At 50.5% G+C, this 115343-nt stretch carries 114 protein-coding genes, 1 pseudogene and 1 riboswitch (1 of these 116 running past the window's edge); of the genes and pseudogenes, 15 read left to right on the forward strand and 100 right to left on the reverse strand.

Translation table 11 applies throughout. The features are described from left to right. The 4 genes and pseudogenes from OCV63_RS09215 to OCV63_RS09230 all read right to left on the reverse strand — a co-directional run. Positions 1-418 (reverse strand): annotated as a pseudogene (locus tag OCV63_RS09215) (VirD4-like conjugal transfer protein, CD1115 family); the annotation flags it as partial. After that, positions 415-897 carry a PcfB family protein gene (locus OCV63_RS09220; protein WP_021395806.1) on the reverse strand — a complete coding sequence of 161 codons (483 nt, stop codon included), beginning with the start codon at positions 895-897 and terminating at the stop codon, positions 415-417. The pseudogene OCV63_RS09215 and the gene OCV63_RS09220, both read right to left, overlap by 4 nt. 93 nt (positions 898-990) lie before the next feature. Beyond that, positions 991-1209, reverse strand: a complete 219-nt coding sequence (locus tag OCV63_RS09225; protein ID WP_004611927.1) for a DUF5348 domain-containing protein — start codon at positions 1207-1209, stop codon at positions 991-993. Positions 1210-1233: 24 nt separating this feature from the next. Then, on the reverse strand, positions 1234-2208 hold the full coding sequence (locus OCV63_RS09230) for a DUF6017 domain-containing protein (RefSeq protein WP_022399381.1): 975 nt from the start codon (positions 2206-2208) through the stop codon (positions 1234-1236). A 461-nt stretch (positions 2209-2669) separates the two neighbouring features. Between OCV63_RS09230 and OCV63_RS09235 the strand changes: the two genes are divergently transcribed. Beyond that, complete coding sequence (locus tag OCV63_RS09235; protein ID WP_158363546.1) at positions 2670-4007, forward strand: MATE family efflux transporter; 1338 nt, start codon at positions 2670-2672, stop codon at positions 4005-4007. Positions 4008-4093: 86 nt separating this feature from the next. Here the strand turns inward: OCV63_RS09235 and OCV63_RS09240 are convergent, their stop codons facing one another. From OCV63_RS09240 to OCV63_RS09250, 3 genes are all read right to left on the reverse strand, one after another. Beyond that, on the reverse strand, positions 4094-6574 hold the full coding sequence (locus OCV63_RS09240) for an alpha-ketoacid dehydrogenase subunit alpha/beta (protein ID WP_158363547.1): 2481 nt from the start codon (positions 6572-6574) through the stop codon (positions 4094-4096). Positions 6575-6716: 142 nt separating this feature from the next. Then, complete coding sequence (locus OCV63_RS09245) at positions 6717-8717, reverse strand: 2-oxo acid dehydrogenase subunit E2 (RefSeq protein WP_262670763.1); 2001 nt, start codon at positions 8715-8717, stop codon at positions 6717-6719. Between the two features lie 65 nt (positions 8718-8782). After that, positions 8783-9541, reverse strand: coding sequence for a DeoR/GlpR family DNA-binding transcription regulator (locus OCV63_RS09250; RefSeq protein ID WP_158363548.1), 759 nt, complete (start codon positions 9539-9541; stop codon positions 8783-8785). 305 nt (positions 9542-9846) lie between these two features. On the opposite strand from OCV63_RS09250, the gene OCV63_RS09255 reads away from it, so the two are divergent. Together OCV63_RS09255 and OCV63_RS09260 are read left to right on the forward strand one after the other, a co-directional pair. After that, the gene (locus OCV63_RS09255; protein ID WP_158363549.1) at positions 9847-10335 is read left to right on the forward strand and encodes a QueT transporter family protein; all 489 of its coding nucleotides are present in this window, start codon (positions 9847-9849) and stop codon (positions 10333-10335) included. 160 nt (positions 10336-10495) lie between these two features. Further along, on the forward strand, positions 10496-11869 hold the full coding sequence (locus OCV63_RS09260; RefSeq protein ID WP_158363550.1) for a sodium-dependent transporter: 1374 nt from the start codon (positions 10496-10498) through the stop codon (positions 11867-11869). Positions 11870-11942: 73 nt separating this feature from the next. On the opposite strand, the gene OCV63_RS09265 is transcribed toward OCV63_RS09260, so the two are convergent. The 8 genes from OCV63_RS09265 to OCV63_RS09300 form a co-directional block, all read right to left on the reverse strand. Next, on the reverse strand, positions 11943-12851 hold the full coding sequence (locus OCV63_RS09265) for a hypothetical protein (protein ID WP_158363551.1): 909 nt from the start codon (positions 12849-12851) through the stop codon (positions 11943-11945). Positions 12852-13138: 287 nt separating this feature from the next. Further along, the gene (locus OCV63_RS09270; RefSeq protein WP_331485532.1) at positions 13139-14791 is read right to left on the reverse strand and encodes an NAD(P)/FAD-dependent oxidoreductase; all 1653 of its coding nucleotides are present in this window, start codon (positions 14789-14791) and stop codon (positions 13139-13141) included. Positions 14792-14852: 61 nt separating this feature from the next. Further along, positions 14853-16193 (reverse strand): ATP-binding protein, encoded by a 1341-nt coding sequence (locus tag OCV63_RS09275; protein WP_158363552.1) that lies wholly within the window; start codon positions 16191-16193, stop codon positions 14853-14855. 100 nt (positions 16194-16293) lie between these two features. Continuing rightward, entirely contained in the window at positions 16294-17337 is a 1044-nt protein-coding gene (locus OCV63_RS09280; protein WP_158363553.1) for an ORF6N domain-containing protein, read from the reverse strand. Positions 17338-17417: 80 nt separating this feature from the next. Further along, the gene (locus OCV63_RS09285) at positions 17418-17615 is read right to left on the reverse strand and encodes a helix-turn-helix domain-containing protein (protein WP_262670764.1); all 198 of its coding nucleotides are present in this window, start codon (positions 17613-17615) and stop codon (positions 17418-17420) included. Positions 17616-17691: 76 nt separating this feature from the next. Then, positions 17692-22023 carry a hypothetical protein gene (locus OCV63_RS09290; protein ID WP_158363554.1) on the reverse strand — a complete coding sequence of 1444 codons (4332 nt, stop codon included), beginning with the start codon at positions 22021-22023 and terminating at the stop codon, positions 17692-17694. Next, entirely contained in the window at positions 22020-22310 is a 291-nt protein-coding gene (locus OCV63_RS09295) for a hypothetical protein (protein WP_158363555.1), read from the reverse strand. Before OCV63_RS09295 ends, OCV63_RS09290 begins: the two co-directional genes overlap by 4 nt. Then, entirely contained in the window at positions 22283-22444 is a 162-nt protein-coding gene (locus OCV63_RS09300; protein ID WP_262670765.1) for an MBL fold metallo-hydrolase, read from the reverse strand. Before OCV63_RS09300 ends, OCV63_RS09295 begins: the two co-directional genes overlap by 28 nt. 176 nt (positions 22445-22620) lie before the next feature. Here OCV63_RS09300 and OCV63_RS09305 point away from each other — a divergent pair, with 176 nt between their 5' ends. Both OCV63_RS09305 and OCV63_RS09310 read left to right on the forward strand, forming a co-directional pair. Next, positions 22621-23547, forward strand: coding sequence for a diacylglycerol/lipid kinase family protein (locus tag OCV63_RS09305; protein ID WP_262670766.1), 927 nt, complete (start codon positions 22621-22623; stop codon positions 23545-23547). 131 nt (positions 23548-23678) lie between these two features. Further along, a complete protein-coding gene (locus OCV63_RS09310; protein ID WP_158363557.1) occupies positions 23679-24347 on the forward strand; it encodes a phosphatase PAP2 family protein in 669 nt (222 codons plus the stop codon). Between the two features lie 163 nt (positions 24348-24510). Here the strand turns inward: OCV63_RS09310 and OCV63_RS09315 are convergent, their stop codons facing one another. The 48 genes from OCV63_RS09315 to nikB form a co-directional block, all read right to left on the reverse strand. Further along, a complete protein-coding gene (locus tag OCV63_RS09315; protein ID WP_262670767.1) occupies positions 24511-25446 on the reverse strand; it encodes an Rpn family recombination-promoting nuclease/putative transposase in 936 nt (311 codons plus the stop codon). 380 nt (positions 25447-25826) lie between these two features. After that, positions 25827-26852 (reverse strand): glycosyltransferase family 2 protein, encoded by a 1026-nt coding sequence (locus tag OCV63_RS09320; RefSeq protein ID WP_158363559.1) that lies wholly within the window; start codon positions 26850-26852, stop codon positions 25827-25829. Between the two features lie 11 nt (positions 26853-26863). Then, positions 26864-28012 (reverse strand): UDP-galactopyranose mutase, encoded by a 1149-nt coding sequence (gene glf, locus OCV63_RS09325; RefSeq protein ID WP_158363560.1) that lies wholly within the window; start codon positions 28010-28012, stop codon positions 26864-26866. A 25-nt stretch (positions 28013-28037) separates the two neighbouring features. Continuing rightward, complete coding sequence (mutY, locus tag OCV63_RS17445; RefSeq protein WP_317245859.1) at positions 28038-29204, reverse strand: A/G-specific adenine glycosylase; 1167 nt, start codon at positions 29202-29204, stop codon at positions 28038-28040. A gap of 26 nt (positions 29205-29230) precedes the next feature. Next, a complete protein-coding gene (gene sfsA, locus OCV63_RS17450; RefSeq protein WP_158363561.1) occupies positions 29231-29911 on the reverse strand; it encodes a DNA/RNA nuclease SfsA in 681 nt (226 codons plus the stop codon). A gap of 210 nt (positions 29912-30121) precedes the next feature. Further along, positions 30122-31546, reverse strand: coding sequence for an SGNH/GDSL hydrolase family protein (locus OCV63_RS09335; RefSeq protein WP_158363562.1), 1425 nt, complete (start codon positions 31544-31546; stop codon positions 30122-30124). Positions 31547-31555: 9 nt separating this feature from the next. Next, entirely contained in the window at positions 31556-33037 is a 1482-nt protein-coding gene (locus tag OCV63_RS09340; RefSeq protein WP_158363563.1) for an MBOAT family O-acyltransferase, read from the reverse strand. After that, positions 33027-34220: a pyridoxal phosphate-dependent aminotransferase gene (locus OCV63_RS09345; protein WP_158363564.1), complete on the reverse strand. Its 1194-nt coding sequence runs from the start codon at positions 34218-34220 to the stop codon at positions 33027-33029. Before OCV63_RS09345 ends, OCV63_RS09340 begins: the two co-directional genes overlap by 11 nt. Before the next feature lie 200 nt (positions 34221-34420). After that, a complete protein-coding gene (locus OCV63_RS09350; RefSeq protein ID WP_158363565.1) occupies positions 34421-34957 on the reverse strand; it encodes a bL17 family ribosomal protein in 537 nt (178 codons plus the stop codon). Between the two features lie 168 nt (positions 34958-35125). After that, positions 35126-36085: a DNA-directed RNA polymerase subunit alpha gene (locus OCV63_RS09355; protein WP_158363566.1), complete on the reverse strand. Its 960-nt coding sequence runs from the start codon at positions 36083-36085 to the stop codon at positions 35126-35128. Between the two features lie 61 nt (positions 36086-36146). Continuing rightward, a complete protein-coding gene (gene rpsD, locus OCV63_RS09360) occupies positions 36147-36740 on the reverse strand; it encodes a 30S ribosomal protein S4 (RefSeq protein WP_158363567.1) in 594 nt (197 codons plus the stop codon). 19 nt (positions 36741-36759) lie between these two features. Beyond that, positions 36760-37152 (reverse strand): 30S ribosomal protein S11, encoded by a 393-nt coding sequence (rpsK, locus tag OCV63_RS09365; protein WP_087308020.1) that lies wholly within the window; start codon positions 37150-37152, stop codon positions 36760-36762. 51 nt (positions 37153-37203) lie between these two features. Further along, on the reverse strand, positions 37204-37572 hold the full coding sequence (gene rpsM / locus OCV63_RS09370) for a 30S ribosomal protein S13 (RefSeq protein WP_158363568.1): 369 nt from the start codon (positions 37570-37572) through the stop codon (positions 37204-37206). Positions 37573-37794: 222 nt separating this feature from the next. After that, positions 37795-37908 carry a 50S ribosomal protein L36 gene (gene rpmJ / locus OCV63_RS09375; RefSeq protein WP_003497809.1) on the reverse strand — a complete coding sequence of 38 codons (114 nt, stop codon included), beginning with the start codon at positions 37906-37908 and terminating at the stop codon, positions 37795-37797. A 249-nt stretch (positions 37909-38157) separates the two neighbouring features. Then, on the reverse strand, positions 38158-39543 hold the full coding sequence (argH, locus tag OCV63_RS09380) for an argininosuccinate lyase (protein WP_158363569.1): 1386 nt from the start codon (positions 39541-39543) through the stop codon (positions 38158-38160). A gap of 124 nt (positions 39544-39667) precedes the next feature. After that, on the reverse strand, positions 39668-39886 hold the full coding sequence (gene infA / locus OCV63_RS09385) for a translation initiation factor IF-1 (protein WP_158363570.1): 219 nt from the start codon (positions 39884-39886) through the stop codon (positions 39668-39670). Beyond that, entirely contained in the window at positions 39864-40142 is a 279-nt protein-coding gene (locus OCV63_RS09390; protein WP_158363571.1) for a KOW domain-containing RNA-binding protein, read from the reverse strand. Before OCV63_RS09390 ends, infA begins: the two co-directional genes overlap by 23 nt. A 16-nt stretch (positions 40143-40158) precedes the next feature. Then, a complete protein-coding gene (gene map, locus OCV63_RS09395; RefSeq protein WP_158363572.1) occupies positions 40159-40914 on the reverse strand; it encodes a type I methionyl aminopeptidase in 756 nt (251 codons plus the stop codon). Positions 40915-40916: 2 nt separating this feature from the next. Continuing rightward, on the reverse strand, positions 40917-41561 hold the full coding sequence (locus OCV63_RS09400; protein ID WP_158363573.1) for an adenylate kinase: 645 nt from the start codon (positions 41559-41561) through the stop codon (positions 40917-40919). 219 nt (positions 41562-41780) lie between these two features. Further along, positions 41781-43097: a preprotein translocase subunit SecY gene (gene secY, locus OCV63_RS09405; RefSeq protein WP_158363574.1), complete on the reverse strand. Its 1317-nt coding sequence runs from the start codon at positions 43095-43097 to the stop codon at positions 41781-41783. Further along, a complete protein-coding gene (gene rplO / locus OCV63_RS09410) occupies positions 43097-43537 on the reverse strand; it encodes a 50S ribosomal protein L15 (protein WP_158363575.1) in 441 nt (146 codons plus the stop codon). Before rplO ends, secY begins: the two co-directional genes overlap by 1 nt. Before the next feature lie 28 nt (positions 43538-43565). Then, positions 43566-43748, reverse strand: coding sequence for a 50S ribosomal protein L30 (gene rpmD / locus OCV63_RS09415; RefSeq protein WP_158363576.1), 183 nt, complete (start codon positions 43746-43748; stop codon positions 43566-43568). A 13-nt stretch (positions 43749-43761) separates the two neighbouring features. Then, positions 43762-44271, reverse strand: coding sequence for a 30S ribosomal protein S5 (gene rpsE, locus OCV63_RS09420; RefSeq protein ID WP_158363577.1), 510 nt, complete (start codon positions 44269-44271; stop codon positions 43762-43764). A gap of 20 nt (positions 44272-44291) precedes the next feature. After that, complete coding sequence (gene rplR / locus OCV63_RS09425) at positions 44292-44660, reverse strand: 50S ribosomal protein L18 (protein WP_158363578.1); 369 nt, start codon at positions 44658-44660, stop codon at positions 44292-44294. Between the two features lie 17 nt (positions 44661-44677). Further along, positions 44678-45217 (reverse strand): 50S ribosomal protein L6, encoded by a 540-nt coding sequence (gene rplF, locus OCV63_RS09430; RefSeq protein ID WP_158363579.1) that lies wholly within the window; start codon positions 45215-45217, stop codon positions 44678-44680. 205 nt (positions 45218-45422) lie between these two features. Then, the gene (gene rpsH / locus OCV63_RS09435) at positions 45423-45830 is read right to left on the reverse strand and encodes a 30S ribosomal protein S8 (RefSeq protein ID WP_158363580.1); all 408 of its coding nucleotides are present in this window, start codon (positions 45828-45830) and stop codon (positions 45423-45425) included. 173 nt (positions 45831-46003) lie between these two features. After that, positions 46004-46189 carry a type Z 30S ribosomal protein S14 gene (locus tag OCV63_RS09440; RefSeq protein WP_158363581.1) on the reverse strand — a complete coding sequence of 62 codons (186 nt, stop codon included), beginning with the start codon at positions 46187-46189 and terminating at the stop codon, positions 46004-46006. A gap of 17 nt (positions 46190-46206) precedes the next feature. Continuing rightward, a complete protein-coding gene (gene rplE / locus OCV63_RS09445) occupies positions 46207-46746 on the reverse strand; it encodes a 50S ribosomal protein L5 (protein ID WP_158363582.1) in 540 nt (179 codons plus the stop codon). Between the two features lie 23 nt (positions 46747-46769). Continuing rightward, the gene (gene rplX, locus OCV63_RS09450) at positions 46770-47081 is read right to left on the reverse strand and encodes a 50S ribosomal protein L24 (RefSeq protein WP_158363583.1); all 312 of its coding nucleotides are present in this window, start codon (positions 47079-47081) and stop codon (positions 46770-46772) included. An 11-nt stretch (positions 47082-47092) separates the two neighbouring features. Continuing rightward, positions 47093-47461 carry a 50S ribosomal protein L14 gene (gene rplN, locus OCV63_RS09455; RefSeq protein WP_158363584.1) on the reverse strand — a complete coding sequence of 123 codons (369 nt, stop codon included), beginning with the start codon at positions 47459-47461 and terminating at the stop codon, positions 47093-47095. A gap of 18 nt (positions 47462-47479) precedes the next feature. Then, positions 47480-47734: a 30S ribosomal protein S17 gene (gene rpsQ, locus OCV63_RS09460; protein ID WP_158363585.1), complete on the reverse strand. Its 255-nt coding sequence runs from the start codon at positions 47732-47734 to the stop codon at positions 47480-47482. Positions 47735-47755: 21 nt separating this feature from the next. Beyond that, complete coding sequence (gene rpmC, locus OCV63_RS09465) at positions 47756-47959, reverse strand: 50S ribosomal protein L29 (protein WP_158363586.1); 204 nt, start codon at positions 47957-47959, stop codon at positions 47756-47758. Next, positions 47949-48386, reverse strand: coding sequence for a 50S ribosomal protein L16 (gene rplP, locus OCV63_RS09470; RefSeq protein WP_158363587.1), 438 nt, complete (start codon positions 48384-48386; stop codon positions 47949-47951). The genes rpmC and rplP overlap by 11 nt, the downstream gene beginning before the upstream one ends. Next, positions 48386-49042 carry a 30S ribosomal protein S3 gene (rpsC, locus tag OCV63_RS09475; RefSeq protein ID WP_158363588.1) on the reverse strand — a complete coding sequence of 219 codons (657 nt, stop codon included), beginning with the start codon at positions 49040-49042 and terminating at the stop codon, positions 48386-48388. The genes rplP and rpsC overlap by 1 nt, the downstream gene beginning before the upstream one ends. 10 nt (positions 49043-49052) lie before the next feature. Beyond that, positions 49053-49439 carry a 50S ribosomal protein L22 gene (gene rplV, locus OCV63_RS09480; protein WP_158363589.1) on the reverse strand — a complete coding sequence of 129 codons (387 nt, stop codon included), beginning with the start codon at positions 49437-49439 and terminating at the stop codon, positions 49053-49055. A 32-nt stretch (positions 49440-49471) separates the two neighbouring features. Continuing rightward, positions 49472-49750 (reverse strand): 30S ribosomal protein S19, encoded by a 279-nt coding sequence (rpsS, locus tag OCV63_RS09485; protein ID WP_158363590.1) that lies wholly within the window; start codon positions 49748-49750, stop codon positions 49472-49474. Between the two features lie 12 nt (positions 49751-49762). Further along, the gene (rplB, locus tag OCV63_RS09490) at positions 49763-50605 is read right to left on the reverse strand and encodes a 50S ribosomal protein L2 (protein ID WP_158363591.1); all 843 of its coding nucleotides are present in this window, start codon (positions 50603-50605) and stop codon (positions 49763-49765) included. A gap of 179 nt (positions 50606-50784) precedes the next feature. Beyond that, a complete protein-coding gene (gene rplW, locus OCV63_RS09495; RefSeq protein WP_158363592.1) occupies positions 50785-51084 on the reverse strand; it encodes a 50S ribosomal protein L23 in 300 nt (99 codons plus the stop codon). Next, on the reverse strand, positions 51084-51704 hold the full coding sequence (gene rplD / locus OCV63_RS09500) for a 50S ribosomal protein L4 (protein ID WP_158363593.1): 621 nt from the start codon (positions 51702-51704) through the stop codon (positions 51084-51086). Before rplD ends, rplW begins: the two co-directional genes overlap by 1 nt. Positions 51705-51730: 26 nt before the next feature. Further along, positions 51731-52366, reverse strand: a complete 636-nt coding sequence (rplC, locus tag OCV63_RS09505) for a 50S ribosomal protein L3 (RefSeq protein ID WP_158363594.1) — start codon at positions 52364-52366, stop codon at positions 51731-51733. A 59-nt stretch (positions 52367-52425) separates the two neighbouring features. Continuing rightward, complete coding sequence (rpsJ, locus tag OCV63_RS09510; RefSeq protein ID WP_087157539.1) at positions 52426-52743, reverse strand: 30S ribosomal protein S10; 318 nt, start codon at positions 52741-52743, stop codon at positions 52426-52428. A 342-nt stretch (positions 52744-53085) separates the two neighbouring features. After that, a complete protein-coding gene (locus tag OCV63_RS09515) occupies positions 53086-54435 on the reverse strand; it encodes an MATE family efflux transporter (protein ID WP_158363595.1) in 1350 nt (449 codons plus the stop codon). Next, positions 54422-55411: a M14 family metallopeptidase gene (locus OCV63_RS09520; protein ID WP_158363596.1), complete on the reverse strand. Its 990-nt coding sequence runs from the start codon at positions 55409-55411 to the stop codon at positions 54422-54424. Before OCV63_RS09520 ends, OCV63_RS09515 begins: the two co-directional genes overlap by 14 nt. A gap of 21 nt (positions 55412-55432) precedes the next feature. Continuing rightward, entirely contained in the window at positions 55433-56293 is an 861-nt protein-coding gene (locus OCV63_RS09525) for an oligopeptide/dipeptide ABC transporter ATP-binding protein (RefSeq protein ID WP_317245870.1), read from the reverse strand. A gap of 91 nt (positions 56294-56384) precedes the next feature. Then, the gene (locus OCV63_RS09530; RefSeq protein WP_158363598.1) at positions 56385-57167 is read right to left on the reverse strand and encodes an ABC transporter ATP-binding protein; all 783 of its coding nucleotides are present in this window, start codon (positions 57165-57167) and stop codon (positions 56385-56387) included. Between the two features lie 30 nt (positions 57168-57197). Then, a complete protein-coding gene (locus OCV63_RS09535; RefSeq protein ID WP_158363599.1) occupies positions 57198-58784 on the reverse strand; it encodes an ABC transporter substrate-binding protein in 1587 nt (528 codons plus the stop codon). Continuing rightward, positions 58781-59620, reverse strand: a complete 840-nt coding sequence (gene nikC / locus OCV63_RS09540; protein WP_158363600.1) for a nickel transporter permease — start codon at positions 59618-59620, stop codon at positions 58781-58783. Before nikC ends, OCV63_RS09535 begins: the two co-directional genes overlap by 4 nt. Next, positions 59617-60561, reverse strand: coding sequence for a nickel ABC transporter permease (nikB, locus tag OCV63_RS09545; protein ID WP_262670768.1), 945 nt, complete (start codon positions 60559-60561; stop codon positions 59617-59619). The genes nikC and nikB overlap by 4 nt, the downstream gene beginning before the upstream one ends. 94 nt (positions 60562-60655) lie before the next feature. Beyond that, positions 60656-60874: riboswitch (cobalamin riboswitch) on the reverse strand. 181 nt (positions 60875-61055) lie between these two features. Between nikB and OCV63_RS09550 the strand changes: the two genes are divergently transcribed. The 4 genes from OCV63_RS09550 to OCV63_RS09565 all read left to right on the forward strand — a co-directional run bounded on the left by OCV63_RS09550 (position 61056) and on the right by OCV63_RS09565 (position 63759). Next, positions 61056-61805 (forward strand): threonine/serine exporter family protein, encoded by a 750-nt coding sequence (locus tag OCV63_RS09550; protein WP_178039258.1) that lies wholly within the window; start codon positions 61056-61058, stop codon positions 61803-61805. A 15-nt stretch (positions 61806-61820) separates the two neighbouring features. After that, on the forward strand, positions 61821-62264 hold the full coding sequence (locus OCV63_RS09555) for a threonine/serine exporter family protein (protein WP_158363602.1): 444 nt from the start codon (positions 61821-61823) through the stop codon (positions 62262-62264). Beyond that, positions 62248-63126, forward strand: a complete 879-nt coding sequence (locus OCV63_RS09560; protein ID WP_158363603.1) for a class I SAM-dependent methyltransferase — start codon at positions 62248-62250, stop codon at positions 63124-63126. Before OCV63_RS09555 ends, OCV63_RS09560 begins: the two co-directional genes overlap by 17 nt. A 78-nt stretch (positions 63127-63204) precedes the next feature. After that, complete coding sequence (locus OCV63_RS09565; RefSeq protein ID WP_158363604.1) at positions 63205-63759, forward strand: prolyl-tRNA synthetase associated domain-containing protein; 555 nt, start codon at positions 63205-63207, stop codon at positions 63757-63759. A gap of 202 nt (positions 63760-63961) precedes the next feature. Here the strand turns inward: OCV63_RS09565 and OCV63_RS09570 are convergent, their stop codons facing one another. Together OCV63_RS09570 and OCV63_RS09575 are read right to left on the reverse strand one after the other, a co-directional pair. Then, a complete protein-coding gene (locus tag OCV63_RS09570; protein ID WP_158363605.1) occupies positions 63962-64705 on the reverse strand; it encodes a DnaJ domain-containing protein in 744 nt (247 codons plus the stop codon). Beyond that, positions 64698-65522: a DUF5685 family protein gene (locus OCV63_RS09575; RefSeq protein WP_262670769.1), complete on the reverse strand. Its 825-nt coding sequence runs from the start codon at positions 65520-65522 to the stop codon at positions 64698-64700. The genes OCV63_RS09570 and OCV63_RS09575 overlap by 8 nt, the downstream gene beginning before the upstream one ends. 305 nt (positions 65523-65827) lie before the next feature. On the opposite strand from OCV63_RS09575, the gene OCV63_RS09580 reads away from it, so the two are divergent. Continuing rightward, positions 65828-66232: a zinc ribbon domain-containing protein gene (locus OCV63_RS09580; RefSeq protein ID WP_158363606.1), complete on the forward strand. Its 405-nt coding sequence runs from the start codon at positions 65828-65830 to the stop codon at positions 66230-66232. Between the two features lie 99 nt (positions 66233-66331). Here OCV63_RS09580 and OCV63_RS09585 read toward each other — a convergent pair whose 3' ends face one another. The 5 genes from OCV63_RS09585 to OCV63_RS09605 all read right to left on the reverse strand — a co-directional run bounded on the left by OCV63_RS09585 (position 66332) and on the right by OCV63_RS09605 (position 70141). Then, positions 66332-66742, reverse strand: a complete 411-nt coding sequence (locus tag OCV63_RS09585; RefSeq protein ID WP_158363607.1) for a cytidine deaminase family protein — start codon at positions 66740-66742, stop codon at positions 66332-66334. A 12-nt stretch (positions 66743-66754) separates the two neighbouring features. After that, complete coding sequence (locus OCV63_RS09590) at positions 66755-68194, reverse strand: glycoside hydrolase family 1 protein (protein WP_158363608.1); 1440 nt, start codon at positions 68192-68194, stop codon at positions 66755-66757. A 9-nt stretch (positions 68195-68203) separates the two neighbouring features. Continuing rightward, on the reverse strand, positions 68204-68536 hold the full coding sequence (locus tag OCV63_RS09595) for a PTS lactose/cellobiose transporter subunit IIA (RefSeq protein WP_158363651.1): 333 nt from the start codon (positions 68534-68536) through the stop codon (positions 68204-68206). Between the two features lie 44 nt (positions 68537-68580). After that, positions 68581-69720: a PTS transporter subunit EIIC gene (locus tag OCV63_RS09600; protein WP_262670770.1), complete on the reverse strand. Its 1140-nt coding sequence runs from the start codon at positions 69718-69720 to the stop codon at positions 68581-68583. A 94-nt stretch (positions 69721-69814) separates the two neighbouring features. Next, positions 69815-70141, reverse strand: coding sequence for a PTS sugar transporter subunit IIB (locus OCV63_RS09605; RefSeq protein WP_158363610.1), 327 nt, complete (start codon positions 70139-70141; stop codon positions 69815-69817). 263 nt (positions 70142-70404) lie between these two features. Between OCV63_RS09605 and OCV63_RS09610 the strand changes: the two genes are divergently transcribed. Further along, a complete protein-coding gene (locus OCV63_RS09610; protein ID WP_158363611.1) occupies positions 70405-72327 on the forward strand; it encodes a BglG family transcription antiterminator in 1923 nt (640 codons plus the stop codon). Between the two features lie 50 nt (positions 72328-72377). Here the strand turns inward: OCV63_RS09610 and OCV63_RS09615 are convergent, their stop codons facing one another. From OCV63_RS09615 to OCV63_RS09630, 4 genes are all read right to left on the reverse strand, one after another. Further along, a complete protein-coding gene (locus OCV63_RS09615; protein ID WP_262670771.1) occupies positions 72378-74081 on the reverse strand; it encodes an ATP-binding protein in 1704 nt (567 codons plus the stop codon). A 71-nt stretch (positions 74082-74152) separates the two neighbouring features. Beyond that, positions 74153-75526, reverse strand: coding sequence for a 23S rRNA (uracil(1939)-C(5))-methyltransferase RlmD (gene rlmD / locus OCV63_RS09620; protein ID WP_158363613.1), 1374 nt, complete (start codon positions 75524-75526; stop codon positions 74153-74155). Position 75527: 1 nt separating this feature from the next. Further along, positions 75528-76472, reverse strand: a complete 945-nt coding sequence (locus OCV63_RS09625) for a 3'-5' exoribonuclease YhaM family protein (protein ID WP_158363614.1) — start codon at positions 76470-76472, stop codon at positions 75528-75530. Between the two features lie 32 nt (positions 76473-76504). Continuing rightward, entirely contained in the window at positions 76505-77773 is a 1269-nt protein-coding gene (locus OCV63_RS09630; protein WP_262670772.1) for a S1C family serine protease, read from the reverse strand. 178 nt (positions 77774-77951) lie between these two features. Between OCV63_RS09630 and OCV63_RS09635 the strand changes: the two genes are divergently transcribed. From OCV63_RS09635 to OCV63_RS09645, 3 genes are read left to right on the forward strand one after another with little or no spacing between them, the layout of a single operon-like run. After that, on the forward strand, positions 77952-80336 hold the full coding sequence (locus OCV63_RS09635) for an endonuclease MutS2 (RefSeq protein WP_158363616.1): 2385 nt from the start codon (positions 77952-77954) through the stop codon (positions 80334-80336). A gap of 4 nt (positions 80337-80340) precedes the next feature. Then, positions 80341-81045, forward strand: coding sequence for a response regulator transcription factor (locus OCV63_RS09640; RefSeq protein WP_158363617.1), 705 nt, complete (start codon positions 80341-80343; stop codon positions 81043-81045). Positions 81046-81051: 6 nt separating this feature from the next. Beyond that, on the forward strand, positions 81052-82482 hold the full coding sequence (locus OCV63_RS09645) for a sensor histidine kinase (protein ID WP_158363652.1): 1431 nt from the start codon (positions 81052-81054) through the stop codon (positions 82480-82482). Positions 82483-82538: 56 nt separating this feature from the next. Here the strand turns inward: OCV63_RS09645 and OCV63_RS09650 are convergent, their stop codons facing one another. The 23 genes from OCV63_RS09650 to OCV63_RS09760 form a co-directional block, all read right to left on the reverse strand. Next, on the reverse strand, positions 82539-83150 hold the full coding sequence (locus OCV63_RS09650) for a KpsF/GutQ family sugar-phosphate isomerase (RefSeq protein ID WP_158363618.1): 612 nt from the start codon (positions 83148-83150) through the stop codon (positions 82539-82541). Between the two features lie 2 nt (positions 83151-83152). Further along, a complete protein-coding gene (locus OCV63_RS09655; protein ID WP_158363619.1) occupies positions 83153-84130 on the reverse strand; it encodes an ABC transporter permease in 978 nt (325 codons plus the stop codon). A gap of 26 nt (positions 84131-84156) precedes the next feature. After that, positions 84157-85647 (reverse strand): sugar ABC transporter ATP-binding protein, encoded by a 1491-nt coding sequence (locus OCV63_RS09660; protein WP_262670777.1) that lies wholly within the window; start codon positions 85645-85647, stop codon positions 84157-84159. Positions 85648-85757: 110 nt separating this feature from the next. Then, positions 85758-86768, reverse strand: coding sequence for a sugar ABC transporter substrate-binding protein (locus tag OCV63_RS09665; RefSeq protein WP_158363620.1), 1011 nt, complete (start codon positions 86766-86768; stop codon positions 85758-85760). A gap of 70 nt (positions 86769-86838) precedes the next feature. Beyond that, complete coding sequence (locus OCV63_RS09670) at positions 86839-87699, reverse strand: sugar phosphate isomerase/epimerase family protein (protein WP_158363621.1); 861 nt, start codon at positions 87697-87699, stop codon at positions 86839-86841. A 14-nt stretch (positions 87700-87713) separates the two neighbouring features. Then, entirely contained in the window at positions 87714-88262 is a 549-nt protein-coding gene (gene hxlB, locus OCV63_RS09675) for a 6-phospho-3-hexuloisomerase (protein ID WP_158363622.1), read from the reverse strand. Between the two features lie 16 nt (positions 88263-88278). Continuing rightward, the gene (xylB, locus tag OCV63_RS09680) at positions 88279-89805 is read right to left on the reverse strand and encodes a xylulokinase (protein ID WP_158363623.1); all 1527 of its coding nucleotides are present in this window, start codon (positions 89803-89805) and stop codon (positions 88279-88281) included. Next, positions 89802-90485 (reverse strand): ribulose-phosphate 3-epimerase, encoded by a 684-nt coding sequence (rpe, locus tag OCV63_RS09685; protein WP_262670773.1) that lies wholly within the window; start codon positions 90483-90485, stop codon positions 89802-89804. Before rpe ends, xylB begins: the two co-directional genes overlap by 4 nt. Before the next feature lie 7 nt (positions 90486-90492). After that, positions 90493-91329 (reverse strand): MurR/RpiR family transcriptional regulator, encoded by an 837-nt coding sequence (locus OCV63_RS09690; RefSeq protein WP_158363625.1) that lies wholly within the window; start codon positions 91327-91329, stop codon positions 90493-90495. A 435-nt stretch (positions 91330-91764) separates the two neighbouring features. Next, on the reverse strand, positions 91765-94050 hold the full coding sequence (locus OCV63_RS09695; RefSeq protein WP_158363626.1) for a hydratase: 2286 nt from the start codon (positions 94048-94050) through the stop codon (positions 91765-91767). A 227-nt stretch (positions 94051-94277) separates the two neighbouring features. Beyond that, a complete protein-coding gene (locus tag OCV63_RS09700) occupies positions 94278-96929 on the reverse strand; it encodes a sensor histidine kinase (RefSeq protein WP_158363627.1) in 2652 nt (883 codons plus the stop codon). After that, positions 96930-97634 (reverse strand): response regulator transcription factor, encoded by a 705-nt coding sequence (locus OCV63_RS09705; protein WP_158363628.1) that lies wholly within the window; start codon positions 97632-97634, stop codon positions 96930-96932. A 189-nt stretch (positions 97635-97823) separates the two neighbouring features. Next, positions 97824-98708: a DegV family protein gene (locus OCV63_RS09710; protein ID WP_158363629.1), complete on the reverse strand. Its 885-nt coding sequence runs from the start codon at positions 98706-98708 to the stop codon at positions 97824-97826. Between the two features lie 77 nt (positions 98709-98785). After that, positions 98786-100714 carry an NAD(+) synthase gene (locus OCV63_RS09715; RefSeq protein ID WP_158363630.1) on the reverse strand — a complete coding sequence of 643 codons (1929 nt, stop codon included), beginning with the start codon at positions 100712-100714 and terminating at the stop codon, positions 98786-98788. Positions 100715-100730: 16 nt separating this feature from the next. Continuing rightward, positions 100731-101612, reverse strand: a complete 882-nt coding sequence (gene hslO / locus OCV63_RS09720; RefSeq protein WP_158363631.1) for an Hsp33 family molecular chaperone HslO — start codon at positions 101610-101612, stop codon at positions 100731-100733. A gap of 72 nt (positions 101613-101684) precedes the next feature. After that, positions 101685-102431: a class I SAM-dependent DNA methyltransferase gene (locus OCV63_RS09725; protein ID WP_158363632.1), complete on the reverse strand. Its 747-nt coding sequence runs from the start codon at positions 102429-102431 to the stop codon at positions 101685-101687. A 147-nt stretch (positions 102432-102578) separates the two neighbouring features. Then, positions 102579-102833 (reverse strand): HPr family phosphocarrier protein, encoded by a 255-nt coding sequence (locus OCV63_RS09730; protein WP_158363633.1) that lies wholly within the window; start codon positions 102831-102833, stop codon positions 102579-102581. Continuing rightward, a complete protein-coding gene (whiA, locus tag OCV63_RS09735) occupies positions 102721-103728 on the reverse strand; it encodes a DNA-binding protein WhiA (protein WP_158363634.1) in 1008 nt (335 codons plus the stop codon). Before whiA ends, OCV63_RS09730 begins: the two co-directional genes overlap by 113 nt. A gap of 23 nt (positions 103729-103751) precedes the next feature. Further along, entirely contained in the window at positions 103752-104630 is an 879-nt protein-coding gene (rapZ, locus tag OCV63_RS09740; RefSeq protein WP_158363635.1) for an RNase adapter RapZ, read from the reverse strand. Between the two features lie 20 nt (positions 104631-104650). Then, the gene (gene murB, locus OCV63_RS09745) at positions 104651-105568 is read right to left on the reverse strand and encodes a UDP-N-acetylmuramate dehydrogenase (RefSeq protein WP_158363636.1); all 918 of its coding nucleotides are present in this window, start codon (positions 105566-105568) and stop codon (positions 104651-104653) included. Between the two features lie 133 nt (positions 105569-105701). Next, positions 105702-108521, reverse strand: coding sequence for an excinuclease ABC subunit UvrA (gene uvrA / locus OCV63_RS09750; RefSeq protein ID WP_262670774.1), 2820 nt, complete (start codon positions 108519-108521; stop codon positions 105702-105704). 40 nt (positions 108522-108561) lie between these two features. Beyond that, positions 108562-110607, reverse strand: a complete 2046-nt coding sequence (uvrB, locus tag OCV63_RS09755) for an excinuclease ABC subunit UvrB (protein ID WP_158363638.1) — start codon at positions 110605-110607, stop codon at positions 108562-108564. 158 nt (positions 110608-110765) lie between these two features. After that, positions 110766-111671, reverse strand: coding sequence for a LysR family transcriptional regulator (locus tag OCV63_RS09760; protein ID WP_158363639.1), 906 nt, complete (start codon positions 111669-111671; stop codon positions 110766-110768). A gap of 191 nt (positions 111672-111862) precedes the next feature. On the opposite strand from OCV63_RS09760, the gene OCV63_RS09765 reads away from it, so the two are divergent. Continuing rightward, positions 111863-113035 (forward strand): NAD(P)-dependent malic enzyme, encoded by a 1173-nt coding sequence (locus OCV63_RS09765; RefSeq protein WP_158363640.1) that lies wholly within the window; start codon positions 111863-111865, stop codon positions 113033-113035. A gap of 127 nt (positions 113036-113162) precedes the next feature. Here OCV63_RS09765 and OCV63_RS09770 read toward each other — a convergent pair whose 3' ends face one another. The 3 genes from OCV63_RS09770 to rbr all read right to left on the reverse strand — a co-directional run. Beyond that, the gene (locus OCV63_RS09770; RefSeq protein ID WP_158363641.1) at positions 113163-113345 is read right to left on the reverse strand and encodes a hypothetical protein; all 183 of its coding nucleotides are present in this window, start codon (positions 113343-113345) and stop codon (positions 113163-113165) included. 10 nt (positions 113346-113355) lie between these two features. Continuing rightward, the gene (locus OCV63_RS09775) at positions 113356-115092 is read right to left on the reverse strand and encodes an RNA polymerase sigma factor (protein ID WP_262670775.1); all 1737 of its coding nucleotides are present in this window, start codon (positions 115090-115092) and stop codon (positions 113356-113358) included. A 146-nt stretch (positions 115093-115238) separates the two neighbouring features. Next, positions 115239-115343 carry the 3' portion of a rubrerythrin gene (rbr, locus tag OCV63_RS09780; RefSeq protein ID WP_158363643.1) on the reverse strand. Its footprint extends 438 nt past the window's final position, so the window shows 105 of its 543 coding nt (coding positions 439-543); its start codon lies off the right edge, out of view — the gene reads right to left on this strand; it ends in the stop codon at positions 115239-115241.

Raw genomic sequence — 115343 nt, forward strand, 5'->3', positions numbered from 1 at the left:
TCCTTGCATACTTCGGCTGCTTCGGGCGGCTGTTCATGGTAAGCCGTTCCGTCTGTGTCAGAAGCACGTTATTTTGAAATACAGGGTCGGTGTAGGGCTTAATATCTTCGGCAGTTCCCCAACGGGCAGAGCCGTATTCGATACCTTTCCGGTATTTCTTCGCGTTCTTGCCTTTTACATAGACAATCAGCCGGATAAGCACCGCGCCTAAAATTCCTATCAGTAAATCCATAGGGGCAAGGCTCGGAAGCGGGTTTGAAAAAGCCATAGAAAAGCCCTCCCCAAGCGACAGCACCTTGCCGGACAGGTCAGCTCCCGGCGCAAGGCGTACCGCCTGCCCGACTTTATCAAAGAGATACACAAAGAGCAGATAGGGAATGTTGGGAAGCAGCAGCTTTTTCCAGTTGATAGCGTTCATCTTGCAATCCCCCTGTCTTTGTTTTTTACTTTGTCCCGCTGTGCGTTCAAAGCCGCCGCCTTTTCTTTGAGGGAAACAATCAGCTTTCGGATAGAGGGCTTTTGTTCCTGCGTCAGCTTCTTTGCGGAAAACTCCTTGAAAGCTGCGGTCAGTGCGTCCGCGTCCCGTCCCTTGAAGAAAACAAGATAGCGGGGCGGGATTTCGGTGCTGTCTTTCTTTAGGGCAAAGTCAATCCCGTACTTTTTCGCCGTACTCTCAAAGGCTTTGATATTGTCCTTTGTGATTTCAATGTTGGAAACGCCCGCGTTCTGCTTCATAAGCTGCTTTAGGGTCTGTTTGCCATGCGGGATTTTCTGTCTGTCATGCTGCTTTTTCATCTGTGCAAGCAGGGCTTTCATAGCCTTTTGGAGCTGCTGTGCCGTCAGTTTCCCGGTTTTGATGTAAAGGGCTATGGTCTTTTCGTTGGTTTCCTCCTGCAATGGGTGTCCTCCTTTCATGTTCTATGGTGGTATGCCCGCCGCCGGGAAGCGGGGCGGGCATGAAAAAAGAGCGTCCGTTTTCACGCCGCCCTGTTAAATCCGTACCCGCAGCCCGGAAAGGTCTGCCGCCCGAATACCCACAAGATACCAGTTGTCCCCGTACTCCATACGGGTAGGCTTCCATTTGCCCCGCACAAAGACCTCCATGCAGTCGCCGCAATGTAAGCCCCCGTAGTAGTCGTTTACGTCAAAGCGAATGTCGTAGCGGTCAGCGGTTTCATCAAAAATCAAAGCTCCTGTTTTCTGTGTCATAATCAAATCCTCCTTTGGGTTGGTTTACAGGCTTTCGCCCTCGTTGCAGGTGTAATCGGGTATGCCGGATTTTTTCGGTTTCCCATAAAAAGTACCATCTGCCATATCGTGAGATACAAGGGACGTGTAATAGCTGCCAATCGTAGACGGGGCATTGAAAAGGGCAGCTTTCATGTACTGCTTGATGTTGCGGATTTTGGTGGTGTTTTCCTGCATACAGTCAAGTACAAAGCGGATATGTTCGCTGTTCAGTTTCATAAACCTTGCTTTTACAAGCTCTGCCGGGTAGTCGTCCCCGGCGATACGGATTGTTTTTCGTTTGGTGCAGACGGTTTCAAGAATAAGGGCAAGGATTTCCTCTATCCTGTCCCGGTCAAGGTATCTGTCCTGTATCAGATAGTCGTACTCAATATTGTCCTTGATGATTTCCTCATACACGCTGTATGCGTCTGTCGCTTCCTTTCGCTTCCGTTCCGGCGGCTGTGCCGCGTCCTCTAAGGGAGAGGGATTTAGGGAATGGAAAGGAATGGAATGGGTACTTGATACATCTGTATTTAATTTTTCTTTTTTGGGTAAGTTAGTTTTTAATAGTTCTTTATTTAATTGCGTTGGATTTTCCGACGTCGGGTTATCCGGTGTCGGATTTTCCAATATCGGCTTATCCGCTGTTGGATTTTCCAATACCGGACAATCCAATGCTAGGGGCTGTGGCTGTTCGTAAATGGTGTACTCGATAGCGGTCATTTTGCCTTTCTCGTCGCGTCCCTGCCGCCTTGTGATATATCCGGCTTTTTCAAGCTCCCATACAGCGGTGCGGATAGCGTCGATACTTTCCCGGTTGATAAGGGACAGCCCTGCAAGGGTGTAGTCCCAATCTTCGGGAAGTGAGAGCATTTGCGACAACAAGCCCTTTGCCTTTAGGGAAAGTTCCTTGTTGCGTAAATGGTGGTTGCTCATAACCGTATAACCTTTGTTCTTTTCCACGCGGAAAACTGCCATAGCTTCATCACTCCTTTGGTTGGATTTGTTACGCAGTAGAAACGCGGTTTTGAGGGAAAAGGTATCAACCCTTGCATTTCTCATTTCCGCGCTCTAAGAGCCGCATAAATCAAGGCTTCATTTGCCCTTACTGCGTAACATGAGGGCATAAAAAAGCAGCGTTCCTGTTCTCCAGTGTAGGAGTGAGAAACGCCGCCTTATAGGTGGTGTTATTTTATTTTTTCTTTTCGACGTGCCGCGTAAGGTGGTGTAGCGGTCTATCCGGCAGCCCGCAGGTGCTTTTTGCATATCAAGGCTCAATCCGTTAAAAGTAGTAAATGAGTAGTAAAATCAATTTGCAAACCTGCGAATATGCCCGTAAATCAAGCATTTTTCAAGACAATCAACTAATTTCTTAAAATTCTTGACGCACACCTTCTAATCCGATATGCTGTTCCTTACAGATGATAAAGGAGTTTGTTATGAGTACGTCGTTAAATCAGCATTTCACGCCCTGGGCGCTTTTAAAATTCGCGTTTCCGTCCATCATTATGATGATTTTCATGTCTCTCTACACCATTGTGGACGGCATTTTTATTTCACGTTTTCTGGGAAGCAATGCCCTGTCTTCCCTGAATATTGTATTTCCGGTCATCAATGTGGTCATTGCCATCGCCACCATGCTGGGCACCGGCGGCAACGCCATCATCAGTAAATATCTGGGAGAAGGCCGGGACCGGGACGCACGGGAATGCCTGACCCAGCTTACCGTTATTGGCCTGGCCATCAGCCTGCTGCTTCTGGTGCTGACCCCAATCTTTCTGACGCCCCTCTGCCGCGCCCTGGGATCCACAGACGTCCTGCTTGCGGACTGCAGGGCTTATCTGTCAGTGTCTTTGCTGTTCGCGCCGGCCTGTATGCTTCAGACCCTGTTCCAGTCCTATCTGGTGACAGCCGGTATGCCTGCCCTGGGTCTCTTTCTGACCATCGGCGCCGGAATTCTGAACGCGATTCTGGACTATGTCCTGATCCTGGTGTTCCCTATGGGAATCGCCGGAGCTGCCATTGCCACCGGTATCGGCCAGTCCGTTCCCGCTGTGGCCGGGCTCTTTTACTTCCTGTTGTCCCGGAAGAGCCTGTATTTCACCCGGTTCCGGCTGCATCCGAAGGAGCTGTTCATGGCCTGCTACAACGGTTCCTCCGAAATGGTGACTCAGCTCTCCAACGCTGTCATCACCTTCCTGTTCAACCTGATTATGCTGGATCTGGCCGGAGAAAATGGCGTAGCGGCCATTACCATCCTGCTTTACGGGCAATTCCTGTTCAACGGCTTTTATCTGGGCTTTTCCATTGGTATCAGCCCCATCGTAGGCTTCCAGTACGGAGCCGGGAACCGGAAGCAGCTTCGCAGCATCTACCGGACCTCATTTCTCTTTGTGCTGGCTTCTTCCGTGGCCCTGACCGTAATTGCCGTCATCTCCTCCACGCCTCTGGTCTCTGTCTTTACCAGGGATCCGGAGACCTTTACGCTTGCCGACGCGGGCTTTCGAATTTTTGCCTTCAACTTCCTGTTCAGCGGCTTTAATATCGCCTCCTCCGGCTTCTTTACCGCCCTGTCCAACGGCCGGGTATCCGCGATCATCTCATTCTTACGGACTCTGGTATTTATCGTGCTGTCCCTGCTCACTCTGCCCCGGTTTTTTGGGATAACCGGAGCCTGGCTTGCCATTCCCGTGGCGGAATTCCTGACCCTGATGCTGGCCCTGCGGCTGCACCGGACTTACTTTATCCGTCCCGGCGAAAGAAATTATCTGCTGTAATCCCATACGTCTTTCAAAAATAGGGCGTCCCAATGGTGGGACGCCCTATTTTATTCATTCTCTCTTACCTTTTATCTACCTGTGGATTATACGCCCAGCTTCAGCTTTCTGAGTTCCTCTTCTGCTGTCACATTGGTTACCGGCTTGTAATCCTTAAGCGGCATAATCTTCTCGTTGATGGCATCCAGGATCCATTCCTTCTGCGGGAAGAAGTACTTGTCGTACTCGAACGGAGGTGTAATCCAGTTCTGAGCGCCAACGATTGCAGGCGGTGCATCCAGATAGTCAAATGCCAGTGTGGTAATGTTCTTTGCCACATCGTCCAGGAAGCTGCCTCTTGCGCATGCATCGGAAGCCAGAACCACCTTGCCTGTCTTCTTTACAGATTCAAGAATCTTGGTGTAGTCAAGCGGTACCAGGCTGTGCAGGTTGATAAGCTCTGCAGAGATACCATATTTCTCCTTCAGTTCCTTCACTGCGTCGTATGCGCGGTACAGAGTAGCGCCGACAGTCAGGATAGTAACGTCAGATCCCTCTGTAATGATATCTACATCACCCATGGTGATTTCGTACTCTTCCTTCGGAACGCCGCCCTCGTGGAACTTCTCTCCTACGTCGTAGATTCTCTGGCTCTCAAAGAATACAACCGGATCAGTTCCGTTCAGCGCTGCCTGCATCAGACCCTTTGCTTCATACGGGGTAGCCGGGAAGCAAACCTTCAGTCCCGGTACATGAGCACACATAGCGGTCCAGTCCTGAGAGTGCTGAGCGCCGTACTTGGATCCTACAGATACACGAAGAATCAGCGGCATCTTCAGAATTCCGGCACTCATAGCCTGCCATTTTGCCATCTGGTTGAAGATCTCGTCACCGCAGCATCCGATGAAATCGCCGTACATCAGCTCGATGACAGCGCGGCCGCCGCACATGGTATAGCCTACGCCGGTACCCACGATAGCAGACTCGGAAATCGGGGAGTTGAACAGTCTGGAGTAAGGAATCACATCGGTAAATCCTCTGTATACGGCAAACGCGCCGCCCCAGTCACGAACATCCTCGCCGTAAGCGATGAGTGTCGGGTCTTCATAGTATTTATTGAACATGGGCTCAAAGACAGCGTCACGGATATTATAACGCTTCATGGAGCTTACTTCTGTACCATCGATATAGTGTGTACGAACCTTCTTCTGGATATCGTTGTAACGCTTGCAGTTCTCCTTCGGTCCCATTACAGACGGCTCTCTGGTAGTATCCATGCTGCGCTGATGTCCGTTGTTCAGCATCAGACGCTCTACGATAGCCGGATCCTTGTCAAAGTCAAGATACGGAGAAGCATCCTTGTCTGCTGCCAGGCGGCAGATACGGGCCATTCTTTCCTTGGTCTTTGCCCAGATAGCGTCAAATTCGCTGTCCTCAGCGACGCCTGCGTCTACGATGGCCTTGCGGAAGGTGATGATCGGATCCTGTGCCTTCCATGCCTCGATCTCCTCCTTGGTACGGTACGCGTTCTGGTCGGAAGTAGAATGTCCAAGCAGACGATATGTAACCACATCCAGGAATACCGGGCCTTCACCGCTCTTAACCAGCGGAAGCTTTCTTCTGTATGCGTCGATAACTGCCAGCGGATTGTAGCCGTCCACGCGCTCTGCGTGCAGCTGGCTCTCGGTTACGCCTGCGCCCATACGCGCCAGCTCGCCATAGCCCATGGTCTCGCCGCAGGTCTGGCCGCCCATGCCGTAGGAGTTATTGTTGATGTTGAAGATCAGCGGCAGGCCGCCCTTTCTTCCCTCTTCCCACAGAGTACGGTACTGATCCATGGTAGCGAAGGAAAGTGCCTCCCATACGGGGCCGCGTCCCATGGAACCGTCGCCCAGGTTTGCTACTACGACGCCGTCCTTGTCGTTACATTTCTTGAACAGGGACGCTCCTGTCGCGATGGTTGCGGAGCCGCCTACCAGCGCGTTGTTCGGGTAGATACCGAAGGGCAGGAAGAACGCATGCATGGAGCCGCCCAGTCCCTTGTGGAAACCATTTTCACGGGCGAACAGCTCTGCCAGAGCGCCGTATACCAGGAACTCGATAGCCAGCTCTTTTACATCGCCCTCTGCCTTGCTGACCGTCTGGATAGCCTTCAGGGTCTTGCCGTCGAAGAAGTTCTCCATGGTGTCCATCAGCTCTTTGTCATCCAGCTTCTGGATACAGGACAGACCTTTTGCCAGAATCTCGCTGTGGCTTCTGTGGCTTCCGAAGGTGAAGTCCTCTTTTCCCAGCAGATAAGCCTCGCCGACTGCGGCTGCCTCCTGTCCCAGGGACAGATGGGCCGGACCCGGATAAGTTGTCTCCACGTCTGCGTATTTTGCCTGCGTCTTAATCTGGTTCAGCATATCCTCGAACTCACGGCAGATACTCATATCGCGGTAGATGCGGAGCAGGTCTTCCTTGGTGTAGTTGCCTTCCTCTACCTCTTCCTTTACGCTCTTTTTGTATACATTGATCGGGATGTCTTTAAATGTGATTTTTCCTTCCGCACGCATTTTGTCCGGATCTACATATAATGACTTTGGCATGTTCTTTCTCCTTTTTTGATTTGGTTAAGTTCTATATTATTCAGCTTCCGCTGAACAGTATCTTTCCTGTCTGCCCTTATGGCAGTAGCCGAGGGCGGGGTTGGTGTCGCCCCCGGCTTGAAAGTTGGTTGGCTAAATAAAATTATTTCATCATCAGAAGTGAGAAGTTCTCAAGCGCTCCGCAAAGCTCTTTTACAAAGCGGGACGCCGGGGAGCCGTCGATGGCTCTGTGGTCGTAGGTCAGGCAGAGTCCCATGGCCTGATACGGCTTGATTTCTCCACCCACTTCCTTGATGCGGGTCGTGGTTCCGCACACACCCAGGATACCTACCTGAGGCGGATTTACAATCGGGGTGAACATCTCCACACCCAGGGAACCTACGTTGGATACGGTAAAGGTCGCTCCGGAAAGCATATCCGGCGTCGCCTTGCCCTCCTGGCAAAGCTTTGCCAGACGTTTTGCCTCTGTGCTGATCTCTGCCAGACTCATCTGATCCGCATTGAAAATGGTCGGTACAAACAGTCCCTTGGGTGTATCTACTGCCATTCCCAGATGTACGTGATGATACTGACGGAGCATATTCTCCTGAGGCATGGTCGCGTTCAGATCCGGATGATGCAGAAGGATTCTGGATACCGCGAACAGTACCATATCGTTCAGTGTAATATTCGGCATGCCCATGGTCTCGCCGTTGGCCTTGATCTGCTTTCTCAGCGCCAGCAGTGCGGACGCGTCGAAGGAATGATAATGGGTCAGCTGCGCCATGGTGCTTAAGGACTTCATCATGCCCTTTGCGGTAGCCTTTCTGACGCCGGAGAACTTCACATCGGTGTACTCCGCGTCGTCCGCTGCCGGAGCCGGTGCTGCTGCCGCCGGTGCCGGAGCCGTCGCTGCGGGTGCCGGTGCTGCTGCCGCCGGTGCAGGCGCGCTTGCCGCGTACTTCTTCACATCCACTTCCATGACTCTTCCGTGAGCGCCGGTACCGGTAGCCGCTGTAGCGTCTACGCCAAGCTCTGCCGCTGCCTTTCTGGCTCTCGGGGATACCTTTGCGTCCGGGTTGGCCGGTCCGTTTGACGCTGCTACAGGCGCTGCCGCGGGAGCCGGTGCTGCCGCCGGTGCAGGTGCTGCCGGAGCCGCTGCAGGCGCTGCCGCCGGTGCGGTGCCTTCCTTCAGACCCTCAATGCTGTCGCCCGGCTGTCCTACCGCGCAGACATTTACAAGCACGGGTACTTCGTCGCCGTCGCCATAGAAAATCTTGAGCAGGGTTCCTGCTGCTGTAGACTCGCACTCGAAGGACGCCTTATCTGTCTCATATGTAAAGAGAACATCGCCTACATTGACCTGATCTCCTTCTTTCTTCAGCCACTCGGTAATCACGCATTCCTCTACGGTAATTCCTGCCTTCGGCATCAGGACTCCCTGTGCCATATGCGCGCCGCCTGCCGGTGCTGCTGCCGCCGGTGCGGGTGCTGCTGCCGGTGCCGGAGCCGCTGCGGGCGCTGCCGCCGGTGCGGTGCCTTCCTTCAGCCCCTCGATGCTGTCACCCGGCTGTCCGATGGCGCAGACGTTGACAAGTACGGGTACTTCATCGCCATCCTCGTAGAAGATCTTGAGCAGGGTTCCTGCTGCTGTGGACTCACACTCGAAGGACGCCTTATCTGTCTCATATGTAAAGAGAACATCGCCTACATTGACCTGATCTCCTTCTTTCTTCAGCCACTCGGTAATCACGCATTCCTCTACGGTGATTCCTGCCTTCGGCATCAGGACTCCCTGTGCCATATGCGCGCCGCCTGCCGGTGCTGCTGCCGGTGCAGGTGCTGCTGCGGGAGCGGGTGCTGCCGCCGGTGCTGCTTCCGCTGCCGGTGCGGATCCGCCTTCCTTAATTCCGGAGATATCGTCGCCCGGCTGTCCGATTGCACAGACATTGACCAGAACCGGTACCTCGTCTCCATCCTCATAGAAGATGTCCAGAAGTGTTCCTTCTGCTGTGGACTCGCACTCAAAGGATGCCTTGTCCGTCTCATAGGTGAAAAGAACATCGCCCACATTGACGTGGTCGCCCTTCTTCTTCAGCCATTCCGTAATCACACATTCCTCTACGGTGATTCCCGCCTTTGGCATCAATACGCCTACTGCCATTTTTTTACCCTCCATTATACTTTCCTATATAGTTCCAATTTTATTACTTACTGGTTCAGGATTCTCTACAGAATCTCGACTCCGGCCTTCTCTGCCCGTTCTCTTAAGCCCTCCGGGATCTCCCCGTCAGTGATAATATAGTCCACATCCTCCACATTTCCGAAGGTATACGGTAAAATCTTGCCGCACTTGGAGCTGTCCATCAGGATGACCTTTTTCCCGGCCCGCTCTACCATGAGCCTCTTCACCAGCATCTCATCCTCTTTGCCGCAGGTGAAGCCTCCCTGATCCGTGTAACCGGACACGCCGATGAAGGCCAGCGCAATGTTGATTCCCTGCAGCATCTGAAGCGTGCTCTGTCCGGATACGGCCTGGTTCAGCCGGTTCAGGGTGCCGCAGCACATATGGATCGTCGGCGCGGATAACCTGGAAAGCTCGATGGCCACATTGGGCGCGGTGGTAAAGATGTTCAAATCCATGTCCGGCAGGGTCTGTGCCAGCACGATACTCGAGGTTCCCGCGTCCATAAAAATGGCGCTTCCCGGCTCTATCAGCTTCAGTGCCTTTTTCGCCATCTCGCGCTTCGCTTTCATGTTGGTCTGCATACGCGCTTCCAGCTTGGCCTCGGTAGGACTGGAACCCTGTACCACGGCAATGGCTCCGCCCCGGGTCCGGGTGATCACACCCTCCCGCTCCAGCTTCTCCAGATCGCGGTGAATCGTCATCAGACTAACCTCCGGAAAAAGAGCTCCCAGCTCCTTTACGGTAACAGCGCCCTTATCCTGGATATATTTTCCTATGGTCTCTTTTCTAAGCAGATTCATAATGATACATCCTTTTGTTAAGATTTGTTATATTAGCCCGGTTATCTGTAACACATCATAACATTTTATAACATTTAAGTCAACGTATTTTTCACTTTTTTTTTTCTATTTTCCAGGTTTTCCGGGCAATCTCGGACAAATCTCGGACAAGCCTTGATTTTCCGTCCAAACCATGCTATACTATCGCCTGTTGCAAAGCCCATAAAAACAAGGTCGTACAGGGCTTGCCAGGCGGTCACCGCCTATAAATGTGCCGAGTGTTCGTGACCTTCCACTCGTAAAACAAAACTAAAGGAGAACTGAATATGAAGACAAACAAGGTGCAGTTTATGACCCAGGCAGCCATGATCGCTGCCATCTATGTAGTGCTCTGCGTGGTGTTCCAGCCCATCAGCTACGGACCCATCCAGACCCGGATTGCCGAAGCGCTGACGGTTCTGCCGTTCTTTACGCCGGCTGCGGTTCCCGGCCTCTTCGTGGGCTGTCTAATCGCCAATCTTCTGGGCGGCGGCATTCTTCTGGACGTAATCGCAGGAAGCGTGGCGACACTCATCGCGGCTTTCGCCACCTACGCACTCCGCAATAAGAGCAGGTATCTGGCTTCCGTTCCGCCGGTGGTGGCCAACGCGCTCATCATTCCCTGGGTTCTGAAATACGGCTACGGCGAGCCCCTTCCGATTCACTTTATGATGGGAACCGTGGCTCTGGGCGAGATTCTGACCGCCACGATTGTGGGAACTATCCTTCTGGTAGTCCTGGACCGTTACCGGACCGCTATCTTCAAGACAGCATAAGCTAAGGGTATCTTGAAAAACCTTCGAACACTTTTCTGTTGAAAGAGCAGAAAAGTGTTCTTTTTTTGCCAGTTTTTCATCGCGTTAATCTGCTGTATTGACGCATTGGCACATTATTTGCTATGATTATACTTATTTAAAATAAGAGGGAGAATTCTGTATGGAAAAACGTGAACGCTTTTCATCCCGGCTGGGTTTTATCCTGATTTCAGCCGGCTGCGCCATCGGACTGGGAAATGTCTGGCGCTTTCCTTATATCACCGGTAAATACGGCGGAGCTGCCTTTGTACTGATTTATCTGATCTTTCTGATCATTCTTGGCATGCCGATTATGGCTATGGAATTTGCGGTGGGCCGCGCCAGCCGGAAGTCCGCGGCCCGCAGCTTTCATGTGCTGGAGCCCAAGGGCACCAAATGGCACATCGAGGGCTATCTGGCCATGCTGGGCAATTACCTGCTGATGATGTTCTATACCATCGTGGGCGGCTGGATGATTTCCTATATCTTTAAGATAGCTTCCGGTTCCTTCCAGGGACTCGCCCCGGATCAGGTGGGCGGCGTATTCAATGATATGCTGGCCTCTCCGGACTCCATGACCTTCTGGATGGTGGTGGCTGTACTTCTGGCCTTCGGTATCTGCAGTATGGGGCTCCAGAACGGCGTTGAACGCATCACCAAAATCATGATGTCCTTTCTGCTGATTATCCTGATCGTGCTCTGTATCCGCAGCGTGACCCTTCCGGGCGCCTCCGCGGGACTTCAGTTTTATCTGATTCCCGATTTCGGCAAAATCGTGAAAAATGGACTCGGAGAGGTCATCTTCGCTGCCATGGGACAGGCCTTCTTTACTTTAAGCCTCGGTATCGGCGCCATGGCCATCTTCGGCAGCTATATCAGCCGTGACCGCACCCTGATGGGAGAATCTGTCAATATCTGTATTCTGGACACCATCGTGGCCCTGATGGCCGGACTGGTGATTTTCCCGGCCTGCTTTGCCTTCGGGGTAGATCCGGGCGAGGGACCCGGACTGGTCTTTGTCACCCTGCCGAATATCTTCAACCAGATGGCTGCCGGAAGGCTGTGGGGAACCCTGTTCTTTATCTTTATGAGCTTTGCGGCCCTGTCCACCATCATTGCCGTCTTTGAAAATATCATCAGCTTCGGCATCGACCTGTGGGGCTGGACCCGTAAAAAATCTGTCCTTGTAAACCTGGTTCTGATCCTGGTGCTGTCCCTGCCCTGCGTACTGGGCTTCAATGTCTGGAGCGGTGTCGCGCCCTTGGGAGCCGGAAGCACTATCCAGGATCTGGAGGACTTTATCGTATCCAACAACCTGCTTCCCCTGGGAAGCCTGCTCTACCTGCTGTTCTGTACCAGCCGCTACGGCTGGGGCTGGGATAACTTCATTGCCGAGGCAGACGCCGGTAAGGGAATCAAGTTCCCGAAATGGGCCAGATTTTATGTCAGCTACATTCTTCCGCTGATTGTACTCTTTATCCTTGTGATGGGATACTGGCAGAAATTCGCGGCGTAAATAACAGATTGTCTTCAAAAATGAACAGCCCTGGCAGGTTGTACACACACCTGCCAGGGCTATTCTCTTTTCTCTACATCTTTGCTTCAAAATCCTCCAGGCTCTCAGAACGCGCTGCGAGCTTCAGCCAACCTTTCAGGGTTTCTTTATCATCCTGGGCTGCGATTTTTTCTTTGAGTTCTTCCGGAACTTTTCCATATTCTTCCAGTAATTCTAAAATACTCTGAATTCTCGTTTCTTTTGCCGCCCTCTCTGCGGCCTCTTCTCTTTCGTAGTATATGATGTCATCCAGTCTCATAAATTCTTCCCTCACCTCCGGTAATACTTTTACCTTTTTGATGTGTTCATGTATCCTCTGTAACGTTTCGCTCCTGACGCAAGTTTCCGTGCTGTTCTGGAAATAGTGAAGCAATTCCCGAATCGCCGGACTTCCGCCCTTTCTCCCCTTTGTATTAAAATAAATATAACGCAATCCGTCCCGATATTCAAGCCCCGGGACTTCCAGACATTGATTCTGAAACTGATACATCATATAGTCCTTCCCGAATGGATCGTAGGGCAGGATCGTTATCACATAGAGATTTGGCAGCTTTGTAAAATCCCGCTCGCCGCTCTCCAAGTAACGGCTGTCGATTTTAGCTTGGTAGAAACGGTTGGATTTTTCCAGACCTTTTTTGTGGTAGCGGCAGGGCTCAATGTCGTAGACGTTCAGAACCTCCGCTGTGGTCTCGATTACTTCCACGTCCATACGGATTCCCCGCTGGTTCGGCGTGCTGGCCGGTATAAATTTCTGGGGATTTACACGAACCTTGCCGATATCCCGGTTCAGAAGCGTCGATAATATCAGGCGGCAGAATTCTTCCCCTCCCTCCCGATCGGATGCTGCTGCGTTCATCAGGAAATCGTCTATTACATTCAAGTCTTCCAGACTTCTCTTTTTCTCTTTCGTAGTCCCGTCGTTTTCTCTCCGGATTTCTTCCATTCCATCCTCTCTTTCCGGCAGCGCTGCGTAACTGCCTGTCTTACTAAGCTGTGAAAATCGTGGCGATATGCCGGGAATCTGACTGTGACTTGCTGGATACAGTTCATGACTTTTTTCACTGCTTTTATTATACCGCTCCCAGAAGCCTGGTCAATTTTTGAATTTCTACAAATTTTTCCCGGAAACGACAGGTTTCCTGTCGTTTCGACCTCCTTTTACACGCAACACAAAAGCAGGATCGAAAAGGCGCGGCCTTCCGGCCGCGCCCTGTTATATATCTATCTTCTTTATGCTTCCTTCTTTTCCTCGTGATACTCTTTCTCCGTATTCACGCTCCAGATATTCTTCTTATCCTTTCTGCCGCTCAGGATATTGTCCACAGCCTCGAAGGAGGTAGCCATGGAGTGATCCATGTTGTTGTAGCGGTGCTGACCGTTACGGCCTACGCAGTACAGGTTCTCAAAGGTATCCAGGTACTGAATCAGGTCGTCCATATGGTCATAGGTATCAAAGTAAGCCGGGTATGCCTTCTTCACCCGTTCTCTGTGGGAATCCAGCACGTCCTTCTCGCTGGTGATGACACCCATCTTTACCAGCTCGGAGATACCGAACTTCACCCACTCCTCTTCGCTCATGTTCCAATACTTATCGCCCTCGCTGCAGAAATACTCCAGACCAATCCATACCTTGTGATCCGGATCGGAAACCAGATACGGGGACCAGTTGTTGAACACCTGGATACGGCCAAGCTTTACGCCCACGTCCTGCACGTAAATCCAGCAGTCCGGGACAATATTGTTCAGGGTCTTCAGCTTCGTCTCATTCTTCAGATTCAGCTTATCCACCAGCAGTCCCACCGTCACGAAATCACGATAGGGCAGTCCCGCCGCAATCTTGCTCATCTCTTCCGGCACATCGTTCATGCCGCCTACCAGATCCTTCACCGGCATGGAGGAAATGAATACGTCGCCCTCGATGGTATGCTCCTCGCCGTTCTGTACATAGGACAGGCTCTGTACCCGGCCGTCCACGGTATGCAGTCTGGTCACCTTGCAGCCCTTACGGATCTCGCCGCCCATCTTCTCTACCTCAGACGCAGCGGTCTCCCAGAGCTGGCCCGGGCCGTACTTGGGATAATTGAACTCTTCGATCAGGGAGGTCTGTACCTGGTGCTTGTCCTGCTTCTTCGGCACCAGCTTCTGTACGTTGTCCTTCAGGATTCCCATAATGGAAAGTCCCTTGGTACGCTGCGCGCCCCAGGAAGCGTCGATCTCGCTGGGGTGACGTCCCCACAGTTTCTCGGTATAGCCCTCGAAGAACATGGAGTACAGCTTCTTGCCGAAGCAGTTGATATAGAAGTTCTCCAGGGAATCCTCCGGCTTCTTGGCTACGGCAGCCTTCAGATAGCTGAAGCCCGCCACCATGGTGGTGGCAAAGCCCATGTTCTTGATGGTAGTCGCATTGACCTTGACCGGATAGTCGTAAAACTTCTTTCCGTAATAGATACGGGATACACGGTTACGTGTCAGCATCACCCGGTCTTCCTTCTCCGGATCCGGTCCGCCTGCCGCCAGGGGCACCTGGCGTCCCAGCTTCTTATCATCGTAGGAGGGCGCGCCCTGCAGGGGCATAATCTCGTCCCACCACTTTGTTACCCGGTCGTCCTTGGAGAAGAAACGGTGTCCGCCGATATCCATCCGGTTGCCATTGTAACGCACTGTGCGGGAGATACCGCCGATCTCCTGACTCTCCTCCAGAATCAGTACCTCGTACTCATCCGACTTTTTTAATAACTCATACGCCGCCGTTACACCTGCCGGTCCGGCGCCTATAATCACTGCTTTCTTCATGCAAAGCTCCTTTTTCCCAATTGTTCTCTTGATCTTCTCTGTGCTTCCTGCTCCCTTTCCGGGCAGGCACACGTTTTCTTTATTGTACACGATTTTTCCCCGAATGTAAACAGGATACTCTTTTCCAATCACTATGGTTTAAATATAAATTCTATTTCTGTAGCTGCTCCAATGCCAATCCGATCAGTCTATCCGCCTGATCTGCCATAAACAGCGGAATGTTCAGCACATCATCATCCAGCTTCAGATTGTCCAATGAGAAACGGATACGGAGCCTGACCTTATCAGGGAACAGCTCCTTGAACTTCTTCATACTTCTGCTGGTTGTGTTGGCTTCGGATTTGACCTCCACGGGGAAGATGTCGTTCTCCCGCTGAATGAGGAAATCTACTTCATAAGGCGGGTTGTTCTGGCTCCAATAGCGGGGCATAACTTCAAACTGCGTAATGAAAGTCTGCAGCACAAAGTTTTCGGTTAATGCGCCTTTGAATTCCGTAAAAAGGCGGTTACCTTCGCCAAAGGCAGTGGGGGCCAGCTGTGCCAGACGACGGAGCAGTCCCACATCCACCAGATAAATCTTGAAAGCAGACAAGTCATCGTAAGCTGCAATCGGCAGACCGGGAGCTGAGCTGCGGTAAATTTTATGCACCAGACGGGCATCCACCAGCCATTGCAGGGCGTCCTCATACTCACGGACCCGCGCGCCTTCCTTGACCACTTTATAGACGAACTTCTTATTCTCTCTTGCCAGTTGAGAAGGAATGGATTTCCAGATCATTGAGATTTTCGGAAACTCGCTGAGATTAGGGTGTTTGGCGAAATCTCGCTCATAGGCTCCGATGATTCCGGACAATGCTTCCTGCATGGCAGAAACATCCCGTGCCTCCGTCCACATCAATACCGGCTCCGGCATACCACCGGTGACATAGTACATTTTCAGCTTCTCATACAGTGGATTAAAGAAGGCGTCAGGGATGGGTGCAAGGCTGTCCACCTGTTCCAGATACTGCGCCAGATTTTCATCCCCGTTGGCAAGCAGGAATTCCTGAAAGGTCATCGGGTCAATCTGCATAAAGTTGACCTTACCCACCGGAAAAGAGGAAGGTTTCGCCAGAGCAATCCCCAACAGGGAACCGGCGCAGGCAACGTGGTACTGCGATGCGTTCTCGCAAAAATACTTCATAGCGTTAATGACCTTAGGGCAGTCCTGCACTTCATCAAAGATGATAAGGGTTTTTTCAGGCACGATTTTTTGACCGCTTGCCAGCATAAGGTTTTGCAGAATCCGGTCCACATCCTTGGTTGTTTCAAAAAATTGCTTATATTCTTCGTTTTCGTCGAAGTTAAAGTAAGCTGTATTTTCATAACAGCGTCTGCCGAACTCTTTCAGAATCCAGGTCTTACCCACCTGACGTACGCCCTTCAGGATTAAAGGTTTACGGTAGGGAGAATTCTTCCAGGCCATCAGCTTTTTTAAAATAAATCGTTCCATCGAATCACTCCTCACATTTTTATTGGAGTTTTATGCTTCAAAATCACACTTTTATTATATGTGAAATCCATGAAAATTACAACAGAAATATCATACCCCTCTAATGTGGTAAAATCAAAGTTGGATTTTTCAACAGTGTGGCAATAACCGGGGCATATTTAGATATTCCATAATCTTCAACAATACTGGTTATTCTAGCCCCTGCATCCTTTGATGAAGCCCCACATAAGAAAATCCTTTCATTAGCAGATCCATAATCTAATACGATAAAACGATCATGGAATATACCACCTGTCTTTTTCATTGATATTTTTACGGATGGATATTCCTTGCAAAAATCCGTAAATTCTATATTGTGAAGTTTATTATTTCCAACATTATCACTGAATAAAGTAATATTTACTCCTGTAGGAGAATTTTTAAGATGTACCAGTGTTCTTAATCCAATATAATTATCAACAACATATATCGACGACTTTGCCTGCTTATAAATGGACTCATATACCTCATCTGCACTACTAAATTTTGCATTAAACATGAGCCATTTCTCATTATCATCTGAAACAAAGCTGTTCATCATATCAGCCAACTCAGATTTTGTCACAACCTCCTTTAAGCCTTCTGCAACATCGGAAATCTGTTTTTCAAGAGAGAGCATATCTGAGTTGATTTTGTTAATTTCTATTCTGTTGTTGGCAGTCTCCATGCTTAACTGAAGTATTTCCCGCTGACCTATTAAATCACGATTTTCTAATATGTAATCTTTCATTTTCTTAAAGGTTCTTATTAATGCCTTGCTCTGCTTAACTGCCAACGGTCCTTTCAAGACAGTCATCAACATATACAATCCTTGCTCTGTAAATACATGAGGATTATATCTGCTCTTACTGTTAAGATTTGCGGTCAAAAAATTTGACCGCAAATTTTCTACCTCGTCATCCGTAAGTTCAAACATAAAATCTTCATCAAATTTCTCCATATTATTTTTTACTTGTTGATTAAATGCTTTTGTAGTATAACCATATATTTCAGAAAGATCGGCATCTAAGATTACTCTTTGTCCTCGAATTTCATAAATTCTTTCTTTCAAATATTCTTCTGTAATATCAATCACAGCAATTTCTTTCTTGCTATCTTCTGCCATAAAACTCCTCCATCCATTTTGCGGTCAAAAAAATCGTCTGCGACTCTCATATAACATATTGCTGACATCAGCAAAATGGTCTATTCCTCTTTTTCCCTTATTTTGTCATAGTACGCTTTATACCTATAAATCGTTCTCTCACTGACATTGTTCCGCTTCGCAATTTCTACCATCGTCATACCACTCTCATATCCAATGACAAAATCATTATAAATTGCCATCCACTTGGCGTTATGTTTCTGCCGTCCGCTTAATTTACGATTTCTGTAATACTCCAATTCCTCCCGGTACACAAAAATAGTGCCGGCCGAGGCCGACACTATTTTTTTCCGTCACCGTTTCCGGCAACCTTGCTTATCCCATTTTCTTTCGCTTCCGGTACATAACCAGCAGCAGAATCAGAACAGCGCCGCCTGCGCATGCCAGCAGCAGGATACCCTGACTGTTTTCTTCCGCCGTTACCTTCAGCGCTTCCAGGTCAATGCCTGTATTCTTCAGCAGTCCGGCAGACTTCAGCGCCGTCAGCTTCTGATTTTCGCTTATCAGGGAAGCCTGCGGCTTATTGCCGTCCAGCAGTTCCTGTTCGCTGTAAACCTCGTACTCGCCGGTCTCGCTGTTCATGGCGATGACATAGCCGTTGTTCGGCACATCTTTCTTAGCCGTGCCTCCCTTACCGGTTCCGTCCGCCTCTGCCATTCCTTCGGCGTCTTCCGTCTCCGCGTCCGCAGCCTCTGCCGCCTTCACGATATCCGGAGTCTCCAGTTGCCGGGCCGCCGCCTCGTCCACAGCCTTTCTTACTTCTGTGCTGTACTCAGAGAGCAGCTTTTCCGCCTCTTTCGCGTCAATGCCCTGGGCCGTCAGCTCGCTTATAAGCTTCGCCTTTGTCTCCGGCTGCTCCAGCGCGCTTCGGATCGTACTCTTGATGGCCGCCGCGTTTCCGCTGTCAATGGCGATCTCATCGGCTGCCTTTTCTGTGGCTGCAGCTGCATCCGGCTCGACAGTGGTGCTGTCGCTGCCCTTGCTGCTGTCTTTATCATAGCTTACCGCCAGCTCCCGCACGCTGTCTTCCAGTATCGTCTGAGCCGTATCCAGGAAGCCCTGGCCCTTCTCGCCCTTTGCGTTCAGCGCCTCGTCTTTCCAGTTGGCTGCAGCCGCGTTCAGAGCTCCGGCCAGCAGGTTGTTGCCTGCCGTTACCCGGTTGGCTGTCTTACCCTCCTGAAGCTCTGTGGAGAAGTTCTCCGCCTTTCCGGTCACATTCAGCGCCAGTTCCGTATCGATGGGCTCTTCCAACAGGCCGTCCGCCACCTTCACTGCTGCCAGATAGGCGGTATTGTCCGCTTTCCTAAAGGAGCTCTTCAGGTCTGCTAGCCAGATATTCGCGTAGCGGATAAAATTCAGCTTCTTCTGCTCTCCGCTATCCTTCGCGATCAGCGTTCCGGTCAGATACTGGAAGGCCGCCACCGTATTGTCCTCGTAGCGCACCAGCAGGATCGGCTCTGTGCCGGTTATATTGCCGGCGATCTCGCCCAGGCCATTGTTGCTCAGTTCCTTCGGCCAGTGCAGTCTGTCGTTCAGATCCTTTACGCTTCCGTCCGCAGTCAGATAGGACAGATACTGATACTTACTCTGTCCGTTTTCGTAGATATCCGCTACCAGATCGTGCAGTCCCGCTCCGTCCTCTTTCGCCGTATCCACATCTACCGCGAAGGTCTGTCCCTTCTTGGAGAACATCCGGAACTGCCGCGCTGCGGTCAGTCCCTCTGTGGTCGCCAGAGAGTAATCGGAATACAGCTCCAGTACGGAACCGCTGCCGGTATAGGTGGTGTAGGCTGCCTGGGCGTCCAGACTCACCGTTCCCACCGCCGCGCTATCCACGCTTCCGGTCGCCTCGCCTGTGGTCAGATCCACGATCCGTCCGTCTGCGCCCAGCGCTTCCGAACCATAGACATGGACAAAGGTTCCTTCTGCCGCCAGAGCGTCCGCCGCGTAATCTCCGGCCTTTTCCGCATCCTGATTCTTCAGTGCTTCTGCCAGTTTCGCTACAGATACCACTCCGTCCTTCCGGATATAATACTGATCCCCGCCGCTGCTTGTCAGGGTTCTCGCCTGGGTCGCAGGGTCGATGGCGTAGGTCTCATATACCTCCTCGCCGTCCATCAGACTTAACGTCAGATAGGTGTTGTAATCATACCGGATACTTAAGCTTCTCGGTCCGCCTGTGCTTCCCGAAGCCTTCAGGTCGTCGATGTCGCCGGAGGCTGTGATATCGCCGTCCGCGTTCTCGATCTTCCAGCTTAATCCCAGTCCGCAGATCTCCTCCGGAATGTCGATATTCAGCCGGTCAATGCCGCTGGCGTAACGGGTCAGGGTATCGGGTTCTACCGCGATCTCCGCGTCCGTGCTCATCAGGGAAATGCCTGTAGCTCCAGACGCCTCCTTTGCCGCCTTCGGCAGGAGGATACCGTCCTGAACGACAGAGCCGCTTCGGATGCTGTCGCTGCCTCCGTAGGGTACGCTGTCCACCGTTCCATATATCCAGAACAAATACGGTTTCGTCACCTGTTGGGTGGTAGTAGATGTGGGAGTATCCTTTATACTCGCCGTCCGATTTGCAAACAATACCAGATCATTGTGCTGTCCATGCAACAACGGGAAGGTTGTAATTGTTTTACCATCTTCCGTTTTCCCGCGGTTGTCCGTATCAAAGAACCGATTGTTTGAGCTTTCCCTCAGATACAGGCCGCCTGTTGCCAGATTATTTCCCTTGTAGGATTTTTCGTCCGCAAGCCAGCTGTCATCTACCGTATAGGTTTTTTTCTGATCTTCCGTAGTCAGTTTTTTATTAGATGCATTTAATTTAGCCGACAGCTTCGTCATTTGCTTTACTTCATTCTCGACATCACCGTCAATCCCTTCGTATACGCGCAGATATCCGATTCCCGCGCCGTCTCCGGTGGCCGTGCTGGCGCTGTTGTACACCGCATCTACAGAACTGCTTCCCGTCACTGATACCGGCGCAACCAGAACCTTGCTGTAATTCTGGTTATTGATGTATCCGATGTATCCGCTGTCTATGTCGTCCAGCGGTTTACCGTCGTCCGGGTTAATCGGTCTGTCTCCCGCGTCAAACTGTCCGATCAGACCTCCCGTCTGTGCGTTGCCTTCGACCGTACCTCCTACGATAATACTGTTCACCACCGTATTCGGATAGGTAAGGGTCACAGTAGAACCGATTGCGCTGGATATGGTCTGCGGACTTACTACGGTCTGCATATAACCAATCATCGTTCCGGCCAGTCCGCCGGTATAATTTCCCTTTCCTGTTACCTTGGCTCCGGTTCCTGTTACTGTCGTACCGCCATTTACCACACAGTCGTATATGTAATAATTACTGGTTCCACTACTCAGCGCGTAACCAATCAGACCGCCTGCGTAGGTATCTGCCTTGATCTCACAGCCTTCTACCTGACACCGGTATGTGGTATAGGGAGATACGCCTGCCAGACCGCCCGCCATGGTTTGGGCCTGAACCCTGCTGTCTTTTACCACGCACTGTGTATAGCTATCGTTGTATGCGCTGATTCCGCCCGCAGCCCTTCCTGCTGTGGTCACATCACAGTCCTCCACATACAGCCAGGAGAGACCCCAGCCGCCCGTTGTAGCCATAACGCCGCCTGCTCCATAGGAGCTGCTTTCCGCCTGAGTTACTGTATTGTGCATACTGATCGCCCTGGTAATATAGCTGCAGGTACCGAAGACGCCGCCGGTATAATAATTTCCGCTTACCTTACTATTGGTAACCTGTATATAATAGAAGATTTCATTCCGGCGGATACTGTCATCTACCGTAGAATCGTCACGGGTTCCGTAATACTGATGCGCATAACCGGCCAAACCTCCGGTATACCCTCTTCCGGCGACGCTGACGCGATCCACATAGCAGTAACGGGCATAGTTGTTATTCAGCCGGCCGGCCAGGCCTCCGGTATACTCGCTTGCTCTTCCGGTCTCGGAGTTTATGGAAATCTTAAAGGTAAAGTCTTTACTTCCGCCTCTGTCACCCTCACTTCCCACTGCGCTGCAGTGCTCCAGAGGTCTCTCGCCATAGCCTACCAGACCGCCCACATAATTAGTACGGGTATTCGGATCGTTGGAAATCTGGATATCCTTTGCACGGACATATTCCATATCTCCCTGATTATAGGCGATACAGCCCACATAATCACTTGCCTTATTGGCATGGATGGTAATCCGGTCAAAATCTACATAATTTACCGTACCGGTACTTCTTCCGATCAGACCGATATAGCTTCCGCCTCCTCTGTTGTTCCAGGTAATATTCTCAAACCGCAGACCCTCCAGGGTTCCCTGCAGCGCGCGGATCCAGCTTGCGCCACTTCCGCCTGTCATATTCAGGTTTTTCAGTGTGATCGTCGGACCTGCCGGATAACTGCCTTGCGGCGCTTCCTGATTTCCTTCTTCCTGATCCGGCCTCTTTCCGAAAAGCAGATAATCCTTGGACACTTGCTCATTTTCAAATGGCGGCTCTGTATAGTCAGCACCGGACATCCGGTTGATATTCAGGTTCATCAAATCCGAATCGTTCTTCACAGAATCCGGCAACGTACTAAAGTCCAGATCGTTCATAATCAGAAAGTTCTGATAGTTCCTTCCCTCTGCCTTCATAGCGCGTACCAGCTGGTCAGATCATTCGAATTATCCTGATTGTATACAGACGTAATATGTATATACAGCGGTTCGCCGAAGATTCCCATATAATTGGTGTTATTGGCGTCCGTTTTTCCAAGGATCACATTTTCAAAGGTCAGATTCCGAATTTGCGCATTCTCCACATAAGGGATGAACGCGCACTGCCTGTCCTGGAAGCCTGCCACATCAATATTTTCTGTCAGCCGATAATTTCCCTCATTATCATCAAAGGCCGTCAGCCAGTTGTAAATCCGCTTCCGCAATCCAGTACCAGCGCATAGGTTCCCTTTTTCAGAATATAGCAGCTGGTGGCTCCGCCGAATTCACTGTATTCGTCCCCGTGCATGGGCATTGACCCTCTGCAGCCGCAGACATACAGTCTCCATGCTTTCGACAACTTCCAACACCTCCAACATTTTTCCGGATAATTCTACATTTCATTGTATCATGCATTTTCCTGTCATTGCACCCAAATTGCTCTTTTATTTGCTAATATTTTCTAGTTATTTTCTCTTCTTGAACAAGCCCTCCTCCAATGCTATACTTGACCTATAGATACAGGAGGATAAAAGCGTGTATTATTTTATTGTAAACCCTGCTTCCCGTTCGGGAAATGGAAAATACGTCTGGCAGAAGGCCGAAAAAATACTGGATCAGGAGAATACCGAGTACCGGGTGTATTTCACCTCCTATCAGGGGCACGCCACAAAGCTGGCCCGGGATATCACCGCCCGCGGGGAACGCCTGACCCTGATCGCGGTCGGCGGCGACGGTACCGTCAATGAGGTGCTGAACGGAATCCGGGATTTTTCCCGGGTCATCTTCGGATACATACCCACTGGCTCCAGCAATGATTTCGCGCGCTGCATGGGGCTTCCCACGGACACGGAGGCCACCGTACAGAATGTTCTGCATCCTGCACGCTTTGATAAAATCGATCTGGGACTTATGGAGCGGAACGGACAGAAGCGTTATTTTGCCGTAAGCTCCGGCTGCGGCTTTGACGCGGCGGTCTGCCAGGAGGCGCTGGATTCCCGGATGAAGCGGCTGCTAAACCGGCTTCACCTGGGCAAGCTCACCTATGCCGGCATTGCCCTGAAGCAGATTATCTTATGTAAACCCGTTCCTGTCACCGTTACGCTCAGCAATGGGAAATCGCGTATCTTTTCCAAAGCTTATTTTGTATCGGGCATGAACTGCTGCTGCGAGGGCGGCGGTCTCCGGCTTTCTCCCCGGGCAGATGTTCACGACGGGGCGCTGGATTTTTTTGTGGTCAATAAGCTTGGCAAGCTGCTCATCGGACTCATGTTGCCGACGGCTTACATCGGCCTTCACACCATTTTCCCGGGCGTCCATATCTACCGGGCCCGGAGCGCCCAGATAACGGTCTCCGGCGTCCTGCCTCTCCATACGGACGGCGAGCCCTGCCTGATGAAAGGGACGGTGACGCTGTCCTGCTGCCCGCAGGCGCTCACGCTTCTGGCTGCCGGAGATAAATAAGAAGGGCTGTCATAAAATTGTGATTTTTTTCTTAAAATATTATGAACCCGATTGAACCGGAAATGGCTTTGTGCTATACTGCGATTCAGGTTTAAAGAAGTTATCTGATTTTGCAGAAGGAGGTTGACCGTATGAAAGCATTTTTCCAGAAATATAAGCACGCCTGGGTTCTGCTCTACGCCTTTCTCTACCTGCCCTGGTTTTTCTGGCTGGAGAGCCGGGCCAACCTGCCTTATCATGTAATCCATGTATGGCTGGACGATAAGATTCCCTTCGTGGAATATTTCATCGTGCCCTATCTGCTGTGGTTTGTATACGTTGCCGCTGTGTTCCTGTACCTGTTCTTCAAGGGAACGAAACAGGAGTTTTACCGGTACTGCGCCTTCCTTTTTACCGGCATGACGCTGTTCCTGGTGATCTCCACCATCTACCCCAACGGACACTTGCTGCGACCCACCGAATTTCCAAGGCACAATATCTTCACCTTCGCGGTGCAGATTCTGTACCAGACGGATACCCCGACGAATATCTTCCCGAGTATCCATGTATTCAATTCCATTGCAGCCCACCGGGCTCTGGTGAATAACCCGCGCCTTGGCCGCAACCGCCTGATTCGCGATGCCTCCTTGGTACTCATGGTTTCCATTATCCTGGCTACCATGTTCCTGAAGCAGCACTCGGCCCTGGACGTGATGGCGGGTATCGTGCTGGGCACTCTGATGGATCAGATCGTGTACCGGATGGAGTTCTCGTTCTCCCGGGAACGGGTACCGAAGAGGAAGCGGGAGACGGTTATTTAGAAAAATTTTTATGGGAAATGGGAACGGCTGGCAAATCAGATATCCTCTGATCTGCCAGCCGTGGTTTTTGCCTGATTATTCATCCTCAGCTTTGCCTGTTTGATTTTCCTGTCTGATGGTGTTTTACTTTGCTGTCAGTTACGCTTTTAGGGATTCTAATTCTTTAGCTTTTCTGGTCTGTCTGCTGAGCTTTGTGTGCTTCCAGCTCGGCTTTTAAAGCTGCAATTTCCGCATCCTTTTCCTGAATACGCATCTTTTCTTTATCCAGCTCTTCTTTCAGTTCTTCCACATAGTATTTCAGGGAATTCTCATCTAATATCCGCAATGCTTCTGACCACATACCGATGACCTCCTCCGGGCTACGACGCAGCAGGGCGATTTCCTGATAAATGGGTTCCAACCACGGGTAATGCCTCATATTCCGCTCAGCGTCGGTCAAATTCTCCGTAGTCAGCAGGGATAACCATGCATGCAAATCACTTTTGTTATCCTCAGCATACGGGATTTTCTTAAACACGTCAAGGGCAATCAGAAAATATTCGTCCAGCATTTCCAGCTTCAGGCCGCTGCCGTAACTTATTTTTCCATGATGAAAACAGGTATCTCCGTGACGGTGAAATTCGGCTGTAGACTTCTCGTAGAGAACAATGACATAAACCTTTTTTATGTCGTGGTATGTAAAATCAGCGCCGCGCTCTCCGCGAATCCGCGTATACTGCCGCATTAACAAATCCGCGGCATAGCAGGACAGGCGCTCTTCCGTAAAGGCATAGCCGTTTTTCTGGATCTCAATATTCGCCAGTGAACCATCTTCCAGCTCCACCAGCAAATCCATGATCAGATAGGTTTCCCCGTCTATCAAGCTATCCTCCACCGGGAGAATCCTTTTGATTTTTACATGGATTCCCAGAATAGAGGAAATGAAGTTCTCCAGCCGGTCCGCATGTCTGTCCGGATTGAAAATGAATTTGAAAAACGGATCATAGGTCAGTGGCAGAGACTGGTTCCCTGCGAAGAAATCCAGGATTCTGGCTCTCCATCGTTCATTTTTGATTCCCTGATAGGTTCTGTACAGTCTGGGCGACTGCGTCAATCTCATCAGGGCTTCCTCCTTCGTCTGTGGTGCGGACTCCCATACCACAGCCTCATCGTTGCATACTGGTGTGTCTGTTTGCGTAACAAATCTCCTTTCTTTCATTTTTTACTAAAGGGAAATGTCCGGCGAAAAGCCGAGGGATGAAACTTGTATGCCTGACGGCATGAATAGATAATAGCATGTTGTTTGTTGAATTACAAGTTTTTCCAATTATTTTATGAAACTTTCCTACAGTCACCTTTTTTCAATGAATATATATGAAAATTCACTCACATTCACCTTCTATCATGAAAAAACGCACTAGTTTTCCGTTCCCCTGCAGGTTTTGAAACGCAAAACCACCGCCACCCGCTAAGAGGGATGACGGCGGTCTTTTCTCTTTTCTAATTAAAGCCCACGAACTTATTCGCGATCTTATAAGCCACTTCCGAAATCTTCCGGCCTGTTCGGCCTGGCAGGTTCATGGTACGTCCCAGGACGCCCCATTTCAGCTCGTAGTAGGTCTTGGGATCCTTCTTTTTCAGGTATTTCCAAAGCTCATACTTCTTCTCCAGGTTCTCCTCGGTGCCGGAGCGGATAGCGATAATCGAGGAAACGACCATGATGATCTCCAGATAATTCTTCATATAATGGCGCAGCTTCCGGTTCTGTACCTGTCTGGGATCCGACAGCTTATAATCGTCAATCATGATACGGTTGACCTTCAGCTGCTGGTCGATGCGGCCAATCATGACACTCTCGTTGACGGACTGATCGCTGCGGCCGATAAAATAGCGGTAGAAATTCACATTCAGGTAATACAGGTACTTCACGTGAGGAAGCGGGTGGTATACAAAGATGTTATCCACATAGAAGGTATGCTTTGGCAGCTCCAGTCCACATTCCCGCAGCAGCTTGGTCCGGTAAATGACGGAGTGCATCAGGATATACTGGCCCTTGTGCAGGAATTTCACATCGTCCCAGGTAAAGACCTGATCCTGCGGAAAAGCGGAACGGTAGCTCATGACCTTCTTGCGCTTGACGCCCTCTTTTTCATAGACAAAATTGCTGATCAGCATATCTACCATGGGTTTTGCGCCTGCCAGCTTCTCCAGGGTCTTTAAAATCTCCTTATAAGCGGAAATAGATACCCAGTCGTCGCTGTCCACCACCTTGAAATAAAGGCCGGTGGCGTTGCGGAGACCTGCGTTGACTGCCTCGCCGTGGCCGCCATTTTCCTGATGGACCGCCTTAACGATGGTCGGATATTTCTCCGCGTACTCGTCGGCGATGGCTGCGGTACCGTCTTTAGATCCGTCGTCCACAATGATAATCTCCACTTCCTCGCCGCCTGCCAGCAGGGAATGGATACAGTTGCGCATATAAGCTTCTGAATTATAACAGGGGATTGCTACAGATAAAAGTTTCATGCTTCCTCCTTTTATGCCAGGGAGCGGGCAAGGGCGATGGCCCGGGCCGCCATGGCGTCTATATTGTAGTATTTGTATTCCGCAAGTCTGCCCAGAAGATGGAAATCGGGCAGCTTCGCCGCCAGATCCGCGTACTTCCGGTACAATGCGTTGTTTTCCTCATTCATAATCGCGTAATAGGGAATCTCGCCCTCCGCGCCGGTGTAGGCGAAGGGATACTCCTTTACGATGGTGGTACTGTCGGCCTTCTGTCCGGTCAGATACTTGAACTCGGTAATCCGGGTGTAATCCTCGCTGACCGTATAGTTGACTACGCTGTGTCCCTGATAATCGGGCCGGTCGTAATGTTCAAAGTCAAAGCGCAGGGTCCGATAGGGAAGCCGTCCGAAACGGCAGTCGAAGAGCTCGTCCACCGGGCCGGTGTAAATGACTGTGCCATGGAACTCCTGACCGTCTAGCAGTACCTTGCCTTCTTCCTCGGAAATGACCAGTACGTCCTTCGCGTTGGTATTGGTGCGGACTTCGATGTTCGGGTGAGCCAGCATTTTCTCAAACATGGGCGTGAAGCCGTCTAAGGGCATGCCCTGGTACTTGTCCCCGAAATACCGGTTATCATAGGAAATGACCACCGGGACGCGGCCCGTTACCGCCGGGTCGATCTCCTCCGGCGTCTGGCCCCACTGCTTCATGGTGTAGCGCAGGAAGACATTTTCATAGACGTAGTCCGCGATGGCCCGCAGATCCTCGTCCTGCTGCTCCCGGAGCTTCAGAATCGGCACTCTTGCACCGAAGCCGAAGGTGTCCACCAGCTTCTTCTCCAGAACGGCGGCTTTTTCTTCGCCGTAGACCATTTTCAGGGTGTTCAGATTGAAGGGGACGGGCAGAAGCTTGTCGCCCACCCGGGCTACTACCTCGTGGCCGAAGGCGTACCAGTCGGTGAAACGGGACAGCCACTCATAGACTTCTTCATTGCCGGTGTGGAAGATATGCGGACCGTACCAGTGTACCAGGATACCGTACTCGTCCTTCCCGTCGTAGCAGTTGCCGCCGATATGGTGTTTCTTTTCCAGTACCAGAACCTTCCTGCCCTGCTCCTCCGCCAGGACTCTGGCAGCGGCAGCGCCGGCGATTCCGGAACCGATGATGATGCAATCGTACATAGTTAAACTTTCCTCCATAAAACCTCTAGTATCTATGCTTAAAATATTCCGTATAGGCCGCAAAAGCCGCCGGAATCGAATATTTCTCTTCCATCTGTTGCTTCTCTACAAAAAATAACTTCTCCTGGGGATCTGCCTGTGCAGCCGCTGTCGTCTGCCCGGCTGGCATCTCCGGCTCCTCCACCTTCACCACATAGCCTTCCATATGCCATTCGATGTGACTGAAGATATGCTTCGCCGCCGGGAGCTCCTGGATTCGGATGGGGGACAGTCCCTCGGACTTCACATAGTCCAGCACCTGATCCGGCTTCAGATGGCCCTCCAGGTTGGGCAGCTCGTAGAGGCCTGCCAGAAGCCCTTTTGCGGGCCGTTTCCGAAGCGCCGCCTGATTGTCCGACACCAGCACCAGAACCGTCTTATCCTGGATTCTGCGGCTTTTGGGCGGTGTTTTCTTCGGAAGCTCTGTCTCCACGCCGTCCCTGTGGGCCTGACACAACGCTGCCAGCGGACATTCCCCGCATTTTGGCGCGCCGTTGGGGACGCAGACGATGGCTCCCAGCTCAATCAGGGACTGGCTGAAATCTCCGGCCCGGTCCGCCGGGATTACTGCCTTCACTTCCTGCTCAAAGCGCCGTTTCACCGACTGCTTCAGGATATCGTCATAGCTTTTCTCAATCCGGGAAAGCACCCGCAGCACATTGCCGTCCACAGCCGGATAGGGCAGGCCGAAGGCAATGGACGCGATGGCCCCCGCCGTATAGCTTCCGACGCCCGGCAGCTCCAGAATCGCGTCAAAATCCGCGGGCATCTGACCGTCGTATTCCGCCACCAGTTTCTGCGCCGCCTTCTGCATATTCCGGACGCGGTTATAATATCCTAACCCTTCCCACAGCTTCAGGATGACATCCTCGGGAGCCTCCGCCAGATCGCGGATGGTGGGAAGCGCCGTCATAAAGCGCTCAAAATAGGGCTTTACCGCCTCCACTCTCGTCTGCTGCAGCATGATTTCCGATACCCAGACCCGATAGGGAGCCGGGTGCTCCCGCCAGGGAAGAACCCGGGCGTGGGCGTCGTACCAGGCCAGAAGAGGTGCTACTATGTCACCTAACTGGCTGTCGCCCACTGCCGTGGCAGATATTTTTTTCTGCTCTTCTTTTTCTATATTATAATCTACCTTCAAATCTTTTTTCAAAAATAAACCTCAGATTTCTATTCTGCTTAAAGACAAACTTTAATTTCTCTGTCTATCTTCAACTCGTCCGGCTTCACCAGACAATCATAAGCCAGTACCTTCACGCCCGCCTCCGCTGCTCTCCGAAGCGTTTCTCCAAAGGCCGGATGAGTCCGGTCATTGGGCTCCAGCCGCGTGACGCCCTTCATCTGTATCACGAAGCAGACATACGCATCATATCCGTCCTCGACACAGCGCATCAGTTCCTCCATATGCTTCACGCCCCGCTCAGTGGGCGCATCTGGAAAACGGGCCACGCCGTCCTCCTCCAGGGTCACGCCCTTGACCTCCATAAAGGCCTTACGGCCCGCATATTCCAGATAAAAGTCAAATCGGGAATTCTCATACTTGCACTCGGGCTTCACATAGATATCTGTGGCGCCAAGTCCGCCTGCTTTCAGCCATTCCGCCACCGCCTTGTTGGGGGCCTGGGAATCCATATTCACCCACTGCTCTCCTTTTTTCACGGAAATCAGGTCGAGCGCCGTCTTCCTGGCCGGATTATCGGATCGCTGTACATATAACTCTGCGCCTGGAAGTAATAGTTCCTTACAGCGCCCGGTATTTTTCACATGGCAGATTTCCTGCCGGCCGTTCTGCTCCACGTAGGCCACGAAGCGGTTGGGCCGGGAAACGAAACGGGCAGGCTCCATATGTTCGTATCTCATTTCTTCCCTCTGCTATTGCTGTTCCCGCTCTTCCTTCCAAATTTTCTGTCGAAAAAAGTAGCTCAGAACAGCAACTGTTTTTATTCTAGCGGCATATTTTTAATATGACATAGAATCTTTCTTAATATTTTGTAAATTACCCTGCTTTTCTATAACCTATCTCGCCTGTTGCATCCTTGAAAATCTATATTTTGCGAGATTGTTTTGGCATTAATGCACACAGGTATATCCGTTCTCAGCGTCAAAGCCCACCGCCGTCACCAGACTCTCCGTGAAATGGTCATAGATCAGCACATTGACGCCGTTCAGGGTCTTCAGCTCACTCTCGCCATCGAACATCAGGAACTGGCTCCCACCGTTCACCTTCACTTCCAGATCCGAAGCTGTAAATTCCAGCGCGCAGGAGCCTTCCGCTCCGCCCGGCAGCGTCTGACCGCCGTCCACTCCGCCGATCCACATGCCGCCCCGGTCCAGAATCTCCTCCGGCACCCCGAGCTCTTCCAGCGTCTCTCTCACAGGCTGTTCGCCATTGTCCCAGGCTCCGGTGAGGCCGATCACATAAGTATAGGTTCCGCCGTTTTCACGCAGCTTTTGCAGCAGACCCTCCCAGCTTTCCTCCTCGCTCAGCGCCTGGTTTAAGTCCTTCTGCTTCCAGTCGGCCGCATTTTCGTCCCAGCTGGCATAAGCCTCATCGCCCCGGTGATCGGCCAGATCATAGTTTGACGCCAGCCAGCCTGCCAGATAGCGGCTCAGCTTCTCGGTTCCCCGATAATTCAGATGGGAAGCCTCCGCCATATCCGTCTCCGGGTTAAGCCCCAGCTCATCGTACATCCGGTTGAAATCCAGGAACGGAATACCCTCCTCCTCCGCGATTTCCCCGCAGCGGTTGAAAATCATCTGCTCGCTCTCGACGATGCCCTGATAGGGGGAAATCATGAATACCAGAAGGATATCCTCCTCTTTTGCCAATGCAATGATTTTCCGCAGATATTCCTCGGACTTGGGGGCCAGGTCGCTGCTTTCGGTGATCTCACTCATATCCGCCATGGAATCATAGGATTTGGTCACATACAGCGGATAATAGCCCTTGGAGGCCTTGCCGTGGGGATCACCCAGATACGCCGAGAAATCCGCCCGGGAAAGCTCCGTATACCGGGAATGGTACACCGGATAGCCCAGCAGATAGGGGATCAGATTGTCCGGCGTGCTGACCTGAATGTTTTCAATCTTCTCTTTTGAAAATTTCATACCGAAGGTGTTGGTCACCGTCCGGGCCTCTTCGATGTAATCCCGGCTCTCGATGGCCCGCACCAGCTCCACCACCATGACCTTAGGTGTCTGATATTTCAGGCTCTCCTTCATGTAATAATAGGTGTTCCAGAGGGGCTGCAGGCTGCCCGCCAGATCGTAGGAGGAGATCCCCTCCTGATCCCAGAGCACCGCCGGGTTGATATCGGAATAGGTATGGCTGCTTCCGTAGAACATCACGTCGATGGTCCCCGGCTCCTGCTCGTAAAAGAGCTCCATGGGAACGATGCCGTCCTCCTGCTTGAGACGGAACGCATCGTTCAGCTTCCACAGAAGCCCCGCCGCCAGCGCCAGAAATACAACCGTACCGATTAGTTTCTTTTTCATGTAATTCTCCTAAAACTGGAAATAGATAAACTGCTGGGCGTCATATCCCGGCCCGTAGATGCCAAAGATGGCCACCGCCGCAATCAGCGCCAGCAGCACGCCCCATCGGAACCAGAGATTCTGCTCCGCCAGAAAGGCATCCAGTTGCTGCTTTTTAAAATAGCGCACCAGATCCGCCAGCAGCAGAACCAGGAGGCTTCCGAACAGCACGTTCATTTCCACCCGGTCAAGGCCCAGATTATAAAGCTCGCCGTTAAACAGGCACCAGAGATCCGGCTTGGTGAACATCCGGCGGATATAGCCAAAGGCGTCGCCGAGGCTGTTCGCCCGGAAAAAGATCCACGCGAAAGCCGTCAGACAGAAGGTTACCAGCACCTGGCCCAGCTTGTAGCTGAGACAATCCGTCTTTGTATGCAGTTGTTCATTGATTCTGTCCTTCACGCCGCGCAGCTCGTAGCCGATGATCTGATAGAGGCCGTGCAGACCGCCCCAGACCACGAAGCTCCAGCTGGCGCCGTGCCACAGACCGCTGGCCAGGAAGGTCACCATCAGATTGAAATATCTGCGCCATTTCCCACAGCGGCTGCCGCCCAGGGGAATATAGAGATAATCCCGGAACCAACTGCTTAAGGAAATGTGCCATCTGCGCCAGAACTCCCGCATGGATCGCGAGAAATAGGGCGTCTGGAAGTTCTCGATGATCCCAAAATCCAGCACCTTCGCCACGCCGAAGGCCATCATGGAATAGCTGGCGAAATCGCAGTAAATCTGAATCGTATAGGCGATGGCTCCCACGATCAGGCCGAAGGTGCCATACATGTGATAATTGTCAAAGACCTGATTGGCCAGAATGGCAATCCGGTCCGCGATAACCATTTTCTGAAACAGGCCAAATAGGAGCAGCGTCAGACCGCCCGCCACCCGCCCATAATTCCAGAGGGCTTTTTCCGGAAGCTCCCGAATCTGCCGGAGCAGGTTGCCGGATCGCTCAATGGGGCCCGACAGAATCACCGGGAAGAAGGACACGAACAGGGCGTAGTTCAAAATATTACGCTCTGCCTTTGTATCGCCCCGGCAGACGTCCACCATGTAGCCCAGGGACTGGAAGGTATAGAAGGAGATACCCACCGGCAGGCCGATGCTGAAGGGCTTATTCACGGGTCCGATTCCCGCCATTCCGAGCACCGTATTTACATTGCCAAGCAGGAAATCAAAATACTTCAAAAATCCCAGCACGCCCAGGCTGCACAGGAAGGTCAGCCACATATAGAGTTTCTTCTTTTTCGGTTCCGCCCGCTCCACCAGCAGGGCGCCCGCAAAGGTAACCAGGGTGGAGAATAGCAGAAATACCACGTATTTCGGGCTGGCGCTCATATAAAACACGTAGCTTGCAAGAAGAAGCCAGAGGCAGCGCGTCTTTTTCGGAATGATGAAATAAACCAGCGCCGCCACTGGAAAAAAGATTGCAAATTGCAGCGAATTAAACAGCATTCGTTCTATATTCCTCCATCAGCTTCTCAAAGGCCGGCATGGAATCCACGATAGTCTTCTCCGCCACGCAGTAGGAGATCCGCACGTAGCCCGGACAGCCGAAATCGTCGCTGGGGACCAGAAGCAGATCGTACTTCTTCGCGCGCTCGCAGAAAGCGTATGCGTCATCCTCCAGGGCTTTCATGAACAGATAGAAGGCTCCCTGGGGCTTTACACAGGTGTAACCGATGCGGTTGAGACCTTCCACCAGGATATCCCGGTTCTTCTTATAAGCGGAAATATCGCCAGTATCGTCCACACATTTGGCCACCACCTGTTGGAACAGGGAGGGGGCGCACACAAAGCCCAGCACCCGGGCAGCGCCCGCAATGGCCGGAGCCACATGCCCATAGTCGGCAATGCGATCGGGAATGACGATATATCCGATACGCTCGCCCGGCAGGGACAGGGACTTACTGTAGGAATAACAGACCAGCGTGTCATTATAATATTTTGTCAGATAAGGTACTTCGATATCATCGTACACGATTTCCCGATAAGGCTCATCGGTAATCAGATAAATGGGTGCGCCGTACTCTTCCTCTTTCTTTTTCAGAATTGCGCAAAGTTTCTGGATTGTTTCTTCGGAATAGACAACTCCGGAGGGGTTGTTCGGGGTATTCACGATGACCACCTTGGTTTTCGGTGTAATGGCCTGCTCGAAAGCTTCCGCGTCAATCTGGAAATCCGGCAGCTTCGCCGGAATCACGTTCAGGGCAGCACCCACACCCTCGACCCAGACACGATATTCCGGGAAAAACGGCGCAAAGGTGATGGCCTCCTCGCCTGCGTTCAGCAGGGCCTTCAGACAGATATTTAAGGACGCCGCCGCACCGCAGGTCATGAAGATATTGTCCATGCGGAAGATCTCTCCAAAACGGCGGTTCAGGGACTCTGCGATGGCCGTACGCACCTTCGGGTCGCCCGGCGCCGGAGAGTAGGCATGAATCTTCTCGGGGGGCAGCTCCAGTAGCTCCAGAATCGCTTTCTTTACAGATTCCGGCGCCGGGATGCTGGGATTGCCCAGGCTGAAATCATAGACCTTGTCCTCGCCCACCTCAGCCTTTCTCTTCAGGCCGTAGGAAAAAATCTCTCTTATGACAGAGCTTTTACTGCCAAGCTCGTAGCATTCCTGTGATATCATAATTTGTCCTCCTCTGTGGATCCTTTTTATCCAGACTGCATGACGAAAAGTGCGCCTTATGCGCAGGCGCATTGCATACTTGATATTATTTTACTATCCATGGAAAGAAAGTGCAAGAAAAATGCAAAAAACGCCCCCGGGATCGAATTTCTCCGAACCCGGGGGCGTCTGCGTTCACATATCGAACAATCCGTTAAGGCTTATACCAGCTCCAGAAGTACTTCCATCGCTGCGTCGCCCTTACGCTGGCCGATCTTTACGATTCTGGTGTAACCACCATTGCGGCTTGCGTACTTCGGTGCGATCTCGTCAAACAGCTTCGCTGTCAGATCAACCTTCTTGGTGTTCTTCTTCTTTCCTGCAGCTGCGGTCGGAACCTCAGTTACAGTGTAGAGAACCTTCAGCATCTGACGTCTGGCATGCAGTCTGGACGGCTGATCCTTCTTGATAGTCTTCTCTACTTCGTCGTATACAGTCACTTTCTTGCCGTCTACCACTTCTTTTACGCGCTTTCCGTCAGCGTCTTTACGCGGAACCTTAGCGGTAACAGTAACGGTATCGAAGTTGTCCTTCTCCTTTACTGCCAGTGCGATCAGTCCCTCAGCAATCTTGCGAACTTCCTTCGCCTTAGCCTCGGTTGTTACAATCTTGCCGTTCTCCAGAAGAGCGGTTACCTGATTTCTCAGGAGAGCCTTTCTCTGGCTGGATGTTCTGCTCAGTTTTCTATACTTTGCCATTTCAATCTTCCTCCATCTGTGGAGCCGCATCCCCATGCTTCTTCGGTCTTACTGGGGAGGGCTTTCTTCCATAGTGTTTACATATCATCCTGGCGAAGAATTTTATTCCTCGCTAGAAATAATGGAACCTTCTCGAAGCTAGTTCGAGAAGTATCACCCAAGCGAAGATTACTCTTCGCTTGGATTCAGCTGGAGACCCAGCTCTTTCAGTTTTGCAAGCACTTCTTCCAGGGACTTCCGACCAAGGTTCCGAACCTTCATCATATCCTCTGGAGTTCTGTTGCAAAGCTCTTCTACTGTATTGATGCCTGCTCTCTTCAGGCAGTTGAAGGAACGAACGGAAAGCTCCAGCTCGTCGATGCTCATTTCAAGCACTTTTTCCTTCTCATTGTCCTCTTTTTCTACCATAACCTCTGCGGTCTTGGCATTCTCGGACAGGTCGATAAACAGGCTCAGATGCTCGCTTAATACCTTTGCAGCAAGGCTGACAGCCTCATCCGGAACCAGGGTTCCGTTGGTATATACGTCAAGTGTCAGCTTGTCGTAGTCAGTTACCTGACCAACACGGGTATCCTGCACTGTCATATTGACACGCTCAACGGGTGTGTAGATAGAATCGATCGCAATCACTCCGATGGGAAGATCCGGATTCTTATTCTTATCTGCACTCACATAGCCTCTGCCCTTCGTAATCGTCAGCTCCATGTACAGCTTGCTGTCTGCGCCGCCGTTCAGATGAGCGATGACAAGCTCCGGGTTCAGAATCTCGATATCGGGATCTGCCTGAATATCAGCTGCTGTGACTACGCCCTCTCCATCAAACTCGATGTAGGCGGTTTTCGCTTCGTTGCTGTCGCTTGTATTCCGAATGGCCAGATTCTTGATGTTCATGATGATCTCAGTCACATCTTCCTTTACTCCAGGAATGGAACTGAACTCATGCAGAACGCCTTCGATCTTCACCTGGCTGACTGCTGCACCCGGTAACGAAGAAAGCATGATTCTTCTCAGTGAATTGCCCAGTGTCGTACCATAGCCTCTCTCAAGCGGCTCAACCACAAATTTTCCATACTTCTTATCATTTGAAATCTCTGCAATCTCAATTTTCGGTTTATTAAACTCGAACACTAAAAGGCTCCTCCTTCACATTTTGTTTGGGTGTTATGCTGCCGATGTTATACTCTTCGGATTACTTAGAATACAGCTCGACGATAAGCATCTCATCAACCGGAACGTCGATGACTTCTCTGCTCGGAAGCTCTTTTACAGTTCCCTTCAGAGCCTCGAGGTCAGCCTCAAGCCACTCCGGAACCAGTCTTCCTGCAGTTGCCTCTACGATATCCTTGTATCTCTGAGAGCCCTTGCACTTCTCTTTGATTTCGATTACATCGCCAGCCTTTACAAGGTAGGACGGGATGTTCACCTGCTTGCCGTTTACCAGAACATGCTTGTGATCTACGATCTGACGAGCCTCTCTTCTGGTTCTGGCAAGGCCAAGACGGAACACTACGTTGTCCAGTCTGCTCTCCAGGATAACCATCAGGTTCTCACCGGTCTGACCCTTCATTCTGTCCGCTCTCTTGTAGTAGTTGCGGAACGGCTTCTCAAGTACGCCGTAGATGAATTTTGCTTTCTGCTTCTCACGAAGCTGAAGTCCGTACTCGGACATCTTTCTGTTTGCTCTCTTTAACTCTCTTGTGGACTTCTTATCAATTCCTAATACTGTCGGCTCCAGACCAAGGGAACGACATCTTTTTAAAACCGGAACACGATTGACTGCCATAACTTACGTACCTCCTAAATTAGACTCTTCTACGCTTGGGCGGACGGCATCCGTTGTGCGGAACGGGTGTTACGTCACGAATACTGGTTACCTCCAGGCCGCATGCCTGAAGTGCACGGATTGCTGCCTCACGGCCTGAACCCGGTCCCTTAACCATAACGTCTACAGTCTTGAGTCCATGTACTAAAGCTGCCTTGGTTGCAGTCTCAGCTGCCATCTGTGCAGCATACGGAGTAGATTTCCTTGAACCTCTAAATCCCAGACCACCGGCACTTGCCCATGACAGAGCGTTTCCTTCGGTATCTGTCAGGGTAACGATTGTATTGTTAAAAGATGACTGAATATGTGCCTGTCCGCGTTCAACGTTTTTCTTTACGCGCTTTTTTGTCACTTTCTTTGTAACTTTCGCCATTTTAAACTAACCTACTTTCTTCATATCTTGCATTCGCTAAGTGCTCAATGCTTATTTCTTCTTATTAGCTACTGTTCTCTTCGGACCCTTGCGAGTTCTTGCGTTGGTCTTAGTCTTCTGACCACGAACCGGCAGTCCCTTACGATGACGGATACCTCTGTAGCATCCGATCTCCTGCAGACGCTTGATGTTCATCGCGATCTCACGTCTTAAATCTCCCTCTACCATGTAGTCAGCGTCGATTACTTCGCTGATTCTCTTGACTTCGTCGTCAGTCAGGTCTCTTACACGGGTATCCGGATTTACCTTTGCTGCTTCCAGAATCTTGGTTGCGCTTACGCGGCCGATGCCGTATACGTAAGTCAGGCCAATCTCTACACGCTTTTCTCTTGGTAAGTCTACACCAGAAATACGAGCCATTTGATTATTCCTCCATTTAATAAAAAATTGGGTTCCGGGCGTTTTTTAATAGGTGCCCGATGACACTTTCCTAAATGGGATGCGGTGTTCGCATCCAGCCGGATATTTATCCGACCTTTCAGATACTCTGCGGTACGCATTTCTCCGTTTTAAGCAATATCATTGTGAATAATCTCCTGCTCACAAATATATATGAAACGAGATTTATCACAATCTGCGGAATTAACCCTGGCGCTGCTTGTGCTTCGGATTCTCGCAAATTACTCTGATACTACCTTTTCTTTTGATGATTTTGCACTTCTCGCAAATGGGTTTTACAGATGATCTTACTTTCATCGTAAAAATCCTCCTTTCACATCTTTCGTTCTTCTTTACTCTTCCACAACTGGGTTTTGATGTGGAAAAATGCCGAAAAACAAGGCGTTTCTTGTTCCCGATCTCACGAATCTTCCAAAACCCGTTTCTTAAAAACAGGCGCAGAATCCCCGTGGAGATCATACGTCTAGTATGATAACACACGGGGATTCAGAATGCAAGTATTTTTTTATTTATGCTGCCAATTTTTTTCTTCTGTTTTCACTGCTTTTAGCGCTCCAGGCTGTTCAGCCACTGGCGGCCCACCTCGATCTGGCGGCGTACCTCGGACGGAGCGGTTCCGCCGAAGGATACCCGGGCGTCTACGCAGGTTTTGATGCTGATATCACCCAGCAGCTCTTTGGTCACGCGACTGTCGATGGCCTGCAGATCCTCGTCGGTCAGATCCTCGAAATCGCAGCCCTTGTTCTCGCAGGCCTTTACCATATGACCTACGATGGAGTGCGCCTCACGGAAGGGGATGCCCTGCTTTGCGAAATGCTCCGCGATATCCGTAGCGTTCAGGAAGCCCTTACTGAGCTGCTTCTCGATCTGATCCATACGGAACTCGGTCTTGTCCAGCATCTTCGCGAAGATGTCGATAGTAGCCTTCCAGGTGTCGATGGCGTCAAAGACGCTCTCCTTATCCTCCTGGAAATCCTTATTGTAGGCCAGGGCAGTTCCCTTCATGACGGTCAGAAGCTGCATCAGATCGCCGTATACACGGCCTACCTTGCCACGGATCAACTCGGCCATATCCGGATTCTTCTTCTGGGGCATAATGCTGCTTCCGGTGCAGAAGCTGTCGTCGATGGCGATATAAGAGAACTCCGAAGAATTCCACCATGCGAACTCCTCCGCCCAGCGGGACAGATGCATCATGGAGATGGACGCGTCGCTTAAAAACTCCAGGCTATAGTCACGGTCGCTGACGGTATCCATGGCATTTTCAGTGGGCGCTTTAAAATGAAGCAGCTCACTGGTCAGATGACGGTCAATGGGCATCGTGGTTCCGGCCAGGGCGCAGGCTCCCAGCGGATTGTAATTCAGACGCTTCACCGTATCCATCAGCCGCTCGATATCCCGCTTGAACATCTGGAAATAAGCCATGAACATGAAGCCAATGGTAATCGGCTGCGCATGCTGCAGATGGGTAAAGCCCACGGTAATCTGATCCGCGTACTTCTCCGCTTTCCCCAGGATCACGCTCTCCAGATAGCAGAGGCTGCTCAGAATCTCATAAATCTCTTTTCGCAGGTACAGGCGGATGTCCACCTGGCACTGGTCATTGCGGCTTCTGGATGTATGCAGCTTCTTACCCACATCTCCGATACGCTCGATAAGCCGGCTCTCGATTCCCATATGGATATCCTCGTCATCCACGTTGAATACGATCTTGCCCTCCGCAATATCCTGACGAATCGCCTTCAGGCCCGCGATAATCTGCTCCTTCTCCTCCTCGGACACGATGCCCTGCTTTCCCAGCATGGTCACATGGGCAATACTGCCCTCGATGTCCTCATTGTACATTCTCTGATCAAAAAAAATAGATGCATTGTATTTCTTTACAATATCATCCATATCTTTTTCAAATCTTCCGCCCCACAGACTTGCCATTTGTTATCACTCCTTTTGTGAATCTGCATTTACAGTTAAGTTTTTCTTTTCATTGAATAATCAAACAGACCCTCTGCCTGTGATATTTTTTCACAAACAAAGAGTCTGCTCTGTGAATTCTCTCTTATTTATCTCTCCAGATGATACGTCCCTTGGACAGATCATACGGGGACATCTCAATCGTTACTTTGTCACCCGGCAGAATCCGGATAAAGTTCATGCGGAGCTTTCCGCTGATGTGGGCGAGAACCTGATGTCCGTTCTCCAGCTCTACCTGAAACATGGCGTTCGGCAGCTTCTCCACTACTGTTCCTTCGATTTCAATTACATCTGCTTTTGACATCTTCTTCCTCCTTTTCGTGCAGCCTGATGGCCCGCTTTACGTCAACATCGGTTATTTTCGTCAGGTCCCGGCCTTCGGGTGTCCTGTACATGGGCTGAATATGCTTTTTCTTCTTTTTTTTCGGGTTTGACATGGGACGTAACCGTCCGTCTGTCAGATATACATATTCGCCTTCTGTTCTTAATATGATATATAATTTACCTTTATCATGTCCGGCCTTTGATCTGGCGAACATTCCAATTTCCACTCTTTCCATAGACTTCTCCACAGGCTTACAGTGTCAGAGTCAAAATTTCCGGCTCACCCTCGGTAATCAGGATGGTGTTTTCGTAATGAGCAGAAAGGGAACCGTCATCTGTAACTACAGTCCAGTCGTCGTCCAGCCATGCGACCTCCCAGGTGCCCGCATTGATCATGGGCTCGATAGCCAGGGTCATACCCGGCACCAGCTTGATGCCTCTGCGGTGCTGACGGAAGTTGGGAATCTGCGGATCCTCATGCAGATGCTCGCCGATTCCATGGCCGACCAGATCACGGACTACTCCGTAACCGAACTGGTCAACGTAATCGTTAATTGCTGCTGAAATCTGGTGAAGATGATTTCCGGCCTTTGCCATTTTGATACCTTCGAAGAAGCTCTGCTTCGTCACGTCCATCAGCTTCTGTGCCTCCGGTCTTATTTTTCCTACCGCATGGGTCCGGGCCGCGTCAGAGTGATAACCCTTATAAATCAGGCCTGCGTCCAGACTTACGATGTCACCCTCCTGAAGGATTCGATCGTCCCTGGGAATTCCATGTACGACCTCGTCGTTGACGGATACGCAGATAGACGCCGGATATCCGTTATAGTTCAGGAAATTGGGAATACAGCCTCTCTCCCGGATAAGCTTTTCGCCCAGACGGTCGATGTCAAGGGTGGAAATGCCCGGCTTTACAAAAGCCGCAAGCTCGTTGTGAACCTCTTCCAGCAGCTTGCCTGCTGTGCGCATCAATTCGATTTCTCTGGCAGATTTAATTGTAACCGACATAATTACGCTCCTAAAATCTTAACAATGGCGTTGAACACGTCTTCCATACTCTGAGTTCCATCCACCTCTGCAAGCTTGCCCTGCCTGGTGTAATACTCGATCAGCGGCTGAGTCTGATTGTGATATACATTCAGACGGTTCTTTACGGTCTCCGGCTTATCGTCGTCCCGGAGAACCAGCTTCTCACCGCAGCGATCGCAGATGCCCTCGACCCTGGTCGGAGCATATACAATATGATAAGTGGAACCGCATGCCAGGCAGGCTCTCCGGCCGCCCATACGGTTGATGATATTCTCATCCGGTACTTCCACGTTGATTGCGTAGTCAATGGTTTCGCCCTTCTTCGCCAGCGCTTCCGTCAGTGCCTCTGCCTGCGGGATGGTACGGGGGAAACCGTCCAGCACGTAGCCGTTCGCGCAGTCCGGATTCTGGAAGCGATCCATGATCAGCTCCAGCGTCAGCTCGTCCGGTACCAGCTGTCCCTGATCCATATAGGACTTTGCTTTCTTACCAAGCTCTGTGCCTTCCTTTATATTTGCTCTGAAAATATCACCCGTGGAAATATGCGGAATCTGATATTTTTCAGCTATCTTCATCGCCTGTGTGCCCTTTCCGGCACCCGGTGCTCCTAACATGATGATTTTCATAATGTTACTCCTCTTCTTAAAATGCGCTGTTCGCATTTCCTCTGCAAATTGCCACAAAACTTCCGAAAGCCTGTACGGAAACGGGTCCCGCACAGGCCGGAAGTTTGTTACTGTTCACTTCGTTCACAGTAACACGCTTGCATAACTCGGGATTTTGGCATATTCATGCCAAAACACCTCGCGGGATAGCACTTGTGAACAGTAACAAAAGTTTACATATTAATCGTTCAAGAAGCCCTTGTAGTAGCGTACTGCCATCTGAGATTCGATCTGCTTGATGGTCTCCAGAACAACACCAACGACGATGATGATGGATGTTCCTCCGAAGGATACGCTCGCTCCGAATACTCCGTTAAAGAGAATCGGTACGACACATACAATAATCAGGCCGATTGCACCGACAAAAATGATGTAATTCAGGATTTTTGCCAGATAGTCTGACGTAGGCCGGCCCGGACGGATGCCGGGAATGAAGCCGCCCTGCTTCTTCATGTTATCCGCAATCTCCAACGGGTTGAAGGTAATGGATGTATAGAAGTAAGCAAAGAAGACTACCAATACAATATACAGCAGCAATCCCAGCGAATAAACAGGCTGCTGGGGATTACACCAGCTGCTGGAGCTTAAACCGGTGATAATCTTGCCGCCGATTCCGGTTCCTGCACTCTTTCCCATCAGGGCGAGAATGATTCCCGGAAATGACATCAGGGAGGATGCGAAGATGACCGGAATAACTCCTGCGGTGTTGACCTTCATCGGAATGTTGGTGCTCTGTCCGCCAATCACCTTTCTGCCCTGAAGCTTTTTGCTGTACTGAACGGGTATTCTACGCTCTCCGTCCTGAAGAATAATAACGAATACAACCGTTACAAGGATGACAGCTGCGATAATCACCGCTGCCAGCACTGCCATAGCCACGCTCTTGCCGCTCATGAACTTTGTATACAGCGCTACAAAGTCATCCGGCATACGGGAAACGATGTTGATCAGGAGGACGATAGAGATACCGTTTCCTACACCGTTCTGGTTGATACGCTCACCGACCCACATCAGGAATGCGGAACCGGCTGTCAGCGCAACCACTACGACCGCCATGTTGTACCAGGTTGCATTTTCCAGAAGACCCTGATTACCAAAACCTACGGTCATGGCAATACCCTCGATGAGAGCCAGCGCTACGGTTACGTAACGGGTGATATTCTGGAGTTTTTTCCTTCCATCCTCTCCATCTTTCTGCATTTCCTCAAGCTTCGGAATTGCAATCGTCAGGAGCTGGATGATAATGGAAGATGTAATGTACGGGTTGATACCTAACGCAAAAATGGACATGCTGGCCAGGGAGCCGCCGGTGAATGCATCCAGAAGATTGAATGCATCACCGGTCTGCGCTGCAAGCCAGTTCGCAAAGAATGTGCGATTCACGCCCGGTACCGGCAGCTGAGATCCCAGTCTGACTACTACAAGCATCAGAAAGGTATAAATCAGCTTCTGCCGGATATCCTTGATCTTAAATGCGTTCTGTAATGTTTTGAACATTAGATCACCTCTGCTTTTCCACCAAGAGCCTCAATCTTTGCTTTTGCTCCCTCGGAGAAAGCATTTGCCTGTACAGTGAGCTTCTTTGTCAGCTCGCCATTTCCAAGGATCTTAACGCCATCCTTCGGATTCTTAATGATTCCCTGCTCAAGCAGAGTCTCTACAGATACAACTGCATCGTTCTCGAATACTTCCAGAGCGCTTACATTGATTCCAACGATAACCTTGGAATTTCTGTTTGTGAAGCCTCTCTTCGGAAGTCTTCTGTATAACGGCATCTGACCGCCCTCAAAGCCCGGTCTCGGTGCTCCAGAACGAGCCTTCTGACCCTTATGACCCTTACCAGCTGTCTTACCATTTCCTGAACCGTGTCCACGACCTCTACGGAAGTTTCCGCTCTGCTTGGAACCTTCTGCGTACTGTAAATTAGATAAGTCCATTGTGACACCTCCTATTCCGTTATTATAATTAAATCTCTTCTACCTTTACCAGATGTCTTACATGCCAGATCATTCCTCTGACTGCCTCGTTATCCGGCATCTCAACTGTCTTGTTTACCTTACGAAGGCCAAGTGCCTCTACAGTTGCACGCTGCTTCGGGATGGCTCCGATCGGGGATTTTACCAATGTAATCTTTAACTTATCTGCCATTGTCCGTATCCTCCTAGTTCGTGATCTCTTCCACGGATTTGCCACGGTTCTTAGCAACTTCTTCCGGAGTCTTCAGTGCCTTCAGACCCTCGATGGTAGCCAGAACTACGTTCTGCTTGTTGTTGGAACCAAGAGACTTGGTACGGATATTCTTGATACCTGCAAGCTCCAGCACGTTACGAGCCGGGCCTCCAGCGATAACACCAGTACCTTCCGGTGCTCTCTTCAGCAGTACGGATGCGCTGCCGAACTTTCCGATATAATCATGTGTAATACTGTTGTTCTCGTCAATTGCAACGGTTACCAGCTTCTTCATGGCATCCTCTTTGCCCTTGCGGATTGCTTCCGGAATCTCAGTAGCTTTTCCAAGACCGGCGCCAACATGTCCGTTGCCGTCGCCGACAACTACCAGAGCGGTGAAACGCATGGTACGACCACCCTTGACAGTTTTGCTTACACGCTTAATTGACACTACCTTGTCAGTTAACTCAAGCTGACTCGGGTCGATAATCTCATGTCTCATCTGTCTTTTTCCTTCCTTTCCTAGAATTCCAATCCAGCCTCACGGGCTGCGTCTGCCAGTGCCTGAATCTTGCCCTGATAGATAAAGCCGCCTCTGTCAAAGACAACGGTCTTAATACCCTTTTCCAGAGCCTTCTCTGCGATTACTTTTCCAAGGTATGCTGCTGCATCAACGTTGTTGGTTTTCTCAAGCTCAGCCTTTACACTCTTTTCCATAGTGGATGCTGCTACCAGAGTATTTCCGACTGTATCGTCAATAATTTGAGCATACATATGATTATTGCTTCTAAACACAGCCAAACGCGGTCTCTCAGCAGTTCCGCTGATATGATTACGTAATTTTCTATGCTTATTTACGCGAACTTCGCTTCTTGACTTCTTACTAACCATTTTTATACTCTCCTTACTTATTTTTTACCAGTCTTACCGACTTTACGTCTGATAACTTCATCAGCATACTTGATTCCCTTGCCCTTATACGGCTCAGGTCTTCTCTTGTCGCGGATTTCTGCTGCGTACTGGCCAACCTTTTCCTTATCGATACCCTTAACGATAATCTTGTTACCATCTACTACAGCCTCGAGGCCTTCCGGATCGATCATCTCTACCGGATGAGAATATCCAAGAGACAGAGTCAGTTTATTGCCGGACTTCTGTGCCTTGTAACCTACACCGTTTACCTCAAGAGTCTTCTCATATCCCTCGCTTACGCCAACTACCATGTTGTGAATCAGAGTTCTTGTCAGACCATGTAAGGATTTCATCTTCTTCAGGTCATTCGGTCTTGCAACGACTACCTGACCATCTTCAAGCTTAATTTCCATCTCTGCGGGCAGTACTCTTACCAGTTCGCCCTTCGGACCTTTAACGGTCACCTTGTTGCCTTCCTCGATGGTTACTGTTACGCCAGCGGGAACGGCTACCGGATGTCTACCAATTCGTGACATGCCATTTACCTCCTAAAACTTAGATTTTCGGAGAAGCTGCTTTGGCTTCTCTGTTTTCAGTTGCATTGAGCACTTAGTGAGAGCGAGCCTTACGGCGACGCTCGAACTTAGTGCGAAAGTACACCCGGACACTTGGCGAGGTATTTTCGAGCCTAGTGACCGTGGTGTTTCCTATTGAAAGGTTCTCAGCCAACTACAGTACTGATTACCAAACAAATGCAAGTACTTCTCCGCCTACGCCCTGCGCGCGAGCTTCCTTGTCTGTGATTACGCCCTTGTTTGTGGAGATGATAGCAACTCCCAGGCCGCCCAGTACCTTCGGCAGCTCCTCTTTGTTAGCGTATACACGCAGACCCGGCTTGGAGATTCTCTTCAGACCGGAGATGATCTTCTCGTTCTTATCCTTACCATACTTCAGGGTAATGCGGATAGTCTTGAAGTTTCCATCTTCTACGAGATCGTATTTTGCAATGTATCCCTCGTCTACCAGAATGTTCGCAATTGCGATCTTCATCTTGGAAGCGGGTACATCAACAGTATCATGTTTAGCGGTGTTTGCATTACGGATTCTTGTAAGCATATCCGCGATGGGATCATTCGTTGTTAATGCCATGACTTGTTCTATACCTCCTATTCTTGTTCACACAAACGGTAACATGGTAACACCATGTTCACTAAGTTCAAGCTTCGCCTACGGCTCGCTTTCACTAAGTGTCCAGGTGGGCTTTCACACTAAACTCAGGCTGCGCGCTATGCGCTTGCCTTCGTCAAGTGTTCAATGCCTGCCTACCAGCTTGCTTTCTTAACGCCAGGGATCTGGCCCTTGTATGCTAACTCACGGAAGCAGATTCTGCAGATTCCGTATTTTCTCAGATATGCATGCGGACGGCCGCAGATTCTGCAGCGATTGTACTCTCTAACTGCGAATTTCTGTTTCCGCTGCTGCTTAACCTTCATTGCTGTCTTAGCCATGAAATTTTCCTCCTATCCTATTTTGTGAACGGCATATTGAATAATGTCAGTAACTCGCGGGCTTCTTCGTCAGTCTTTGCAGTTGTAACGAAGATAACGTCCATACCTCTTACCTTGTCTACCTTATCGTATTCAATTTCGGGGAAAATTAACTGCTCTTTGATACCCAGCGCATAGTTTCCGCGTCCGTCAAATGCGTTCGGGTTTACACCACGGAAGTCACGCACACGGGGAAGTGCCAGGTTGATCAGACGGTCAGCAAACTCGTACATTTTCTCGCCACGAAGTGTAACCTTGCAGCCGATTGCCATACCCTCTCTGATCTTGAAGTTCGCAACAGAGTTCTTTGCTCTGGTCAGAACTGCTTTCTGTCCGGTAATGGTCTCCATATCCTTTACAGCAGATTCCAGAACCTTCGCATTGTCCTTTGCCTCGCCTACGCCCATGTTGATGACGATCTTGTCGAGCTTCGGAACTTCCATAATGTTCTTGTATCCAAATTTCTTTGTCATTGCGTCTACGATTTCATTCGTATACTTTTCTTTCAGTCTACTCAACTTTCTGCGACCTCCTTCCTTGATTAATCAATTACTTCGCCAGTTGCTTTCGCATAGCGGACTTTCTTGTCTCCATCCATCTTGAAGCCAACTCTTGTAGCTTTGCCCTTCAGGCTGTACATTACGTTAGACAGATCGATAGGAGCCTCCTGGTGAATAATTCCGCCATTCTGGTTTGCCATGGAAGGCTTGGTGTGCTTTGTAATCATATTAACGCCTTCTACGATTACAGTGTTGTTTTTATGATTGACGGCAATAACTTTGCCCTCTTTATCCTTGTCTGCGCCGGCGATAACCTTAACGGTATCACCTTTTTTAATCTTAACTGTAGACATTTGGCACCCTCCTATAATACTTCCGGAGCAAGTGAAACAATTTTCATAAACTGCTTTTCACGAAGCTCTCTTGCTACTGGTCCAAAAATACGGGTTCCTCTCGGGTTCTTGTCATCCTTGATGATAACTGCCGCATTCTCGTCAAACTTGATGTAAGATCCGTCTTTACGACGAGCGCCCTTTACTGTACGAACGACTACGGCTTTCACTACGTCGCCCTTCTTAACAACTCCGCCGGGTGTTGCATCTTTGACGCTGGCAACGATGATGTCACCGATGTTTGCATATCTTCTAGTGGAACCGCCCATTACGCGGATGCAAAGAAGCTCTTTTGCACCGGTATTGTCTGCCACCTTGAGTCTGGTTTCCTGCTGTACCATTCCGGTAACCTCCTTACCTTATTTCGCTTTCTCCATGATTTCAACGAGTCTCCATCTCTTGTCCTTGGACAGCGGTCTCGTCTCCATAACCTTTACGGTATCACCTACGTGGCACTCATTGTTCTCGTCGTGAGCCTTCAGCTTGTAAGTATCCTTTACAATCTTCTTGTACAGCGGATGCTTAACGTGCTCCTCAACAGCAACAACGATGGTCTTGTCCATTTTATCGCTTACGACCTTGCCGACACGTGTTTTTCTCAGATTTCTTTCCACGATAATTCTCCTTCCGCCTTATTACGCATTCGCCTTCTGCGCGATAACAGTCTGAATTCTGGCGATGTTCTTGCGAACTTCCTTAATTCTGCTAGTGTTATCAAGCTGATTGGTTGCGTTCTGGAATCTTAAGTTGAACAGTTCCTTTTTCGCAGCTACTAATTCCTCATTTAATTCCGCAGCAGATTTTGCCTTTAATTCTTCAACATACTTATTACTCTTCACTGTTATCACCGCCTTCTAAGTCTGCTTTAGAAACGATCTTACACTTGCAGGGCAGCTTGTGCATTGCAAGACGAAGTGCTTCTCTAGCTGTTTCCTCCGGTACGCCTGCAACTTCGAACATTACACGGCCCGGCTTAACGACTGCTACCCAGTACTCCAGTGTACCCTTTCCGGAACCCATACGAGTCTCGGCAGGCTTTGCTGTAACCGGCTTATCCGGGAAAATTTTGATCCAGACTTTACCACCACGCTTCATGTAACGGGTCATGGCAATACGGGCTGCCTCAATCTGGTTTGATTTAATCCAACACGGCTCTGTAGCGACGATACCGAACTCGCCCATGGTGATCTTGTTGCCTCTCAGGGCCTTACCAGCCATGGAACCGCGGAACTGTTTACGACGCTTTACTCTCTTCGGCATTAACATTATTTATCGCTCCCTTCCTTGTTTCCTTTCGTCGGAAGTACCTCGCCTTTGTAGATCCATACCTTTACGCCAATCTTGCCGTAGGTGGTATCTGCCTCAGCGAATCCGTAGTCAATATCTGCTCTCAGTGTCTGCAGCGGGATAGTTCCCTCGCTGTAAAACTCGGTACGAGCCATATCGGCTCCGCCAACACGGCCTGCAACAGCCGTCTTGATTCCCTTAGCGCCTGCCTTCATGGTTCTGCCCATGGTGGACTTCATAGCGCGGCGGAAGGACACACGGTTCTCCAGCTGAAGTGCGATGTTCTCAGCAACCAGCTGTGCGTCGCGGTCCGGTCTCTTAATCTCTTTGATGTCTACGATAAGCTTCTTATCGGTATACTGAGCAAGCTCAGCCTTTACCTTCTCAATCTCAGAACCGCCCTTACCGATAACAACGCCCGGCTTTGCGGTGTAGATGATGATCTTTACTCTGTCAGAAGCACGCTCGATTTCAATCTTTGCAACTCCTGCGCTGTAGAGCTTCTTCTTCAGGAATTTACGGATGTTGTAGTCCTCTACAAGATAATCAGCGAAGGAATCTTCTGCATACCATCTGGAATCCCAATCTTTAATAACGCCGACTCTGAGGCCGTGCGGATTAACTTTCTGTCCCATGCTTTACCTCCTATTTCTCATCAAGCACGATTGTGATGTGGCTCATTCTCTTCTCGATTCTGTAAGCCCGGCCCTGTGCTCTCGGTCTGATTCTCTTCATTGTCGGTCCCTTATTTGCGTAGCACTCTGCTACATAAAGGTTACTACGGTTCATTCCGTTGTTGTTCTCAGCATTTGCGATTGCTGACTTTAATAATTTTTCTACCAGAGTGGAAGCGTAACGCGGATTGTACATTACAATACCAAGTGCTGTCTCCACATCTTTGCCACGAATAGCATCTAATACGAAACATGCCTTCTGAACAGATACGCGAGCGTAGGAAAGCTTTGCTGACGGTCTTGTATCCTTCTGGGCATTTCTCTCTCTCTTAATCTGACTTCTATGTCCCTTAGCCATTGGATGAGTCTCCTTTCTTTCCTGATAAACGATTAACGCTTAGATTTCTTCTCGTCTTTTCCGTGTCCACGGTAAGTTCTGGTCGGAACGAACTCTCCGAGCTTATGTCCTACCATATCCTCTGTGATGTATACCGGAACGTGTCTTCTTCCGTCGTGAACTGCGATTGTATGACCAACCATCTGCGGGAAGATAGTGGAGCGGCGGGACCAGGTCTTAATAACGGACTTGTCGCCTGCTTCATTCATTGCGTCTACCTTTTTCAGTAAGCTCTCATCTGCAAATGGTCCTTTTTTTAATGAGCGAGCCATGTGTTTTCCTCCTTACTTGAATGTTCTGCCGTCTCTTCTTCTAACGATCAGCTTATTGGACTTCTTGTTCTTCTTTCTCGTCTTCAAACCAAGAGCGGGCTTGCCCCACGGTGTGCAGGGACCAGGACGACCAATACCGGTCTTTCCTTCTCCACCACCATGCGGATGGTCGTTCGGGTTCATTACGGAACCGCGGACTGTCGGGCGGATACCCATGTGACGCTTACGTCCAGCCTTACCGATGTTGACCAGGTTGTGCTCAGCATTTCCTACAACTCCGATAGTAGCTCTGCAATTTAAAGGAACCATTCTCATCTCGCCGGAGGGCAGACGAAGTGTTGCATACTTGCCTTCCTTAGCCATGAGCTGTGCGCTGTTTCCTGCGGAACGAACCATCTGTCCGCCCTTGCCCGGATGCAGCTCAATGTTGTGTACCTGTGTACCTACGGGAATCTCAGAAAGGGGCAGGCAGTTTCCTACTCTTACCTCAGCTTCCGGTCCGTTCATGACCTTCATGCCATCCTTCAGGCCCTGAGGTGCAAGGATATATGCTTTCTCGCCGTCTGCGTAGCAGATCAGTGCGATGTTTGCTGTACGGTTCGGGTCATACTCTACACCGATTACAGTTGCGGGGATACCATCTTTGGTTCTCTTGAAATCGATGATTCTGTATTTTCTTCTGCTTCCGCCTCCGCGGTGTCTTACAGTGATTTTACCCTGGTTGTTACGACCTGCGTTCTTGTTCAGAGATACAAGCAGTGCCTTCTCCGGCTCCTTCTTGGTAATCTCAGAGAAATCAGAACCAGTCATGTGTCTTCTGGAAGGTGTATATGGATTATATGTCTTGATACCCATTACATTTCTCTCCTTTCGTTCTGTTCAAATTATTAGTTGTCAGGCGGTTGGAGCCGCCTATAATGTGCGCGATTTGTCGGGGATGTTCGCTCAACTAGGCTCGGAAACACCTCGCCAAGGTTCGCGAACAGGGTCCGACTAAGGCTCAACTATCGCCTTCGGCTCTGTTTCGTCAAGTCTTATAACCCCTCGAAAATCTCGATATCTGCGCTCTCTGCGGTCAGCTGTACGATAGCTTTCTTAGCCTTAGCTGTCTTTCCTACTGCTGTTCCACGTCTCTTCTTCTTTCCGTCCAGGTTCATGGTGTTGACGCTCTTTACCTTTGTTCCGGCAAACATCTTCTCAACAGCCTCTTTAATCTGGGTCTTGGTTGCATCTGTGTGAACCAGGAAAGTATACTTCTTCTCGCCCATAGCATCCATGCTCTTCTCGGTGATAACCGGCTTCTGGATGACATCATAATACTTTACGTCTGCCATTATGCGTACACCTCCTCGATTGTTGCTACAGCTGCCTTGGTTACGATAACAGTGTTGTACTTCAGGATATCGAATACGTTGATGGTATTGGTCAAAGCAGTCTTAACTGTAGGAATATTTCTTGCGGATAATACTACGTTTGCATCGTTCTCGTTCAGAACTACCAGAGCCTTGGAAGCCTTCAGGTTGTTCATTACGTTTGCGAAATTCTTTGTCTTAACTTCGTCGAACTTCAGCTCGTCTACTACGATAAGCTTGTTCTCAAGAACTCTGGAGGTCAGAGCAGACTTAAGTGCCAGTCTCTTCTCCTTCTTGTTCAGACGAATGGTGTAATCTCTCGGTGTGGGTGCGAACACAACGCCGCCGCCAGTCCACTGGGGAGCTCTTGTTGAACCCTGTCTTGCATGACCGGTTCCCTTCTGTCTCCAGGGCTTTCTTCCGCCGCCGGATACTTCAGAACGGGTCTTTGCCTTCTGCGTTCCCTGACGCTTATTTGCAAGCTGCGCTACAACCGCCATGTGTACCAGGTGCTCGTTTACTTCCACACCGAATACAGCATCGTTTAAGTCGATTGTGCCAACTTCATTTCCTTCCATATTGTAAACAGATACTGTTGCCATCTGTAAGTCCTCCTTTCCGCTAAAGATTATCTGCTAACCTTTACTGTTTCCTTGATAGTAACCAGAGACTTCTTGGGGCCCGGTACTGCGCCTTTTACCAGAAGCAGATTCTTCTCTGCGTCTACGCGGACAACCTCAAGGTTCTGGATGGTGATCTTCTTGTGACCCATCTGGCCAGGCATTCCTTTTCCCTTGAATACCTTGCTCGGATCGGAGCAGGCACCATTGGAACCAGCATGACGGTGGAACTTGGAACCGTGAGCCATGGGTCCTCTGTGCTGACCATGTCTCTTGATAGCACCCTGGAATCCTTTACCCTTGGAAATAGCGGTTGCGTCAATCTTGTCGCCAGCGGCAAAGATGTCAGCCTTAATCTCCTGTGCCAGAGCGTAGCTCTCAGCATCCTCTAATCTGAACTCTCTCACATATCTCTTGTAAGATACGCCTGCCTTGTTGAAATGACCCTTCTGAGCCTTGTTCACCAGCTTCTCTCTCTTGTCTGTGAATCCGACCTGTACTGCGCTGTATCCGTCGTTCTCAACAGTCTTAACCTGAGTTACTACACAGGGTCCTGCCTGAAGAACTGTAACCGGTGTCAGCACGCCGTCTTCATTGAAAATCTGCGTCATTCCGACTTTTGTTGCTAAAATAGCTTTCTTCATTTCTTTTCCTCCTTATTTCTCTACAGCGGAACGCTAAAGCGTTCATTCTAGCTGAAGGATTACTTGTTTTTCATTTTGATGTCGATGTAAACACCAGCCGGCATCTCCAGTCTGGACAGTGCGTCTACTGTCTTCTGGGTCGGGGTAATGATATCGATCAGTCTCTTGTGAGTTCTCTGCTCGAACTGCTCTCTGGAGTCTTTGTACTTGTGTACAGCTCTCAGAATGGTAACTACCTCTTTCTTGGTGGGAAGCGGAACCGGTCCACTCACCTGTGCTCCATTCTTCTTTACAGTTTCGATGATCTTCTTTGCGGATGCATCCACCAGCTGATGGTCATACGCTTTCAGTGTGATTCTCATTACTTGACTTGCCATAAAAAAAGTCGCCTCCTTTTCGTACTTTTAAAGACCAGTACGACAAGCGGTGACTGTACACTCTCCCGTGTGTGTCCCAACTCTGAATTCGAACAACACGTTGTTTCCATGGCTCTGCATGGACAGTTATTTTGTACAGTGACTTGTCGCCAGTTTCCTAACTTGACATTCGCTCCACGGAAAACCTGCCTCATGGGCAGCAACCTCACGCTTCACAGCTATCAATGTCACAACAGTTGCAATTATACAGGAAGTTTCGGGGAATTGCAAGGTTTTTTTCAAAAAAAGTGGAAGAAAAGTTTTTATAAATTTCACAAACTTTCCGCCCACTTTTTAGTGATTTTAACCAATTTCCAGTTTCCAGTTTTTATTCTGCCGCCAATACATCACGCCCAGGCAGACAGCCGTAGTTATCCAGGTAATCGGATAGATTCCGGCCACTCCTTCCGCGCTGTGATAATGCCGCATCAGGAACCAGAGACTCAGCATACGGATTCCGCACATATTTACAAGGATAACCGCCATCGGCCCCATTGTTTTTCCCGTTCCCCGCAGCGCTCCGGAAAAACCCTCCAGAAATACATATATAAAATAGAAGGGAAAGGTTACCTGCGCAATGCGGATTCCCAGCTCTATCACTTCCGCATTTTGGGAAAACAGGCTGAATACACCATATCCGTGCGTTAGAAGGAGCGTGCTTATGGTCACGGTAACAAGGATTCCCATCAGAATGCTGACTCTCGTTCCCTTCCGCATTCTTTCCCATTTTCCCGCTCCGTAGTTCTGTCCGCAGAACGTTGTGTTGGCCTGTCCAAACGCCATGATGGGAAGATATACAAAATTTTCCACCTTAAAATAAGCAGTGAAGGCCGCAATGCTTACGATTCCGAGGCTGTTGATCTGCGCCTGGACAATCAGGTTACTCAGCGTAATCACCATAGACTGAATTGCCGCCGGAATCCCGATTTTCAGGATTCTTCCGCAGACCTGCTTCTTAAGCGCAATATCCCTGATCCGCAACCGGCATTCGAAATCCGGCTTCATCAGATGGCCTACTGTAAATACAGCCGCCATCATCTGCGATACCAGGGAGGCCAGCGCCACTCCTTCCACTCCCATGTGCAACACGCACAGGAAGAACGCGTTTCCCGCCACATTGGCAATTCCGCCTATCAGCTGATAATTCATCGGCGAGCGCGAATTTCCGAAGGCTCTTAAGATTCCGGAACCGATATTATAAAAAACCATGGGGAGCATACTGAGAAAATAAATTCTGATGTAGGCAACGGCCAGCTCCATAATATCTTCCGGCGTATTCATCAGACGCAGCACAGCCGGCGTGAGAAATATCCCGAACAGAATCAGCAGGGCAGAAGCCGCCAGCGCCAGTCCCGCCGCGCAATGAATCAGATCATGCAGTTCTTTCTGATTTCCTGCTCCGTACGCATGGGATACCGACACGCTTACTCCCACGCTCATTCCGGTAAAGAAGCCCAGAACCAGGGTAATCAGAAGACTTCCCGCGCCGACGGCTGCCGCCGCGTCCGTGCCCAGAAGCCTTCCCACAAAAATCAAATCGACGGTATTATACAGCTGCTGAATCAGGCTGCTTCCCAGAAACGGCAGCGCAAATAAAAGCATTCCTCTGCCAATGGCTCCCTGTGTTAAATCTCCCCGCTCAGCCTGCCTCATCTGCTATCATATACTCCCTTATTCCATACGCGACCAGGGTTGTGCCTTCTTCCACAGATAAACCTGTATTATAATAGAAGACAACCCCATCCTCTTCCGCGTAATACTTCTTGATTACCTCTCCGTAAAAATCCGTACAGTACCCCAGAAGCTCTCCCCTGGCTACTTCCATATTTTCATGGAGATCCGTATGCCAGATTCCCTTCGTATCGGAGGTAAGATAGATGGTTCTGGGAACTACCGTTTTTTTACACACCGGTTCCTCTGTATCAACATCACCATACATTTCCAAATGCTTCAAAAGCAGGAAAATGTCTCTGTAATAAGCGTCTACCCACTCCTTTTTGCAGAATCCGCCATATCCCCGTTCTACCAGAAGTCCGGGAACCTTATGATAATTCGCGGCGTAAGAATACTGCCCAGCCGTAGCCGTCGAAGCTATCAGCCACGGGATATCCAGGGCGCGCGCCGCAGCCAGCGCTTCCTCCGTCACAGCCTCCGCCAGCGGATAGAAGAGGCAGGGCGTCAGGGGCTCCTGCTGCCCCCCGGAATGCATATCCATCATAAAATCAATCTCATCGAAAAAATTGCGCACAAAATAATCCGCAATCCGTTCTCCCGTGGTTCCGCCCTCTTTTCCCGGATACTGTCCGTTCAGATTGAAATCGTCCTCCGGAACCAGACCAAAGGTTCTCTTAAAAAATCCGCTGGTATTGACACAGTGAATAAAAATCAGGTTTCCGTTCAGCTCCTCCGGCTGAATCTCCCCTGCCGCCCGTATCACGGCGGGAATAGCCGGGTATTCTCCCGCATGGATCCCCGCTGTAATCAGAACGGTCTTTCCTTTTCCGCAGCCGCAAATCAATGTCGCCGGCATGGGATACATTTTTTCCTCTCCTGCTTCTTCCACCGGGATTTCTATCGTCACTCTTCTTTTTTCTCCCGGCTGTAAAGAAAATCCTGCAATCTTCCACATGATATGGTCCTCTCTTTCTTGTCATGCATACAGATGACAGGCAATCCAATGCCCTTTCTCCACCTCCCGGAGCTGCGGCCTCTCCGCAGCGCAGATCTCCATGCATTTTTCACAGCGGTTCCGGAACGGACAGCCTGTCGGACGCTCCAGGGGGCTTGGAATCTCGGAATCCAGGCTTTCTATCTCTTTTTCAAAATCCATATCCAGAGAAAATACCGCGCTTTTTAACGCCTCTGTATAAGGGTGGCAGACGCCGCGGCCCAGCTTCTTTCCTTCCGCAAGCTCCACCACAAAACCCAGATACATAACTGCCGTTCTGTGGGAGACGGAACGGATCAGCGCCACGTCATGGCAGATGAAAATAATCGACGTATGCTTCTCTCTCTGAAGCTTTACCAGCAGCTCCACGATACTTTTCTGAACCGATACGTCCAGCGCCGATGTGGCTTCATCGCAAATCAGGATTTCCGGCTCCAGGGCCAATGCGCGCGCAATCGCCACACGCTGCTTCTGGCCGCCTGACATACTGCGCGGATACCGCTCTGCAAATTCCTCCGGAAGCTCCACCATCTTCAGAAGCTCCCGCGCCTTCGCCTCTTTTTCCGACGGTTTTATCAGCCCATAATTTTCCAGCGGTTCGCACAAAATATCCTTTACCTTCATTCTGGGAGAAAATGAGTCCGTCGGATCCTGAAATACCATCTGAATATGACGGCGCATTTTCCGCTTTCTCTCCCCCTTCCAATCCGCGACATTTTCGCCGAACAGGAGAAGCTCCCCATCGGTAGGCGGCTCAAGCAGCGACAGCACGCGCACCAGCGTACTCTTGCCGCATCCGCTTTCCCCGGCAATTCCAAGGGTCTCGCCTTCATAAAATTTCAAAGATATATCGTTGTTTGCGTACAAAGGGCGTCCGTCGGGGGCTGTAAATATCTTATTTAAATGACGAGTCTCCAAAATTGGTGTTTTTTCCTTACACATAGCCTTCTCCATACATATTCGGAACCGCAGCCAGCAGTTTTCTGGTGTATGCGCAGCCCGGCTGCTCCAGTATTGTCTTCCGGTCTCCCTCTTCCACAATCCTTCCATTCTGCATAACCACAATCCGATCCGACATATATGCCGCCACGCCCAGATTATGGGTTACCAGGATAATGGAGGTTCCGTGATTTTTCCGCAGCTCCATCATCTGGCGCACGATCTGTGCCTGTGTCGTCACGTCCAGGGCAGCCGTGGGCTCGTCGGCCAGCAGCAGCTCCGGCTCAAAGGTCATGGCCATGGCGATTCCGACCCTCTGACGCATACCGCCGGACAGCTGGAAGCTGTAGCTCTTCATAATGCGCTCCGGCTCCGACAGCCGCATGGCTTCCAGCATGGCCACCGCCTTTTCTTCCGCCGCTTTACGGCCTAGCTTTTCATGCTTCTGAATGTATTCTATATACTGCGAGCCGATTTTTCGTATCGGATTCAGCATGGCTCCGGAATCCTGGAAAATCATGGATATCCTGGATCCCCGGAGTTTCTGCATTTCCTTTTCGCTGTATTCAGGAAGAGACTTTCCCTCAAACAAAATATCGCCGGATACCAGCTCTCCTTCCTGTGGCAGAAGTCCCAGAATGGAACGTATCGCCGTAGTCTTTCCGCTTCCGCTTTCACCTACCAGGCTGATAATTTCCCCTCTCTTCATGTGCAGGGAGAAATCCTGCAAAAACGGCTGTCCATGATATGCAACTGTTATGTTCTCTATATCCAGCATGGGAAAGTCCCCTTTTCTATATATTCTTCTTTATGACGCCGGTGTGATATCCTTTGTTACCCAGTAGTAATCGCACACATAGCTGTGAACGCCTTCCACGGAAGCCGCGGAGCAGAGATTGAAATTATAGGCGCCGCTGCAGATGGTCGCCACATCCTCCATCAGGATTTCCTGCATCTGTGTAAAGATTTCCGTCCGCTTTTCCATATCAAATTCGCCAATCAGCTGTTCATACAGCGCGTCGTATTCTTCATTATGATAATTTCCGTAATTAAAGCTTGTATCGGTAATCTTTCCGTACCAGTGCTTCAGGAAGTTCTCCGGATCTCCGGTAGGTGTGGTTACTTCATTGTTGAACATCAGATCAAAGCCCTGGGATACCCGCAGGTCTACCACATTTTCCGGCATGGAAATGGTGCTCTTGATTCCGATTGCTTCCAGCTGAACCCCATACGCCTGCGCAATTACGTCCTGCTGACGGCTGGTTGTCGCTACAATACTGATGTCGATGTTTTTGCCGTCCAGTTCGCGGTATCCGTCTCCATCGCCGTCTACGATACCGGCCTCGTCCAGCATAGCCTTAGCTGCCTCCGGATCATAGCTGTACGGGTTATCCAAATCATAGCCGGGCACCGGCGTATTATTGGTGTAAGTATAGGAGCCGCCTGTGGATACATCACACACGGTCTGACCGTCAATTGCCGTCATCACTGCTTTTCTCAGAGTATCATTGCCCAGTACTCCGTCAAAATTGATAAACCAGTTGCAGACACGGTTTCCACCGGTGACGTCAATCTGATAATTTCCTGCGTTCTCCAGAACCGCTCTGTCAGACGCCGCAATGTTGATTCCCATGTCGGCAGAACCGTCCTGCAGGGCCATTGCGCGGGCAGAAGCCTCCCCGAGCTTCATGACATTGACCGTCTCAAAGGGTACTTCACCGTCCCAGTAATTGTCATTTTTTACCAGCTGGATATCATGCTCCGGATCGTTGGATACAAAACAGTAGGGTCCTGTACAAATCGGTCCGTCCGCAGCGATATCGCGATCCGCAGAGCCAGCCACATCGATAATGCCATACCAGGGATACGCAAGGCAGCCCGGCAGGTCTACCGTCGGCTCACTTGTTACAATCGTCACAGTCCAGGCTTCATCGTCCGCGCTGATACTGCTATATGTGAAATAATTCCAGGGGTTTCCATTTCCGCCCTTATTGGGATCGGTCACATCAAATAATCTCTCCAGGGATTCCTGAACCTTCGTCGCTGTCATCGGCTCTCCATTGGAGAAGGTTACATTTTCTTTCAGCTTTATGGTCCAGGTCAGCTGATCGTCCGCTACAGACCAGTCTTCTGCCAGCCACGGCGACACGGTGCCGTCGTCCTCAAAGCGGGTCAGCGTTTCCAGCGCGCCCCAGCGCATTACAAACCAGCTGTTCCACTCATCTGCCGGATCCAGGGTTGCGCTGGTCAGCTCTGTCGCCACATTCAGCTGTGTTTTCGCGTTTCCTCCGTCTGCCGCTGCTTTCTGCTCTGTTCCTGCGCTGCCGCCGCATGCTGTGATACTGCCCGCAAGGCACAGGCTAAGGGCAAGGGCAATCAGTTTTTTTCCATTCATGTTCTCTTTCTCCTCTTCTTTCTTCGTTTTTCTGTTGCATTTGGATCTATCATATCTCTAATACAGTCACCCCAGAGATTAAAGATGACTACCGTAATAAAGACCGCAAGTCCCGGACAAAACAGCAGCCACGGGCTGCTCAGTATATAAGTTCTTCCCTCGCTCAGCATATATCCCCACTCCGGTGTGGGGGGCTGGATTCCAAACCCAAGGAAGGACAGGCTTGCCAGCGACAGCATGATGGTGCCGATATCCGTCGCCGCCGTAATGATCATCGTGGGAAGCGCGTTGGGCAGCATATATCTCATAAGGATTCTGCTGTGTCTGGATCCTGAGATTTCCGCCGCGGATATATAAGTCCTGTTCCGTATCTTCAACACCAGGCTTCTGGAAAGTCTGGCGTATCTGGTCCAGCTTACCGCCGCGATTGCAATCATGGAATTTTTCAGGCTTGGCCCAAGAATTCCCGCGATTGCCATAGCCAGAATCAGATCCGGGAAGGCGATCATCATATCGCCCACTCTCATGATTACCGCGTCTGCCACGCCGCCGAAATACCCTGCTATGATTCCAAGAAAGGTACCCACAACCAGGATTACCGCCACCAGAATCAGTACGCTGTATACACTGGTGGTCGCCCCGCAGATCACCCGGGAGAACACATCCCGTCCCAGCGCGTCGGTTCCAAAATAGTGTTCTTTTCCGGGCGCCTGGAACGCGTCGCTCAGTGACGCGCTCAACGGATCGCAGGGAACGATTTTGTCTGCCAGGAACGCCACTGCCAGAATAAGGAAAACCAGAATGGAAAGCACCGCAAATCTTGTATTCTTTTTCATCCGTTCTCCCCCTCCCTGGTCCTCGGATCAATATAATGATAGGATATATCCACCAGCAAATTTACTACCATATAGATCAGGGCTATCCATAATACGAAGCCCTGGATCAGCGGATAATCCCGCGCCTTTACCGCTCCCACCGCCAGGATACCCAGTCCCGGATAGGAGAAAATAATCTCCACCACTGAAGTTCCTCCGAGAAGTGATCCAAAGGATAGCCCCAGCATGGTAACCAGCGGAAGCATGGCGTTGGGAAGAACCTGGCGGAACAGTATTTCCCACTGATTCATTCCCCGGGCTCTCGCGCCTGTCACGTAATCCTGGTGCAGCTCCTCCAGTACCGCCGTGCGCACCTGTCTGGAATATTTGGAGGCCATGGCAATGGCCAGCGTGATGCCCGGCAGCAGCATCTGTTCCATTCCGACGGAGCTGCTCGCCACCTTTACCAGTCCCAGCTTCAAAGCGAAGACATATAATAAGATCAGGCCAATCAGGAAGCCCGGAAGCGAAATACCCAGAAAAGAAAGAAAGCGAACGATATAATCCGCTATCCCGTCCTGTCTGACCGCCGAAAGGATTCCAAGGGGAACCGAAACAATTAACATCAGCCCCAGGGAAAACAGGGCCAACCGGAACGTTGCCGGCAGCCTTTTCATCAGCAGCTCCAGTACCGGGGCGCTTTTACTGAAGGAGGTTCCAAAATCTCCGTGAAAAATACCGCCTATCCAGTCCACATATTGCTGTAAAAAGGGTTTGTCCAGTCCCATGGACTGCCTGGCCTGCTCCAGCATTTCCGGACTCGGGGTAATTCCCAGGGAATCATACATGGCTGTGGCCGGATCGCCCGGCGCAAGGTAGGTTAATAAAAAGGTCAGAAAGGAAATGCCTATCAGCACTACGCACATCTGGATAAGTCTGGATACGAGCCTGTTCTTTTTCACTGTTTTCCTCCGTTTCAGCAATAAAAAAGCCATGGATGTTTTTGCATCCATGACCGATTTTACATGGGAAATAAGCCTTCGCAAATAAATCGTTCGCTAAGGTTGCTGCATAGCAGTTCTCCTGACTCACATATTCAGGGAAGAAGCCCAGCGAACTCTCCTCGCCTTCTCAGGTTTACCCCAATGGCGGACTTTCATCTAAGGATCATTCTTTATGTATACAGTGGCGGTACCGTCCATGATTTCCACATGATTCTCTATTCTTTATCAGCCGCCGTACGCGACTGACAACACTATGCCCATTTATTTTACTTGATTCCTCTATATCTGTCAAGATTTTTCCATTTTTTGTCTTCCGGTAATTCAGCCTGTCCCTTCGGAAACAGGAATTATTTCTCTTTCTGTCCATACTTTCCTTGACCCGCTTCTCTTACATAGGTATAATGGGCATAGATTATTCTCAATACAAAATCAGGTATAAGGAAATCAGACAAATGGATTACAAACTTTTACTCGACACCGCCGTCATGGCGGGGGAGCTGATGCTGGCCAACGGGGCTGAGACTTACCGGGTGGAGGATACCATGCACCGGATGCTTTCCCTGTCGGGACTGAAGACCGCCGAGGCTTTCGTGATGGTGACCGGCTTTCTGGTGACTCTGGACGACCCGTCCATCCAGTCCATGACGGTGACCCGCCGAATTCAGAGCCGGGGGACAAACCTGAGCATCATCGACGAAATTAACAGTATTTCCAGAGGTCTCTGCGGCGGGGAGCTTGAACTAGAGGAAGCCTTCCGGCAGATAAAAAAGCTGAAAAAGGAACCGCACCCTCCCCAGGCCTTTCTGCTGGCCAACGCAGGCGTGGCCGCGGCCTTTGCACTGACCTACGGCGGAACCTGGCAGGAGGCCTTTGTGGCGGGTGTGGCCGGATTTTTCATGGCCATCTGCCTGTATCTGTGCAGCTGCATGAAGCTGCCCTCCTTCTTCGGAATCCTGCTGAGCGCTGTGGTAATCTCATTGTTCGCAGGCGGACTTCTGAAGTTTCTTCCTATTATAGGGAACCTGGATTCCATCATCATCGCGGCCATCATGCCCCTGGTTCCCGGCGTGGCCATCACCAACGCGGTCTTTGACACCCTGCACGGGGATTATATCTCCGGCTCCGCCCGGATGATGGAGGCCTTTGTGGTCGCCGCCTCTGTAGCTATGGGTATTGTCATTGGACTTCGTTTCATTCAGTAAGGAGGAAAGGCTTTTATGCTGATTCAGGTTATAGGCGCGTTTTTTTCCGTTGTGGCCTTTTCTTTTCTGCTGCACGTACCGCGCAAATATATCATCTGGGCCGGTTTCACCGGCGCGGTGGGCTGGTGGCTATATCTGGTTCTTATGGACCTTCAGTTTTCCATGGCTGTGGCCACTTTCCTGTCCGGGTGTCTCATTTCCCTCTGCGGACAGTTTTTTGCAAGAATTTTAAAGACTCCGGTCACCATTTTTGTTATTCCCGGCATTTTGCCGCTGGTGCCGGGCGCCGGTATGTTCCGGATTGCCCGCTCCGTCATCCGTTCCGACGGAATGACCTCCCACCACGTTACCCAGACGCTGATTGTGGCCGGAATGATTGCCCTGTCCCTCATGGTGGTGGACAGTGTTTTCCGATTATTTTTTAAGAACAAAGGAGATTGTCATGTGGATCGCCAATAACTGGACTGATTATGAAATACTGGATACCTCGAGAGGAGAAAAGCTGGAACGCTGGGGCGACTACCTGCTGGTGCGTCCGGATCCCCAGGTTATCTGGGATACCGAACGGAAGGCCCCGGGCTGGAAGCGTATGAACGGCCATTACCACCGCAGCAAAAAGGGCGGCGGCGAGTGGGAGTTCTTCGACCTGCCGGAGCAGTGGACCATCCAGTATCCTCTCTGCCAGGGCAAGAATACCTTAACATTCAATCTGAAGCCCTTCAGCTTCAAGCATACAGGACTGTTCCCGGAGCAGGCTGCCAACTGGGACTGGTTCGGCGAGAAAATCCGCAATGCCGGACGCCCCATCAAGGTACTGAATCTCTTCGCCTACACCGGCGGTGCTACCCTGGCTGCTGCTGCCTCCGGAGCTTCCGTCACCCATGTGGACGCTTCCAAGGGCATGGTAGGCTGGGCAAAGGAAAACGCCCGCTCCTCCGGACTGGGCGAGGCTCCTATCCGCTGGATTGTAGATGACTGTGTAAAATTCGTGGAGCGGGAAATCCGCCGCGGCAACCATTACGACGGCATCATCATGGATCCTCCTTCCTACGGCAGAGGGCCAAAAGGGGAAATCTGGAAAATCGAAGAAGCCATTCACCCGCTGATCCGCCTCTGCTCCCAGCTTTTGAGCGACGATCCGCTGTTTTTCCTGGTAAATTCTTATACCACCGGATTGGCTCCGGCGGTGCTGACCTACATGATTGCCACGGAACTGAAGAAATATAACGGCACTGTCGATTCCCAGGAGGTAGGGCTGCCCGTCACCGCATCCGGACTGGTGCTGCCCTGCGGCGCAAGCGGACGCTGGGAGAAGAAATAGCTTTTTACAAAGTCAATGGCGGCTGGAGGTTCCGGCCGCTGTGTTTTTTATCTGAAGATTTTAAAGGAGGATTTTATTATGAGTAGTATTTACATAGACCCGCAGGTTTACACCGGCCGTCCCGCCAGCGCAGAGGGCCGTCTGGAAAAGGAGATAGCTGTCTACGATCTGCTGGACAGGCTTCAGATTCCCTTTACCCGTGTGGATCATGGAGTAGCCATGACCATCGAGGAATGTCAGGACGTGGATCAGCTTCTCGGTATTGAGATCTGTAAAAATCTGGTGCTTTGCAACGCACAGAAAACCAGGTTTTATCTGCTTCTGCTGCCCGGAAATAAGCCCTTTAAGACAAAAGATCTGTCCAAACAGATCGGTTCCTCCCGTCTCTCCTTTGCCCCGGCGGAGTATATGGAGAAGCTGCTGAATGTAACGCCGGGCTCCGCTACGATTATGGCGCTGATGAATGACCCGGATAACCAGGTACAACTCATCATTGACGAGGAGGTATCTGCCCTGGAGGACTTCGGCTGCCACCCCTGTATCAATACCTCCAGCCTGCGTATGAAGACGAAGGATGTGCTGGAGAAGTTTCTGCCGGCGGTGCACCATGAGGCGATTTTTGTGAAGCTGTAAAAATGAAATTATGTTCCGCGTACATTTTATTGTTATGAAATAGCTGGCACATTACTGAACACTCCGTATGTACACTCGTTTTTCAAACATGTGTGCAACAAAACTATATTTAATTTTGAATTTTAATACACTAAAAAACAGGTTCGTTCTTCTAATATTTGTTATAGAAAGAACAGACCTGTTTTCATTTTCTCATTTTCTTTTAGCATCTGCAGAACATGCAGAACAGCTGCGCCAGACAGAAGCTCCTGCAAAGCTTATCCATGCCCTCGGCCTGCCGCTGATAATTCCGGCTGTTCTGGCTGTATACATTTTCCGCGTAGCGATAGCTCTGAAGCGTCCGCTGGTAAAGCGCGTTATTCGGCTCCAGCTGAAGCGCTTTCTGGATCTGAGTCACGGCCAGCATCTGATTGTTCAGGCCGTAGTTAGCCAGGGAGCTTAAGTAGTACCACCGGGCATTCCGCTCCGATCCAGGCATGCCGTTCAGTACTGAATCCGCGAACTGATATTTTCCCATATTGATAAAATCTACAGCCTGACGCATAGTCTCACTGTCTGTGTAAACCTGCTGGGGCCGCTCCGGTCCCATGCGCATTCCCCAGAAACCGAAGAAATCCTCGAAGCTGCCAAAGCCGCCGTAGGGGCCGCTGCCGTAAGAGCTATTTCCATAGGAACCATTTCCACTGTTGCCATAAGCGCCGCCGAAAGGCCCGTCTCCAAAGGGATTCTGCCCATATCCGCTGCCGGTCTGCTGTCTCCGGTATTTCTCCGGATTGTTCAGCATGTCGTAGGCCTCGTTGATCTCGTTCATTTTCTCCGCTGCCTTCGGGTCGTCCGGATGAAGATCGGGATGGTATAATTTTGCCTTCTGCCGGTAGGCTTTCTTTATCTCTTCCCTGGTGGCGTCCCGGGACACCCCAAGTACTCTGTATGGATCGTCAACCATCCGTCTTCTCCTTTCCACGTATTTTTGCGTAGTATTGCTGCCAGACGCCGCCGTAGAGGATATTGCGGAGCAAATGCTCATCCTGCACCAGAGGCAGCTTTTCGAAGACTTCCATGGCATTTCCCAGAGGGAGCCCCAGAATCGGCTCCATCTCCTCCGGTTTCTTCTTCATTTCAAATAACGGGTTATAATTGCCCGTCTTCATATCCTTTTTATAATCCATGGCCGCGTCCATCAGATAAATAAAACGGCCCAGCTCGTAACCGAAGGCCCTGAGACTGTTACTCCAGAAGTCCTCCTCGTACACAAAGAGCTCCGAGAGCATTCTGCCGGAGCAGTTGATAGCCTGATCCGCGTTGGCGCCCGGCGCCTGCTCGATGAAATCCAGCTCCTGAAGGCTATCGGTGATGGCCTTGCACTGGCGTGGATAGACCTTTTCCACCTCGGCGTATGCCTTCTTCAGCCGATCGCCGTACCATCGCTTTCCGGCCTTCTTCTCATCCTTCCAGTCGTCCAGAGCCTTGTAGTAGGCCAGAGCCACAGTCATATCCGCCGCGTATTCAGTAAACCGGTTTTCCACGCCGCTTCGCGGACGCAGGGGATGGATACCACAGCGGAAGTCCGCCGTCTCTTCCTTCGGCTCATACAACGAAGAAAGGAACAGAATCACAAAAGTCATGTCGTAGCTTAGGCTCATCCGCTCCAGTTCCCCGTATCTCAATTTTAAATTTCTGCAGAGTCCGCAGTAGACGCTTCTGTAACGCTCCTGTTCTTCCTTCGAAAGTTTCGAACGGTTACATTCTATATATCCGAACATTCGCTCACTCCTTTACTGCACAATGGCTTCGCGAATTCATTTTTATTACAGCATGTCTTAGTATCTAAGCTTACCATGGTTCCTGTCAATGTCAATGGCTTTCACACTTCTTTTAGACTCTTTTTAATTTTTTAACATTTCCATTTTTCTCTATAAACTTCCAGTAAAGCATGCTATACTGAACTTATCATTTACGAACGGTAGGCTTCCTGGTGCCGGTTCTCGGAATCGCCCTGGGCGGCATCGGACGATAACACTAATATGGCTTTTATGAATCAGACTACTATGGAAGGACAGAAAAGCTGATGTTTTTTATCTGTGGAATCAATCAGGAAGAAAAAGAACTGGGAAGCTTCGGCCCCTATATCTGCGGAGCCTGCGGCAGCTACGGGCGCTATCAGGTTTACATCACTTATATGTGCCTGAGCCTGTTTTTTATCCCTATTTTAAAATGGAGCAAACGCTATTATGTACGGACCTCCTGCTGCCAGAGCCTCTACGAGCTGGATCCGGAGGTCGGAAAGCAGATCCAACACGGGGAATCCGTGGAAATCCGCCCGGAGGACATGACCCTGATCCGGCGTGGAAACAACGGCCGAAGCGGCTGGCAGAACCCGCCGCGCCGCCACGTCTGCCCGGCCTGCGGGTATGAGACGGAAGAGGATTTCGCGTACTGCCCAAAGTGCGGGACGCGGATGGAGGAGCGATAAAACAGCGAACGGGATAGCGCACCCTTTATGGAGTGTCCTATCCCGTCTGTAGCCGCCTTTATGCAATACTCTTGCTTTCTCTGTAGGCTCTTCTTAACTTTAATATCTGGAATATCCCCACCAATCCGGAACCAGTTCCTGTAAACGAACACTTCTCATCGTGCCCTTCTCGCAATCCAATTCCAGTAGGACTTCAATATCCTTGCTATCCTCGCCAAGCTGCATCATATATTCACGGCACACGCCGCAGGGAGGGCATACGCGCTCGCCCGACTCCACTGCTACGATTTTTCGGATTTTGTGCTCTCCATGAGCAATCATACTGGTGATCGCATTCCGCTCTGCGCAGCTTCCTATAGAAGACGAAGTATCTACACATACACCGACATAGATATTCCCATTTTCTGTCAGCAGAGCTGCTGCTACACTTCCCGCTGTGATAAAGGAAGAAATTTCTCTTTTCCCCCGTATCGCTACTGCTTCATCATATAATCTGATAAACTCTTCCATACCTGCATTCCTCTAATCCAATTTTTCTCCGTTACTCTCGATAACCTTCTGATACCAATAGAAGGAATCCTTCCGGATTCTGCGGCACTCCTTCGGATCATCATCTGTACGATCCACATAGATAAATCCATAGCGCTTTTTCACACCATTACTGGTGGAAATCAGATCCAATGCAGACCACGGACAATATGCCCATACCTCCACGCCGTATTCAATTGCCTTTCCCATAGCCTGAATATGCGCTTTCAGGTATTCAATGCGGTAATCATCATGAATTTTTCCATCTTCTGTCAGTTTGTCAAAAGCGCCCATTCCGTTTTCTGTAATCATCAACGGTTTACCATAGCGTTCATATAAATCGCGAAGGAGATATTCCAGTCCTGTAGGATCGATACTCCAATCCCAGTCTGTCGTATCCAGATTCGGATTTTTACACATCTCATAGAATCCCGGATGCGTCTCATAACCGGAAATATCGCCTTTCTTTCCAGAACGGTTCACGCCATTATACCGAATTTCCTTCGTTCCCTCCGGACACGCTTTCGCACATTCACTTGCATAATAATTCAGCGCAAGGAAATCCGAATACCCCTCTTTGATAAGCTCCATATCGCCATCCTGAATTACCGGAGCCAGGCCATGCTTCTCCAGATAAATCATTGCTGCTTTTGGATAAGTTCCTTTAAAATAAATATCCAGGTAAAAAGAGTTTCTTAAATCATGTGCATTCAATGCAGCCATCATATCTTCCGGACAGGATGTCAGCGGATAAATCGGCGAATAACCCAAAGCCGCTCCTACCTTTCCGCCCGGAACCATCTCATGCACCTGTTTACACGCAATCGCATGTGCCAGATTCATATGATGATTAATCTGATATCTCAGCTGGTTATTATCCCGATACTGCTCCGGAATATAACATTTCTGCGTCCAATACTGAACGATAATGCTCTGCTCATTGATGGTTGTCCACAGTTTTACCTTATCCTTAAACTCATTGATAATGTAACCAGAAAAATACGCAAAGTCATCTACAACCTGACGATCGATCCAGCCACCATATTTTTCCACCAATGCCCAGGGTAAATCATAATGATACAGCGTTACAATCGGCTCAATCCCATTTTTTAGCAGCTCATCAATCAAATCCCGGTAAAACTGAATTCCCTTTTCATTCACTTCACCTACGCCGTCGGGAAAAACTCTGGACCAGGAAATAGAAAACCGATAGGACTTAAAGCCCATTTCTTTCATTAACGCCACATCCTCCCGAAAATGGTGATAGTGGTCACTGGCAATATCCGCATTGGCAAAACCATATTTCTGATAATTCTCCCGGTTAATTATATCCTGCTGAGACGCCTTTTTCCCATCCTCATAAGCAGCGCCTTCTACCTGATAGGCGCTGGTTGCAGCGCCCCATAAAAAATTCTCCGGAAATATATTTTTCATATGTTCCTCCTATTTTTCACTTATAATTTTCAGAATATCCAACATCTCATCCGCCATCTGAATTTCTGACATAATGGTCATCAGCGTATCCTGTGCATGAGCAAAGAGCAAACTGAATTCATACTTTTTTCCGCCTGCTTCACTCTGAATAATATCTGTCTGTGCATGATGCGCCTGTGCAATGCATTTTCTCGCTTCTTCCATTTTTGCACCGGCATTTTCAAAGTCAAAGGCTTTTCCAAGCTTCAATGCGTCCTTAACCTTCAGTCTTGCGTCTCCGGCATTCATAATAATCTGCATGGCTGCCGTTACCATTTCTTCATTTTCAAATTCCTCACCCATAGATAAATTTCCCCGTATTCTTTCATTTTCCATTATCGTGTTTCTTATGCGGCCTGTTCATCCGCCAGCTTGGATTTCTCATACACTTTGAAGAACGGATACCATACCATCACATTGATAGCCAGATAAATAATCCACCAGATCACCGCGCGGAAATCCTCTGTTACAAGCATACTGCTGAAGGGAGCCGGAATCTGTCCCACATGAATCAGCTTGGACGGGATATTTAAAAGCCCAGTGCTCATCAATACCCATACATACACGGGTCCAATAATCGCATTAATCCATGCAGGAAGCATCAAAATCGGGTTGAATACAACCGGCGCGCCAAACATAACCGGTTCGTTGATATTAAATATAGAGGGAATCAGGAACACCCGCCCCATTGTCTTTAACTGCTTTGACTTTGACACGCACATCAGAAGGTTCAAGCCAAGCGTTGCGCACATACCGCCGATGGTTACAAATGCCATCGTAAAGGTTGCCTCATACGTAACAATATTTAATGCAGGCTGACCTGCAGCTACCGCGTCGATATTTGCCTGAATACCTGCCAGAAAAATAGGCATTGTCACAGCATCCCATAACCAGCTGGATACACCAAGTGTATAGAAAAAGGCCGGAATGAAACAGATAAGAATAAAGCCAGGCAGGGTCTGCGCATAACTGGTAACCGGCTGAAGCATACCAAGCACCACCTGGAAAAGGTCTACAGCAAGCGCCTGAAATAAAACCATTCCCAGTGCAAGGCAAATAACAAACGGCAGAATCGTATTAATCCATGAAACCAGAAAATCCGGAATGCTGCTGTCTTTTAAAAACCGCAGCCTACCCCATATATGGAAAATGATGCTGACCATAAGTCCGATAATCATGCCTACAGCAATTCCCGATGCGCCCAGATTGCTCATCAGCGCAGATACGCTGTCCACGTTTTCATCTGTAGGCATAACACTCATAAACAGGGTACACACGGAAGCCAGTCCGGCATTGATGGTGTATTCCGGATGATTCAGCTTTTCCATACACTGATTTCCCATCATAAATGCTACAATCAATGTAATCAGTCCAAAACTGTATGATGCAATCGGAGACAGATCTGGAAGAGACGGCAGATAATATCTCGCCACATTGTATACATATACAACCGATCCAGTCAGAATAAACGGCACTACTTTCTGCATACATCCGGAAACTGCTGACAGCCACGGTCTGCTGAATAATTTATTTGCTGCAGGAGCAAAAGAATCAGATAACCAGTTCATAAATTTCTTCATTTTAACCCTCTTTTCTACTTTCCATAATCTCTGTAACCAGCTTTAAGAGACGCTCTCCGTCCAGCATAGCGTATATATCCTGCGGTATTACCTGTACCGGGACCTTATAAGGCGCTGCCATTTCCTGAAATTTTTCCAGTTCGGACGCATAATGGGGGCCCAGCAGCATTACATCAATCGTTCCAAGCAATTCCATTGCCTCTGAATGACTTCTTGCTTCTACACTAATCGGAAGCTTTTGCTTTTTAGCTGCCTTTCTTGCGCTGCTTGCAAGGAATCCACTTGACATTCCAGCTCCGCAGCATAATAAAACTTTGATATTTTCCATTTTTATCTTCTCCTTCTCATATCGGTTGGACGTCCCGTTGTCGATATCTATATTATGCAGGAATTTTCCCTGACGCTCAACCTGACATTTTCCCCATAGCGTGCAGAACAGAAAACTTTCGTCTTTCCCCGATACAGGGAAAAATTATGATCTATGCTTTTGCCCCGTACAGTGAAAAAAAAGAGTGTTTTCTAAAATATTTCTGCTTTATAATATAGATCTAAAAAATCTTATAAACCAACAGAACAGTAAAGGGAAACGGAATGAAGAAAAAACAGACTGAACTGCTCAGATATCTGTCCGGCCAGAGTCATCCCATCAAAAGCACAGAACTGGCTAACGCTCTTCAGATATCTTCGCGTTCTGTAAAAAATTACGTCAGTGATATTAACTTTCTTTATAACAAAAAAATCATTCTTTCTTCCCGTCAGGGCTACCAGCTCAATCACCAATTGTCTTACCACCTTCTGCTCGACGAGAATGAGGAAAAGCTACCGCAAACCGGAGAAGAACGGGCATTTTATATCATTAAGAGTCTGATTCTCGGGCATACACCCCAACTGGATCTGTTCGATCTCTGCGACTATCTGTGTATTAGCTATTCTACATTGAAGACGGTAATCACAAAGATGAATAAGTCCTTTTCTGCCTATCATGTCTCTTTTATATGTAAGAATGACTGTCTGAAAATTATAGGGAGCGAAAAGGACAAGCGCAGACTTATCAGCTATATTATCAGTGAAGAAAGTCAGAACCGTTTCATTGATATGCAGCAGTTGGAGGAATGTTTCCGTGAAAGCATCCCCGTACGGGAGCTTCGCGATATCATTCTCTCGCTTTTCCGTAAGCATAATTATTATCTGAATGATTTTGCAGCCTTAAATCTTCTTTTACAGCTCTGCATTATCATTGACCGGAATATTAACGGGAATGTGTTAAACCATATGGAGACGAATCTTCCAGAAATAACCAAGGCCGAATCCCTCCTGGTTCAAGAGCTTCTGGAACAACTGGAAATACGGTTTCCGATTCATTTAAACGCCTCTGAACAGCAGGAAATTTATATGCTTTTTAAGGTAAATGCAAATTCCTCTGTTCCAACCTCGAGAGAGGATTTAAAAAAGTATGTAACAGATAAGCTATTGACACTGACAGATTATTATGTGGAGCAGGTAAACAATCATTATCTTGTCAATCTAAGTGATGAACGTTTTACTACAGCCTTTACTCTGCATCTGGAAAATCTGCTGCTCCGTGCCCAAACGGGAAATTATACCAAAAACCCCATGGCAGAATCTATCAAGCTGAACAATCCGCTTATATATGATATTGCCATCTATATTGGTCTGGACTTAATGGAACGATTTCATATTCTTATTCCGGAAGATGAAATCGCTTTCCTAGCCATTCATATCGGAGCCGAGCTTGAACGTCAGAATACAACCCGTTCCAAGATTCGTACCGCGCTTTTATGCCCCGATTACAGAACTCTGAGTAATGAACTTTTAAATAAATTACTTCTCAATTTCGGCAACTGGCTGGACATCATATGCAGTGTATGCGACGAAGCTGAACTGAAGGAGCAGTCTTTTTCTCTGCTTCTTACTACCATTCCTTTGAAGAAAGCCTGGGAATGCGATGTTATCCTTCTCTCACCTTTTAATCTGAACGCACAGTATGATATAATTTATGAAGCCATTACCAAAAAACAAGATCATGATAAAAATGAACGATTAAAGAAAAATTTTCATACTTTTTTTGAAGCAGATTTATTTGAAACCAACGCAGAATTTTCTCACCGGGACGATATTCTGCATTGTCTGTGTCAGAAGCTTTTGCAGAAAGATTATGTAAACCAAGATTTTGAAAATAATGTAATGAAGCGAGAGACCGCTGCTACTACAGCTTTCGGTAATGTTGCAATTCCTCATTCCGCAGACATGGATGCTGTCAAAACCAGCATTGCTGTTGCCATTTCCCGTAAAGGATTTCAATGGGGAAGTAATACCGTACATATCGTATTTCTTCTTGCTATTAATAAAGCTGACAAGCAGGCTTTCCGGGATTTATATGAATCGTTGATCTCTCTTTTTACGGATGCCACTATGATTCAGGAAATTCGCAGCTGCGAAAATTTTTCAGATTTTGAACATCTTATTTACAGTCATATCGGTATTTCCGAATGAAAATAAGGGTATTCTTTTCCGCCTTTCTAATGGAAAAGAATACCCTTTCTTTATACCAGATTTATCTGCTCTGCGGCAATCCGTGTCCGTTTGCCAGAAAACGCAATCCCCATTTTTATAGCAGACGTCAGATTCTCCGCGCTGAAATCAGCGGTATAAGAGCGATCCGTAATCTGCTGTAAAGCTGTCTGAGCCAAAGCTTTCAATTGTGCTTCTGAACAGTTTTTCCCAGCCTTCAGCTCTATCAGAATCCCCGGAAGTTTTTTATTCAACGGAAGCATCTGGATATCAAATCGTCCCTCTCCTGCTTCCCGATTCGAGGTGATGCGATAACTGTTATCCATAATCGCGCACATTCCCAGAATCAGTCCATGATAGAAGGTCTCATTTGCCGCATCATGAAAACTGATAGTCTGAAGCAGAAAATTTTCCAGAGCCTTTTGCAACGCCTGAATATCTACTTTGTAGATGGCTTCCTGGATAGCAATTGCTTCTGAACGCGGAATCACAGCTTCCATCTGAGATAGAATCTCTTTACTGTAGACGAAAGAAATCTCTTTATTCGGCAATGCCACTTCACACATATAATCTTCGCCATATGGCTGGTCAGCGTTCACGGCCTTCAGATAACCTGCTACCAACAGAAAGCTGTACACGGAAGAAGGTTCTTTTTGAATCTGCGGATAGATTACGCCCGTGTCGATATGCGTAACAAAGGAGCCGCCTTTCATCAGTAATTCCAGTCGTTCCATAATGTCTGGCGTGGCTAAAGCCAGTACCTCGCGAATAATATCATTATTACCGGTAGATTGCCAGAAAGCTTTGGGGCGACAGTTATTATTAAAATATCCAATCACAGACCAGGGGTTAAAAATGTCCGTATTGCCAAAGCGATACCCGTCATACCAGTCACACAGCTCCTGATATTTGTCAGAAGCCCTGTAATACTCTGCCATAGCTCTTACTTCTTCTGAAGTAAAGCCGAAATACTCACTGTAACGTTCATCCAGAATCGAGTTAATTTTCAGATTATTCAATCCACTGAAAATACTTTCTTTTGCCACGCGAAGGATACCGGTCAAAAAGCCGTAGCTCAAATGCGGATTGTCTTTCAATCCTCCGGAAAACAGGTTTCGCATAAATCCGATAACCCTGTCGTAAAAGCCATTCATATGTCCCTGCTGAATTGGCGTATCATACTCGTCAATGATGACGAGGGGCGCTGTTCCATGATGCTTATGGAGCAATAGCGTCAATGTACGTAAGGACATCTGATAGTCTATCTCACTTGCCGTTTCTGTCGCAAGACGGGAAAAATCTTCTTTTTCGTAACTGCTGAGCAAAGTACTGGACAGCAGCTCTCCATGCCGTCGAAATTCCAATGTAATCAGCTTCCGAAGCGCCTGATAGGTTTCCTCCCAGGACGCATATTTTACATCTTTGAAGGAAAGAAAAATGACTGGATATTTTCCCTGATGCTCCCGGTAAAAAGAGCCACAGAACCAGATTTTTTTATCTTTAAAATAGACCGACGTATCCGAATCGTTTTTTTCAAAAAAGATCCGAAGCATATCCATATTCAATGTTTTGCCAAAACGGCGCGGCCGGGTAAACAGGGACACCTTGGCCCGTTCATCCAGTAAATCACGGATAAGCAGGGTTTTATCCACATAATAATAGTGGGTACAAGCGTCCTGATAGTCGGAGACGCCGACAGGCAGAGGTCTGCGCACGGGCATTTCTTTCATTGTCATAGTGGATTCCTCCGTAATCATTCTTGACAATATTATAGGCATTATTCAGAGCGAAATCAATCTTCGCTACCTTAATTTTCTCTACTATTTTTCCGCACCAGCAGTCCCACATTCTCCACCCCCGCGGTCTGGGGGAACATATCCACCGGCTGTACCTTGATCAGCTCATAACGTCCATCGGCGCAGAGGATCTTCAGGTCCCGGGCGAAGGTGGCCGGGTCGCAGCTCACGTAGACGATGCGCTCCGGGGCCATGGCCAGCATGGTGGTAAGACAGGCGCTGTCACAACCCTTCCGGGGCGGGTCGATGACGATGACGTCGGCGTGGATGCCTTCTTTTTCGTATCGCTCAGGCAGAACCTCTTCTGCCTTTCCCAAATAGAATTCCACATTGGAAATGCCGTTTAATTCGGCGTTGTGTTTCGCGTCCTCCACGGCCTGGGGCACAATTTCCACGCCGTAGACTTTCTTCGCGCTCCGGGCCAGGAACAGGGAAATGGTTCCGATACCGCAGTAGAGCTCCCAGACGGTCTCCTGACCGGTCAAGCCCGCGTATTCCAGCGCAGTGCGATACAGCTTCTCAGTCTGCACCGGGTTCACCTGATAGAAGGACAGGGGCGAAATCTGATAACTGATATCGCCGATTTTGTCGGTGATACAGGTCTGACCACGCACCGGGATGATCTCGTCGCCCAGGATCACATTGGTGTTCTTCTGATTTACATTTAAGGTCAGGCTGGTCATACCCGGAATCGTGAAGAGGAAATCGGCCAGCTTCTCGATCTGCGGAAATTTCCTGCCATTAATGACCAGGCTTACCATCAGTTCACCAGTGGCAAAGCCCTTCCGGATGAGCGCGTGGCGCAGAAGGCCTTTGCCTGTATTCTCATCATAAGGCTCAATATGATTCTCATTCATAAAGTTGAGGATCATGTTCAAAATGGTCTGATTCTCCTCGATGCCGAGGGCGCAGTCGGTCTCCGGCACGATGCTGTGGGTGCGCCCAGCGTAGAAGCCGGTCACGATACGTCCCTCTTTGTCTTTTCCGAAGGGGAACTGGGCCTTATTGCGATAGCGGTAGGGCTCATCCATGCCCAGAACCGGATTCACCGGAGGTTCCGCGAAGCCGCCCAGGCGTTTTAAGTCCTCCCGCACCTTTTCTTCTTTATATAAAAGCTGTTTTTCATAGGAAAGTCCCTGAATCTGACAGCCGCCGCAGCGCCGGTGCTGGGCGCAGCGGGGCTCCTCCCGGTCTGGGGACGGCTCCAGCAGTTCCACCAGGCGCGCGAAAGCGTAGGTCTTCTTCACCTTGGTCAGGCTCACCCGCGCCCTGTCTCCGGGAAAGGTATCCTTCACAAAGAGGGGATAGCCATCGATTTTGCCTATCCCCTCTCCTGCGCTTCCCATGGATTCAATTGTCACTTCCACCAAATCATTCTTTTTCAATTTAAACCTCCGTCTTACGCAGATTGGACTCAAAGAAACGGTTATAGCCAAGCCAGCCGGTATTGGTGCCTGCTGCCTTGAAGATCTCCTTCATGGTCTCCATCTTCGCGTCCGTATTGTCCGCCAGGTTCAGCGCCATGGCCTCCGCCAGGGCCGGCTTTTTCGGGGAGCCATACTCCAGCTCGCCATGGTGGGCCAGGATGCAGTGCTTCAGTTCATTTTCCAGCTTCTTCGGGAATCCGGGGATCTGACGGGCCCGCTCCGCCACCATCTCGCTGCCCATGGCGATATGGCCCAGCAGCTGGCCCTCGTCCGTATAGTCATTTTCCGGGAACTCAGACAGCTCGTAGACCTTGCCGATATCGTGGCACATGGCCGCTGTATACAGCAGATCCCGGTTCAGATAGGTATAATTCCGCACATAATATTCGCAGAGCTTCGTCACATTTAAGGTATGCTCCAAAAGACCGCCCACAAAGCTGTGATGCACCGTCTTGGCTGCGGAATGGAACTTGAAGCCCCGGATAAACTCAGCGTCATCCACGAACAGGCTCTTTAAGAGAGCCCGAAGATGGGGCTCCTGCACCTGGTTGGCGTAGCCCATCAGTTCATGGTACATCTCCTCGATGTCACGCTCACTGACCGGCAGATAGTCGGCCGGATTGTACTCGCCCTCCCGGGCCTTTCTCACGCGCTTTACGTTCAGCTGCAGCGCGCCCTGGAAGCTGGTGGCCTCTGCCATAATATCGATATAATCCAGCGCCTCGAAATCGTCGATGCCCTGGGAATTCGGATCCCAGATCTTGGCGTCCACCACGCCTGTCTTATCCTGTAAAATCAGGTTCTCGTAGGATTTTCCATTTTTTGTAACCGCAGACTGGCGCTGCTTGCACAGATAGATGCCGGAAATGCGTTCGCCTTCCCGAATGCTTTCAATATATTTCATTTCTTTCTCTCCTCATGATTTCATACAGCCCACTATTTTAACACATCCAGCTTCACACTGCACGTAATTTCTTTATATTCTTCTTTGCCCTGGCGCATGACCTTCACCCGGATTACCTGATCCTTGGAGAATTTCAGCAGCATTTCCTGAATCTCCGTCACGCCCGCGACGGTCTTGCCGCTAATCTCGGTGATGACATCGCCCGCCTGCAGGCCGCCGTTCAGGGCCGGGGAATCCGGCTCCACATTGGACACATAGACGCCCGTGGGAATGCCCTGGATCTCCGCGATCTCCGCAGTCACCTGGCTGCCCTTGATGCCCATGTACACCAGATCCTGGCTGTTGGACAGATGCTCGATGACTGCCTTCATATCGGAAATGGCGTAGGCCGTCATCGCCCGCTCGTTGGAGGCATGGAGATAAGTGTCCTCGATAAGGCCGATGACCTGGCCGTCCAGATTCACCAGCACGCCGGTGCCGCCGTCGGAGCGTTCCATATCCGTAATCAGAAGACGGTACTCTCCGTCGATGACACTTGTCTTGTGGCCCGGCCCCACCAGATTGCCGAACTTCAGGGAACCGGCGAAGCCTGCAGGACTGCCCACGGCAATCACATTGTCGCCTGCTTTCAGATTCCTGGAGCTGCCCAGATCCGCGATTTTCACAGCCTCCATGGTACTGTCATCCACAGCCGCCAGATTCACGCTTACAATAGCCAGATCTGTTACCCGGTCGTAATTCTTCAGAACCGCTTCCTGGCTGGTTCCATCTACAAAGGTGACCTGTAAAAGGCTTGCATCCTTCACCGGCTCGTAGGGGATCAGAACCAGAAGCTCCACACCGTTGTTGCCCACCAGAAGGCCGCTGATCTCCCGGCGGCTCTCGTAGATCTCATTGAACCAGTCCGTGTCGCTGCTGGCCGCCATCACGGTCACTAGGCTCTTATTTACCTCGCCGGCTACGGCCTTCAGCTTTGTATACAATTTCTGATAATCGCTCAGCTCCAGCTCCTGGGGCTCCGTGATGATCACCGGGTCCGCGGCCGGCTCCTGCGCCACTTCATCCGGCTCGTCATTGTCCCGGGGAATCGTGATCTCGTTCTTCTCATCCTGTCCGAAGGTCCGCTCCATAAAGGGCTGTACCTTTACGAACACAAAGCTGGCCACTACGCCGCACAGAACCGCCACCAGCAGCCAGTAGCAGAGCTGGCGGAACCGCCTGGTCTGGTAAAAGGGCTGCTTTTTTATCTTCTCTTTGATAAAGGAAAATTCCTCATTGTTCGATCTTCTGTCTTCAGCCATAAAAATCCTCCGCAGATTTTCTCCATAAACCGCTGCGCCGAGTGCGCATCTTTGCAAGCAGGAACAACCTTTCTCTCTGCAATCTTCGATATCCATATTTTAATACATTTTTATACAGGTGTCTACAAAGAAAAACCCTCTTTTCATTCCATTCAAATTGCGGTATACTTTGGGTATTATGAATAGAAAAGCTTATCACACACTGGAATTTTATAAAATTATCGAGCGTCTAGCCGCCGAAGCGGGAAGCGCAGGCGGACGCAAACGCTGTATGGAATTGGAACCCATGCAGGATCTGGCGGCGATTACGGCCGCACAACAGGAGACTGAGGACGCCCTGACGAGACTTTACCGCAGAGGCGGCGTGGGCTTCTCCGGCACCAGGGACGTACGCGCTTCCCTGAAGCGTCTGGAAATCGGAAGCACCTTAAATATCCCGGAGCTTCTGGATATCTGCTCCCTTCTGGAGACCGCGGCCCGGGCCAAACAGTATGCCCGGCAGAATGAGGGACGGGAGGAAGATCCGGATTCCCTCGATCCACTCTTTGACACGCTGGAGCCCTGTACCCAGCTTTCGAGCGAAATCCGCCGCTGTATTCTCTCGGAAGACGAGATAAGCGACGACGCCAGCCCCGCCCTGCACCACGTGCGCCGCTCCATTCTGGCAGCCAACGACAAGATTCATTCGACCCTGTCCGGCATGGTCAATGGCTCCGCGCGGACTTATCTGCAGGATGCTGTCATTACCCAGCGAAACGGCCGCTACTGTATCCCGGTTAAGGCCGAATACCGCAGCCAGGTGCCCGGCATGATTCACGACCAGTCCTCCACCGGTTCCACCCTGTTCGTGGAGCCCATGGCTGTCGTTAAACTGAATAATGATTTGAAGGAATTATACCTGAAGGAGCAGGAGGAAATCGAGCATGTACTGGAATCCTTAAGCAACCAGACCGCCCTCTGCACCGAAGAGCTGACCCAGGATTATGAGATTCTGACCATTCTCGACTTCATTTTCGCCAAAGCGCGGCTGGCAAAGGATATGAAGGCCACCCGGCCGGAGTTCAATGAAAACCGGCGCATCTATATTAAGGAAGGCCGCCACCCGCTGCTGGATCCGAAGAAGGTCGTGCCCGTCACGATCCGACTGGGCCAGGAATACGACCTGCTCATCGTCACCGGCCCCAACACCGGCGGTAAAACCGTCTCCCTGAAGACCACCGGCCTTCTGACCCTGATGGGACAGGCCGGACTCCATATTCCTGCCGCCCAGAATTCCGAGCTGGCCGTCTTTGACGACGTGTACGCGGACATCGGCGATGAGCAGAGTATCGAGCAGTCCTTAAGTACCTTCTCGTCCCATATGACCAATATCATCCGGATTCTGAACGAGGCTTCTTTAAATTCACTGGTGCTTTTCGACGAGCTCTGCGCCGGAACCGACCCCACCGAGGGCGCGGCCCTGGCTATCGCGATTCTGTCCCATTTGCATAAAATGGGCATCCGCACCATGGCCACCACCCATTACAGCGAGCTGAAGATCTTTGCCCTCTCTGCTGACGGCGTGGAAAATGCCTGCTGCGAATTCGATGTGGAGACTTTGAGCCCCACCTACCGGCTTCTCATCGGCATCCCGGGTAAGAGTAACGCCTTTGCCATCTCCAGGAAGCTGGGTCTGCCCGACTTTCTCATCGAGGATGCCAGAGGCCACTTAAGCGAACAGAACGAAAGCTTCGAGGATCTGCTGTCCGATCTGGAGAGCAGCCGCCGCACCATCGAGATGGAGCAGGCGGAGATTCAGGAGCATAAAGAAGAGATCCGCTCTCTCCGGGAAGCCCTGGAGAAAAAGCAGGAGAAGCTGGAAGCCCAGCGCGACCGCATCTTACGGGAGGCTAACGAGCAGGCACGACAGGTTTTGCAGGAGGCCAAGGATTATGCCGATGAGACCATGAAGAATTTCCATAAGTTTGGCAAGGCTAACATTTCCGCAAGCGAGATGGAGGCAGAGCGCGCCAAGCTACGGGAGCGCATGAAGAAGACCGAGAAGGCCATGGCCAAAGATGTGGCAAAGAAGCCGAAGAAGGCGCTGAAAGCTTCCGACCTGCACCTGGGCGATACCGTAAAGGTACTGAGCCTGAACCTGCAGGGCACCGTCAGCACCCTGCCCGACGCCCGGGGCAATCTCTATGTGCAGATGGGCATCCTGCGCTCACAGGTGAAGCTTACCGATCTGGAGCTGGTAGAGGAGGCTGTCATCACCGCCAAGCAGTTCCAGCGCACCAGCGCGGGCAAGATTAAGATGAGCAAGTCCGCTAACGTCAGCACCGAGATCAACCTCATCGGCATGACCGTGGACGAGGCTCTGGCCCATCTGGATAAATATCTGGACGATGCCTACCTGGCCCATCTTCCTTCCATCCGCATTGTACACGGAAAAGGTACCGGAGCGCTCCGGAAGGCCGTACAGGGTCTCTTAAAGCGCAACAAATATGTAAAATCCTACCGCCTGGGCGAGTTCGGCGAGGGCGACGCAGGCGTTACGATTGCAACCTTTAAACAGGAGTAGAAGAATGGTAGCAAAACAGAAAATTCTCATCGTCGACGACGATAACAATATTGCAGAGCTGATTTCTCTGTATCTGACCAAAGAATGCTATGAGACCATGATTGTAAATGACGGCGAGGAAGCCCTGAAGGTCTTCGATACCTTCAAGCCCCAGCTGATTCTACTGGATCTGATGCTGCCTGGCATCGACGGCTATCAGGTCTGCAGAGAGATCCGCGCCAAGTCCAACACGCCGATCATCATGCTGTCCGCCAAGGGCGAAGTCTTTGACAAAGTTCTGGGGCTTGAGCTGGGCGCGGACGACTACATCATCAAGCCCTTTGATTCCAAGGAGCTGGTGGCCCGGGTTAAGGCCGTGCTCCGACGGTATCAGCCTGTGAAGCCTGCGGAACCCTCTGCGCCTGCCGCCAAGATCGTGGAATACCCGGATCTGGTCATCAACCAGACCAATTATTCCGTGCTCTATCAGGGCAAGCCCGTGGATATGCCGCCCAAGGAGCTGGAGCTTCTGTATTTTCTGGCTTCCTCTCCCAATCAGGTGTTTACCAGAGAGCAGCTTCTCGACCACATCTGGGGCTACGAGTATATCGGCGACACCCGTACCGTGGACGTCCACATCAAGCGTCTCCGGGAGAAGATCGGAGATCATCCCAGCTGGAGTCTGACCACGGTCTGGGGCATCGGCTACAAATTTGACGTCAAAGGATAACGGATGATGAAGCACTCCCTTTACCTGAAATTCATACTGGCCTATATGATCTTCGGCTTCTTAAGCTTCTTTACCATCGCGGTATTCAGCTCCCAGATGACGCTGAATTACCTGACCGAAAAAGAGGCGGAGGATCTGTATCGGGAAGCCAACTATATTTCCTCGAATTTCGTGCGGAACTATTACTCGGACGCTGCGGATTCCCGCTCCCTGGCTACGATTCATTCCCATTTTCAGGCGCTGGATACTTATCTGGACGCTGATATCTGGCTCATGAACACGGACGGCACGGTACTGGTCAACTCCGCAGGAAACTATTCCAGCGAGTCCGCCACGGTCATCGAGGACTTTGACCCCACGGATATGGGCAGCAATTACTATATGATCAGCCGTTTCTACGGTATGTTCCGGGAGGATACTCTCTCGGTGGCCGCGCCCGTCACTTATAATTTTAAGCCCCGGGGCTATGTGCTGATTCATATGCCCATGTCTGTGCTGACTGAGAAGCGGGATTCGCTGCTGAATATCACGTACCTCACGCTGCTTTTTATCTTCGCCTTTTCCCTGCTGGTTCTGGGCGTCTTTACCTTCGCCGTATACCGGCCGCTGCTTAAGATTACTTTGGCCGCCCGCCAGTACGCGGAGGGAAATTTCTCCTATGCCCTGAAGATCGCCGGAGAGGATGAGATCGGCCAGCTGGCCGCTACGCTGAATTATATGGCCCATGAGCTGGGCGAAACCGATGAATACCAGAAAAAGTTTGTGGCTAATATTTCCCACGATTTCCGCTCTCCCCTGACCTCCATCAAGGGCTACGTGGAAGCGATTCTGGACGGTACCATTCCGCCGGAAATGCAGGAAAAATATCTTCGTATCGTTCTGATGGAAACGGAGCGCCTGAACAAGCTGACCAGCGGTCTTCTGACATTAAATTCCTTTGACACCAAGAAAAACCGGTTGGATATCACCGATTTCGATATCAACGCCGTCATTAAGGATACGGTAGCCTCCTTTGAAGGCCGCTGTACGGCCCGCCACATTTCCATGGAGCTGCTCTTCGACGCCAGACAGCAGTTTGTGTCCGCAGATATGGGCAAAATTCAACAGGTTATGTACAACCTTCTGGATAACGCCATCAAGTTCAGTCCGGACAATTCTGTCATCACCATCGAGACAACCCTGCGGCACGAAAAGGTATTTATCTCGGTAAAGGATCAGGGCGTCGGCATTCCCAGGGACAGCATGAAGAAAATCTGGGAGCGCTTCTACAAGACTGATTCCTCCCGGGGCAAAGACAAAAAGGGCACCGGCCTGGGACTTTCTATCGTGAAAGAGATTATCGCATCCCATGGGGAGCATATCAACGCCATTTCCACGGAAGGCGTAGGGACAGAGTTTATCTTTACGCTGCCAAGGGTGCATACAGAAGAAAGCTAAATAACTATAAAAGCAGGCTGTTTTACATATGTTGTAAGCAGCCTGCTTTCTTGATATTAATGTACTTCAAATTCTTTCTTTAGTTTTTCTCCCATAGCTCCCCCCGGATGAATCAGAGCAAAGCTCTCATTCCGGAAACCGGTTTCTTCTATCAGCGCAGCCTGCAATGCATGAAAAATCACCATTGCCGCCGTGGTACTGGTAGTTCCCTGACTGTTATATCTGTCAGTTTCCCGGGTAATATGCATTTTCAGGACAGCATCCGCATTTTGGGCAAGGGGCGACTGTGGATTTTCTGTTACCGTAATCACATGAACCTTCTTTTTTTTGCAGATGTCCAGAATCGGGAGAAGTTCTCCTGTCTTCCCTCCCCTGGAAAGAAAAAGCATCGCATCGCCTTCCTCCAGGAAACCGGTAGCTCCATGCACTGCCTCTGCCGGAGATATGAATCTGGCAGGACGCTCGATACAACACATCAAATGTGCAAAATCCCTACAGGCAATTCCCGAATGACCGCAACCGGAGGCTCCGATTTTCGGAGCCTCCGCCAACAGCTTAACCGCTTTTTCAAATTCATCCATATCCACTGCCGCCGCGCCCTCTCTGAGGCACTCTGCTTCTATGGCAAAGGTTTCCTTCAAACATCTGGTATAAGCTTCTTTTTCCATAACTATTTCTCGTTTCTGCTCTTGAAATAATCGATGAATACCGCAATCATAATTACGATACCTTTTACGATATACTGCCAGGAAGCATCGATACCGTACAGGTTCATAATGTTATTCAGGATAGCGATGATAAATACACCGAATACTGTTCCCGAAATACTTCCGGAACCACCGGCCATACTGGTACCGCCCAGAACTACGGCTGCGATAGCATCCATCTCTGCACTCTCACCTGCCGTATGCGTACCGGAAAACAGACGTGAGGATGAAATAATTCCTGCCAGGGAAGCCAGAATACTGCTGTATACAAATACAAACAACGTAACAACCTTTGTATTGACGCCTGAATATGCAGCGGCCTGCATGTTACCACCGGTTGCAAGAATGTGGCGTCCCAGCTGCGTACGGTTCAGGATCACTGCTGTAAGAGCTACTACAATTACAATATAGATAACCTGAATCGGAATCGGTCCCACATAAGTAGCGGCAATAGATTTAAAGAAGGAATCGCTTACTGTAATGGTCTTTGTAGCACTGTATACACGCGCGATACCACGTCCGATATTCATCGTTGCCAGTGTAATGATGAACGGCGGAATCGTAGTGAATGCGGCAACCGCACCATTAAAAAGTCCCAGACATGCTCCCAACAGAATTGCCAGTAAAATAGCTGCACCGGAGGGCAATCCCAGATAGGATATAAATCCTGCCGCAAAGCAGCCTACCATAGCAATCACAGAGCCTACGGAAAGATCGATTCCGCCGAGCATAATAACCAGCGTCATACCACAGGCAAGAAACATATTGGTTGATAACTGTTTAATAACGTTGGAAAAGTTTTTCCATGCAAAGAAAGTATCTCCCAAAACTGCTGTCGCGCCAACGCAAAGTACTAAAAAGGCGATCAGCAATCCCAAATTATTTTTTATAACAGCCAGGCTTGATGAAGAGCCCAGAATTCCGCTTTTCTTCTCTTTCATTTTTTGTTCCTTTCTGACCTGTCATTCTATGACTCAGTCGTTGCAAGAGACATGATTTTCTCCTGATTTGCTTCTTCGCGGTCTAAGATTCCACGAATCTTTCCTTCACCCATAACAACAATCCTGTCGCAGATTCCCAGTACTTCAGGAAGTTCGGATGAAACGACGATGATAGATACGCCTTCCTTAGCCAGATTATCTATGATGTCGTAAATCTCCATCTTTGCTCCGACGTCTACGCCTCGTGTCGGCTCGTCCAGAATCAGAATCTTCGGATCCGTAGCCAGCCAACGGCCAATAATCACTTTCTGCTGATTTCCTCCGCTCAGACGTACAATTTTCTGCTCCGGGGATGCCAGCTTCACAGACATCTTCTCCACATACTCGTCCACGATAGACTTTTCTGTCTTCTTATTATAGCTTCCTGCCTTCAGGAATTTATTCATGACCTCAATGGTCATATTATAACGTACGCTCTGATCCGGATAGAGGGCTTCGAATTTACGATCCTCCGGAACCAGCGCAATACCTGCCTTCATGGCATCCTTTACGCCGTGAATTTCCAGAGGTTTTCCATCCATCTCCAGACTGCCGGAGGTTTTTTTAGATACACCGAAGACTGCATTCATCAGTTCACTTCGACCCGCTCCTACCAGACCTGCAAATCCAAGAACCTCACCCTTCTTCAGCTCGAAGGAAGCGTTGTGAACCATATTTCCATCGCTGTAATCATTCACTTTAAAAACCACTTCGTCTGAAGGTGTGTGGGTATGTATATAATAGTCGCCCAATGTACGACCTACCATTTTCGTAATCAACTGTTCACGGGTAACTTCCTTTACAATCTCAGTGGAAACATACCCGCCATCACGCATAACTGTTACTCTGTCCGCAATCTCATCCAGCTCTGACATTCTATGAGAAATATAGATAATTCCTACATTCTGCTTTTTCAGACGGCGAATTGCGTTAAAGAGGAATTCAACCTCCTTATCCGAAAGGGATGAGGTCGGCTCGTCCATAACAATAATACGCGCTCCAAAGGAAATTGCCCGGATAATCTCAATAATCTGCTGCTGTGCAATCGGCAGACGACCCAGCTTCTCCCTCGGATCCAGATCCAAAGAGAAGAATTCCAGCATTTCCTGTGTCTTCTGTATCATTTCATTGCGCTTTACAAAACCATTATTCTTGTATTCCTGTCCCAGAAATACGTTTTCATAAATACTCATCTGCGGCAGCATCATCAGCTCCTGATGAATAATACTGATTCCGTTTGCCCGCGCTTCTTTTACATTTGTAATTTCAACCTGCTTACCGTCAATATATACCTCGCCGGAATCCTTGCTGTAAATACCGCCCAGAATCTTGATCAGCGTGGATTTTCCTGCTCCATTCTCACCCAGCAGGGCATGAACTTCGCCGCTTTCCAGCGTGAGCTGAACATCACGCAAAGCCGGAACGCCATTGAACGATTTGCAAATACCTTTCATTTCCAGTAAGGTGCTCAAATCGATTCCTCCTATTCTGACTCTAAAGAGTTGTCCCAGCTGCCACTCCCGCAGCCGCCGGGACAACTCTGATTTTATTGCTTATTGAACTTTATTCTTGTCTATCCTATATGGACTTACTGCCATCCATCCATGTAATCTGCTACATTGCTCTTGTCGATGATGAAGGTCGGAACTGCGATGTTGGTCTCATAGTCCTCGCCGGCAAGAATCTTGTATGCAGTCTCGATAGAATCAGCTGCCATCTTCTTCGGAGACTGAGCTGCTGTTGCTACAAAAGCACCACCCTCAGAGATGTACTCCTTGCCTTCCGGAGAACCGTCAACGCCAAGGATAATTGCCTTGGAGCCTGCTTCGTTGATAGCTGCGTAAGCGCCCTGAGCGCACTGATCATTGCAACCAAATACTGCTACGATGTTCGGGTTAGCCTGCAGGATATCCTGTGTCTTGGAAAGACCCGGATCCGGCTTACCCTGAGCATCCTGCTGAGCAACGATGGTGTAACCCTTATCCTTGATAGTATCTGTGAAGCCGTTTACACGGTCTACACAAGCAGAGTTTGCCGGGTAGTCAAGAATTGCTACCTCGCCGCCATCCGGAACGAGCTCAATAAGCTTCTCTGCACACTGTACGCCAGCGCCATAGTTATCAGATGCCACGTAGGATTTAACCTTATCCAGATTTGCAACAGCTGTATCAATATTTACAACCGGAATGTTTGCTTCTGCCAGCATATCCAGTGCCGGCTCAATGCCTTCGCGGTCTACCGGGTTCAGGAATACGGCGTCAACGCCCTGTGTAATAAAGTCCTCGATAATGCTGATCTGCTTAGACTGATCCTGCTGTGCGTCAACAACGATAACCTCATCGCCATTTTCTTTTGCGATCTCAGTTAAGGTGTCGCCAATCGTTGAGAAGAAATCAGATGCTGCCCAGTAGGTATAACCAAACTTGTGTCCGCCCTCTTTGGTATCCGCTGCGGCTTCGTCTGCCTTATCAGCTGTGTCCTCTGTTGTTGCTGTTGTGTCAGTTGCAGTTGTTGTATCCTCTGCCTTGCTTCCACATCCTGCGAGCAGTGTAGCTACCATAGCCACGCTCATCAATGCTGCTACTACTTTCTTTTTCATGTTCTTCCTCCTTTTATTATAGAAAAAGTTTTTATGTTCACCGGTCGCCCCGGTCAGAACCTGATACATGTTATACGCCGTAAACCATAGTCCGGGCTGCCTTTAAGTAACGCAGTCCCTGCTCCGCCAGCTCTTCCGGCGTATCTGCGAAGCGTCTTGTCAGATAGGTAAGCGGCGCAATTTCATCTAATCTCTGTGGATTGAAAGTTTCCACGCAACCCGCTCCGTGATAATCAATATCCTTCAATGCTTTAAATACGTCTAACCACGGGATATGTCCCATACCAGGCGTACCGCGATTGCTGTCTACCAAATGCATGTATGCCAGCTTGTCGCCACATAACCGGATAGCGCCGGGGATATCGTCCTCTTCAATATTCATATGGAAGGTATCCAGATGAACCTTAATATTGTCTGCTCCCACCAGGTCAATGAGCTCCAATGCCTGCTCCGCCCGGTTCAGGAAATGCGACTCAAAACGTTTGATAGCCTCAAGCGCTATGGTAATACCATACTGGGCTGCATACTCACTCGCCTGCTTCAGATATTCCACATCCCAGTCGATTTCCTGCTGGGTACGGGGCTTTCCCGTATGATAACCGGAACCTACGTAATTAACGCCGCCCACAATCTTTGCTCCCACCTCGTGTGCCACATCCAGAAGCTTTTTCATGTAGACCAGAGCTGCTTCCCTTTCCTTCGGATCCGGTGAAATTGCATTGTACTCCTTTGACATGGCCGTAGTCACAATGACCTCCATATCATACTGTTTCAACTTCTCTGCCACCTTTGCAGCTGGAAAATGAAACGGGTCATTTACAGACAAGTCAATTGCTTCGGCCCCCAGCCTAGCAATTTCATCAATGCAATACAAATCCTCTTCACCGAAGGTTACAGCCCAAAGCCATGTATTCAGACCTAACTTTATCATGGTAATTCCCCCTTTTATTCCAGATTCGCATGCCGTTTGAACATACTTTCACTGGTTTCATTCTTAGCTTTCATCAACACAAGAACCAGATTTTCGAAAACCAGACAGGAACCTCCTTCAAACAATGTTCCCATAGGCATAATCGATGCCGCTTCCCTGTCCTCTTTCTTTGGCGCTTTAACCACCAGTGTTACATCTGCCATTTTCCCCAGTGTAGATTCCGGATTGCCGGTCACCAGCAGGAGCGCTGCCCCTTTTTCCTTTGCTTTTTCCCCATGGGAGATCAGCGCTTTGGATTCTCCCGAACCGCTGCATAAAAGAAGCAAATCACCTTTCTGAATGGCAGTTGTCGTTGTTTCTCCTACAAAATAACTTCTACATCCCAGATGCATCAGGCGCATGGCAAAAGCCTTACAGCTTAAACCGCTTCTTCCCAGCCCATCGCAGAATATCTGTCCTGCTCCAAGAATCAGATCCGCCGCCTTCTGAAGCTCCTCTTCACGGATTCCGGACACTGCCTGCCCTAGTTCTTTTAAAATGCTTTCTGTATACATCAGGGACATCTTTCTTCCTTCCTTTTTATATATGTGCCAGATCTGTAAAACTCTTTTTCAATGCGTCATACATCTGATCATATACTGCATGGTATTTCTCGTACAGGTCAGCTTCTGCCGGATCGAAGTCCATGGTATCCTGCTCCTGGATAAATTTATCACAGGCTTCCCGTACAGAAGGATAAATTCCGGCGCCTACGCCTGCCAGAATCGCAGCTCCGAAAGCGGCTCCTCCTTCCTTGTTGGCCAGTGTATGGATACCACAGCGGAACAGATCTGCCAGCATTTTTCTGTATACCGGACTTGTGCTTCCACCACCACAGGCGCGAAGAGAGGTAATCTCAATGCCCTGATCCTTTAATAGATCATTGCAGTCTGCCAGGCAGAATACCACGCCTTCCATGATAGCGCGAAGCATGTGCGCCTGGGTATGTACCGTATTCAGTCCCAGAAATGCGCCTCTGTACAGCGGATCCATATGGGGTGTTCTCTCTCCCATCAGGAACGGCAGGTAAATCAGCTTTTCACTTCCCACCGGAATCTTCTCAACCAGCTCTGTCAGCAGGCTATAAAAAGACTTTCCTTCTTTCTTTGCTCTTTCAATCAAATCCTGACAGAACTTATCCTTAAACCACTCCACAGACAAGCCTGCGGACATGGGGCCACCCATGGAATGCCAACATCCCGGAACCGCGCAGCAGCATACATGGAGACCGCCCTCAGGAATACTGATATATTTATCAAAATGTGAATACACAACCGATGAGGTTCCTAAGGTAACAAAGGCCTGTCCTTCATGAACCACTCCGGTTCCTACTCCCGCGCAGGCATTGTCACTTCCACCCGCTACTACTACCGTATCTTTGGAGAGTCCACACTGTTCTGCGATTTCCGGAAGAAGGGTTCCTGTCACTTCCTGACTTTCATATACTTTACCCAGAAGATTTTTATCAATCTTTAACGCATCCAGGATTTCTTCAGACCAGCAACGGTTTTTTACATCTAAAAGCTGCATGCCTGTTGCATCCGATACGTCCGTTGCAAATACTCCCGTCAGTACATAGCGAATATAATCCTTCGGCAGAAGAATGTGTCTGCATTTCTTGAATTTTTCAGGCTCATTTTCCCGAATCCAGAGGATCTTGGCTGCTGTCCAGGCCGCCAAAGGCGGATTTGCGGAAATCTCCAGCCATTTCTCCATCGGAAGGGCTTCCAACATTTCGTCTACCTGCGCCGAACTTCTCTGATCACACCAGAGAATGGTATTTCCAATCGTTTCTCCATTTTCATCCAGAAGTACCGAGCCATGCATCTGTCCGGAAAGTCCGATTCCCTTTACATCCTCACTCTTTACCCCCGTTTTTTCTACCACGGCTTTCAGCGTGTCCAGAACTGCATTCCGCCAGTCGTGGGGATCCTGTTCTGCCCAACCGTTATGCGGCTGATACATGGGGTAAGAATGTTCTGCGGAAGCTACGGTTTCTCCCTGTTCATTCACAAGAATTGTCTTTGTTGCGCTTGTGCCCAAATCAATGCCTATTACATACTTCACGTCTGCTTACCTTCTTTCCCTTTGCGGATTTCCTGCTGCATCCAACGGATATTTTCTTCCATATTTCCCTTTACAATTGCTCTTCCTGATACAAATATGGTAGCTCCGGCTGCCGCAACAGCTCCAATATTTTCTTTTGTAATATTACCATCCACTTCGATATCTGTATCCAAGCCCATCTGGTTCAGTTTCTCACGAAGTCTGCGGATTTTCTCCAGCGATTCCGGAATGAAGGTCTGACCCTCAACTCCCGGTTCTGTAGTCATCAGCTGTACTACATCTGCCATACGCAGGATTTCTTCATCCAATACGGTAAGCGGCGTCCCCGGCTTCAGCACTACTCCCGCCTTTCGCCCAAGCGCCCTGATATCGCTCATTACCTGCTTTACATTTTCACAGGTTTCATAATGAACCGTGATTATATCCGCGCCTGCTTCTGCTATCCGTCTGATAAATTTTTCAGGATGCAGGGTCATCATATGTACGTCGAAAATTCTCCTAGTGCTTGGACGGATTCCTTCAATCAATTTGATTCCCAGTCCCAGATTCGGAACAAAATTTCCATCCATCACATCAATATGCACATAATCTGCTCCAGCCGCATCTATCGCTTTCAAATCTCTGTCAAGATATCTGTAATCCAATTCAAGCAGAGACACACCCAGCTTATACATTTTCATTTTCCTCTTAAATTTTATTATAATCAATTGCCTGCTGTGTAGCTTTGATATGTTCTTTACAACCGCGTCCCAGTCTTGATTCATAACCCAGATAAAGTGCTTCCAGAATGAACTGATCTGAGATACGTCTTGTTACCTTGTCACGGCCCACTGTCAGGTCGTTGGCTGAAACCAGAAGGCGAATGTCCGTATACTCCAATAATGGTGAATTATCCCGTCTGGTAATGCTGATGGTCGTTGCCCCTCTCTGCTTCGCAATCTTCATTGCTTCTACCACATTTCTGGAACGGCCATCATAAGATACGGCAACCGCCACATCATTTTTGGTCAGATTGCTTGCGGCAATCATTTGAAGCATAATATCTTCCTCTGCCGAACAGGCAACTCCTATCCGTTTAAACTTTATATATGACAGCTTTGCTGCAACATACGCGTCTCCTGCTGCAAAAAAATGAATCGAATTAGCCTGCAGCAGCGCCATCAATGCTTCTTCATATTTGTTTTCCTTATTGGCAAGCGTCTCGCTGAGCACTTCCAGATTATTCTTATATAATTTATTCAGAATTGCCGCCATGTTATCCTGTACGCCTATTGTATTGACAGTATCAGGCTCTTCATGATTCGCAACGGTAAAAGCTTCTTTCAAAGTGGTATATCCGTCATATCCCAACCGTCTGCAGAACCTTACAATGGAAGCTTCACTTGTGCCAGATTCCTTTGAAATCTGTGCAAGTGTCATTCTTTCAATTGCCTCCGGGTTCTCCGCAAGGGCTTCTGCAATCCGTCGTTCCGCTCTCGGCAGTGATGGTATAAGTCTTGCGATTTTCTCTAATATCTCATGCATCATCATCCCTGCTTTCTTTCCCTTTGCTTGATTTCATTTTAATTCGCACTTCAAATGAAGTAAACATCGGATAGTTTTTTCTACTTTTTATTTCATTTGCCTTTCACTCACCCCCTTATTTTCGTCTTGTATTTTGTGTGTTTTGTGCATTTTTCACAATTTTTTTCATTTTTCATTTCATAATGAAGTGTCTATTTGCATATTCACTTCATTTTTAATCCACTTATTTCCATTTCATGTTTCCATTTCTTTTTATTTCCGAAGCAGAAACAGCTTGTTTTTTCACTTTTCCGTCGATATTGTCTGCTATTTTAAAATTATATTATATTTTATCAGTTTTTTCAAGCATGATATAGGTACATAGAAAAAGGAGCATGCTCGAATTTACTTCGCAGCATACTCCTTTTCCATATTTCCACTTCAAAATTACTTCTTTTATCCTCTATAATAGTTGATCAGACAGCCCTTCAGAATGATCTCCCGCTCATCATCGGTCAGTCCGCCCAGCTTCAGGGTTACTTCCCGATCTTTCTCACCGTTTACGTATACGGGAATCTCGGTTTTCTTCTCTTCCACTGCCTTGCGGATCTCCGGAACAAACAGGAAATCGCCCTTGGCAAAGGGAAGGATTCCCTCGTCAATCAGGAAGGGCAGCATACCCCAGTTGATCAGGTTGGAGCGGTAACGCTTGGTGGCGTAGGAATTGGCGATATTGGCCCAGCCGCCCAGTACCTTCTGGCAGGAGGCCGCCTGCTCTCTGGCGGAGCCGTCGCCCGGCTTCACCGCAAAGATGGTGCTGCCCACGCCCACGTTGGTCTTGTCCACGCCCGGATACCATGCGTTCAGATTCTGGAATACCGGTTTCAGCTCCGGCACTGCCTCTGCAGGACAATCTCCTGCCTCGATGGCCTTCTCGGCTTTCTGAATCTCCTTGGCCAGACCTACATAAGCCGGAGCCTTCCGGGACAGGGTGAACTCTGCCAGACCCAGCGGGTTGGAGCGGTAAGAGGATGTCTCGCCGGAGGGAATCAGCTCGTCCGTAGTGGTGACCGGATCGTGAATCTCCGATACCACCTTCAGAATCAGATGCTCCGCCAGGGCCGGCATAGCGGGCCAATCCTTGATATTCGGGCCAAACTTGATCTCTACGCTCGGATCTGCCACGCCCTTGCTGTCAAAGACACGGTTCTCGTAAATCTTGCTGTCAAAGAAGTAACGCGGATTGCTGAAGTCCACGTCCATCTCGGTGGCCGCGGTCAGATAACCCTTGTTGGCTGCGGTAGCAGCGATGGAACGGGCATCCATCAGCGCCACAGACGCAATCTGGCCGCTCTGGAGCTTGGAGCCCTCCCGGTTCGGGAAGTTACGGGTGGAGTGACGGATACTGAAGCCGTTGTTGGACGGGGTATCGCCTGCGCCGAAGCAGGGGCCGCAGAAGGCTGTCTTCAGCACTGCTCCGGTCTCCATCAGAGTTGCCGCCGCTCCATTTTTTACCAGTTCCATGTAAATCGGCATACTTGCCGGGTATACGCTTAAGGTAAATTCATCCGGGCCGATGCTTGCGCCCTTTAAGATATCCGCTGCCGCGCAGATATTTTCAAAGCCGCCGCCTGCACAGCCTGCGATGATGCCCTGATCCACGTAGAGCTTGCCGTCGCGGATCTTATCAGTCAGATGATAATCTACCGCGCCGCCCAGGGATACCAGAGCCTTCTTTTCCACATCCCGCAGGATATCGCCCAGGTTCGCCTTCACGTCCTCAATGGTGTAGACGTTGCTGGGATGGAAGGGCATGGCAATCATCGGCTTCACAGCGCTTAAGTCCACATAAATCATGCCGTCGTAGTAAGCCACCTTGCCCGGCTTCAGCTCTTTATAAGCTCCGGCTCTGCCATGAATTTCATAAAACTCTTTAATAGTGTCGTCAGTCTTCCAGATGGAGGACAGGCAGGTGGTCTCTGTGGTCATGACGTCGATGCCGATACGGAAGTCCGCGCTCAGATTCTCCACGCCGTCTCCCACAAACTCCATGACCTTGTTATTTACATAGCCCTTCTCAAAGACTGCGCCGATGATGGCCAACGCCACATCCTGAGGACCGACGCCCTTCTGAGGCTCTCCGGTCAGGTACACACCTACCACGCCGGGCATATTGATATCATAGGTCTTATTCAGCAGCTGCTTTACCAGCTCCGGTCCGCCCTCGCCCATGGCCATGGTTCCCAGGGCGCCGTAGCGGGTATGGCTGTCCGATCCCAGAATCATCTTGCCGCCCTCTGCCAGCATTTCCCGGGCAAACTGGTGGATCACTGCCTGATGGGGCGGTACATAGATGCCGCCGTACTTTTTCGCGCAGGTCAGGCCAAACATGTGGTCATCCTCGTTGATGGTTCCGCCTACGGCGCAAAGGCTGTTGTGACAGTTGGTCAGCACATAGGGAATCGGGAATTTCTCCAGTCCCGAAGCCCGGGCTGTCTGAATGATTCCGACAAATGTAATATCGTGGGACGTCAGCTTATCGAATTTGATCTCCAGCTTGTCCATATTGCCAGATGTATTGTGCGACTCCAGAATTCCATAGGCGATGGTCTGTTTTCTGGCCTCTTCCTTGGAGGGCACGCTGCCGAGCTGGCTCTCCAGCACGCTGGGCGCGTCCTTGGTATCCGGGATGATTTCTGTTCCGTTCAGCAGATATGCTCCGCCTTCCAGTAATTGAACCATGTTTCTCCTCCTGCTGTTGTGAATGTTGTGACCTCGGACGGGCGGGTCTTCTGGAAACTGCTGTCGCAGTTTCCAGAAGCATCGGAGGGCCCTCCGATGTCTGTCTTTGTAAAACCATAGTCTTACAAGCAAGCTTGACGCCTATGGTTTCCCCAATCCAGCCGCCCTATGGCCTGTTACGTTCCATTATAAAAAGAGCCTGCAGAAATTGCAAGCTCTCTTTCTCATTATTCTTGAGACTCCGTTTCATTTACGGATGTGTTATCCGCCTCCGGGAAGATAATTGTCACCTTAAACAAATCGCCGTCCAGATAGATATTGAAGCTTCCCTTTTGAAGCTCCGTCAAGTTCCGGGCGATGGAAAGTCCCAGGCCGCTGCCTTCGGTGCTGCGGGCCACATCTCCCCGGATAAAACGCTCCGTCAGCTCGTCCGCGTTGATATTCAGAGGCTGCTCGGAGATATTTTTAATACTGAAGCGCACCATATGCCCCACCGTGGTCAGTTCCACGTAGACCCGGGTATTCGGCATGGCGTACTTGACCGTGTTATTATACAGGTTCTCAATGACGCGCCAGAGCCTCCGGCCGTCCGCCACGATGACCACCGGCTCCTCGGGCATATTCACCACCAGATTCAGACCTTTATTCTCAAATTTTTCACTGAATTCGCCGTTGGTCTGCTGAATCAGCTCCTGGAAATTAAGGCGGTTCAGCTCCAGTTTTATATTGCCGGAGCTGATTTTGGAGGCCTCCACCAGATCGTCGGTCAGGTGCTTCAGTCTCAGCGCCTTATCCTCCAGAATCGCGATGTAATTCTTTGCCCGCTCATTCTGGATATCCTCCCGCTTTAAGAGATCCACATAATTGATAATCGACGTCAGCGGCGTCTTGATGTCATGGGATACATTGGTAATCAAATCAGACTTCAGGCGCTCGTCCCTGACGCTCTTCTCCACCGCCGAAGACAGGCCGATGCCCATCTGATTGACCGCCTCCGCAAAGACCCGGTTATCTCCACTGATCTGCTCCATGGGGATCTGCGCTGTCAGCTCCCCTGCGGAAATTTTCTTGATCCCGTCCAGAATTTTCTGCCGCTGGACTGCCTGTCGGAGCAGAAAGACGCCCACTCCCAGATCAAAGAATGCCAGCAGAACGATTCCAAATTCCCCCATTATCAGGAACACTACGTTTCCCAGCAGAAAGCCTGCGTAGGAAAGCATGGTCTTCGTGGTGGTCTTCCGGTTTCTCATGATTTTCCCAAAGAGATTGCAAACCAGACAGAACACACTGTTCTTCCACAAGGTATGCGCCTTGATTCTCCGCACCAGGCTGATATAGCCAATCAGGAACAGCAGGTTCAGTGCGAAGGTGGTTACGCCGCCGGCCAGCACGAATTCTCTCATCTCCAGGTTCCGCACAGACACGCTGTTGGAAACCAGCACCAGAATCAGCCAGGCCGGGATCATAAGACTCAGGGCCGCCGGCTCTGTATGCATCCGGTCAAAGCGGTTCAGCACAATCTGCCCGTCCTCCTCGGTGCTCCGTCCTGCTGCCAGCGTCAGGTATACCATCGTCAGCAGATAAAGCACTGCACCCGGGCTCACGCCGTACGCCGCCATCCGGCTCACAGGCGCGATTTCCTCGTACTGCTTTTTATACTGAGCCAGCTTATCACTGGCCTTATAGTCCGTATCCACCGCCACAGCCAGAATATAGTCGCCGTCCACCGAGGGCGGATAGCTCTTCACATAGCTGCTCAGCTCACTTAAGGAAATGGGCATACCGCTGGAATCGTAGCTCATATCCTCGCTGTCATAGATCAGGTAATCCTGATAGCTTCGGATATAATCCAGCAGCCCTTCGGTGCTGGAAAATTTTGTCTTTCCAAAGCTTTTCATATTGGTATAAATCTTCTTGGTGAAATCATCCGAAGAAACCTGTTCCACAGACTTTGGAATCACAAAGTAACGCATATTGGTCATACTTGGGCTGAACAGCTCCAGGTTCTCCGTATAGGCAAAATAGTCATTGTAGATAACCGGAAGCGTGCTCTCCAGATCCTGATAGATCTCCTGCAGCTGGGCCGTCGTCAGCTTCTGCTCCTCCGCATAGGCTGTAATGCTGTCATAGCCCACCGGGGCGTAACGCTCCTCTACAGCTTCCAGCTGCTCCACATCGCGGACCGTTCCCTGCATCATTCCAAAGGGGAGCTCCTCACCGTCGGTGATGAATTCCTCTATATAGCCTTCTTCCGTACTGTATTCTTCCGCCGCGTACTCCTCCACAGCTGCTTCTTCTGCAGCAGCCCCTTCCGCCGCTTTTTCTCTCTCCGGCGCGGCCGTGGTTGAGCTTGTGATACTGCTGCCTCCGTTCATGCTGGAAATGGACCCCACCTCGGTTCCATCCTCGCTGTACAGGGACTGCTCCGTATAATTAGTAAAGCTCTTGGACAGATAGCCTACCGTACCGTCGTCGTAGGTAATCTTCATCAGGGTTCCGGTTTCCATTCCCTCCAGGGACCAGTTCAGCAGATCCGCCAGTGCGTAATAGAGACCGCCGTCCTTCGGATCCCCGTTCCCGATGGTACTGTTATCCGCGTACTGCTGAATATTTACCAGCAGCTTTCCGTCATAAACGCCATTTTTTTCAAACTTACTCTCCCGGCTGGCCGCCCGGACACAGCGGTAAATCTGCTCTAATACCTCGTTCTGATAGTATCCGGTGCTCTCAAAGCTCTGCTCCTTTCCCACGAAGCCAAAGCCACTGCCGCTCACATAGACCGTACATACGACCACGGACAGCACCAGCACCACAGCGCATATCTGATTGACTAAAAGAGCCGCCAGCTTCCACGGCCTTGCATATTCCCATCGCTTCATTTACAGCTTCTCCACCTTATAACCGATTCCCCAGACCACCTTCAGATAGCGGGGTTCCTTGGCATTGATCTCGATTTTCTCCCGGATATGGCGGATATGCACCGCCACCGTATTATCTGCACCAATTGCGTCTTCATTCCAGATACTTTCGTAAATCTGACTAATAGAGAAAACTTTACCCTGGTTTTTCACCAGAAGCAGCAGAATATTATACTCGATGGGCGTCAGCTTCACCGGCTCGCCGTCCACGGTCACCTCTTTCAGATCGTCGTTCATAATCAGGCCGCCGGTCTGATAGATCTTTTGGTTTTCTCCTGCGGCATTGCCCAGCTTGGTGTAACGGCGCAGCTGGGACTTCACCCTCGCCACCAGCTCCAGCGGATTGAAGGGCTTGGTTACATAATCGTCCGCGCCGATATTCAGACCCAGAATCTTGTCCGCGTCCTCGGATTTGGCCGACAGAATGATAATGGGAATGCTGCTCTTTTCCCGGATCTTCAGGGTAGCCCTGAGGCCGTCCAGCTTCGGCATCATAATATCGATAAGTAAAAGCTGCACGTCCTCCCGTTCCAGCATCTCCACTGCCTGCAGCCCGTCGTAGGCCTTCAGGATCCGGTAGCCCTCCTGGGACAGATAAATCTCTATGGCGTCTACAATTTCTTTATCATCATCGCAGACCAGGATTGTATTCTTTTTCTTTGTCATTTTTTCACCCTCATAGTATTCTCAAAACATAGATAGACAGTAAAATAGTACTCTTACATTCTACTGTCTATCCATAGTTATAACAAGGCTTTTTTAAGTTCTCCATTTGATAATTCTTAAGATTTTCTTGGGAGTCTCCAGCCAACAGAAAAGAGAAAATATCCCCGGATATTTTCTCTTTTCGTCCGTTTATTTGAGATAATCTGCATACTTCTCTTCGCTGGCGCTTAAGAACACAATACCGATGATTCCCGGGCCTGTATGGGCTCCGATGGCGCAGCCAACCCAGGATTTGATGATTCCGCGGCAATGATATTTCTCCATCAGGACCTCACAGACCTGCTCGCAGGTCTTGGGATCATTTCCATGTACCACGCCGATGATCTGCTTATCCAGCTCCACGCCCCGTTCGCCCACCAGCTCTACGCAGCGCTTCAGGGATTTATGCCGTCCCCGCACCTTCTCGAAGGCTACCAGCGCGCCCTCGTCATTGACCTCAATGATCGGCTTTACATCCAGGACGCCGCCCAGCACTGCGGAGGTACGGCTTAAGCGTCCGCCCTTGTACAGATATTCCAGCGTCTCTACGGTTACGATATGCTCCATGTGATCGCAGAAGTACTGCGCCGCCTCGATGATCAGCTCCTTCGGCGCGCCATTTGCCTGCATCCGCAAGGCCTTCTCCACGACCAGGCCAAAGCCCAGAGACGCGCATTTTGTATCCAGGATCGTGAGCTTAAAGTCCGGATATTCCTCCAGAAGCTCCTCTTTTGCCAGGTTCGCCGCATTGAAGGTGCCTGCGATTCCTGTGGAGAAGCACAGATACAGCACCTCGTCCCCGGCCTTCGCGTAGGGCTCGAAATTCTCCCGGAACATATACTGGTTGATATGATAGGTTTTGATATCGGCACCGTCAGCCTGAATCCGGTAGAATTCCTCCGGGAAAATGGTCTTGCCGTCAAAATAGTCGGTTCCGTCAATGGTCACCGGCGTCGGAATCACATGAAGCTGATATTTGTCGATAATTTCCTTTGGCAGATCCGTCGCGGAATCTGTGATAATCTTAAATGCCATGTTCTTCTCCCCTGAATTTAATTGGCAGCCCCTGATACCCTGCCGCTTATTGATTTACATAATATACAGTCTGGTTTCTACTCCAGCGCCTCAAGCTGCGCCAGCCAAAGCGCAGCGCAGGCGTCACTCGGCATCCGCAGGTCTCCCCGGGGCGACACTGCCACGGAACCTACCTTCGGGCCGTCCGGCAGACAGGAACGCTTGAACTGCTGGGCAAAATACCTGCGATAGAATACCTTCAGCCATTTCAGTATGGTTTCCTTCTCATACACGCCCGCAAAGGCTTTCCGGGCCAGCCGGTAAATCTTCTCCGGCTCAAAGCCGAAACGTAAAATGTAATACAGATAAAAATCATGAAGCTCATAAGGTCCAACCAGATCCTCTGTCTTCTGGGCAATTTCTCCGTCCTTGGGCGGCAGAAGCTCCGGACTCACCGGCGTATCCAGCACATCCAGCAGCACCCCGGAAAGCTTCCGGTCTCCGCAGGTATCCGCGTAGTACCGCACCAGATGGCGCACCAGCGTCTTCGGCACTCCCGCGTTGACGCCGTACATGGACATATGGTCTCCGTTGTAGGTAGCCCAGCCCAGGGCCAGCTCCGACATATCGCCGGTACCGATCACCATGCCTCCCGCCTGATTTGCCAGATTCATCAGCACCTGGGTTCGTTCTCTTGCCTGGGAATTCTCGTAGGTCACATCATGAACTGCCGGATCGTGTCCGATATCCCGGAAATGAAGGGTCACTGCCTCCCGGATATCTACTTCCTTCAGCGTGGCTCCCAGCTTCTCGACCATATCGCAGGCATTGCGATAGGTCCGGTCTGTGGTTCCGAAGCAGGGCATGGTCACACCCAGGATACCGGAACGGGAAAGTCCCAGGCTGTCAAAGGCCTTTACCGTAACCAGAAGCGCCAGGGTAGAATCCAGTCCGCCGGAGATGCCGACCACCGCTGTCTTACAGTGGGTATGCTCCAGCCGCTTCTTCAGGCCCATATACTGAATGGCAAAAATCTCCTCACAGCGCCGCTGTCTGTCGCTGTCGCTGCTCGGTACAAAGGGCGCTGGATCTACGTAGCGGGACAGCTCTGTATCCTCTTTTTTCAGATGGAATCCAACTTCCATATAAGGCTTAGACACATCTGTCTGGAAAGTCGTCATACGTCTGCGCTCTCCCACCAGCCGCGCGATATCCAGCTCCGCGTAAATGGTCTCGCTGGTAAAACGGGCCGACTCCGCCAGAATCGTGCCGTTCTCTGCGATGATATTGTGACCGCCGAATACCAGGTCCTGGCTGGATTCGCCCTCCCCGGCGTTGGCGTAGATATAGCCGCATACAAGTCTCGCCGACTGTCCGCCTATGAGAGACTCCCGGTACCGGTTCTTGCCCGTGGTCTCGTCGCTGGCCGAGCAGTTCACGATGACTGTCGCGCCCGCCAGCGCATGGCGGATACTGGGGGGATTTGGCACCCATACGTCCTCGCAGATCTCGGCTGCTACGGCCAGACCGGTCAGCTCTTCACAGGTGAACAGCAGATTTGTACCGAAATGGATATAATCTCCGTCCTCACCCTCCTCGGGCACCCACACGTCCTCCACTTCCGCATTTCCCGGTGTGAAATGACGAAGCTCGTAGAATTCTCCGTAGTTGGGAATATGTACCTTCGGCACCAGTCCCAGCAAATGGCCGCCGCAAAGGGCCGCCGCCACATTGTAGAGCTTGCCGTCCTTCTCCCAGGGCAGACCCACGAAAATCAGCGCGTCCAGATCCGCCGTCTCCCGGGCGATATGAAACAGCTCCTCTCTGGCGCTTTTCAGCAGAAGCTCCTGCAAAAATAAATCCGAACAGGTATAACCGGTAATGCCAAGCTCCGGAAATACGATGATCTTCGCGCCATTTTCCGCCGCCTCTCTGGCAAGTCTTATGGTCTCCGCGCCGTTTCCCTTCGTGTTCGCCACCTGAATCTTCGGCGTCACCGCCGCCGTTCTGATAAACCCGTGTCTCATATCGTTACCTCTTTATTCACCTTTTCGCTACTTTCAGGATCTCTTTCAGATCCTCGATATCAAAATGATAGGCATGATTGCAGAAATGGCATTTCACCTCGATGGGCTTATTGTCCTGAATCATCTCCCGGATGTCCTTGCTTCCGATGCTGACGATAGCCTTAGCTACCCGCTCCCGGCTGCAGTTACAGTACCAGGACGTCGGAATGGTATCGTTAATCTCCAGACCAAAATCGCCCAGCAGATATTCCAGAAGCTGCTCCGGGCTCATGCCCTGGTCGAGCAGTTTCGTCACAGAATCCATCTTCGAAAGCTTTTCCTCCAGGGCGTCAATCACCTTATCGTCCGTAAAGGGCATCAGCTGAAGGATGAAGCCGCCTGCCTGCCGGATGGTATTGTCCTTATTTAACAGAACGCCCAGTCCTACGGAGGAGGGCACCTGCTCGGAGGTGGCAAAGTAATAGGTCAGATCCTCCGCGATTTCTCCGGTCTGGAGCTCTACGGTTCCCACATAGGGCTCCTTCAGTCCCAGATCCTTGATGACACGTAAGGTGCCGGGTCCGATGGCGCCGGATACGTCCAGCTTTCCTTTCGCGTTTGGCGGAAGCAGTACCATAGGTTCGTCCACATAGCCCTTGACCCGGGCCCTGGAATCTGCTGTGACGGTAATGCCGCCGATGGCTCCGGCTCCCTTAATCTGCAGGGTCAGCAGATCCGCGTCGCCCTTCATCATGGAGCCCATCATGGCTCCGGCTGTCAGAAGACGGCCCAGGGCCGCGGTGGCTACCGGGCTGGTATTGTGGATGGAACGGGCCTGCTCCACCATTTCTCTGGATGTGATGGCAAAGGCACGAATCTGGTGATCCGCGGCCGTCGCCCTTACGATATAATCTCCCATAATTTTACTCCTCTTATTATGTCATTTTTCTGCGCCTGTACTTTTCTGCGCTTTATCTGAACTTCCCGTATCTCACGCTTTCCGCGCTGTGATACAGAACTTTCCCGTCGTATCCGTAACCTCTTTTCCAGTGTCTGAATCAAAGATCTGCTCCGCCTTCATTCCCGCCTGCTGCAACAGTTCCAGCACCCGCTCCAGCGCGTAAGCCTTCTGGATATGTGTCTCTTCAAAACGGGTATACCGGTCGTCCTCATCCCGGATATAGAGGGTCAGGTCGTACTGATTCAGCTGCTCCTCCGGGTCGTAATAATTTTCCCAGATAAAGCTTCCCTCCTCCCGGTTCTCCGCGATAGTGGTCTCGCCCAGCATCTCGCTGTACTTGTAAATGGTGTTCATGTCGAAAAAGAACACCCCGTCCGGATCGAGATAGTTCCGCACCAGACGGAACACATGCAGCAGCTCTTCCTCTTCCGTAATATAATTCAGGGAATCGCAGACGCTGACGATGGCCCGCACCGTGCCGTAGAGCTCGAACTCCCGCATATCCTGCAAAAGATACAGGATATCGTGGCCGGATTCCGCCCGTTTCTCATAGGCCAGCTCCAGCATTTCCTCGGAAGCGTCCACACCGATCATGTCGTAGCCCGCGCCCGCCAGAAGCTCGGTCATGCTGCCGGTTCCGCAGCCCAAATCCAGCACCAGGCCGTCCCGGATTCCATATGCGCTTAATATCTGTATGATCCGCCCGCTCCATTTTTCATAGGGGACCTGATCCATAAAGAGATCGTAGACCTCCGCAAAGCCTGTATACGCGTCCATCTGTAAACTCCTTCACCCGTCCGTTCTTTCCAGACTGTATGATCCGTTTCATCATAACAAATTTTCAGGCAAAAAACAAGGACTGCCGGAAAATCACGGCAGTCCCCTTGTATTCGCTGTTACTGTTCACAATAACTGTTCGCTCGCTTATTTGCTGCTTAAGAACTTCTCGATGTTGGCCATCGCCTCTTCTTCGTCCTCGCCGTCTGCAGTGACGGTGACAGTCTCGCCTGCGAAGAGACCAAGGGTCATCATACCCATAATACTCTTGGCATTTACCTTTTTGTTATCACTCTCCACATAGATCTCGCTGCCGTACTGGCTCGCCACCTGTACCAGCAGTGCGACCGGTCTGGCTTCCAGCCCTTCCGGAATCTGAATCGTGATTTCCTGTTTCATCATAATAATTCTCCTCCTTGTGATCCCTTAGCTCTTCTGCTATCATACTCAGCTTTCTGAGCCGGTGATTGACACCGGACTTCCCTACGGGAGGTGTCAGCATCTGCCCCAGCTCCTTCAGGGTGGTCTCCGGCTGCTCCAGACGAAGTACTGCGATCTCCGCCAGGTTCTCCGGAAGCTCGTCAAAGCCGATGGTTCTCTGAATAAATTGTATGTCTTCAATCTGCTTTACCGCTGCAGAAACGGTCTTATTCAAATTGGCAGTCTCACAGTTCACCTGTCGGTTCACGGAATTGCGCATTTCCTTCAGAATCCGGACGTTCTCGAATTTCATCAGGGCCACATGGGCTTCCATCACATTCAGAAGATCCACGATCTGGGAACCTTCTTTTACGTAAAGTACAAAGCTTCGCTTCCGCAATGTGATCCGCGCGTCTATCCCGAAGCCGGTCAGCATCTCCTGAAGCTTCTCCGCCTTCTCTTCCGTGCTGCACACAATCTCAAAATGATAGCCCTTCTCCGGATCGCTCATGGAACCGGACGCCAGAAAGGCTCCTCTGATGTAGGCCCGCTTACAGCACTGGTTCTGCACCAGCATGTGCTTCACAGGCTCCAGTCCGTCAAAGGAAGTCACCTCATAACTTCTGCTTCCCCGGGGATTTCTGCCCTGCCGCACCGACACGTTCATTTCTATATTAAATGTTTTTCTCAATAATGTAAAGTACTTTCTTGCAACAGCCAGATTCTCCGTATGCATCTTCACACAGGGGGAATCGCCGTCCGCGCTCTCCACATGGCTGCAATAGCTTAAAATCGCAGCCATTTCCGCCAGTCTGCAGTGTCTGGCCGGCGGTACCTGACAGGAGAGCTCCTGCTTAATCTCACTGGAAAAAGACATGGGGCACCTCTTCAAATATGATCTTAATGCGCCTTGACAATAGCGTCTTTCTCAATATCCCGGTGCTCGATCCGCACCGCGTAGTCCGTATTTTCCCGCAGCCGCTCATAGAGCTTATTGGCCAGGGTCACCGAGCGATGCTTGCCCCCGGTGCAGCCGATGGAGATCACCAGCTGGTTCTTGCCCTCCAGCACATAATTGGGAATCAGGAACTGTATCATATCTATGAGCTTGTCCAGAAACCGGTGGGACACCTCAAAGCCCATGACGAAATCCTGTACCGGCCTGTCATTGCCGCTCAATTTCCGCAAATCTTCATAATAATAAGGATTGGGAAGAAAACGCACGTCAAATACCAGATCGGAGTCGGTGGGGATTCCGTATTTAAAGCCAAAGGAAAGCACCGAAATGACCAGGTTTTTAAAATTCTTATTCTGCACAAAGATTTTATCCAGCTCCTGCTTCAGCTCTCTGGTCAGCAGGCTGCTGGTGTCAATGATATAATCCGCCTGCTTCTTCAGAAATTCCAGTCTCCGACGCTCTTCCCGGATGCCGTCGGCCACCCGGCCGTCCTGAGCCAGCGGATGCGTGCGGCGGGTCTCCTTATAGCGCTTCACAAGCACTTCATCGGAAGCGTCCAGGAACAAAATCTCGTAGTTTACGCCAGCCACGGTCAGCTCCTCCAGCACGGCCGCCAGCTCGTCGAAGGCCTTGCCACTCCGGATATCGATGCCCAGCGCCACCTTGGTGACCTCTGTATTTCCCGGGTATATGAGCTCGGAAAATTTCTCAATCAGGGAAATGGGCAGGTTATCCACGCAGAAGTAGCCTGCGTCCTCCAGTACCCGCAGAGCCGTGCTTCGGCCCGCGCCTGACATTCCTGTTACAATTACAAATCTCATTTGTATCTTCTCCTGTCGCCTTAGTTACCAGAAAATCCCAGTAGTTTTACTTCCAGTTCCAGCTCTACACCAAACTGCTTTTTTACTTCCTCCTGCACATGCCGCACCAGATCCAGCACGTTCTGTGCCGTCGCGCCTCCCCGGTTGATGACGAAGCCACAATGCTTCTCGGAAACCTGGGCGCCGCCCACCGCGTATCCTCTAAGTCCCGCATCCATAATCAGCTTTCCCGCAAAATAGCCCTCAGGCCGCTTGAAGGTGCTGCCGGCGCTGGCGTATTCCAGCGGCTGCTTGGAGGTTCGCGCCTCCTTCAGCTCCTGCATCCGTGCCTCGATTGTCCCCTTCTCTCCTGCTTCCAGCTCCAGCAGGGCGCTCACAACCAGATAACCTTTTCTGGCAATGATACTGGTGCGGTAGCCCAGCTCCAGCTCTTCCTTCGAAAGTCTGAGAAGTTCTCCGTCCGGCTTCAGAACTACGGCTTCCTTCACCACGTCCTTCATCTCTCCGCCGTAGGCTCCGGCGTTCATCACCAGGGCTCCTCCCAGCGTTCCCGGAATACCGGAGGCGAATTCCAGTCCGGTCAATCCCTCTTTTGCTGCCAGATGGGCGATACGGACCAGCAGAGCTCCGGCTTCCGCCTCAAGCTCTGTTCCGTTCACACGGATGCCGTCCATATTGCGGAACAGCTGAATCACAACGCCTTCATATCCGGCGTCGCTGACCAGCACGTTGCTGCCGTTGCCCAGGATATAGTAAGGCACGCCTGCCTCCACACAGGCCTTCACCGTATCTGCCAGCTGCGGTACGGTCCGGGGCGTGCAAAAGAGCGCCGCCGGACCGCCGATACGGAAGGTGGTATGGCGGCTCATGGGCTCGTCCCGCAGGACATTTCCGGTTTCATTTATATGACAAAGTGTTTCGTATAATTTCTGAATCATTGTGTGTACTCCATTTGGATTCTGTTTGATATTCCACTTAAGTATATGCGATATTTCTCAAAAGTACAACCCATAGAAACAGGAAAATGTTCCCCGATTCCATGGGTTGTTTTGTACAGAATCCCCAGATCCGCTACAGGTATTTTTTCAGGTACCGGCCTGTGTAGGAGATTTCCTGCCCGGCCACCTCCTCCGGCGTTCCCTTCGCGATGACGGTACCGCCCCGGTCGCCGCCCTCTGGCCCCATATCGATGAGATAGTCCGCCGTCTTAATCACATCCAGGTTGTGCTCAATGACGACCACGGTATTGCCACCCTCTGCCAGCCGTTTCAGAATCTCGGTCAGCTTGTGTACGTCGGCAAAATGAAGGCCTGTGGTGGGCTCGTCCAGGATATAAATGGTCCGTCCGGTGCTCCGTCTGGACAGCTCTGTGGCCAGCTTGATCCGCTGGGCTTCGCCGCCGGACAGGGTCGTGGAAGGCTGTCCCAGTTTGATATAGGAAAGACCCACATCGTTCAGAGTCTCAATCTTTCTCCGGATCGACGGCACGTTCTCAAAGAAGGGCAGAGCCTCCTCCACCGTCATATCCAGCACGTCGAAGATACTCTTTCCCTTGTACTTCACGTCCAGGGTTTCCCGGTTGTAGCGTTTACCCTGGCAGACCTCGCAGGGTACATATACGTCCGGCAGGAAATGCATCTCGATCTTGATGATACCGTCTCCGGAGCAGGCCTCGCAGCGGCCGCCCTTTACGTTAAAGCTGAAGCGGCCCTTCTTATAGCCCTTGCTCTTGGCGTCTGCCGTAGACGCAAACAGATCCCGGATCTGATCGAAGACTCCGGTATAGGTGGCCGGATTGGAACGGGGCGTCCGTCCAATGGGCGACTGGTCGATGGCGATCACCTTATCCAGCTGCTCCATACCGATGATTTCCTTATAACTGCCCGGAATGGTTCTGGCCCGGTTCAGCTTTCTAGCCAGCGCCTTATACAGAATCTCATTGACCAGGGAGCTCTTGCCGGAACCAGACACACCGGTCACGCAGGTCATGACGCCTAAGGGGAAATCCACCCGGATATTTTTCAGGTTGTTCTCGGCAGCGCCTTTGACGGTCAGCCAGCCCGCAGGCGTCCGCCGGGATTCCGGTACCGGGATCTTGCGTCTTCCGCTCAGATACGCTCCGGTGATGGAATCCGGGTTGGCCATAATCTCCTCTGCCGTACCGGCTGCCACCACCCTTCCTCCATGCTCGCCTGCGCCCGGACCAATGTCCACAATATAGTCTGCCGCAAACATGGTATCCTCGTCGTGCTCCACCACGATCAGGGTATTGCCCAGATCCCGCAGACGCTTCAGGGTTGCCAGCAGCTTATCGTTGTCCCGCTGATGCAGTCCGATACTGGGCTCGTCCAGAATATAGGCCACGCCCACCAGACCGGAACCGATCTGGGTTGCCAGACGGATTCTCTGGGCCTCGCCGCCGGACAGGGTTCCCGTCGCCCGGGCCAGGGTCAGGTAATCCAGTCCCACGTCAATCAGGAAGCCAATCCGCGCTTTAATCTCCTTTAAAATCTGCGCGCCGATAAGCTTCTGCTGTTCCGTAAGGGAAAGCTCCTGCAGAAATTCATACAGCTTTACGATAGACATGGCGGTAAGCTCCGCGATATTCTTCTCCCCCACGGTCACGGCCAGGGAGGTCTTCTTCAGACGCTGGCCGCCGCAGGCCTTACAGGGAGTGATCCGCATAAAGGTCTCATATTCCTGCTTCATCAGATCCGAACTGGTCTCCCGGTAACGGCGCTCCACATTTTTGATCAGTCCTTCAAAAGCCACGTCATAGACGCCCTCGCCCCGCTGGCCTTTATAAGAGACCTTCACCTCCCGGCCATCTGTACCGTGAATCAGCATCCTCCGCACCTCCGGGGACAGCTGCTCATAGGGTGTCGTCAGGTCAAATTCATATTCCTTCGCCAGCGCTTTTAAAAGGGCATAGGTGAAGCTGGATGGATCCGTACAGGACTGCCAGCCCATGACCGTAATCGCGCCCTCCGCAATGCTCAGGGACTTGTCCGGGATCATCAGATCCTCGTCAAATTCCATCTTGTAGCCAAGACCGAAGCACTCCGGGCAGGCGCCGAAGGGATTGTTGAAGGAGAAGCTTCTGGGCTCAATTTCCTCCATACTGATCCCGCAATCCGGGCAGGCATAACTGGAGCTCAGGGTCAGCGGCTCCCCGCCGATGACGTCCACGATGAGCAGGCCGTCAGACAGATTCAGAACCGTCTCGATAGAGTCAGCCAGACGGCGCTCAATCCCCGCCTTCACCACCAGACGATCCACCACAATTTCGATATTGTGCTTTACATTTTTTTCCAGTTTTATCTCCTCTGACAGCTCGTAGAGGTTCCCGTCGATCCGGACACGCACATAGCCGCTCTTTTTCGCCTGCTCAAGCACCTTCACATGCTCACCCTTGCGTCCCTTGACCACCGGGGCCAGAAGCTGCAGCTTCGTCCGCTCCGGCATGGCCATGATCTGATCCACCATCTGATCCACGCTCTGCTTTTTAATCTCCTTGCCGCATTTGGGGCAATGGGGAATTCCGATTCGCGCGTAAAGCAGCCGGAAATAATCGTAAATCTCCGTCACGGTTCCCACCGTAGACCTGGGATTACGGTTGGTTGACTTCTGGTCAATGGAAATAGCCGGGGACAGTCCCTCGATACTTTCCACATTGGGCTTCTCCATCTGCCCCAGAAACTGGCGGGCGTAGGAGGACAGAGATTCCATATACCGTCTCTGTCCCTCGGCGTAAATGGTGTCAAAGGCCAGGGAGGATTTTCCCGAACCGCTTAAGCCGGTCAGCACCACAAATTTGTCTCTGGGGATATCGATATCCAGATTCTTCAGATTGTGCTCGTTGGCTCCCCGGATCCTGATAAACTTATCCATTGTATTTCTCCTCATCATTGACATTCAGACGTGTGACCGTTTACCTGTCCTGCGCCTGCTTTTTCAGTTCTATCATCTTGTCACGCAGCTCTGCGGCCAGCTCAAAATTCAGCTCCGCCGCCGCCTTTTTCATCTTCTTATCGATGTCCGCAATCAGCTTCTCCAGCTCCTTTTTGCTCATGGATTCCGGATCCTTCTCAAACTGCAGCTCCTCTTTCGCTATCTCCCTGGAGATACTGATCAGATCCCGGACTGACTTCTGTATGGTCTTCGGCGTGATCCCATGCTCCTTATTGTACGCCTCCTGCAGGGCACGGCGGCGTTCCGTCTCGTCGATGGCTAGCCGCATGGAATCCGTAATCGTATCCGCGTACATAATGACATGGCCCTCCGCATTCCGCGCCGCCCGGCCGATGGTCTGAATCAGGGAAACCTCCGAACGCAGGAAGCCCTCCTTGTCCGCGTCCAGAATGGCAACCAGGGTAATCTCCGGAATATCCAATCCCTCCCGGAGCAGGTTGATACCGACTAACACATCAAAGACGTCCAGACGCATATCCCGGATAATCTGGGTACGCTCCAGGGTATCGATATCCGAATGCAGATATTTTACCCGGATGCCAAGCTCCCGCATATAATCGGTCAGATCCTCTGCCATACGCTTGGTCAGGGTAGTAATCAGGATCTTGTGGCCTGCCGCCACCTCTTTGTTGACCTCGCCCACCAGGTCGTCGATCTGACCCTCCACCGGACGGATCTCCACCTTCGGATCCAGAAGTCCCGTAGGACGGATAATCTGCTCCGCCCGCAGCATCTCATGGTCGGCCTCATATTCTCCGGGCGTAGCGGAAACAAACAAAATCTGATCGATCTTCTGCTCAAACTCCTCAAAGTTCAGAGGCCGGTTGTCCAGGGCCGACGGCAACCGGAAACCATAATCCACAAGGGTCGTCTTACGGGAACGGTCTCCCGCGTACATACCCCGGATCTGGGGCACGGTCTTATGGGACTCGTCTATGATAATCAGAAAATCATCCGGGAAATAATCCATCAGTGTATTGGGCGGCGTCCCCGGCGCCGCCCCGGTCAGGTGCCTAGAATAATTCTCGATTCCGGAGCAGAAGCCTGTCTCCTTCAACATCTCGATGTCGAAATTCGTTCTCTCCGCAATCCGCTGGGCCTCCAGAAGCTTGTCCTCGCTTTTGAAATAGCGCACCCGCTCCTCCAGCTCCTTCTCAATGTCAGCGGCTGCCCGCTTGATCTGCTCCATGGGCACCACGTAATGGGAAGCCGGAAAGATCGCGATGTGCTCCAGCTCTCCTTTGATCTCCCCGGTCAGCACATCAATCTGGGTAATCCGGTCAATCTCATCTCCGAAGAACTCCACCCGCACTGCCAGCTCGGATTCATTGGCCGGGATAATCTCCACCACATCTCCCCGCACCCGGAAGGTACCGCGCTTAAAATCCATATCATTGCGGTCATACTGGATATCTACCAGCTGCCGCAGCACCTCATCCCGATCCTTCTCCATACCGGGCCGCAGGGAAACCATCATTTTCTCAAAATTCTCCGGTTCGCCCAGGCCATAGATACAGGAGACACTGGACACGATAATCACGTCCCGCCGTTCAATCAGGGCGGCCGTAGCCGACAGCCGCAGCTTATCAATCTCGTCGTTGATCGACGAATCCTTTGCAATATAAGTATCCGTCGAAGGCACATAGGCCTCCGGCTGGTAATAATCGTAGTAGGAGACAAAGTATTCCACCGCGTTCTCCGGGAAAAACTCTTTAAACTCGCCGTAGAGCTGGGCCGCCAGGGTTTTATTGTGGGCAATAATCAGGGTCGGCTTGTTCAGGGCCTGTATCACATTGGCCATGGTAAAGGTCTTGCCCGATCCCGTAACACCCAGCAGTGTCTCTGCCTGGTTGCCTTCCTTAAAACCCTCCACCAGCTTCGCGATAGCCTGGGGCTGGTCGCCGGTGGGCTGGTATTCGCTGTGTAATTTGAAAGCAGCACCGCCTTTTGGGCTGCTTTCATGAGCAGGCAGCGAAGCGGATTGCGAATGTCCTTGTTCTTTCATATCGTGTGATTTCCTTTTCCTGATGGATTTAGCATACTTAAAGTCACTGAAAATTATAACACGGATATAAAAAAAAGTATAGGGAATTCGGAACATTTGTTCTTTTCCTATACTTTTCTTCATCGCCTTGTTCTCCTTCAATATAAACTTCAGGAATCTTAATGAAACCTCATGTTTTTTTCAATAATTCCCTGAAATTTGAATTTTTTGGCAAACCGCAAGAAGTGCTCCACATCATTGTAGAGATATTGATCTCGTTTCCACAGCAGTACCGTGTCAAAATAAATGGGTTCGGAAAACGGAACCGCTACCAGATCCGGCTCCTGACGGGCCAGGGCGTCCATCAGGAAGGCTGCTGCCGTGCCATCGGAAATAAACTGCTTAATCATGCTGAGCTGACTGGAATAAAGCAGCACATTGGGCCGCAGCTGCTGCTCCGCGAAAAGGGACAGCACTGCGTTGGAGGGCGCCGTATCCGTTCCGAAAAGTACCAAAGGCTCCCCCTCCAGCATGGTCACATCGATTGCTTTCGCCCGGGCCAGGCGATGGGAAGGACTGACGCAGAGCACCAGCTGTGTCCGCGCAAGCTTCTGACAGGAAAATTCCGGAGAAGGAGCCGCCGGGAGCGTGGCCATGGCCAGATCCAGTTCTCCCTGCTCCAGAAGCTTTTCCGCATGGAGGGAACCGCATTCCGTAATAGAAAGAGTGATTTCCGGATACGCTGCCTGGAACGCCTTATAGAGCTGCGGGAAAAAGACCGTCCCGGCCATAGGCGGAATTCCAATCCGGAAACGGTTTTTCTGATTTCCCAGATCCTCCATCTGCCAGGAAAGCTCATCAAACTGGCGGATCAGCTGCTGGGCCCGTTCCCGGAGGAAACTGCCCTCTGCCGTCAGAACCAGGCGTCTCCCCTCGTGCCGGAACAGATTGATCTGAAATTCGCTCTCCAGATCCCGGATGGTACCGGACACAGACGGCTGGGAAATATGCAGAAACTCCGCCGCGCGGCTGACGCTCTGGAACTGACAGACCGCCAGGAACTGCTGTAATTTGGCTATTGTCATGGACTTAAACTCCTTTCCGTGTAATCCGATCTATAGTTTTTTCCTATAATAACTTATTATATATATATTTTACTTTTCTGTAAAGTAGCGCTATGATACGGATAGCAATGATTGTACCGCAAAAAATACAATGCGGTGCCAAGCATGGATATAGGAATAATGCCGTTTATCAGAGAAAAGGAGAATTTATCATGGATTACGCTGCAGAATCACTGAAATTACACTATGAATGGAAAGGCAAGCTGGAGGTTACTCCCCGTGCCGCTGTAGACAGCAAGGAGGCGCTGTCCCTGGCCTACACCCCGGGCGTCGCACAGCCCTGTCTGGAGATTCAGAAGGACGTCAATAAGAGCTACGAGCTGACCCGCCGCTGGAACACCGTAGCCGTAGTGACCGACGGTACCGCAGTCCTGGGTCTGGGCGATATCGGACCGGAGGCCGGTATGCCGGTTATGGAGGGTAAATGCGTCCTGTTCAAGGCTTTCGGTGACGTGGACGCCATTCCGCTCTGCGTACGCAGCAAGGATGTAGATGATATCGTAAATACCGTTGCTCTGCTGGCAGGCTCCTTCGGCGGCGTAAACCTGGAGGACATCTCCGCTCCCCGCTGCTTCGAGATTGAGCAGAAGCTGAAAGAGCGCTGCGATATTCCGATTTTCCACGATGACCAGCACGGTACCGCCGTTATCACACTGGCAGGTCTGATGAATGCTCTGAAGCTGGTAGGAAAGAAGATTGAAGATGTGAAGATCGTCACCTCCGGCGCAGGCGCAGCCGGTATCGCTATCATCAAGCTGATGATGAGCATGGGCCTGAAAAATGTTATCATGACCGACCGCAAGGGCGCCATCTACGAGGGCCGCGAAGGTCTGAACCCCATCAAGGAGGAGATTGCCGCAGTTACCAACCGGAACATGGAGAAGGGTACCCTGGCTGAGGTGATCAAGGGCGCAGACGTATTCGTCGGCGTATCCGCACCGGGCGTTCTGACCAAGGAAATGGTTTCCACCATGGCAAAGGATGCTATCATTTTCGCATGCGCAAACCCGACTCCGGAGATCTTCCCGGATGAGGCAAAGGCTGCAGGCGCTGCTGTGGTATCCACCGGCCGCAGTGACTTCCCGAACCAGGTCAACAATGTTCTGGCTTTCCCGGGCATCTTCCGCGGAGCTCTGGACGTTCGCGCATCCGATATCAACGACGAGATGAAGATCGCCGCTGCACGCGCTATCGCTTCCCTGGTATCCGACGAAGAGCTGAACGCAGACTACATCCTGCCGGCAGCCTTCGATTCCAGACTGAAGGATTGCGTTGCTAAGGCTGTAGCTGAGGCTGCAAAAAAGAGCGGCGTAGCACGTATCTAATATTGGCAATTACGTTCACTGGATAGAACTCATCATAAGAAAACCGCAGGGGATTCGGTGTTTTGCACCGGATAGCCTGCGGTTTTTTCGCGCTGTCCTGCTTTCTTCCATATTCTTTTGACTTCGGCTAGTTTTCCGGCCACGCGGAACCTTCTTCCAGCCCCTGCGCCCTCAGCCAGTCATCCTCTACGGACAGGCTGCTCTCCTGACCGGTTTCATCCTCCAGGATGACCAGTACTTTAGCCTTTTCGTCGGCTGTGCGTTCCTCGCAGCCGTATTCGCCGTCGAAGATTTGTTTGATTCTTTTCATGGCGACTCCTTTATCTGATCGTATAGCTATATTTTTGTTCCCAGTTTTTTACAACTTTATCTATGCGGACCCAGGCCTTTTCCGGGATCGTTTCATCCGGTCTGTAGTATAGCATCAGCTCCTGCCGATATTCCGCGTACCCGCCCTCGTAATACATGGCCGGAGGCCAGGTGCTTCCCTCAGCCGTAAAAACCGGCGCAGTTTCTCCGTCTGCTTCCAGCTCACCGCTTTCCCGGTTCAGGGAATAGGATGTTCCCGTCTTCATCCGTCCCCAGCTGGCGGAAATGGAAAATAATTTTGTGTTCTTCTCCAGGGTAACCGGCTCTACATGCAAAAGTATCTGAGTGCCATACCTGATGGAACCATCTTCCATCTCTGTTTCTGTCACCTTTCGCTCTATTTTCACGATATGATAGCAGTCTTCCCCCACTTCAAAGGGAATATCCACTGCTTCCGAGCCATTTTCCGCCGGAATGGGCACCTCAAAAAGCGGGCCCTCCGTTCCCAGTTCTGCCTTCAGAGAGACAGCCGGAATCCTCAGCTGATAGGGCTTGCCCTGCTGCGCGCTTACCTCCGCTGTGAAGCTGCCGCTGCCATCCAGGCCGTCGTGCAGCCAGAGTACATAATCCTCTTTTTCCCGTTCCTCCGGCAATATGGGATAATGCCCCAGACCGCAGATCTTCCAGAGTTCCTTCCCATAGCTCCAGGCGTTCAACTGCAAGGTATTTTCATCCTTCCAGTCCCCGCTTACCACCAGGGTACGGCCCTTATGGGTCACCGGCTGGCCGATGGCGTCCAGACTGTCGTATTCCGTAAGCGCTGTCATCTGTAACGTTACGGTCTGATCAAACAAATGAAGAAGAAACTGCTCCTGAGGTTTATAGAAAATGAAATCCCAATCCAGATTCAAAATCCCGTTCCGGAGATCCTGACCGCTGGAACCTGAGCCACACAAATGGGTGCCATCCTCACTTTCCACCCAGATATTCTCTCGGACGATATCAAACCCATCGACCTCCTCCGGGTGAACGACTGCCATTTTCACATAGAGATATTTCTCCTGCCAGATGGCATACTCTACCGTAACCTTGCCGTATTCTGTCTCCACTTCCACCGGAAGCGCTGTCCCCATGTAAATCTCCTCTTCCGAATCCCGGATCCCCGTCACCGGGTTGAATCGTAACCGGATGACAGCCGCCGCACAGGCCCCCAGAAGGCCCAGCGCCACCAGGGCAATCAGCGCCAGACGAAGCTTTTTCAAGCTTCTCTGCTGCCGTTTTTTCACGGTCTCCACGGGAAGCTGCATGGCCTCGGCAATCTCCCTGCAGGTCAGGCCATCGTAATACTGCATCCGGATCATGCGGCTGTCCTGCTCTTTCAGTTTCCCAAGGGCCTGCTCCAACGCCTCCCGGTTCAGAATCGCGTCCTCGCCGCTGTCCGCCGCAGCTTCCTCCAGCATTTCCAGGGGCACAGCGCTCTGCTTCCCGTTCTGGGCCGCCATCCGGATGGCCTTTCGCTTGGCAATCACGTAGAGGTACGCCTTGACCGTCCCCTTCTCCGCCCGGAACCGCTCCCGGTTTCCGTAAAAATCCGCAAAGGTCTCCTGCACGCACTCTCGAATATCCTCCGGATTCGTCAGATACAGGCGGCAGGCGCTCCACAAAAGGCCCATATACTCTTCCATCAGAAGACCCATGCCTTCTTCCGGATTTTGATCCAGCAGGTGCAGAAGTTTTTTGTCGGTCATAGGGGTTCCTCCTCTCGCACGATATTTCCTTTTACTTATAGTTGCGGAAAATACGTGTTTTGGGGACATTTTTCATAAAGATTCCATGTTTCCGTTGTTTTCTTCAGTGTAACAGGTTTTTTCCATTACGTCCATTCTTTTCCAAATTAGTAATTTTCTTTCCGAACCTCGAAATAGTTCTGCGGATAGTTGCAGACCGGACATACCTTCGGGGCCTCGGTGCCTGCTACGATATGGCCACAGTTCCGGCA

Source organism: Laedolimicola ammoniilytica (genome assembly GCF_025567165.1).
Taxonomy (GTDB): Bacteria; Bacillota; Clostridia; order Lachnospirales; family Lachnospiraceae; genus Laedolimicola; species Laedolimicola ammoniilytica.

Bases quoted from the DNA above. Each gene is read 5' to 3' on its own strand.
- OCV63_RS09225 (WP_004611927.1), bottom strand. From the start codon at position 1,209: ATGACACAGAAAACAGGAGCTTTGATTTTTGATGAAACCGCTGACCGC.
- OCV63_RS09230 (WP_022399381.1), bottom strand. From the start codon at position 2,208: ATGGCAGTTTTCCGCGTGGAAAAGAACAAAGGTTATACGGTTATGAGC.
- OCV63_RS09235 (WP_158363546.1), top strand. From the start codon at position 2,670: ATGAGTACGTCGTTAAATCAGCATTTCACGCCCTGGGCGCTTTTAAAA.
- OCV63_RS09240 (WP_158363547.1), bottom strand. From the start codon at position 6,574: ATGCCAAAGTCATTATATGTAGATCCGGACAAAATGCGTGCGGAAGGA.
- OCV63_RS09245 (WP_262670763.1), bottom strand. From the start codon at position 8,717: ATGGCAGTAGGCGTATTGATGCCAAAGGCGGGAATCACCGTAGAGGAA.
- OCV63_RS09250 (WP_158363548.1), bottom strand. From the start codon at position 9,541: ATGAATCTGCTTAGAAAAGAGACCATAGGAAAATATATCCAGGATAAG.
- OCV63_RS09255 (WP_158363549.1), top strand. From the start codon at position 9,847: ATGAAGACAAACAAGGTGCAGTTTATGACCCAGGCAGCCATGATCGCT.
- OCV63_RS09260 (WP_158363550.1), top strand. From the start codon at position 10,496: ATGGAAAAACGTGAACGCTTTTCATCCCGGCTGGGTTTTATCCTGATT.
- OCV63_RS09265 (WP_158363551.1), bottom strand. From the start codon at position 12,851: ATGGAAGAAATCCGGAGAGAAAACGACGGGACTACGAAAGAGAAAAAG.
- OCV63_RS09275 (WP_158363552.1), bottom strand. From the start codon at position 16,193: ATGGAACGATTTATTTTAAAAAAGCTGATGGCCTGGAAGAATTCTCCC.
- OCV63_RS09280 (WP_158363553.1), bottom strand. From the start codon at position 17,337: ATGGCAGAAGATAGCAAGAAAGAAATTGCTGTGATTGATATTACAGAA.
- OCV63_RS09290 (WP_158363554.1), bottom strand. From the start codon at position 22,023: ATGAAGGCAGAGGGAAGGAACTATCAGAACTTTCTGATTATGAACGAT.
- OCV63_RS09310 (WP_158363557.1), top strand. From the start codon at position 23,679: ATGAAAGCATTTTTCCAGAAATATAAGCACGCCTGGGTTCTGCTCTAC.
- OCV63_RS09315 (WP_262670767.1), bottom strand. From the start codon at position 25,446: ATGAGATTGACGCAGTCGCCCAGACTGTACAGAACCTATCAGGGAATC.
- OCV63_RS09320 (WP_158363559.1), bottom strand. From the start codon at position 26,852: ATGAAACTTTTATCTGTAGCAATCCCCTGTTATAATTCAGAAGCTTAT.
- glf (WP_158363560.1), bottom strand. From the start codon at position 28,012: ATGTACGATTGCATCATCATCGGTTCCGGAATCGCCGGCGCTGCCGCT.
- sfsA (WP_158363561.1), bottom strand. From the start codon at position 29,911: ATGAGATACGAACATATGGAGCCTGCCCGTTTCGTTTCCCGGCCCAAC.
- OCV63_RS09335 (WP_158363562.1), bottom strand. From the start codon at position 31,546: ATGAAAAAGAAACTAATCGGTACGGTTGTATTTCTGGCGCTGGCGGCG.
- OCV63_RS09340 (WP_158363563.1), bottom strand. From the start codon at position 33,037: ATGCTGTTTAATTCGCTGCAATTTGCAATCTTTTTTCCAGTGGCGGCG.
- OCV63_RS09345 (WP_158363564.1), bottom strand. From the start codon at position 34,220: ATGATATCACAGGAATGCTACGAGCTTGGCAGTAAAAGCTCTGTCATA.
- OCV63_RS09350 (WP_158363565.1), bottom strand. From the start codon at position 34,957: ATGGCAAAGTATAGAAAACTGAGCAGAACATCCAGCCAGAGAAAGGCT.
- rpsD (WP_158363567.1), bottom strand. From the start codon at position 36,740: ATGGCAGTCAATCGTGTTCCGGTTTTAAAAAGATGTCGTTCCCTTGGT.
- rpsK (WP_087308020.1), bottom strand. From the start codon at position 37,152: ATGGCGAAAGTTACAAAGAAAGTGACAAAAAAGCGCGTAAAGAAAAAC.
- rpsM (WP_158363568.1), bottom strand. From the start codon at position 37,572: ATGGCTCGTATTTCTGGTGTAGACTTACCAAGAGAAAAGCGTGTAGAG.
- rpmJ (WP_003497809.1), bottom strand. From the start codon at position 37,908: ATGAAAGTAAGATCATCTGTAAAACCCATTTGCGAGAAGTGCAAAATC.
- argH (WP_158363569.1), bottom strand. From the start codon at position 39,543: ATGGCAAGTCTGTGGGGCGGAAGATTTGAAAAAGATATGGATGATATT.
- infA (WP_158363570.1), bottom strand. From the start codon at position 39,886: ATGTCAAAAGCAGATGTAATTGAAATCGAAGGAACAGTAGTGGAGAAG.
- OCV63_RS09390 (WP_158363571.1), bottom strand. From the start codon at position 40,142: ATGGAAAGAGTGGAAATTGGAATGTTCGCCAGATCAAAGGCCGGACAT.
- map (WP_158363572.1), bottom strand. From the start codon at position 40,914: ATGTCGGTTACAATTAAATCTGCCAGAGAAATCGAATTGATGCGCACA.
- OCV63_RS09400 (WP_158363573.1), bottom strand. From the start codon at position 41,561: ATGAAAATCATCATGTTAGGAGCACCGGGTGCCGGAAAGGGCACACAG.
- secY (WP_158363574.1), bottom strand. From the start codon at position 43,097: ATGTTCAAAACATTACAGAACGCATTTAAGATCAAGGATATCCGGCAG.
- rplO (WP_158363575.1), bottom strand. From the start codon at position 43,537: ATGGACTTATCTAATTTACAGTACGCAGAAGGTTCCAAGCAGAGCGGA.
- rpmD (WP_158363576.1), bottom strand. From the start codon at position 43,748: ATGGCAGATAAGTTAAAGATTACATTGGTAAAATCCCCGATCGGAGCC.
- rpsE (WP_158363577.1), bottom strand. From the start codon at position 44,271: ATGAGACATGAGATTATCGACCCGAGTCAGCTTGAGTTAACTGACAAG.
- rplR (WP_158363578.1), bottom strand. From the start codon at position 44,660: ATGGTTAGTAAGAAGTCAAGAAGCGAAGTTCGCGTAAATAAGCATAGA.
- rplF (WP_158363579.1), bottom strand. From the start codon at position 45,217: ATGTCACGAATTGGTAGACATCCGGTAGCCGTTCCCGCTGGCGTAACA.
- rpsH (WP_158363580.1), bottom strand. From the start codon at position 45,830: ATGGCATTAACAACGAATGATCCCATCGCGGATATGCTTACAAGAATC.
- OCV63_RS09440 (WP_158363581.1), bottom strand. From the start codon at position 46,189: ATGGCTAAGACAGCAATGAAGGTTAAGCAGCAGCGGAAACAGAAATTC.
- rplX (WP_158363583.1), bottom strand. From the start codon at position 47,081: ATGTCTACAGTTAAGATTAAAAAAGGTGATACCGTTAAGGTTATCGCC.
- rplN (WP_158363584.1), bottom strand. From the start codon at position 47,461: ATGGTACAGCAGGAAACCAGACTCAAGGTGGCAGACAATACCGGTGCA.
- rplP (WP_158363587.1), bottom strand. From the start codon at position 48,386: ATGTTAATGCCGAAGAGAGTAAAGCGTCGTAAACAGTTCCGCGGTTCC.
- rpsC (WP_158363588.1), bottom strand. From the start codon at position 49,042: ATGGGACAGAAAGTTAATCCGCACGGCCTCAGAGTCGGCGTTATTAAA.
- rplV (WP_158363589.1), bottom strand. From the start codon at position 49,439: ATGGCTAAGGGACATAGAAGTCAGATTAAGAGAGAGAGAAATGCCCAG.
- rpsS (WP_158363590.1), bottom strand. From the start codon at position 49,750: ATGGCTCGCTCATTAAAAAAAGGACCATTTGCAGATGAGAGCTTACTG.
- rplB (WP_158363591.1), bottom strand. From the start codon at position 50,605: ATGGGTATCAAGACATATAATCCATATACACCTTCCAGAAGACACATG.
- rplW (WP_158363592.1), bottom strand. From the start codon at position 51,084: ATGGCAGACGTAAAGTATTATGATGTCATCCAGAAGCCGGTTATCACC.
- rplD (WP_158363593.1), bottom strand. From the start codon at position 51,704: ATGGCAACAGTATCTGTTTACAATATGGAAGGAAATGAAGTTGGCACA.
- rplC (WP_158363594.1), bottom strand. From the start codon at position 52,366: ATGAAGAAAGCTATTTTAGCAACAAAAGTCGGAATGACGCAGATTTTC.
- rpsJ (WP_087157539.1), bottom strand. From the start codon at position 52,743: ATGGCAAGTCAAGTAATGAGAATCACACTGAAAGCGTATGACCATCAG.
- OCV63_RS09515 (WP_158363595.1), bottom strand. From the start codon at position 54,435: ATGAGGCAGGCTGAGCGGGGAGATTTAACACAGGGAGCCATTGGCAGA.
- OCV63_RS09520 (WP_158363596.1), bottom strand. From the start codon at position 55,411: ATGTGGAAGATTGCAGGATTTTCTTTACAGCCGGGAGAAAAAAGAAGA.
- OCV63_RS09530 (WP_158363598.1), bottom strand. From the start codon at position 57,167: ATGCTGGATATAGAGAACATAACAGTTGCATATCATGGACAGCCGTTT.
- OCV63_RS09535 (WP_158363599.1), bottom strand. From the start codon at position 58,784: ATGAATGGAAAAAAACTGATTGCCCTTGCCCTTAGCCTGTGCCTTGCG.
- nikC (WP_158363600.1), bottom strand. From the start codon at position 59,620: ATGAAAAAGAATACAAGATTTGCGGTGCTTTCCATTCTGGTTTTCCTT.
- OCV63_RS09550 (WP_178039258.1), top strand. From the start codon at position 61,056: ATGGATTACAAACTTTTACTCGACACCGCCGTCATGGCGGGGGAGCTG.
- OCV63_RS09555 (WP_158363602.1), top strand. From the start codon at position 61,821: ATGCTGATTCAGGTTATAGGCGCGTTTTTTTCCGTTGTGGCCTTTTCT.
- OCV63_RS09560 (WP_158363603.1), top strand. From the start codon at position 62,248: ATGTGGATCGCCAATAACTGGACTGATTATGAAATACTGGATACCTCG.
- OCV63_RS09565 (WP_158363604.1), top strand. From the start codon at position 63,205: ATGAGTAGTATTTACATAGACCCGCAGGTTTACACCGGCCGTCCCGCC.
- OCV63_RS09570 (WP_158363605.1), bottom strand. From the start codon at position 64,705: ATGGTTGACGATCCATACAGAGTACTTGGGGTGTCCCGGGACGCCACC.
- OCV63_RS09575 (WP_262670769.1), bottom strand. From the start codon at position 65,522: ATGTTCGGATATATAGAATGTAACCGTTCGAAACTTTCGAAGGAAGAA.
- OCV63_RS09580 (WP_158363606.1), top strand. From the start codon at position 65,828: ATGTTTTTTATCTGTGGAATCAATCAGGAAGAAAAAGAACTGGGAAGC.
- OCV63_RS09585 (WP_158363607.1), bottom strand. From the start codon at position 66,742: ATGGAAGAGTTTATCAGATTATATGATGAAGCAGTAGCGATACGGGGG.
- OCV63_RS09590 (WP_158363608.1), bottom strand. From the start codon at position 68,194: ATGAAAAATATATTTCCGGAGAATTTTTTATGGGGCGCTGCAACCAGC.
- OCV63_RS09595 (WP_158363651.1), bottom strand. From the start codon at position 68,536: ATGGGTGAGGAATTTGAAAATGAAGAAATGGTAACGGCAGCCATGCAG.
- OCV63_RS09600 (WP_262670770.1), bottom strand. From the start codon at position 69,720: ATGCAGAAAGTAGTGCCGTTTATTCTGACTGGATCGGTTGTATATGTA.
- OCV63_RS09605 (WP_158363610.1), bottom strand. From the start codon at position 70,141: ATGGAAAATATCAAAGTTTTATTATGCTGCGGAGCTGGAATGTCAAGT.
- OCV63_RS09610 (WP_158363611.1), top strand. From the start codon at position 70,405: ATGAAGAAAAAACAGACTGAACTGCTCAGATATCTGTCCGGCCAGAGT.
- OCV63_RS09615 (WP_262670771.1), bottom strand. From the start codon at position 74,081: ATGACAATGAAAGAAATGCCCGTGCGCAGACCTCTGCCTGTCGGCGTC.
- OCV63_RS09625 (WP_158363614.1), bottom strand. From the start codon at position 76,472: ATGAAATATATTGAAAGCATTCGGGAAGGCGAACGCATTTCCGGCATC.
- OCV63_RS09630 (WP_262670772.1), bottom strand. From the start codon at position 77,773: ATGGCTGAAGACAGAAGATCGAACAATGAGGAATTTTCCTTTATCAAA.
- OCV63_RS09635 (WP_158363616.1), top strand. From the start codon at position 77,952: ATGAATAGAAAAGCTTATCACACACTGGAATTTTATAAAATTATCGAG.
- OCV63_RS09640 (WP_158363617.1), top strand. From the start codon at position 80,341: ATGGTAGCAAAACAGAAAATTCTCATCGTCGACGACGATAACAATATT.
- OCV63_RS09645 (WP_158363652.1), top strand. From the start codon at position 81,052: ATGAAGCACTCCCTTTACCTGAAATTCATACTGGCCTATATGATCTTC.
- OCV63_RS09650 (WP_158363618.1), bottom strand. From the start codon at position 83,150: ATGGAAAAAGAAGCTTATACCAGATGTTTGAAGGAAACCTTTGCCATA.
- OCV63_RS09655 (WP_158363619.1), bottom strand. From the start codon at position 84,130: ATGAAAGAGAAGAAAAGCGGAATTCTGGGCTCTTCATCAAGCCTGGCT.
- OCV63_RS09665 (WP_158363620.1), bottom strand. From the start codon at position 86,768: ATGAAAAAGAAAGTAGTAGCAGCATTGATGAGCGTGGCTATGGTAGCT.
- OCV63_RS09670 (WP_158363621.1), bottom strand. From the start codon at position 87,699: ATGATAAAGTTAGGTCTGAATACATGGCTTTGGGCTGTAACCTTCGGT.
- hxlB (WP_158363622.1), bottom strand. From the start codon at position 88,262: ATGTCCCTGATGTATACAGAAAGCATTTTAAAAGAACTAGGGCAGGCA.
- rpe (WP_262670773.1), bottom strand. From the start codon at position 90,485: ATGAAAATGTATAAGCTGGGTGTGTCTCTGCTTGAATTGGATTACAGA.
- OCV63_RS09690 (WP_158363625.1), bottom strand. From the start codon at position 91,329: ATGCATGAGATATTAGAGAAAATCGCAAGACTTATACCATCACTGCCG.
- OCV63_RS09695 (WP_158363626.1), bottom strand. From the start codon at position 94,050: ATGGTTCAATTACTGGAAGGCGGAGCATATCTGCTGAACGGAACAGAA.
- OCV63_RS09700 (WP_158363627.1), bottom strand. From the start codon at position 96,929: ATGAAGCGATGGGAATATGCAAGGCCGTGGAAGCTGGCGGCTCTTTTA.
- OCV63_RS09705 (WP_158363628.1), bottom strand. From the start codon at position 97,634: ATGACAAAGAAAAAGAATACAATCCTGGTCTGCGATGATGATAAAGAA.
- OCV63_RS09710 (WP_158363629.1), bottom strand. From the start codon at position 98,708: ATGGCATTTAAGATTATCACAGATTCCGCGACGGATCTGCCAAAGGAA.
- OCV63_RS09715 (WP_158363630.1), bottom strand. From the start codon at position 100,714: ATGAGACACGGGTTTATCAGAACGGCGGCGGTGACGCCGAAGATTCAG.
- hslO (WP_158363631.1), bottom strand. From the start codon at position 101,612: ATGGGAGATTATATCGTAAGGGCGACGGCCGCGGATCACCAGATTCGT.
- OCV63_RS09725 (WP_158363632.1), bottom strand. From the start codon at position 102,431: ATGGACGCGTATACAGGCTTTGCGGAGGTCTACGATCTCTTTATGGAT.
- OCV63_RS09730 (WP_158363633.1), bottom strand. From the start codon at position 102,833: ATGATGAAACAGGAAATCACGATTCAGATTCCGGAAGGGCTGGAAGCC.
- whiA (WP_158363634.1), bottom strand. From the start codon at position 103,728: ATGTCTTTTTCCAGTGAGATTAAGCAGGAGCTCTCCTGTCAGGTACCG.
- rapZ (WP_158363635.1), bottom strand. From the start codon at position 104,630: ATGAGATTTGTAATTGTAACAGGAATGTCAGGCGCGGGCCGAAGCACG.
- murB (WP_158363636.1), bottom strand. From the start codon at position 105,568: ATGATTCAGAAATTATACGAAACACTTTGTCATATAAATGAAACCGGA.
- uvrA (WP_262670774.1), bottom strand. From the start codon at position 108,521: ATGGATAAGTTTATCAGGATCCGGGGAGCCAACGAGCACAATCTGAAG.
- uvrB (WP_158363638.1), bottom strand. From the start codon at position 110,607: ATGAAAGAACAAGGACATTCGCAATCCGCTTCGCTGCCTGCTCATGAA.
- OCV63_RS09760 (WP_158363639.1), bottom strand. From the start codon at position 111,671: ATGACAATAGCCAAATTACAGCAGTTCCTGGCGGTCTGTCAGTTCCAG.
- OCV63_RS09765 (WP_158363640.1), top strand. From the start codon at position 111,863: ATGGATTACGCTGCAGAATCACTGAAATTACACTATGAATGGAAAGGC.
- OCV63_RS09770 (WP_158363641.1), bottom strand. From the start codon at position 113,345: ATGAAAAGAATCAAACAAATCTTCGACGGCGAATACGGCTGCGAGGAA.
- OCV63_RS09775 (WP_262670775.1), bottom strand. From the start codon at position 115,092: ATGACCGACAAAAAACTTCTGCACCTGCTGGATCAAAATCCGGAAGAA.